At 58.0% G+C, this 108614-nt stretch carries 130 protein-coding genes, 4 tRNA genes and 1 pseudogene (2 of these 135 running past the window's edge); 77 read left to right on the top strand and 58 right to left on the bottom strand.

The features are described 5' to 3' along the window. Both guaB and guaA read left to right on the top strand, forming a co-directional pair. On the top strand, positions 1-507 hold the final stretch of the coding sequence (gene guaB, locus HYN24_RS07755; protein ID WP_117608713.1) for an IMP dehydrogenase. Its footprint begins 957 nt before the window's first position; the window shows 507 of its 1464 coding nt (coding positions 958-1464); the start codon falls outside the window, past its left edge; its stop codon occupies positions 505-507. Positions 508-568: 61 nt separating this feature from the next. Next, complete coding sequence (gene guaA, locus HYN24_RS07750; protein WP_117608712.1) at positions 569-2203, top strand: glutamine-hydrolyzing GMP synthase; 1635 nt, start codon at positions 569-571, stop codon at positions 2201-2203. 183 nt (positions 2204-2386) lie between these two features. Here guaA and HYN24_RS07745 read toward each other — a convergent pair whose 3' ends face one another. The 3 genes from HYN24_RS07745 to HYN24_RS07735 are packed head-to-tail and all read right to left on the bottom strand — an operon-like array spanning position 2387 to position 5847. Then, a complete protein-coding gene (locus HYN24_RS07745) occupies positions 2387-4459 on the bottom strand; it encodes an ATP-binding protein (RefSeq protein ID WP_117608711.1) in 2073 nt (690 codons plus the stop codon). Continuing rightward, entirely contained in the window at positions 4456-5535 is a 1080-nt protein-coding gene (locus HYN24_RS07740) for a B12-binding domain-containing protein (RefSeq protein ID WP_117608710.1), read from the bottom strand. Before HYN24_RS07740 ends, HYN24_RS07745 begins: the two co-directional genes overlap by 4 nt. Positions 5536-5547: 12 nt before the next feature. Next, positions 5548-5847 (bottom strand): antibiotic biosynthesis monooxygenase, encoded by a 300-nt coding sequence (locus HYN24_RS07735; protein WP_117608709.1) that lies wholly within the window; start codon positions 5845-5847, stop codon positions 5548-5550. Between the two features lie 149 nt (positions 5848-5996). Here HYN24_RS07735 and HYN24_RS07730 point away from each other — a divergent pair, with 149 nt between their 5' ends. The 3 genes from HYN24_RS07730 (at position 5997) to HYN24_RS07720 (ending at position 7672) form a co-directional block, all read left to right on the top strand. Beyond that, entirely contained in the window at positions 5997-6590 is a 594-nt protein-coding gene (locus tag HYN24_RS07730; RefSeq protein WP_205421465.1) for an SCO family protein, read from the top strand. A gap of 120 nt (positions 6591-6710) precedes the next feature. Then, positions 6711-7193, top strand: coding sequence for a tRNA adenosine(34) deaminase TadA (tadA, locus tag HYN24_RS07725; protein WP_117608708.1), 483 nt, complete (start codon positions 6711-6713; stop codon positions 7191-7193). Beyond that, the gene (locus HYN24_RS07720) at positions 7190-7672 is read left to right on the top strand and encodes a L,D-transpeptidase (protein ID WP_117608707.1); all 483 of its coding nucleotides are present in this window, start codon (positions 7190-7192) and stop codon (positions 7670-7672) included. Before tadA ends, HYN24_RS07720 begins: the two co-directional genes overlap by 4 nt. On the opposite strand, the gene HYN24_RS07715 is transcribed toward HYN24_RS07720, so the two are convergent. Next, the gene (locus HYN24_RS07715) at positions 7642-8391 is read right to left on the bottom strand and encodes an NRDE family protein (RefSeq protein WP_117608706.1); all 750 of its coding nucleotides are present in this window, start codon (positions 8389-8391) and stop codon (positions 7642-7644) included. The genes HYN24_RS07720 and HYN24_RS07715 overlap by 31 nt on opposite strands. Before the next feature lie 18 nt (positions 8392-8409). Next, the gene (locus tag HYN24_RS07710; protein ID WP_117608705.1) at positions 8410-9426 is read right to left on the bottom strand and encodes a folate-binding protein YgfZ; all 1017 of its coding nucleotides are present in this window, start codon (positions 9424-9426) and stop codon (positions 8410-8412) included. A 92-nt stretch (positions 9427-9518) separates the two neighbouring features. Here HYN24_RS07710 and mltG point away from each other — a divergent pair, with 92 nt between their 5' ends. From mltG to HYN24_RS07610, 20 genes are all read left to right on the top strand, one after another. Then, positions 9519-10514 carry an endolytic transglycosylase MltG gene (gene mltG, locus HYN24_RS07705; RefSeq protein WP_117608704.1) on the top strand — a complete coding sequence of 332 codons (996 nt, stop codon included), beginning with the start codon at positions 9519-9521 and terminating at the stop codon, positions 10512-10514. Next, positions 10511-11125, top strand: coding sequence for a dTMP kinase (gene tmk / locus HYN24_RS07700; protein ID WP_117608703.1), 615 nt, complete (start codon positions 10511-10513; stop codon positions 11123-11125). Before mltG ends, tmk begins: the two co-directional genes overlap by 4 nt. After that, a complete protein-coding gene (gene holB, locus HYN24_RS07695) occupies positions 11122-12141 on the top strand; it encodes a DNA polymerase III subunit delta' (RefSeq protein ID WP_117608702.1) in 1020 nt (339 codons plus the stop codon). The genes tmk and holB overlap by 4 nt, the downstream gene beginning before the upstream one ends. Before the next feature lie 6 nt (positions 12142-12147). After that, complete coding sequence (locus HYN24_RS07690) at positions 12148-12510, top strand: PilZ domain-containing protein (protein ID WP_117608701.1); 363 nt, start codon at positions 12148-12150, stop codon at positions 12508-12510. 9 nt (positions 12511-12519) lie between these two features. After that, positions 12520-13293: a TatD family hydrolase gene (locus HYN24_RS07685; RefSeq protein WP_117608700.1), complete on the top strand. Its 774-nt coding sequence runs from the start codon at positions 12520-12522 to the stop codon at positions 13291-13293. Next, on the top strand, positions 13290-13958 hold the full coding sequence (locus tag HYN24_RS07680) for an ankyrin repeat domain-containing protein (RefSeq protein WP_117608699.1): 669 nt from the start codon (positions 13290-13292) through the stop codon (positions 13956-13958). The genes HYN24_RS07685 and HYN24_RS07680 overlap by 4 nt, the downstream gene beginning before the upstream one ends. A 172-nt stretch (positions 13959-14130) precedes the next feature. After that, entirely contained in the window at positions 14131-14886 is a 756-nt protein-coding gene (cysE, locus tag HYN24_RS07675; RefSeq protein ID WP_117608698.1) for a serine O-acetyltransferase, read from the top strand. A 57-nt stretch (positions 14887-14943) separates the two neighbouring features. After that, positions 14944-15444, top strand: a complete 501-nt coding sequence (gene iscR, locus HYN24_RS07670; RefSeq protein WP_117608697.1) for a Fe-S cluster assembly transcriptional regulator IscR — start codon at positions 14944-14946, stop codon at positions 15442-15444. 7 nt (positions 15445-15451) lie between these two features. Beyond that, positions 15452-16606 carry a cysteine desulfurase family protein gene (locus HYN24_RS07665; RefSeq protein ID WP_117608696.1) on the top strand — a complete coding sequence of 385 codons (1155 nt, stop codon included), beginning with the start codon at positions 15452-15454 and terminating at the stop codon, positions 16604-16606. Positions 16607-16647: 41 nt separating this feature from the next. Continuing rightward, positions 16648-17859 carry an IscS subfamily cysteine desulfurase gene (locus tag HYN24_RS07660; RefSeq protein WP_117608695.1) on the top strand — a complete coding sequence of 404 codons (1212 nt, stop codon included), beginning with the start codon at positions 16648-16650 and terminating at the stop codon, positions 17857-17859. A 21-nt stretch (positions 17860-17880) separates the two neighbouring features. Continuing rightward, positions 17881-18264 (top strand): Fe-S cluster assembly scaffold IscU, encoded by a 384-nt coding sequence (iscU, locus tag HYN24_RS07655; protein WP_117608694.1) that lies wholly within the window; start codon positions 17881-17883, stop codon positions 18262-18264. A 2-nt stretch (positions 18265-18266) separates the two neighbouring features. Continuing rightward, positions 18267-18590, top strand: a complete 324-nt coding sequence (gene iscA / locus HYN24_RS07650; RefSeq protein ID WP_117608693.1) for an iron-sulfur cluster assembly protein IscA — start codon at positions 18267-18269, stop codon at positions 18588-18590. Then, positions 18590-19114, top strand: a complete 525-nt coding sequence (gene hscB, locus HYN24_RS07645) for a Fe-S protein assembly co-chaperone HscB (RefSeq protein WP_117608692.1) — start codon at positions 18590-18592, stop codon at positions 19112-19114. Before iscA ends, hscB begins: the two co-directional genes overlap by 1 nt. A 2-nt stretch (positions 19115-19116) precedes the next feature. Beyond that, entirely contained in the window at positions 19117-20997 is a 1881-nt protein-coding gene (gene hscA, locus HYN24_RS07640) for a Fe-S protein assembly chaperone HscA (RefSeq protein WP_117608691.1), read from the top strand. Continuing rightward, on the top strand, positions 20994-21338 hold the full coding sequence (gene fdx, locus HYN24_RS07635) for an ISC system 2Fe-2S type ferredoxin (RefSeq protein WP_117608690.1): 345 nt from the start codon (positions 20994-20996) through the stop codon (positions 21336-21338). The genes hscA and fdx overlap by 4 nt, the downstream gene beginning before the upstream one ends. Further along, the gene (gene iscX, locus HYN24_RS07630) at positions 21335-21529 is read left to right on the top strand and encodes a Fe-S cluster assembly protein IscX (protein ID WP_117608689.1); all 195 of its coding nucleotides are present in this window, start codon (positions 21335-21337) and stop codon (positions 21527-21529) included. Before fdx ends, iscX begins: the two co-directional genes overlap by 4 nt. Further along, the gene (locus HYN24_RS07625) at positions 21472-21816 is read left to right on the top strand and encodes a YkgJ family cysteine cluster protein (protein WP_117608688.1); all 345 of its coding nucleotides are present in this window, start codon (positions 21472-21474) and stop codon (positions 21814-21816) included. Before iscX ends, HYN24_RS07625 begins: the two co-directional genes overlap by 58 nt. Positions 21817-21832: 16 nt before the next feature. Beyond that, positions 21833-22060, top strand: a complete 228-nt coding sequence (locus HYN24_RS07620; protein ID WP_117608687.1) for a VF530 family DNA-binding protein — start codon at positions 21833-21835, stop codon at positions 22058-22060. Continuing rightward, complete coding sequence (locus HYN24_RS07615) at positions 22057-22254, top strand: hypothetical protein (protein ID WP_117608686.1); 198 nt, start codon at positions 22057-22059, stop codon at positions 22252-22254. The genes HYN24_RS07620 and HYN24_RS07615 overlap by 4 nt, the downstream gene beginning before the upstream one ends. Before the next feature lie 4 nt (positions 22255-22258). Further along, positions 22259-22516, top strand: coding sequence for a hypothetical protein (locus HYN24_RS07610; RefSeq protein ID WP_117608685.1), 258 nt, complete (start codon positions 22259-22261; stop codon positions 22514-22516). Between the two features lie 210 nt (positions 22517-22726). Here the strand turns inward: HYN24_RS07610 and HYN24_RS07605 are convergent, their stop codons facing one another. Continuing rightward, entirely contained in the window at positions 22727-23935 is a 1209-nt protein-coding gene (locus HYN24_RS07605; RefSeq protein ID WP_117608684.1) for an MFS transporter, read from the bottom strand. Between the two features lie 16 nt (positions 23936-23951). Continuing rightward, on the bottom strand, positions 23952-24347 hold the full coding sequence (gene msrB / locus HYN24_RS07600; protein WP_205421463.1) for a peptide-methionine (R)-S-oxide reductase MsrB: 396 nt from the start codon (positions 24345-24347) through the stop codon (positions 23952-23954). 74 nt (positions 24348-24421) lie between these two features. On the opposite strand from msrB, the gene HYN24_RS07595 reads away from it, so the two are divergent. Both HYN24_RS07595 and HYN24_RS07590 read left to right on the top strand, forming a co-directional pair. After that, complete coding sequence (locus tag HYN24_RS07595) at positions 24422-25117, top strand: YecA family protein (protein WP_117610248.1); 696 nt, start codon at positions 24422-24424, stop codon at positions 25115-25117. Between the two features lie 4 nt (positions 25118-25121). Further along, a complete protein-coding gene (locus HYN24_RS07590) occupies positions 25122-25610 on the top strand; it encodes a nucleoside 2-deoxyribosyltransferase (protein WP_117608683.1) in 489 nt (162 codons plus the stop codon). Positions 25611-25618: 8 nt separating this feature from the next. On the opposite strand, the gene HYN24_RS07585 is transcribed toward HYN24_RS07590, so the two are convergent. The 3 genes from HYN24_RS07585 to HYN24_RS07575 form a co-directional block, all read right to left on the bottom strand. After that, entirely contained in the window at positions 25619-25981 is a 363-nt protein-coding gene (locus HYN24_RS07585) for a cupin domain-containing protein (protein ID WP_117608682.1), read from the bottom strand. Further along, the gene (locus HYN24_RS07580; protein WP_117608681.1) at positions 25978-26418 is read right to left on the bottom strand and encodes a CreA family protein; all 441 of its coding nucleotides are present in this window, start codon (positions 26416-26418) and stop codon (positions 25978-25980) included. The genes HYN24_RS07585 and HYN24_RS07580 overlap by 4 nt, the downstream gene beginning before the upstream one ends. 228 nt (positions 26419-26646) lie before the next feature. Next, a complete protein-coding gene (locus HYN24_RS07575) occupies positions 26647-28095 on the bottom strand; it encodes a 3'-5' exonuclease family protein (RefSeq protein ID WP_240327755.1) in 1449 nt (482 codons plus the stop codon). 141 nt (positions 28096-28236) lie between these two features. Between HYN24_RS07575 and HYN24_RS07570 the strand changes: the two genes are divergently transcribed. Both HYN24_RS07570 and HYN24_RS07565 read left to right on the top strand, forming a co-directional pair. Then, a complete protein-coding gene (locus HYN24_RS07570) occupies positions 28237-28977 on the top strand; it encodes a 3-ketoacyl-ACP reductase (RefSeq protein WP_117608680.1) in 741 nt (246 codons plus the stop codon). Positions 28978-29070: 93 nt separating this feature from the next. Further along, entirely contained in the window at positions 29071-29670 is a 600-nt protein-coding gene (locus tag HYN24_RS07565; protein WP_117608679.1) for a DUF4202 domain-containing protein, read from the top strand. A 24-nt stretch (positions 29671-29694) separates the two neighbouring features. Here HYN24_RS07565 and HYN24_RS07560 read toward each other — a convergent pair whose 3' ends face one another. The 4 genes from HYN24_RS07560 to glpK all read right to left on the bottom strand — a co-directional run bounded on the left by HYN24_RS07560 (position 29695) and on the right by glpK (position 34677). Beyond that, positions 29695-30333: a type II secretion system protein gene (locus HYN24_RS07560; RefSeq protein ID WP_162888657.1), complete on the bottom strand. Its 639-nt coding sequence runs from the start codon at positions 30331-30333 to the stop codon at positions 29695-29697. A gap of 56 nt (positions 30334-30389) precedes the next feature. Then, positions 30390-31367, bottom strand: coding sequence for a prepilin-type N-terminal cleavage/methylation domain-containing protein (locus HYN24_RS07555; protein ID WP_117608677.1), 978 nt, complete (start codon positions 31365-31367; stop codon positions 30390-30392). A 245-nt stretch (positions 31368-31612) separates the two neighbouring features. Beyond that, the gene (locus HYN24_RS07550) at positions 31613-33169 is read right to left on the bottom strand and encodes a glycerol-3-phosphate dehydrogenase/oxidase (RefSeq protein WP_117608676.1); all 1557 of its coding nucleotides are present in this window, start codon (positions 33167-33169) and stop codon (positions 31613-31615) included. Beyond that, entirely contained in the window at positions 33169-34677 is a 1509-nt protein-coding gene (gene glpK / locus HYN24_RS07545) for a glycerol kinase GlpK (RefSeq protein ID WP_117608675.1), read from the bottom strand. The genes HYN24_RS07550 and glpK overlap by 1 nt, the downstream gene beginning before the upstream one ends. A 110-nt stretch (positions 34678-34787) precedes the next feature. On the opposite strand from glpK, the gene purL reads away from it, so the two are divergent. Then, on the top strand, positions 34788-38717 hold the full coding sequence (gene purL, locus HYN24_RS07540; RefSeq protein WP_117608674.1) for a phosphoribosylformylglycinamidine synthase: 3930 nt from the start codon (positions 34788-34790) through the stop codon (positions 38715-38717). Between the two features lie 95 nt (positions 38718-38812). On the opposite strand, the gene HYN24_RS07535 is transcribed toward purL, so the two are convergent. Next, positions 38813-39112, bottom strand: coding sequence for a DUF2502 domain-containing protein (locus HYN24_RS07535; RefSeq protein WP_117608673.1), 300 nt, complete (start codon positions 39110-39112; stop codon positions 38813-38815). Between the two features lie 241 nt (positions 39113-39353). On the opposite strand from HYN24_RS07535, the gene HYN24_RS07530 reads away from it, so the two are divergent. Next, positions 39354-39917 carry a rhodanese-like domain-containing protein gene (locus HYN24_RS07530; RefSeq protein ID WP_117608672.1) on the top strand — a complete coding sequence of 188 codons (564 nt, stop codon included), beginning with the start codon at positions 39354-39356 and terminating at the stop codon, positions 39915-39917. Between the two features lie 86 nt (positions 39918-40003). On the opposite strand, the gene HYN24_RS15860 is transcribed toward HYN24_RS07530, so the two are convergent. Further along, positions 40004-40168, bottom strand: coding sequence for a hypothetical protein (locus HYN24_RS15860; RefSeq protein ID WP_162888656.1), 165 nt, complete (start codon positions 40166-40168; stop codon positions 40004-40006). A gap of 155 nt (positions 40169-40323) precedes the next feature. Between HYN24_RS15860 and HYN24_RS07525 the strand changes: the two genes are divergently transcribed. Continuing rightward, positions 40324-40536: a hypothetical protein gene (locus tag HYN24_RS07525; RefSeq protein WP_162888655.1), complete on the top strand. Its 213-nt coding sequence runs from the start codon at positions 40324-40326 to the stop codon at positions 40534-40536. A gap of 240 nt (positions 40537-40776) precedes the next feature. Continuing rightward, positions 40777-42663, top strand: a complete 1887-nt coding sequence (locus tag HYN24_RS07520; RefSeq protein WP_117608670.1) for a SurA N-terminal domain-containing protein — start codon at positions 40777-40779, stop codon at positions 42661-42663. A 128-nt stretch (positions 42664-42791) separates the two neighbouring features. Here HYN24_RS07520 and fabI read toward each other — a convergent pair whose 3' ends face one another. Continuing rightward, positions 42792-43589 (bottom strand): enoyl-ACP reductase FabI, encoded by a 798-nt coding sequence (gene fabI, locus HYN24_RS07515; protein WP_117608669.1) that lies wholly within the window; start codon positions 43587-43589, stop codon positions 42792-42794. 88 nt (positions 43590-43677) lie between these two features. Further along, positions 43678-45323: pseudogene (locus HYN24_RS07510) on the bottom strand (electron transfer flavoprotein-ubiquinone oxidoreductase). Between the two features lie 87 nt (positions 45324-45410). Between HYN24_RS07510 and HYN24_RS07505 the strand changes: the two are divergent. The 6 genes from HYN24_RS07505 (at position 45411) to HYN24_RS07480 (ending at position 53120) form a co-directional block, all read left to right on the top strand. Then, on the top strand, positions 45411-45821 hold the full coding sequence (locus HYN24_RS07505; protein ID WP_117608668.1) for a thioesterase family protein: 411 nt from the start codon (positions 45411-45413) through the stop codon (positions 45819-45821). A gap of 35 nt (positions 45822-45856) precedes the next feature. Continuing rightward, the gene (locus tag HYN24_RS07500) at positions 45857-47203 is read left to right on the top strand and encodes a deoxyguanosinetriphosphate triphosphohydrolase (RefSeq protein WP_117608667.1); all 1347 of its coding nucleotides are present in this window, start codon (positions 45857-45859) and stop codon (positions 47201-47203) included. Positions 47204-47270: 67 nt separating this feature from the next. Further along, positions 47271-47876, top strand: coding sequence for a transcriptional repressor LexA (gene lexA / locus HYN24_RS07495; RefSeq protein ID WP_117608666.1), 606 nt, complete (start codon positions 47271-47273; stop codon positions 47874-47876). Beyond that, positions 47873-48598 (top strand): translesion DNA synthesis-associated protein ImuA, encoded by a 726-nt coding sequence (gene imuA / locus HYN24_RS07490; protein WP_205421462.1) that lies wholly within the window; start codon positions 47873-47875, stop codon positions 48596-48598. The genes lexA and imuA overlap by 4 nt, the downstream gene beginning before the upstream one ends. Beyond that, positions 48531-50021, top strand: coding sequence for a DNA polymerase Y family protein (locus HYN24_RS07485; RefSeq protein WP_162888654.1), 1491 nt, complete (start codon positions 48531-48533; stop codon positions 50019-50021). The genes imuA and HYN24_RS07485 overlap by 68 nt, the downstream gene beginning before the upstream one ends. Positions 50022-50036: 15 nt before the next feature. Beyond that, positions 50037-53120: an error-prone DNA polymerase gene (locus HYN24_RS07480; RefSeq protein ID WP_117608664.1), complete on the top strand. Its 3084-nt coding sequence runs from the start codon at positions 50037-50039 to the stop codon at positions 53118-53120. Here HYN24_RS07480 and HYN24_RS07475 read toward each other — a convergent pair. Beyond that, positions 53114-53446, bottom strand: coding sequence for a phage protein NinX family protein (locus HYN24_RS07475; protein ID WP_162888653.1), 333 nt, complete (start codon positions 53444-53446; stop codon positions 53114-53116). The two genes, HYN24_RS07480 and HYN24_RS07475, sit on opposite strands and share 7 nt — an antisense overlap. Before the next feature lie 172 nt (positions 53447-53618). After that, positions 53619-53891, bottom strand: a complete 273-nt coding sequence (locus tag HYN24_RS15855; RefSeq protein WP_162888652.1) for a hypothetical protein — start codon at positions 53889-53891, stop codon at positions 53619-53621. A 291-nt stretch (positions 53892-54182) separates the two neighbouring features. Here HYN24_RS15855 and HYN24_RS07470 point away from each other — a divergent pair, with 291 nt between their 5' ends. The 23 genes from HYN24_RS07470 to HYN24_RS15830 all read left to right on the top strand — a co-directional run bounded on the left by HYN24_RS07470 (position 54183) and on the right by HYN24_RS15830 (position 63959). Beyond that, on the top strand, positions 54183-54368 hold the full coding sequence (locus HYN24_RS07470) for a hypothetical protein (protein WP_117608662.1): 186 nt from the start codon (positions 54183-54185) through the stop codon (positions 54366-54368). Then, positions 54365-54562, top strand: coding sequence for a hypothetical protein (locus HYN24_RS07465; protein WP_162888651.1), 198 nt, complete (start codon positions 54365-54367; stop codon positions 54560-54562). Before HYN24_RS07470 ends, HYN24_RS07465 begins: the two co-directional genes overlap by 4 nt. After that, a complete protein-coding gene (locus HYN24_RS07460; protein WP_117608660.1) occupies positions 54559-54786 on the top strand; it encodes a hypothetical protein in 228 nt (75 codons plus the stop codon). The genes HYN24_RS07465 and HYN24_RS07460 overlap by 4 nt, the downstream gene beginning before the upstream one ends. A gap of 81 nt (positions 54787-54867) precedes the next feature. Beyond that, positions 54868-56334 (top strand): protein rep, encoded by a 1467-nt coding sequence (locus tag HYN24_RS07455; RefSeq protein ID WP_162888650.1) that lies wholly within the window; start codon positions 54868-54870, stop codon positions 56332-56334. Then, positions 56334-56846: a hypothetical protein gene (locus HYN24_RS07450; protein ID WP_117608658.1), complete on the top strand. Its 513-nt coding sequence runs from the start codon at positions 56334-56336 to the stop codon at positions 56844-56846. The genes HYN24_RS07455 and HYN24_RS07450 overlap by 1 nt, the downstream gene beginning before the upstream one ends. Continuing rightward, complete coding sequence (locus HYN24_RS15850; RefSeq protein WP_162888649.1) at positions 56843-57013, top strand: hypothetical protein; 171 nt, start codon at positions 56843-56845, stop codon at positions 57011-57013. The genes HYN24_RS07450 and HYN24_RS15850 overlap by 4 nt, the downstream gene beginning before the upstream one ends. Next, the gene (locus HYN24_RS07445) at positions 57013-57213 is read left to right on the top strand and encodes a hypothetical protein (RefSeq protein WP_117608657.1); all 201 of its coding nucleotides are present in this window, start codon (positions 57013-57015) and stop codon (positions 57211-57213) included. The genes HYN24_RS15850 and HYN24_RS07445 overlap by 1 nt, the downstream gene beginning before the upstream one ends. After that, on the top strand, positions 57210-57374 hold the full coding sequence (locus HYN24_RS15845; protein ID WP_162888648.1) for a hypothetical protein: 165 nt from the start codon (positions 57210-57212) through the stop codon (positions 57372-57374). The genes HYN24_RS07445 and HYN24_RS15845 overlap by 4 nt, the downstream gene beginning before the upstream one ends. A 276-nt stretch (positions 57375-57650) precedes the next feature. Next, entirely contained in the window at positions 57651-58181 is a 531-nt protein-coding gene (locus tag HYN24_RS07440) for a hypothetical protein (protein WP_117608656.1), read from the top strand. A gap of 95 nt (positions 58182-58276) precedes the next feature. Further along, positions 58277-58795, top strand: a complete 519-nt coding sequence (locus tag HYN24_RS07435) for a hypothetical protein (RefSeq protein WP_162888647.1) — start codon at positions 58277-58279, stop codon at positions 58793-58795. 263 nt (positions 58796-59058) lie between these two features. Next, on the top strand, positions 59059-59850 hold the full coding sequence (locus HYN24_RS07430; protein WP_117608654.1) for a major capsid protein P2: 792 nt from the start codon (positions 59059-59061) through the stop codon (positions 59848-59850). Continuing rightward, on the top strand, positions 59850-60263 hold the full coding sequence (locus HYN24_RS07425) for a hypothetical protein (RefSeq protein ID WP_117608653.1): 414 nt from the start codon (positions 59850-59852) through the stop codon (positions 60261-60263). The genes HYN24_RS07430 and HYN24_RS07425 overlap by 1 nt, the downstream gene beginning before the upstream one ends. A 3-nt stretch (positions 60264-60266) precedes the next feature. Continuing rightward, positions 60267-60614, top strand: a complete 348-nt coding sequence (locus tag HYN24_RS07420; RefSeq protein WP_117608652.1) for a hypothetical protein — start codon at positions 60267-60269, stop codon at positions 60612-60614. Positions 60615-60616: 2 nt separating this feature from the next. Further along, on the top strand, positions 60617-61105 hold the full coding sequence (locus HYN24_RS07415; RefSeq protein WP_117608651.1) for a hypothetical protein: 489 nt from the start codon (positions 60617-60619) through the stop codon (positions 61103-61105). Positions 61106-61107: 2 nt separating this feature from the next. After that, entirely contained in the window at positions 61108-61872 is a 765-nt protein-coding gene (locus tag HYN24_RS07410) for a hypothetical protein (protein WP_117608650.1), read from the top strand. After that, positions 61872-62117: a hypothetical protein gene (locus HYN24_RS07405; protein WP_117608649.1), complete on the top strand. Its 246-nt coding sequence runs from the start codon at positions 61872-61874 to the stop codon at positions 62115-62117. Before HYN24_RS07410 ends, HYN24_RS07405 begins: the two co-directional genes overlap by 1 nt. A gap of 80 nt (positions 62118-62197) precedes the next feature. Then, the gene (locus HYN24_RS07400; protein ID WP_162888646.1) at positions 62198-62707 is read left to right on the top strand and encodes a glycoside hydrolase family 104 protein; all 510 of its coding nucleotides are present in this window, start codon (positions 62198-62200) and stop codon (positions 62705-62707) included. Then, positions 62704-62967, top strand: a complete 264-nt coding sequence (locus tag HYN24_RS07395) for a hypothetical protein (protein ID WP_117608647.1) — start codon at positions 62704-62706, stop codon at positions 62965-62967. The genes HYN24_RS07400 and HYN24_RS07395 overlap by 4 nt, the downstream gene beginning before the upstream one ends. After that, a complete protein-coding gene (locus HYN24_RS07390) occupies positions 62964-63218 on the top strand; it encodes a hypothetical protein (RefSeq protein WP_117608646.1) in 255 nt (84 codons plus the stop codon). The genes HYN24_RS07395 and HYN24_RS07390 overlap by 4 nt, the downstream gene beginning before the upstream one ends. Next, positions 63203-63502: a hypothetical protein gene (locus HYN24_RS07385; RefSeq protein ID WP_117608645.1), complete on the top strand. Its 300-nt coding sequence runs from the start codon at positions 63203-63205 to the stop codon at positions 63500-63502. The genes HYN24_RS07390 and HYN24_RS07385 overlap by 16 nt, the downstream gene beginning before the upstream one ends. A gap of 13 nt (positions 63503-63515) precedes the next feature. Then, complete coding sequence (locus tag HYN24_RS15840; RefSeq protein WP_162888645.1) at positions 63516-63671, top strand: hypothetical protein; 156 nt, start codon at positions 63516-63518, stop codon at positions 63669-63671. Beyond that, positions 63664-63810: a hypothetical protein gene (locus HYN24_RS15835; RefSeq protein WP_162888644.1), complete on the top strand. Its 147-nt coding sequence runs from the start codon at positions 63664-63666 to the stop codon at positions 63808-63810. Before HYN24_RS15840 ends, HYN24_RS15835 begins: the two co-directional genes overlap by 8 nt. A 2-nt stretch (positions 63811-63812) precedes the next feature. Then, a complete protein-coding gene (locus HYN24_RS15830) occupies positions 63813-63959 on the top strand; it encodes a hypothetical protein (RefSeq protein WP_162888643.1) in 147 nt (48 codons plus the stop codon). 76 nt (positions 63960-64035) lie between these two features. On the opposite strand, the gene HYN24_RS07380 is transcribed toward HYN24_RS15830, so the two are convergent. Next, positions 64036-64341 carry a hypothetical protein gene (locus HYN24_RS07380; protein WP_117608644.1) on the bottom strand — a complete coding sequence of 102 codons (306 nt, stop codon included), beginning with the start codon at positions 64339-64341 and terminating at the stop codon, positions 64036-64038. Positions 64342-64399: 58 nt separating this feature from the next. Then, on the bottom strand, positions 64400-64921 hold the full coding sequence (locus HYN24_RS07375; protein ID WP_162888642.1) for a hypothetical protein: 522 nt from the start codon (positions 64919-64921) through the stop codon (positions 64400-64402). 141 nt (positions 64922-65062) lie between these two features. On the opposite strand from HYN24_RS07375, the gene HYN24_RS07370 reads away from it, so the two are divergent. Continuing rightward, positions 65063-66175, top strand: a complete 1113-nt coding sequence (locus HYN24_RS07370; RefSeq protein WP_117608642.1) for a glycosyltransferase family 1 protein — start codon at positions 65063-65065, stop codon at positions 66173-66175. Between the two features lie 192 nt (positions 66176-66367). Here HYN24_RS07370 and arsA read toward each other — a convergent pair whose 3' ends face one another. The 5 genes from arsA to HYN24_RS07345 are packed head-to-tail and all read right to left on the bottom strand — an operon-like array spanning position 66368 to position 70390. Further along, positions 66368-68119, bottom strand: coding sequence for an arsenical pump-driving ATPase (gene arsA / locus HYN24_RS07365; RefSeq protein ID WP_117608641.1), 1752 nt, complete (start codon positions 68117-68119; stop codon positions 66368-66370). 16 nt (positions 68120-68135) lie between these two features. Then, entirely contained in the window at positions 68136-68507 is a 372-nt protein-coding gene (gene arsD / locus HYN24_RS07360; protein WP_117610245.1) for an arsenite efflux transporter metallochaperone ArsD, read from the bottom strand. Positions 68508-68524: 17 nt separating this feature from the next. After that, positions 68525-69592 (bottom strand): ACR3 family arsenite efflux transporter, encoded by a 1068-nt coding sequence (gene arsB / locus HYN24_RS07355; RefSeq protein WP_117608640.1) that lies wholly within the window; start codon positions 69590-69592, stop codon positions 68525-68527. A 9-nt stretch (positions 69593-69601) separates the two neighbouring features. After that, the gene (locus HYN24_RS07350; protein ID WP_117608639.1) at positions 69602-70021 is read right to left on the bottom strand and encodes an arsenate reductase ArsC; all 420 of its coding nucleotides are present in this window, start codon (positions 70019-70021) and stop codon (positions 69602-69604) included. Positions 70022-70030: 9 nt separating this feature from the next. Beyond that, positions 70031-70390 carry a helix-turn-helix transcriptional regulator gene (locus HYN24_RS07345; protein ID WP_117608638.1) on the bottom strand — a complete coding sequence of 120 codons (360 nt, stop codon included), beginning with the start codon at positions 70388-70390 and terminating at the stop codon, positions 70031-70033. Positions 70391-70686: 296 nt separating this feature from the next. Here HYN24_RS07345 and HYN24_RS07340 point away from each other — a divergent pair, with 296 nt between their 5' ends. Next, on the top strand, positions 70687-71133 hold the full coding sequence (locus HYN24_RS07340; protein WP_117608637.1) for a hypothetical protein: 447 nt from the start codon (positions 70687-70689) through the stop codon (positions 71131-71133). A 193-nt stretch (positions 71134-71326) separates the two neighbouring features. Here HYN24_RS07340 and HYN24_RS07335 read toward each other — a convergent pair whose 3' ends face one another. Then, positions 71327-72229 (bottom strand): HDOD domain-containing protein, encoded by a 903-nt coding sequence (locus HYN24_RS07335; RefSeq protein ID WP_162888641.1) that lies wholly within the window; start codon positions 72227-72229, stop codon positions 71327-71329. Positions 72230-72562: 333 nt separating this feature from the next. Here HYN24_RS07335 and HYN24_RS07330 point away from each other — a divergent pair, with 333 nt between their 5' ends. The 5 genes from HYN24_RS07330 (at position 72563) to HYN24_RS07310 (ending at position 77304) form a co-directional block, all read left to right on the top strand. Next, positions 72563-73339: a DUF3348 domain-containing protein gene (locus HYN24_RS07330; protein WP_117610244.1), complete on the top strand. Its 777-nt coding sequence runs from the start codon at positions 72563-72565 to the stop codon at positions 73337-73339. Then, complete coding sequence (locus HYN24_RS07325; protein WP_117608635.1) at positions 73336-75573, top strand: DUF802 domain-containing protein; 2238 nt, start codon at positions 73336-73338, stop codon at positions 75571-75573. The genes HYN24_RS07330 and HYN24_RS07325 overlap by 4 nt, the downstream gene beginning before the upstream one ends. 2 nt (positions 75574-75575) lie before the next feature. Then, positions 75576-76220 (top strand): OmpA family protein, encoded by a 645-nt coding sequence (locus HYN24_RS07320; RefSeq protein ID WP_117608634.1) that lies wholly within the window; start codon positions 75576-75578, stop codon positions 76218-76220. Further along, the gene (locus tag HYN24_RS07315; protein WP_117608633.1) at positions 76213-76908 is read left to right on the top strand and encodes a DUF2894 domain-containing protein; all 696 of its coding nucleotides are present in this window, start codon (positions 76213-76215) and stop codon (positions 76906-76908) included. Before HYN24_RS07320 ends, HYN24_RS07315 begins: the two co-directional genes overlap by 8 nt. A gap of 93 nt (positions 76909-77001) precedes the next feature. Then, on the top strand, positions 77002-77304 hold the full coding sequence (locus tag HYN24_RS07310) for a hypothetical protein (RefSeq protein ID WP_117608632.1): 303 nt from the start codon (positions 77002-77004) through the stop codon (positions 77302-77304). Positions 77305-77324: 20 nt separating this feature from the next. On the opposite strand, the gene HYN24_RS07305 is transcribed toward HYN24_RS07310, so the two are convergent. After that, positions 77325-77786, bottom strand: coding sequence for a DUF1178 family protein (locus HYN24_RS07305; protein WP_117608631.1), 462 nt, complete (start codon positions 77784-77786; stop codon positions 77325-77327). Between the two features lie 154 nt (positions 77787-77940). Between HYN24_RS07305 and HYN24_RS07300 the strand changes: the two genes are divergently transcribed. The 5 genes from HYN24_RS07300 to HYN24_RS07280 all read left to right on the top strand — a co-directional run bounded on the left by HYN24_RS07300 (position 77941) and on the right by HYN24_RS07280 (position 82100). Next, positions 77941-79017, top strand: coding sequence for a site-specific integrase (locus HYN24_RS07300; RefSeq protein WP_117608630.1), 1077 nt, complete (start codon positions 77941-77943; stop codon positions 79015-79017). 103 nt (positions 79018-79120) lie between these two features. Continuing rightward, complete coding sequence (locus tag HYN24_RS15825) at positions 79121-79768, top strand: hypothetical protein (RefSeq protein ID WP_162888640.1); 648 nt, start codon at positions 79121-79123, stop codon at positions 79766-79768. 76 nt (positions 79769-79844) lie between these two features. Next, positions 79845-80498: a hypothetical protein gene (locus tag HYN24_RS07290; protein ID WP_117608628.1), complete on the top strand. Its 654-nt coding sequence runs from the start codon at positions 79845-79847 to the stop codon at positions 80496-80498. A gap of 70 nt (positions 80499-80568) precedes the next feature. Continuing rightward, positions 80569-81222 (top strand): hypothetical protein, encoded by a 654-nt coding sequence (locus HYN24_RS07285; RefSeq protein ID WP_162888639.1) that lies wholly within the window; start codon positions 80569-80571, stop codon positions 81220-81222. Between the two features lie 71 nt (positions 81223-81293). Next, positions 81294-82100 carry a hypothetical protein gene (locus tag HYN24_RS07280; RefSeq protein ID WP_162888638.1) on the top strand — a complete coding sequence of 269 codons (807 nt, stop codon included), beginning with the start codon at positions 81294-81296 and terminating at the stop codon, positions 82098-82100. Between the two features lie 746 nt (positions 82101-82846). Here HYN24_RS07280 and HYN24_RS07275 read toward each other — a convergent pair. The 11 genes from HYN24_RS07275 to HYN24_RS07225 all read right to left on the bottom strand — a co-directional run bounded on the left by HYN24_RS07275 (position 82847) and on the right by HYN24_RS07225 (position 91415). Next, positions 82847-83968: an AAA family ATPase gene (locus HYN24_RS07275; protein ID WP_117608625.1), complete on the bottom strand. Its 1122-nt coding sequence runs from the start codon at positions 83966-83968 to the stop codon at positions 82847-82849. A gap of 66 nt (positions 83969-84034) precedes the next feature. After that, entirely contained in the window at positions 84035-86494 is a 2460-nt protein-coding gene (locus tag HYN24_RS07270) for a relaxase/mobilization nuclease domain-containing protein (RefSeq protein ID WP_117608624.1), read from the bottom strand. Then, on the bottom strand, positions 86491-86889 hold the full coding sequence (mobC, locus tag HYN24_RS07265) for a plasmid mobilization relaxosome protein MobC (protein ID WP_117608623.1): 399 nt from the start codon (positions 86887-86889) through the stop codon (positions 86491-86493). Before mobC ends, HYN24_RS07270 begins: the two co-directional genes overlap by 4 nt. Then, positions 86882-87241, bottom strand: coding sequence for a hypothetical protein (locus tag HYN24_RS07260; protein ID WP_117608622.1), 360 nt, complete (start codon positions 87239-87241; stop codon positions 86882-86884). The genes mobC and HYN24_RS07260 overlap by 8 nt, the downstream gene beginning before the upstream one ends. A gap of 625 nt (positions 87242-87866) precedes the next feature. Further along, a tRNA-Leu gene (locus HYN24_RS07255) sits at positions 87867-87952 on the bottom strand. 72 nt (positions 87953-88024) lie between these two features. Further along, a tRNA-Gly gene (locus HYN24_RS07250) sits at positions 88025-88100 on the bottom strand. Between the two features lie 6 nt (positions 88101-88106). Beyond that, positions 88107-88180, bottom strand: a tRNA-Cys gene (locus HYN24_RS07245). Positions 88181-88234: 54 nt separating this feature from the next. Further along, positions 88235-88310: transfer RNA gene (locus HYN24_RS07240), tRNA-Gly, on the bottom strand. 54 nt (positions 88311-88364) lie between these two features. Beyond that, the gene (gene pgsA, locus HYN24_RS07235) at positions 88365-88943 is read right to left on the bottom strand and encodes a CDP-diacylglycerol--glycerol-3-phosphate 3-phosphatidyltransferase (RefSeq protein ID WP_117608621.1); all 579 of its coding nucleotides are present in this window, start codon (positions 88941-88943) and stop codon (positions 88365-88367) included. A 3-nt stretch (positions 88944-88946) separates the two neighbouring features. Continuing rightward, the gene (gene uvrC, locus HYN24_RS07230; protein ID WP_117608620.1) at positions 88947-90758 is read right to left on the bottom strand and encodes an excinuclease ABC subunit UvrC; all 1812 of its coding nucleotides are present in this window, start codon (positions 90756-90758) and stop codon (positions 88947-88949) included. A 9-nt stretch (positions 90759-90767) separates the two neighbouring features. Further along, on the bottom strand, positions 90768-91415 hold the full coding sequence (locus HYN24_RS07225; protein WP_117610243.1) for a uracil-DNA glycosylase: 648 nt from the start codon (positions 91413-91415) through the stop codon (positions 90768-90770). A 15-nt stretch (positions 91416-91430) separates the two neighbouring features. On the opposite strand from HYN24_RS07225, the gene earP reads away from it, so the two are divergent. Continuing rightward, positions 91431-92522 (top strand): elongation factor P maturation arginine rhamnosyltransferase EarP, encoded by a 1092-nt coding sequence (gene earP / locus HYN24_RS07220; RefSeq protein ID WP_162888637.1) that lies wholly within the window; start codon positions 91431-91433, stop codon positions 92520-92522. Positions 92523-92560: 38 nt separating this feature from the next. Continuing rightward, complete coding sequence (efp, locus tag HYN24_RS07215) at positions 92561-93118, top strand: elongation factor P (protein ID WP_117608618.1); 558 nt, start codon at positions 92561-92563, stop codon at positions 93116-93118. A 53-nt stretch (positions 93119-93171) separates the two neighbouring features. Here efp and nagZ read toward each other — a convergent pair whose 3' ends face one another. The 13 genes from nagZ to rpoE are packed head-to-tail and all read right to left on the bottom strand — an operon-like array spanning position 93172 to position 103317. Then, positions 93172-94191, bottom strand: coding sequence for a beta-N-acetylhexosaminidase (gene nagZ / locus HYN24_RS07210; protein WP_117608617.1), 1020 nt, complete (start codon positions 94189-94191; stop codon positions 93172-93174). Continuing rightward, complete coding sequence (gene acpS, locus HYN24_RS07205; RefSeq protein WP_117608616.1) at positions 94188-94565, bottom strand: holo-ACP synthase; 378 nt, start codon at positions 94563-94565, stop codon at positions 94188-94190. Before acpS ends, nagZ begins: the two co-directional genes overlap by 4 nt. Continuing rightward, positions 94562-95317: a pyridoxine 5'-phosphate synthase gene (locus tag HYN24_RS07200; protein WP_117608615.1), complete on the bottom strand. Its 756-nt coding sequence runs from the start codon at positions 95315-95317 to the stop codon at positions 94562-94564. The genes acpS and HYN24_RS07200 overlap by 4 nt, the downstream gene beginning before the upstream one ends. Then, positions 95314-96042 carry a DNA repair protein RecO gene (gene recO, locus HYN24_RS07195; protein ID WP_117608614.1) on the bottom strand — a complete coding sequence of 243 codons (729 nt, stop codon included), beginning with the start codon at positions 96040-96042 and terminating at the stop codon, positions 95314-95316. The genes HYN24_RS07200 and recO overlap by 4 nt, the downstream gene beginning before the upstream one ends. Beyond that, positions 96039-96923, bottom strand: coding sequence for a GTPase Era (gene era, locus HYN24_RS07190; RefSeq protein ID WP_117608613.1), 885 nt, complete (start codon positions 96921-96923; stop codon positions 96039-96041). The genes recO and era overlap by 4 nt, the downstream gene beginning before the upstream one ends. Next, entirely contained in the window at positions 96920-97588 is a 669-nt protein-coding gene (rnc, locus tag HYN24_RS07185) for a ribonuclease III (RefSeq protein ID WP_117608612.1), read from the bottom strand. Before rnc ends, era begins: the two co-directional genes overlap by 4 nt. Before the next feature lie 3 nt (positions 97589-97591). Further along, the gene (locus HYN24_RS07180) at positions 97592-97942 is read right to left on the bottom strand and encodes a DUF4845 domain-containing protein (RefSeq protein ID WP_117608611.1); all 351 of its coding nucleotides are present in this window, start codon (positions 97940-97942) and stop codon (positions 97592-97594) included. A gap of 9 nt (positions 97943-97951) precedes the next feature. Continuing rightward, the gene (gene lepB, locus HYN24_RS07175; RefSeq protein WP_117608610.1) at positions 97952-98740 is read right to left on the bottom strand and encodes a signal peptidase I; all 789 of its coding nucleotides are present in this window, start codon (positions 98738-98740) and stop codon (positions 97952-97954) included. Between the two features lie 8 nt (positions 98741-98748). Continuing rightward, a complete protein-coding gene (gene lepA, locus HYN24_RS07170) occupies positions 98749-100539 on the bottom strand; it encodes a translation elongation factor 4 (protein ID WP_117608609.1) in 1791 nt (596 codons plus the stop codon). Between the two features lie 60 nt (positions 100540-100599). Next, positions 100600-100845: a glutaredoxin family protein gene (locus HYN24_RS07165; protein ID WP_117608608.1), complete on the bottom strand. Its 246-nt coding sequence runs from the start codon at positions 100843-100845 to the stop codon at positions 100600-100602. Continuing rightward, the gene (locus HYN24_RS07160; RefSeq protein ID WP_117610242.1) at positions 100835-102256 is read right to left on the bottom strand and encodes a DegQ family serine endoprotease; all 1422 of its coding nucleotides are present in this window, start codon (positions 102254-102256) and stop codon (positions 100835-100837) included. The genes HYN24_RS07165 and HYN24_RS07160 overlap by 11 nt, the downstream gene beginning before the upstream one ends. Positions 102257-102280: 24 nt before the next feature. After that, positions 102281-102715: a SoxR reducing system RseC family protein gene (locus HYN24_RS07155; protein ID WP_117608607.1), complete on the bottom strand. Its 435-nt coding sequence runs from the start codon at positions 102713-102715 to the stop codon at positions 102281-102283. A 2-nt stretch (positions 102716-102717) separates the two neighbouring features. Then, on the bottom strand, positions 102718-103317 hold the full coding sequence (gene rpoE, locus HYN24_RS07150; RefSeq protein ID WP_117608606.1) for an RNA polymerase sigma factor RpoE: 600 nt from the start codon (positions 103315-103317) through the stop codon (positions 102718-102720). 171 nt (positions 103318-103488) lie between these two features. Between rpoE and nadB the strand changes: the two genes are divergently transcribed. Beyond that, positions 103489-105069, top strand: a complete 1581-nt coding sequence (gene nadB, locus HYN24_RS07145) for an L-aspartate oxidase (protein ID WP_117608605.1) — start codon at positions 103489-103491, stop codon at positions 105067-105069. On the opposite strand, the gene HYN24_RS07140 is transcribed toward nadB, so the two are convergent. From HYN24_RS07140 to fabD, 5 genes are all read right to left on the bottom strand, one after another. Then, positions 105044-105481 (bottom strand): protein YgfX, encoded by a 438-nt coding sequence (locus tag HYN24_RS07140; protein WP_117608604.1) that lies wholly within the window; start codon positions 105479-105481, stop codon positions 105044-105046. The two genes, nadB and HYN24_RS07140, sit on opposite strands and share 26 nt — an antisense overlap. A gap of 24 nt (positions 105482-105505) precedes the next feature. Next, on the bottom strand, positions 105506-106741 hold the full coding sequence (gene fabF, locus HYN24_RS07135; protein ID WP_117608603.1) for a beta-ketoacyl-ACP synthase II: 1236 nt from the start codon (positions 106739-106741) through the stop codon (positions 105506-105508). A 76-nt stretch (positions 106742-106817) separates the two neighbouring features. Continuing rightward, on the bottom strand, positions 106818-107054 hold the full coding sequence (acpP, locus tag HYN24_RS07130) for an acyl carrier protein (RefSeq protein WP_066883607.1): 237 nt from the start codon (positions 107052-107054) through the stop codon (positions 106818-106820). A gap of 74 nt (positions 107055-107128) precedes the next feature. Further along, positions 107129-107869 carry a 3-oxoacyl-ACP reductase FabG gene (gene fabG, locus HYN24_RS07125; protein ID WP_117610241.1) on the bottom strand — a complete coding sequence of 247 codons (741 nt, stop codon included), beginning with the start codon at positions 107867-107869 and terminating at the stop codon, positions 107129-107131. A 3-nt stretch (positions 107870-107872) separates the two neighbouring features. Beyond that, on the bottom strand, positions 107873-108614 hold the 3' portion of the coding sequence (gene fabD / locus HYN24_RS07120; RefSeq protein ID WP_117608602.1) for an ACP S-malonyltransferase. The gene runs 185 nt beyond the window's last position; 742 of the gene's 927 nt are visible here — the last part of the coding sequence; its start codon lies beyond the right edge, outside the window — the gene reads right to left on this strand; the stop codon is at positions 107873-107875.

Raw genomic sequence — 108614 nt, 5'->3', positions numbered from 1 at the left:
ATCCAGAACGTTTCTGATTCGCTCAAGGGCACCGGCGTGCCGATGATTGCCGACGGCGGTATCCGCTACTCGGGGGACATTGCCAAGGCCATCGCGGCGGGCGCCGATACGGTCATGCTCGGCGGCCTCTTCGCCGGTACTGAAGAAGCGCCGGGTGAGGTCGAGCTGTTCCAGGGCCGCTCCTACAAGTCGTATCGCGGCATGGGTTCGCTCGGTGCCATGCAGGCCGGTTCCTCGGATCGTTATTTCCAGGAAGCGACCTCGAATGTCGACAAGTTCGTGCCCGAAGGCATCGAAGGGCGTGTCCCCTACAAGGGTTCCGTGCTCGCCGTGATCCACCAGCTGATGGGCGGCCTGCGCTCGTCGATGGGTTATCTCGGCAGCCCGACCATCGCCCACATGCACGACAACGCCTGTTTCGTCGAAATCACCTCGGCCGGTATCCGCGAATCTCACGTCCACGACGTGCAGATCACCAAGGAAGCGCCGAACTACCACGTCGACTGATTTGCTTCGTATCCAGAAGGGCGGCTCCGGTAGCCGCCTTTTTCATTCAAGGCCCTGAATAATGTCCCACCAGAAAATCCTCATTCTCGATTTCGGTTCCCAGGTCACCCAGTTGATCGCCCGTCGCGTCCGCGAAGCCATGGTTTTTTGCGAAATTCACCCCTACGATGTGTCGGAGGAGTTCATCCGCAACTACGGTGCTCAGGGCATCATCCTGTCGGGTGGCCCGAGTTCGGTGACCGAAGGCGATACGCCGCGTGCCCCGGATGTGGTGTTTACGCTGGGGATTCCGGTGCTCGGCATCTGTTACGGCATGCAGACCATGGCCCAGCAACTGGGTGGTCAGGTGATGACTGCCGAAGCGGCCGGCAAGGCACGTGAATTCGGCTATTCCGAAGTCCGCGCTCATGGCCACACGGCCCTTCTCGACGGCATCGCCGATTTCACCACGGCCGAAGGCCACGGCATGCTCAAGGTCTGGATGAGCCACGGTGATTCGGTCATGGAGCTGCCCGCCGGCTTCAAGAAAATGGCCTCGACGCCGTCCTGCCCGATTGCCGCGATGGCCGACGAGGACCGCAAGTTCTACGCCGTCCAGTTCCACCCGGAAGTCACCCACACCCTGCAGGGGCGCGCCATTCTTGAGCGTTTCGTGCATGGCATCTGCGGCTGTGGCACTGACTGGGTGATGGGCGACTACATCGCCGAAGCCGTTGCCTCGATCCGTGCCCAGGTTGGCAGCGATGATGTCATTCTCGGCCTTTCCGGCGGCGTCGATTCCAGCGTCGCAGCAGCCCTCATCCACAAGGCCATCGGCGACCAGCTGACCTGTGTTTTCGTCGATCATGGCCTGCTGCGCCTGAACGAAGGCGACATGGTTATGGAGATGTTCGCCCGTAATCTCGGCGTCAAGGTCATCCGCGTCGATGCGGTCGATGCCTTCATGGGCAAGCTGGCCGGTGTCTCGGATCCGGAACAGAAGCGCAAGATCATCGGCAAGGAATTCGTCGAAGTCTTCCAGGCCGAATCGAAGAAACTGACTGCCGCCAAGTGGCTGGCCCAGGGCACCATCTATCCCGACGTGATCGAATCGGCCGGCAAGAACAAGAAGGGCGCCCATACCATCAAGAGCCACCACAATGTCGGCGGCCTGCCCGAAGACATGCACCTCAAGCTCCTTGAGCCGCTGCGCGAACTGTTCAAGGACGAAGTGCGCGAACTCGGCGTGGCGCTCGGCCTGCCGCGCGAGATGGTCTATCGCCATCCCTTCCCCGGCCCCGGTCTCGGCGTGCGCATCCTGGGCGAAGTGAAGCTGCAATCGGCCCACCTGCTGCAACGCGCCGACGCCATTTTCATCGACGAATTGCGCGCCACGGTCGCCACCGAACGCGACGTCGCGGCCGGTGCCTGTACCGCCGCCGACATCGGCAAGACGTGGTACGACCTGACCAGCCAGGCCTTCGCCGTCTTCCTGCCGGTCAAGAGCGTCGGCGTCATGGGCGATGGTCGCACCTACGAAAACGTCGTCGCCCTGCGCGCCGTCGTCACCAGCGACTTCATGACCGCCCATTGGGCGCACCTGCCTTACGACCTGCTCGGGCGCGTCTCCAACCGCATCATCAACGAAGTGCGCGGCCTCAATCGGGTGGTGTACGACGTGTCGGGCAAGCCGCCGGCGACGATCGAATGGGAGTGATGGGAGCAGCGCCTGCCCATTGACGATGGTCTTGATTGAACAAGAAAAAGCCCGAATTCGGGCTTTTTCTATTTCTGCACGCGGGGCATTGGCCTGGCTTTAACGGTAGAGTTGGCGCCATCGCCGCTGTCGGCTCCTTCAAATGATGGAGCGCCCGAGGCCGGTCAATCCTGGACCCGCCGGCTATCCGTTGTTCGTCACCAGGGGGATGGTGTGATGACGTCTTCCAGCGACGTGTTGCAAGATGACATCGACCAGGGCATCGGGGTCTATCGGTTTGGCGATATGGCCTACCATGCCGGCCGCCAGACACTTCTCACGTTCCTCGGCAAAGGCATGGGCAGTCTGTCCGATAATTGGCAGACCGGGGGCCACTTCCAGAATGCGACGCGTTGCGATGAGTCCGTCGATTTCTGGCATCTGCATGTCCATGAGCACGATGTCATAGGCGGTCGTGCCGTCCTGAATGATGCGACTCAAGGCATCCCGGCCGCTGTTGACCACCACCACGCGTGCACCTTCTTCAACGAGGATATATTCGATAACCTGCTGGGTGATCGGGTCGTCCTCGACAACGATGATGCAAATACCATCCAGCCGGTGTCCCCGGCAGGCGGGTTGTTCGGCGGTAGCTGGTTGCGATGCCATGGTTGGCTCGGCTGCAGCAACGAAGGGCAGGTGAAACTCGAATGTGCTGCCGATGCCAAGCTGACTTTCAACGCGGATATTACCTTCCATTAGTTCCGCCAGGTGCTTGGCGATGCAGAGTCCCAGGCCCGTTCCGCCAAAACGGCGGGTCATCGAACTATCGCCCTGCTGAAACGGAATAAACAAGTCGCGTATCTGTCCCTCGCTCATGCCGACGCCGGTATCCGTCACCCGGAAGTTCAGGATGTTGTCACGAATCGATGCCACCACCTTGACGCTACCCACGGCGGTAAACTTCACCGCATTGGATAGCAGGTTGAGCAGCACCTGTGAAATGCGAAGAGGATCTCCGGTGCAGGTTTCGGGAAGATCAGGGGCAATATCGATCCTGAGGTCAAGATGTTTGGCCTGTGCCAGCGGCCGCACGATGCTGGCTATCTGTTCGATTTCCTTGCGGAGAGAAACGGTGGTTCGTTCAATGGTGAGCTTGCCCGCCTCCATTTTCGAGAAATCAAGGACGTCGTTGATCACCCCGAGTAGGCGTTTTCCGGAAATCAGAATCTTCTCGAAGGCGTTCCGGACCTTGTCACTGTTTTGGTAATTCTGAAAACCAATTTCTGCGAAGCCGAGAACCCCGTTGATGGGGGTGCGAATCTCGTGACTCATGTTGGACAGGAATTCGCTCCGTACCCGGGCCAGGTTTTCAGCAGCGGCAATCGCCTTTTCGCGCGCCAATGCCGTCGCACGTTGTTCGCTTATGTCCACGAAGCTGATCACCGATCCGTTGTTGTTGCCGTCGACGATGAGCGGATGAACGGCCAACATGACAGGTACCGGATGGCCGTCGGCATGCCAGTAAACTTCGTTATCAACCCGGGTCTCGACGCCATCCTGGATCGCCCTATGGGCCTTGCACTCCTCGATGGGATAAGGCGTGCCATCGGCTTTGCTGTGATGGAAGAGGTCGTGTGCGGATTTGCCGACGGCATCCTCGGGGCTTCTGCCGAGCAGTTCGCAGGCGGCTCGGTTGATAAAGGTAACGTTTCCTTCGGGATCGACACCGTAGAGTCCATCGGCACTTGATTGCAAGAGGTGAGTGGCCCTGACCTCGGTGGCAATCATTTCGGCTGTGCGCTTTTCGACCAGTTCCTCGAGGTGGTTGCGGTGTTGCTCCAACTCGTCGTTAAGGCGTTGCAAGCGCAAGTTGGACAGGAACAGGGCGCGTTGGGCCTTGGCATAATCCTGATTGAGATCGAGAACCGTTTGATTGACCCGCTCGAGTTCCTCGATGTCAAAATCAGCGACGAGTCGAATTTCTTCGCCGCAGCGCCAGATCCTGGCGCGCAAGGTCCGCGTTTTGCTCCGCTCGTCACCAACCGTCAGCAGGCCATTATAGATTTCTCCCTCTTCGCCGGTCGGTACGGCCAGTAGAGTTGCCAAGGTCGGCTGGATAAAGAAATGCGACAGGCTGGTCTTGGTTGGCAGTGTGCCGGAGATTTCGAGAATGCGCAGGAAGCCCGCATTGGCTTCCAGAAGCAGCCCACTGGGGTCGAGGCGGGCGGCAACGATACCGACCAGCGCCCGGATTTCCGGTGCGGGCCAGGTCATGGTGACACGCCACCCATCGAGGCCGCGCAGGCCACCGCACCCAGCGCATCGGAACAACTTGAATCTGCGCCGAGAATGTTGGCGAGGCTGTTGAAGCGATTAATGGCCAGGCCGCCGACCATTACCGATGGCCGCGAAGGACCGATTTGTTCAGTCAATTGGGCAATGACGTCCTTGACGATAAGCAATTGCTGCGGGAATGAAACAGATAGCCCGACAATATCCGGCTTTGTTTCCTTGACATGTTGAACCAGGGATCGCGTCGGTACATTTGCGCCCAGATATTGCACTTCCCAGCCAGCCAGATGAAACGCATCACAGACCATCGAAAGGCCAAGCACGTGCTGATTGCCTTCGACACAAGCCAGCAGAATCGACTTTCGCGTCTGGGCGGCTGTCGGAGAGCTCAATACGCCCATCGTCATTACCATCTGGGCAATGGCCGTCGCCAAGTGTTCTTGCGCCACGGAGACCTGGTTGGCTTGCCATTTCTCGCCGATCTCGTACATCGCGGGCTGAATGACGTGGCATTCGATATCGACAAGGCTTAGCCCGTCGTCGAGCAGGCCTTGGACAATGGCGAGCGCCTCGCGCTTATCGCCTCTGAGCAGCGTTGTTTCAAAATCTGCAGCGGCAGGCCATGCCTCCGGTGACTGAAGCAGTGTCGGCGCAGCTTCAGCGTTCTGGAATGTGGACCGGACGGCGACCTGGGTATGGCCGACGATGTTCCCGTGTGGGGCGGCCATGTGCTCGACGAAATACTCGCCCAGCCAGTCGAGGGAGAGGGCCAGATGTTCTGTCGGGATGCCGCGCGCGACCAGTACGCTGTTCAGCCAGTGCAGATAGTCGATCATCGGCTGCAGCAAACCAAACTCGAGCACCGGTCGCAGGAATTCCAGATGAAATGCGAGGTCTTCCCGGCAGGCTTCGCGTCCGCGCGGGCCGAAACGCTGGTAAGCCGAATCGTGAGCAGAAAAGAACCGGTCACTCACCGCGCGCACGGCATCGGTTTGCAGTTCCTTGAAGTGGCGTAGCCCATCTGCGCCGAGAACCTGAAAACCCGCATGGTTGATCATGATGGGTAGCCTCTACGCCGCGAATACGTCGAAGAGTTGAATGCTCGTGCTGCCCGATACCAGCTTCAGACCCTTCGGGATTCCTTTGTGCGCTTCCTGGTATTGATGGCCGCGATGCCAATCACGGTAGCTTGGCTCGTCCGTCCAGCGGGTTAGAAGCCATATTTCAGCAGGGCTTTCCGAAGGACTCATGACTTCCATGCCGAGAAAGCCCGGCGCCTGATCGACAATATGTGGGCGCTGACGAAACGCCTCCTTTACGTCACTCTCCATGGCATTGGCAACGGTGAATCGACTCAGCACCACGATCACATTTATTCCAGTTTTCGAGAGGTTGTTATTTCTATCGAACTGTATCTTACAGACATATTCAGCACAGAGGAAACCCCGCCTGCAGACAACGGTGTTGGCAGCTTAGGCAACGACAGGGCTGCGCCGTGGTGGGCTGAAATGGTCCTAAAATGTTCGGCATGATCAATCGACGAACTATCCTGTTTTGCATCGCCCTACTGTTGTCGGCCTGTGCGCCCGAACCGGCGGCATTTCGCAATACTGACCTGAGTGGTGCCGGCTTTGGGCGTCAGTTAAGGCTGGCCGATCATCATGGCCAACTGCGTTCACTGACGGATTTCAAGGGCAAGGTCATTGTCGTCTTGTTCGGGTATACATCCTGCCCGGATATCTGTCCGACCATGCTGATCCGGCTGGCCAGCGTGACGAAGTCGCTGGGTGCCGATGCGCAGCGCGTCCAGGTGCTGTTTGTGACGGTTGATCCCGAGCGCGACAGCGCCGAGCGGCTGAAGGGCTTTGTGCCGTGGTTCGATCCGACGTTTCTCGGTTTGCGTGGCGAGGCCAGGGAAACCCGAGAGGTGACCGAGGAGTTCCGGGTTTTTGCCGTCCGTAAGCCGGTCGATGGGGAACTGGGCTACGTCATCGACCACTCGGCTGGCGCCTATGTTTTCGACCCTGCCGGGCGTTTGCGCCTCTACGTCAACGAGTCGGCCAGCGTCGAGGATATTGTTGCCGACATCCGGGTGCTGCTGAACAGTCGCTAGGGCGACGGTGAGCGGTAGCGATATACTTGCCGCCTTTCAGAACCACTTGTCTGGTGAATTTCTTATGATGGGTCAGCGTTTTCGCCGGGATGTGCCTACCTTGCTTGCCGGTGGGCTGGTATGAGCGACGAAGCATCAGCCGGTCTCAACGACGAGTTTTTCATGCGCGAGGCGATGTCGTTGGCGCGGGCGGCCGAGTGTCTGGGCGAAGTGCCGGTTGGCGCCGTCGTCGTCCTCGACGGCGCGATTGTTGGTCGCGGCTTTAATTCGCCGATTGGCGAGAGCGATCCGACGGCCCATGCCGAAATCGCCGCCTTGCGTGATGCGGCTCGGGTTCTGGGCAATTATCGGCTGCCCGGCTGTGAGTTGTACGTCACCCTCGAACCCTGCGCCATGTGCGCCGGGGCCATCATGCATGCGCGCATCAGTCGCGTCGTCTATGGCGCGCGCGATGCGAAGACCGGGGTGCATGGCAGTGTGGTCGATCTGTTCGGTGTCGAACGGTTGAATCACCATGCCACCGTTGAAGGCGGCGTGCTGGCAGAGGAATGTAGCGCCATGTTGTCTGGCTTTTTTGCCAGCCGGCGCAAGAAATCGTCATGAAACTGCATATTTCAGTGGCTCGCCAGATGATGACCGTGCTCGACGAGTACGATGAAATCCTGCGCGAGTATCCGGTATCAACGGCCAAGGCAGGGGTTGGAGAGGTTTCCGGCAGCTATCAGACGCCACGTGGGCGTCATCTCGTTCGCGCCAAGATCGGTGCCGGCCAGCCGGAAAACACGGTTTTCGTGCGCCGTCGGCCAACCGGCGAAATCTGGACGCCGGCACTCGGCGAAGCATTTCCCGGTCGCGACTGGATACTCACCCGCATCCTCTGGCTATCCGGCCGCGAGCCCGGCTGCAACCGGCTCGGTTGCGTCGATACCATGCGCCGTTACATCTACATTCATGGCAGTCCGGATACGGCTCAAATGGGCTTGCCCGGTTCGCATGGCTGTGTGCGCATGCGCAATGCCGATATCGTCGAGCTGTTCGATCTTGTCCCGTGCTATGCGGAAGTAGAGATCAGCGAAGACTGAAGCGGCTGCCCGTGCGGGCCGAAACTGTTTTCGTGAACGGTGATCTCGCCATCGGCAGCCTGCATGAGCACGGTGGACGCCCGGGTGCCATAGTTTTCCGATTTGACGAAGATGGCGGAAAGCAGGCGTTCCCATTCAATCGGCACCCCCGTACGGGGCAGATTTTCATCGGCAACGATGGTCTGGTCCGCCAGCAGGTCAAAAAATGCCGATTGATCCGGCAGGCGGGGCAGGGCCTCGGCAAATCGTTGGCGGGCGGCAAGAAGTTTGGGCCAGGGACTGTCCAGCAGGTGATTTGACAGTCCATAGATGCCAGGGGCCAGGGGCCGCGGCGGACCATCGCGATTCGAGCAATAGACCAGCGTCTCGCCATCGCCAAGCAGGAGATTGAAGCCCGAATACTGAGTGCCGTCGATCTGGCTGGCGTAATCCCCGGCCGCCAATGTACCCGTGAGAAAACTGCGGGTCAGTGCGCCGCGCGATTTTGGCCCTTGGGCCATGCCCGGTTCACGCACGTTGGTGACGGCGGCAAAACGGCCGGACTCGCTGATGCCCAGCCATGTCCCCCCGGCCTGAAGGTCGAGCCCGCCGATGACTTGCGGAGCATCGGGCCAACGCGCCAAAGCTGCGGTGGGGCGGGCATAAAATTCGTCACGGTTGGCCGCGACGACCAGCGGGTAATCCGGATCAACCCGCCAGCCGACGACGATCAGGCACATGTCTGGTTGCTGCCGGGCTTACGGATTGACGGCAACAGCCTGAACGGCGGGGCCTTCCAGCGAACCGAGGCGAACATTGCCGGCAAAGTTGCTCTGGACGACGGCCAGTGCTTCGTAGCCGCCAGCTGGCGACGGGGCTGCCGTCATGACCATGCCGCAGGACTGGTCCGGGTTGTCCGGAGAATGCAGGACATCGCCCGCCTTGAGCGCCTGGGTGCTGCTCAGGCGGAAGAGGTGGCGCTTGACCTTGCCGAGGTACTGGGTGCGGGCGACGATTTCCTGACCGGGATAGCAGCCCTTGTGGAAGCTGACGCCGCCGATTTTTTCGAAATCGGCCATCTGCGGTACGAATTCTTCCTTGGTGGCCAGTGTGACGAGCGGGAAAGCGGCCTGGATGTCGAGCCAGCGCCAGGCAGGAAGGCCGGCCGGCCGGGCCTTGATGCTGAGTTTCTGCCACAGCGCGGCCATCGCCGATTCAGGGGCGACGATCATGAAGCGTCCGGCATCGAGGTGAATGACGGTTGTCGTGTCGATACTGGCGGCGGTCATTGCCTCGTCCGGGCACGGCAACCCGGCGTCGGCCAGCGCTTCCCGGCCCTGCGGGCCGGACAGGCCGAGCATGACGGTGGTGTCAGTCTGCGCAACAAGCTTGACCTTGGCGCGGAGGACAAACATCTGCAGCCGTTTCTGCGCAGCCTCCTGCAGATCGGCGGCAAGCGCCAGGAGATAGCGTTCGCCCTGGTGCCAGACGACAAAACTGGCCTGCATCCGTCCTTTGGCCGTACACCATCCGGCATGTTGCGCCTGTCCGTCGCCCAGATGATTGATGTCACTGGTGAACTGGCTGTGCAGGAAAGCCTTGGCTTCGTCGCCGGTGGCTTCGATCAGGCCGAGATGGGTGAGCGGGACGACGACGGTCTGCTGTTTGGCTGCAAGTAATTCGCCGGCCGCGTCGCCAAAGTTGAGAAGCTCGGTCGAACCGGTATCGAAGACACCTTCGGTCGATTCGAGAAAGCTGCGCCAGTGGGGATTCATGAGGGCTCCTGAGGGGGTTTCGGATATTATATCGCTCGTTATAACGTGCTCGTTCCACACGGGCAAGACCTGCTTGCTTCCGTCGAGTTCCCGTGCGCCTACTACTCAAGATACTCATTCCGGTCTTATTGCTGTTGGTCGTCGCGGCCGGCGGCCTCCTATGGTGGGCCAACCAGCCTCTGCAACTGCGCAATTCGCCGCTTGATTTTCGGGTGACCGCAGGCAGTAGCCTGCGTTCGGCCATTACGCAAATGCGCGAGGCGGGCATCGACGTCGAGCCGACGCTGCTTTCCACGGTGGCCCGCGTCATCCGCGCCGATACGTCGATCAAGGCTGGCAGCTATGCCGTCAAAAATGGCGTTACGCCGATGCGGCTGCTCAACAAGCTGCTCAAGGGCAAGGTGACGCAGGGCGAACTGACGCTGGTCGAAGGCTGGACTTTCCGCCAGTGGCGTGTCCGGATGGATAACCACCCGGATCTGATTCACGAAACGCGTGGTCTGAGCGAGGCTCAGATCGTCGCGCAACTGGGGCTTGATGTCCGCAGTCTGGAAGGCCGGCTGTTTCCCGATACTTATCTTTTCGACAAGCAGTCGAGCGATCTGGAACTGCTGGCGCGGGCCAATCGCGCCATGCTGCGCAAACTCGACGCCGAATGGGTGCAACGGGGCCCTGATTTGCCCTACAAATCGGTTGATGAGGCTCTGGTCATGGCTTCGATCATCGAAAAGGAAACCGGTCGCGAAGCCGATCGCCCGCTGGTCGCGGCGGTGTTCGTCAACCGCCTGCGCAAGGGCATGTTGTTGCAAACCGACCCAACCGTCATCTATGGCATTGGTGCCGGCTTTGACGGCAATCTGCGCAAGCGGGACCTGCTGACCGACACCCCGTACAATACCTATACCCGGCCGGGCCTGCCGCCAACGCCGATTGCCATGCCCGGTCAGGCTTCGCTGCGGGCCGCGCTCAATCCGGCGCGCAGCGAAGCGATTTATTTCGTCGCCCGTGGCGATGGCAGCAGCCAGTTTTCGCAGACGCTGGATGAACACAACAATGCAGTTAACCGATACCAGAGGGGTGGAAAGTGAACGGTAAATTCATCACTTTCGAAGGCATAGATGGCGCTGGCAAGAGCAGTCACGTTGAATGGCTGGCCGAGTTGCTCCGCGCCCGAGGCGTTGTGGTCCAGGTGACCCGCGAACCGGGGGGCACGGCGCTGGGTGAAAAACTGCGGGAACTGCTGCTCAATGACACGATGCATCTGGAAACGGAAACCCTGCTCATGTTCGCCGCCCGCCGCGAGCATCTGGCCAAATTGATCGAGCCAGCCCTGGCCCGTGGCGAATGGGTGATTTGTGATCGCTTCAGCGATGCCACCTATGCCTATCAGGGGGGAGGGCGGGGGCTGGACCGGTCCAAGTTCCTGACACTGGAGCATTGGGTGCATGGCCATTTGCAGCCGGACCTGACGTTATTGTTCGACCTGCCGCTGGAGGTGGCCCGTGAACGTATCGTGCTGGCCAACCGGGTGCTCGACAAATTCGAACAGGAGCGTGTCGATTTTCATGAGCGGGTGCGCCAGGCGTATCTGGAAAGAGCCCATGCCAGCCCGTCCAGAATGCGTGTCGTGAATGCTGATAACAGCATTGAAAATATTCGCAAACAACTTGAACAAATCATTGCATCGATTTGTTTATGAACGTTATTGATCTTCATTCGAAAGTCTGGTCTGGGTTGCAGGCAAGGCGCAAGCAATTGCCGCATTCGCTCTTGCTGGTCGGTCAGAAAGGCTTGGGAAAGTATGAACTGGCGAGGCGTTTTGCCGCCAGCCTGCTCTGCGAGTCGCCGTCAATTGACGGGCTGGCTTGCGGCAAATGCCTGGCATGCAACTGGTTCGAGCAGGGCAATCATCCCGATTTTCGTCTGCTTCAACCGGATGCGCTTGGTGAAGAAGTCGAGGTCGAGGATGGCAAGAAAAAGCCCAGTCAGCAGATCACCATTGATCAGGTGCGCGGCCTTGACGAGTTTTTCAACGTTGGTACGCATCGTGGCGGCTTGCGCATCATTCTCGTCAATCCGACCGAGGCAATGAATCGCAGCACCGCAAATTCTCTTCTTAAAACACTTGAAGAACCCGCCCCAGATACATTGTTTTTAATGGTTTCCAGTGAGCCAATGCGCTTGCTGCCGACCATTCGCAGCCGTTGTCAGGTGGTCCCTGTGCCGGTGCCTTCGATCAAGCTGGCCGAAAAGGTGCTGGCTGATGAGGGTATTACCCAGGCCGAGCGCTGGTTGGCGTTGGCCGGTGGGTCGCCAGGACTGGCGATGGAGATGGCGGGGTCCGGGCAGGGAGCGTGGCTGGAGTTGCTGGCCAAACGATTGGGCAGCGGCCGCCAGGGTGATCCGCTGGCGCTGGCGGTCGAACTTGAAAAGGCGATCAAGGACAGCAAGGGCAAGGTAAGCCTGAAACACGTCACCGAAGCCTTGCAGAAATGGCTGGTTGATCTGACGCTGGCGAAAAATGGCCTGACGGTCCGATATTTTCTGCCGCAACAAGCGATTATCGCCAGCTTGGCTGATATGATTCCGGCTGCACGCCTGATTCAATCATATCGTGCCCTGATTACACGCCGGCAGGAGGCCGAGCAGCCGCTCAATGTGCGCCTCTTCCTGGAAAGTCTTCTTCTGGATTATCGAGCCCTGTTTGCCAATTGATCAAAGATGAGTGAAGCAAAACCCGCTCCGCAACGCCCTAGCGTTCTTTCGCTCAATATCAATTCGAAATCCGCGCTCTACGCGGCCTTCATGCCCCACTTGCGCTGTGGTGGCATCTTTATCCCGACGACCCGCGGCTACACGATAGGCGACGAAGTTTTCATGCTCCTGTCGCTGATGGATGATCCGGCCAAGTTGCCGATTGCCGGCACCGTCGTCTGGATTACCCCGGCCGGCGCCCAGAATGGCCGGGCGCAGGGCATTGGGGTGCATTTCAACAATGACGAAAGCGGCCAGGAAGCCCGGCGCAAGATCGAAGGCCTGCTCGGCGGCGTCATGCAGTCGGCGCGTCCCACGCACACCCTCTGATCGACCCGGATGCTGGTCGACTCCCACTGTCATCTCGATTTTCCCGATCTCGTCCAGCGTCTGCCGGATGTTCTCCAGCGCATGCAGGAAAACCAGGTCGATGTGGCCGTCTGCATCGGCGTCAATCTTGAGGACTTTCCGCAGGTTGTCGCCCTGGCCGAGCAGCATCCCCAGCTGTATGCCACGGTGGGCGTCCATCCCGAATATACGGATGTCGAAGAACCCGATGAAGACAGACTTCTGGCTCTTGCTGCCCATCCGAAAGTGATTGCCATCGGTGAAACCGGTCTCGATTACTACTGGCAGAAAGACCAGCCGGAATGGCAGCGTGACCGTTTCCGCACCCACATTCGTGCCGCCCGGCGTTGCGGCAAGCCGCTCGTCGTGCATACCCGCGACTCGGCCGTCGATACCCTGCGTGTTCTCAGGGAAGAGGGCGCAGATACGGTGGGCGGTGTCATGCACTGTTTTACCGAGAACTGGGAGATTGCCCGGTCGGCCCTCGATCTCGGTTTTCATCTTTCGTTTTCGGGCATCGTTACCTTCAAGAATGCCACCATCGTCAAGGAGGTGGCACAGAAGTGTCCGCTTGATCGCCTGCTGGTCGAAACTGATTCGCCCTATCTCGCGCCCGCCCCGTATCGTGGCAAGCCGAACGAGCCGGCCTATGTGCGCTATGTCGCCGAGGAAATTGCCCGGCTCCGCGGGATCACCCTCGATGCCGTGCATCACGCGACGACCGATAATTTCTTTTCCCTCTTCAAAGGCGCAATACGGCCATGAAAATCGCCCAGAAACTCCGTTTGTTTGCCGCCGTGGCCCTTGTTGTACCGGCTATCGCCGGCGCTGCCACCTATGATGACCTGATCGCTTCAGCCAAGATGGGCGACGTCGACGAAATCTCGAAGCTTGCCGCCCGGGGGGCCTCGCTCGATACCACCGATATCGAGGGCAATACGCTGTTGATGCTGGCAGCCCGCGACGGGCAAGCCGCCATGGTCGATTTCCTCATCCGCAACCGCGTCAAACTCAATGCCCGCAACGCGGCAGGTGATACCGCGCTTCGTCTGGCTGCTTTCCGCGGTCATCAGAAAATTGTCGAGTTGTTGCTGGCCGGTGGTGCGGCGGTCAACATGCAGGGCTGGACCCCCTTGGCCTACGCCGCATTCAGCGGCCATCTCGAGATCGCTCGCCTGCTTATCAAGTCCGGGGCAGACGTCAATTTGCCTTCCGAGAACGGGACAACCCCGCTGATTGCCGCTTCACGGGGTGGTCATATCTCGGTCGCGCAACTGCTGATAGCCAGTCAGGCTGACCTTGGCCGTACCGTCGATACCGGTGAAACGGCGCTGGATATTGCCCTGCGCTTCAACAATACGGATATCGCCGACCTGATCCGCAAGGCGGGCGGCAAGTCGGGCAGAACAGTCAGTATCGAAGTTCGCTAGATCTCGATCCAGTCGGTAAAAATGCTGGCCCGTTGGCACTTTTTTGGTCGCTTGCCAGCGTTATGAAGGTGTATTCGTTGGCTGTTCCGCGGTTTTGACTACGGAAAAATAGCTGACAAATTCAGTCGAGTATTTTAAAATCCCCCTCCATTCAAAAGGGAGATCAGGTTTCATGTTCCGGTATCTGCGTGAGGACATCCGTGCGGTTTTTGACCGCGATCCGGCCGCCCGCTCATTCTGGGAGGTGCTTACCTGTTACCCGGGCATTCACGCCCTGATCATGCACCGCCTGGCGCACTGGCTATGGGGTCATCGCCTGCGCTGGCTTGGCCGCTTTACCGCGCATCTGTCGCGCATGCTGACGGGCATCGAAATTCACCCGGGCGCCACCATTGGCCGCCGTTTTTTCATCGACCATGGCATGGGTGTGGTGATTGGTGAAACTGCCGTGATCTGCAATGACGTCACGCTCTATCATGGTGTGACCCTTGGTGGCACGTCGTGGAACAAGGGCAAGCGTCATCCGACGCTGGAAGACGGCGTGGTCATTGGTGCCGGTGCCAAGGTGCTTGGCCCGATTACCATCGGGGCCGGTGCCAAGGTCGGTTCCAATGCCGTGGTGACCAAGCCGCTGCCGGCCGGGGCCACTGCGGTCGGCAACCCGGCACGGATTCTCGACAACACCGAACAGACGCGCCAACGCGAGGCGCAGGCGGAAAAACTGGGCTTTTCTGCCTATGCCGTCGGGCGCGATCAGGACGATCCGCTGGCCAAGGCGATTCATGCCCTGCTTGATCATGCCGCCGAAACCGACCGTCGTCTTGCCTCTCTGGTCAAGGAACTCGACGCGCAAGGCGTCAAGTGCGACCAGGAGGTTGATCAGTCCGATGTCTTCGATCCGAAATACCTGAGCAAAATAGTTGACTAATTTTGTACGGTTTAGCTATAGTTGACCATAACACTAGGTTATAAATAGGGGTTCGGAATGCGTTTGACAACCAAAGGTCGTTTTGCCGTCACTGCCATGATGGATCTTGCCATGCGTGGCGAGGACGGGCCGGTGGCTCTGGCCAGCATCAGCGAGCGGCAGAAGATTTCGCTGTCCTATCTCGAACAGTTGTTCGGAAAATTGCGTCGCCACAAGCTAGTGGACAGTGTCCGCGGTCCTGGTGGTGGTTACTGCATTGCCCGGCCTTTCGAGCAGGTTGCGGTGGCTGACATCATTCGGGCGGTCGACGAACAACTCGATGCCACCCAGTGCGGTGGGCGCGAGAATTGCCACGACGAACACCGCTGCATGACGCACGACCTGTGGTCAACGCTGAATGCCAAGATGTTCGACTACCTGGCTTCCGTCACGCTGGCCGATCTTGTCGAGCGCGAACGGGCCAAGCGCGGGGCAGGTGCCGTTATCCTTGAAGACAAGCGCTCCGGCGCGCAAGCGCGGGTGCGTGGCAGCCGTGACAAGGTGCCGGCGGTCGCCTGAGGAAATGATGTCCCTGCCTGTCTATCTCGACCACAATGCTACGACGCCGCTTGATCCGGCGGTGCTGGCAGCGATGTTGCCCTGGCTGGAATGCCAGTACGGCAATGCGTCGAGCCGCCATGAATACGGTCGGCAGGCTCGGCAGGCCATCGACGAAGCACGGCAAAAAGTAGCCAGTGCCGTCAATGCACATCCGACCGAGGTGGTCTTCACCAGCGGCGGCAGCGAAGCCAATAACTTGTTCATCAAAGGCGCAGCAGCCTGTCTCAAGCCTGGTCTGCTTGCCGTCAGCGCCATCGAACATCCCTGCGTCCTCAAACCAGCCGGGCAATTGGCACGGCAAGGCTGGCAGGTCAGGGAACTGGCGGTTGACGGCGGTGGGCGGGTGAATGTCGAGGACTATACCGAGGTGCTGCTCGACAAACCGAAACTGCTGTCGATCATGCTCGCCAACAATGAAACCGGGGTTGTCCAGGATGTGGCTGCCCTGGCCGCTGCCGCCAGTCGTACTGGGGCATGGTTTCACAGTGATGCGGTCCAGGCTCTGGGCAAGCTCGCTATCGATTTTCGCGCCTTCAACGCAGCTGGCGTCCATGCCATGACGCTGTCGGCGCACAAGGCAGCTGGCCCCAAGGGTGCGGCGGCGCTGGTGCTCGACAAGCGCGTTGAATTGCAGCCCCTGATTGCCGGTGGCGGCCATGAGCGCGGCTTGCGTTCCGGCACCGAGAACGTCGCGGCGATTGTCGGTTTTGGCGTCGCGGCGGAACTTGCAGCCGCCCGTGTTGCCGAAGCTTCGGTTCGCTTGCAGGCCATGCAGGCAAAGCTGGAGGCCGGGCTGGCTGGACTGGGTGCGCGGATCTTCGCGACAGATGTGCCGCGTCTGCCGAATACCAGCTTTTTTGCATTTCCCAATATCGATGGTGAAACCCTGGTTGGCAAGCTGGACCGTGACGGATTTGCCGTGGCCAGCGGCGCCGCCTGTTCCAGTACCAGTCCTGAACCGTCGCATGTCCTGCGAGCCATGGGCGTAGTCCCTGAAATCGCTCGCGGAGCCCTGCGGGTAAGCCTTGGTGTCGGTAATACCGACGCCGAGATTGAACAATTCATCAATGCCTTGCGGGTGACAGTCGGACGCCTGCAGGGACTGACAGCCATCCATTGAGTGGCGAGCTGTCTGAACAACCCGACCTAGCGAGAATGACGATGAAACTCCCCATTTACCTGGATTATTCGGCCACCACCCCGGTGGACCCGCGTGTCGCCGAAAAGATGATTCCCTACTTGTGCGAACATTTTGGCAACCCTGCCTCGCGTTCGCACAGCTTCGGCTGGGTGGCCGATGCGGCTGTCGAAGAAGCGCGTGAGCAGGTCGCCGCACTGGTCGGGGCGGACCCCAAGGAAATCGTCTGGACGTCCGGCGCCACTGAGTCCAATAATCTTGCCATCAAGGGAGCAGCCAATTTCTACGCTGGAACCAAGGGCAAACACATCATTACCGTCAAGACCGAGCACAAGGCCGTGCTCGATACCGTCCGCGAAATGGAGCGTCAGGGCTTCGAGGCGACTTATCTCGATGTCAAGGAAGACGGCTTGCTCGACCTGGATGTTTTCAAGGCGGCTATTCGTCCGGACACCGTGCTGGCCTCGGTGATGTTCGTCAATAACGAAGTTGGCGTCATTCAGCCGATCGCCGAATTGGGCGAAATTTGCCGCGAGAGGGGTGTGATCCTCCACGTCGATGCGGCCCAGGCCACCGGCAAGGTCGATATCGACCTGAGCAAGCTCAAGGTCGACCTGATGAGTTTTTCGGCCCACAAAACCTATGGTCCCAAGGGTATCGGTGCGCTCTATGTCCGTCGCAAGCCGCGTATTCGTCTCGAAGCGCAGATGCACGGTGGCGGCCACGAGCGCGGTTTCCGGTCCGGTACGCTGGCGACCCACCAGATTGTCGGCATGGGTGAGGCTTTCCGTCTGGCCCGTGAGGAAATGGCCGAAGAGAACAAGCGCGTCGGTGCCTTGCGCGACAAATTGCTCAAGGGTTTGCAGGACATTGAGGAAACCTTCGTCAATGGCGATCTGACACAACGCGTGGCACACAATCTGAACATCAGCTTCGCCTACGTTGAAGGCGAGTCGATGATCATGGCGATCAAGGATCTGGCGGTGTCTTCCGGCTCGGCCTGTACCTCGGCCAGTCTCGAGCCATCCTATGTGCTGCGCGCCCTCGGGCGGGACGACGAACTGGCCCACAGTTCCATCCGTTTCAGCATTGGTCGCTTTACGACGGATGATGAAATTGACTATGCAATCAAATTGTTGCATACGAAAGTTGGCAAACTACGTGAGCTTTCTCCCCTGTGGGAAATGTTTAAGGACGGTATCGATCTGAGCACTGTCCAGTGGGCCGCGCACTAAAGAATTTCAAGGAGAAGCAGCATGAGCTACAGCATCAAGGTTATTGATCACTACGAAAACCCGCGCAATGTCGGTTCCTTTGGCAAGGAAGACGACGGCGTCGGGACCGGTATGGTCGGCGCGCCGGCCTGCGGCGATGTCATGAAATTGCAGATCAAGGTCAACAAGGCCGGCGTTATCGAAGATGCCAAGTTCAAGACCTACGGTTGCGGTTCGGCCATTGCCTCGTCCTCGCTGGTGACCGAATGGGTCAAGGGCAAGACGGTTGATCAGGCGCTTTCGATCAAAAACACCGAAATCGCTGAAGAATTGGCCCTGCCGCCGGTTAAAATTCACTGTTCGATCCTGGCCGAGGATGCCATCAAGGCAGCCGTGGCGGATTACAAGAAAAAGCACGGAGAATAAGCATGGGCGTCACCTTGAGCGACAAGGCGGCAACACACGTCGCCAACTTTCTGGCCAAACGCGGCAAAGGCATTGGCCTGCGCCTTGGCGTGCGGACCAGCGGCTGTTCCGGCATGGCGTACAAGCTGGAGTTCGTCGACGAGGTGAATGCCGATGATCTGGTCTTCGAACACAATGGCGTCAAGGTCATTGTCGATGCCAAGAGCCTGCCTTACCTCGACGGTATGGAGCTGGATTTCGCCCGCGAGGGTTTGAACGAGGGCTTCAAGTTCAATAATCCGAACGTCAAGGATCAGTGCGGCTGCGGCGAATCGTTTAACGTCTGATGGATATCCGGGGCGATCATTTCTCCCTGTTCGGGTTGAGTCCGGGTTTCCGGCTCGATCTGTCGGAACTTGATTCGCGCTATCGCGACATTCAGGCACAGGTGCATCCGGATCGCTTCGTCAATGCGGGCGATGCTGAACGCCGCCTGTCGATGCAGTGGGCCACCCACGCCAACGAGGCCTATCAGACCCTGAAAAAGCCGTTGGAGCGGGCCAAATACCTGCTGCATCTGGCCGGGCACGACATTCAGGCGGAGAGCAATACCGCCATGCCGACCGACTTCCTGATGGAGCAGATGGAATGGCGCGAGGCGGTCATGGAAGCGCGCGCCGGTGGTGATCATCACGAACTGGAGCATCTGCACAACAGACTGCGTGGCGACATCAACGACCGTTACGAAGAACTCGCTGAATTGTTCGATCAAGGTCAGCCTGCGCTGGCGACGGATCGGGTTCGGCGACTGATGTTCCTGGAAAAACTTCTATACGAAATCGACGACGCGCTGGCGTCGCTGGAAGACTAATAATGGCACTGTTTCAAATCGCCGAACCCGGCGAATCGGCGGCACCGCACGAGCATAAGCTCGCCATCGGCATCGATCTGGGCACCACCAACTCGCTGGTCGCCACCGTGCGCAGCGGCATTTCGATCTGTCTGAGTGACGAGCAGGGGCGGCCCTTGCTGCCTTCGGTCGTGCGTTACCACGCCGATAACTCGACCGAAGTCGGTTATGACGCCCAGACCAAGCAGGCCATCGATCCGCGCAACACCATCGTTTCGGTCAAGCGCTTCATGGGCCGAGGGCTGAAGGACATCTCGCACGTCGAGTCGATGCCCTACGACTTCGTTGAAGCGCCGGGCATGGTCAAGGTTAATACCATTGCCGGCATCAAGAGTCCGGTCGAAGTCTCGGCCGAAATCCTTAAAAGCCTCAAGCTAAGGGCCGAAACGGCGTTGGCCGGCGATCTGGTCGGGGCGGTGATCACCGTACCGGCCTATTTTGACGACGCCCAGCGCCAGGCCACCAAGGATGCCGCCCGTCTGGCCGGCCTCAATGTCCTGCGCCTGCTCAACGAGCCGACCGCAGCGGCCATCGCCTACGGGCTGGACAACGGCGCCGAGGGTGTCTATGCGGTTTATGACCTCGGCGGTGGCACTTTCGATATTTCCATTCTCAAGCTGACCAAGGGCGTTTTCGAGGTCATGGCGACCGGCGGCGATTCGGCGCTGGGTGGTGATGATTTTGATCATCGGATTTTCTGCTGGGTGATCGAGCAGGCCAAGCTGCAGCCGCTCTCGCCGGAAGATGGCCGCCTGCTCATGATGCGCTGTCGCGAAGCCAAGGAGTTTCTCACCAACAACCCGGAAGCACCGCTCACGGCGCGCCTGTCCACCGGGGAAATGGTCGACGTCAAACTTGATGTGGCAACCTTTGCCGGCATTACCCAGACACTGATTTCAAAAACCCTGCAGCCGGTCAAGAAGGCCCTGCGCGATGCCGGCCTGCGCGCTGAAGACATCAAGGGCGTCGTCATGGTCGGTGGCGCCACGCGCATGCCGCAGGTGCAGAAGGCAGTCGGTGATTTCTTCCGGCAGGAGCCGCTGACCAATCTTGATCCGGACAAGGTTGTCGCGCTCGGTGCTGCGACCCAGGCCAATCTGCTGGTCGGTAACAAGACCGGCAAGGACGACTGGCTACTGCTCGACGTCATTCCGCTGTCGCTCGGTCTGGAGACCATGGGTGGTCTGACCGAGAAGGTCATTCCGCGCAATTCCACCATCCCGACGGCGCGCGCCCAGGAATTCACCACCTTCAAGGATGGTCAGACCGCGATGGCGATCCATGTTGTACAGGGCGAGCGTGAGCTGGTTTCTGACTGCCGTTCGCTGGCCCGCTTTGAATTGCGCGGCATTCCACCGATGGTCGCTGGCGCCGCCCGTATTCGCGTGACTTTCCAGGTCGATGCCGATGGTTTACTGTCGGTGGCCGCCCGGGAACAGACGACCGGGGTCGAATCCAGCGTTACCGTAAAGCCATCCTATGGTCTCTCCGACGACGAAATCGCCGGCATGCTCAAGGATTCGATGGAGCATGCCAAGGACGACGCGATGAACCGCGCCCTCAAGGAGGCTCAGGTCGAGGCGCAGCGCATGATCGAAGCGACCGAAGCGGCGCTGAAGGAAGATCCGCACCTGCTCAATGAAGCCGAAACGGCCAAGATCGTCGCCACCATCGCCAAGTTGCAGGAAACCATGGCCGGCGACAATCGCCGCCTGATCAATATCGCCATGGACGATCTCGGTTTCGAGACCCAGGCATTTGCCCATCGCCGCATGGACCAAAGCATCAAGAAGGTGCTCTCCGGCCGCAATGTGGACGACATCAAAATGGGAGAGGACGCATGACGCAACTGATCGTTCTGCCGCACGTCGAGCTTTGTCCGGACGGCGCGCTGATCGAGGCGGAAGAGGGTGTTTCGATCTGCGAAAACCTGCTGAAAAACGCCATCGAACTCGACCACGCCTGTGAAATGTCCTGCGCCTGTACGACCTGTCACGTCATCGTGCGTGAAGGCTTCAACTCGCTCGAAGCCGCCGAAGACATCGAGGAAGACCTGCTCGACAAGGCATGGGGGCTGGAACCCAATTCCCGCCTGGGCTGCCAGGCCATCGTCGGTAAAACCCCACTCACCGTGGAAATTCCGAAGTACAGCATCAACATGGCGAAGGAGGGCCACCGCAAATGAAATGGACCGACATCAACGACATCGCCATCGAACTCAGCGATGCTCACCCCGATAAAGACCCGCTCAAACTGAACTTCGTCGACCTGCGCGACTGGGTCATGGCCTTGCCAGGCTTCAACGACGACCCCAAGCACTGCGGCGAAAAGATCCTCGAAGCCATTCAGCAAGCCTGGATCGACGAGGTCGCCTGATTCCCGCCGCCATCTCCTGCGACCAGTGCGCAGCCTGCTGCTGCCAGCTGGAGGTGATGTTGATGGCGGGGGACGACGTGCCGCGCCGCCTGACAACCCAGGACGAATGGGGAGGCTGGGTGATGCGCCGGCTCGATGATGGCTGGTGCGCGGCGCTGGATCGTGACACCATGCGTTGCACGATTTACGCCCAAAGACCGGATAACTGCCGCGTTTTTGAAATGGGCGACGACGATTGCCGGCGCGAAAGACAGATTTTCTACACCCCCGCCGCTACGGCCCGATAATTTGTAGTCTTGCCCCATGTCCGAAAAACAAGCCAACAATCCGCTGCACGGCCTGACCCTGGAAACCATCCTGACGCGTCTGGTTGCACGCTACGGCTGGGCTGAACTCGGGCAGATCATCGACATCCGGTGCTTCAACCTTGACCCCAGTATCGCCTCCAGCCTGAAATTCCTTCGCCGCACTCCGTGGGCCAGGGCCAAGCTGGAAGAACTCTATATTTCCACTGAATTTGACTTGCCATGACCTACGAAGAACACCTCGACGAAGTAACCACCCTGATCACCGAAAAATACGATATTGACGACAATGCCGCGATCAAGATGGTGATGCGCGCCCAGGCCGACGATTTTTTCACCGGCCATGACGACGATGAGTCGATCTGTACCCTCGATCGCGCCCATCTCGACGCCAAGGCTGTTTTCAAGAAGTACAAATAAGCGGATGCGCTCAACCCGTGCCACGGCAGCGGTAGCGCGCCTCAACCAGCGCAGCGAGGGATTGCGCCATTACCTGATGGTGATGACCAATAACAGCCTGTTCCTGCTACGTGAACGGGTGGATAGTGTCGACAGGGATGTCTCTGAGGCGCTGGCACTCGACGATTTTGTCCGTTTTGTCGATGCCACCGGGCCGCAAAAAGTGAAGCGCGTTACCAAGAACGATGCCGCCTTCGCCAAGCAGCTGGTCAGGAAGAAATAGCCGGCGTATTGGTGGCGCGGTTCCCATCAGCCAGTGTTCTACCCTCTCCAATGGCGCATCGAGGCTGCCGTACAGGGACGTCCAAGGCAGTCAGATTTCAGGTGATTTTGGGTAACCGCTAAAAGACCGGTACATCAGGGCTTGGTCTGCCCACCGAATAAAGTTACTGCCGTTGGTGCGGGAGGAAAACACCGTGCCGGGTGCTGTGTCCTAAACCGCCTTGCCGACGCGTAGTGCCGAGAAAATGGCCAGCGTCTGCAGGATGGCGATGCCGACCAGCACTTCGCTGATGCGACGGCCATCCATCAGGCTGCCAAAAATGACGGGGGCCAGGGCGAGGCCGAGGTCAAGGCCAGAATAGACAAAACCGTAGACGCGGCCGTAGGCCGATTTGCCAAAGCGGGCCGTGGCTGCCTTGCGCACCAGCAGGTCGCGTGACGGCCCGGCAATGCCGGTGCAAAAGCCAATGCCACCCATTAGTGGAAGGATGGCCCAGGCCGGCAACATGCTGCTGGCGAGGAGAATGGCGAGCAGGGCGGCGACACCGAGCGCCCCGGCGATCAGGTGTTCGTGCACATTCTTCTGGGCGAGGAAGCCGCCGAGCACGATGCCGGCGGCAGCGCCGACCATGTATGTCGACAGGGCCAGAGCCGCTGTGGTCAGCGACAACGCGTATACCGCCTGCAAAATGGGACTGGCGAAGTTCTGGATGGCGCCGAAGGCGGCGGTGATGAACAGAAAGAAAAGGAAACACAGCCAGACGGCACGTGAGCCGAGGAAGGCGAAGGTTGGCGATGGTGCATCATTGCTGGCGGCGGCTCGATGGTCGTGCGCTTCGTTGATGGTTTCGCGGCGCCAGAAGAGCAGGATCATGGCGGCGATGGCAACGAGGCTGGCGGCGAGTGCGGCAGTCTGCCATCCGGCGGTGGTGGCAATGCCGGTCATGAAGATGGGGGCAGCTGCCCAGCCAAGGTTCCCGGAGAGGCCGTGAACCGCAAAGGCGTGACCGAGCCTGGGTTGCGATACGCGGTGGTTGAGAATGGTGAAATCAGCCGGATGGAAAATGCTGTTGCCCAGTCCGGCGATGATGGCGACGGCGATCAGCATCGGATAACCGCTGGCGAAATGGAGAACGAGTCCGGCCAGCGCAAAACAGGCGATGCCGCCCCCGAGTACCCGCACGGCTCCGAAACGGTCGACGAGAAACCCCGACACGGCCTGACCAAGCCCGGAAATGACAAAGAAGACGGTTGTCGTCATGCCGATGGCGGTGAAGCTCAGATTGAAATCCTGCATCAACCAGGGAAAGAGGGTTGGCAGCAGGAGCTGGAAAAAATGTGAAACGCCGTGCACAAATCCAATCAGCGATATCACTTCGATATCGCTGCGTGGGGCATCGGGTAAGGCAGTGGCAGTCATCGGGTGCAACTAGGCCTTATTTGTCTTGTGCGAGCTTGAGCGAGGCCGAGTTGATGCAGTAGCGCAGCCCGGTTGGTGCCGGGCCATCGTCGAAAACGTGACCGAGGTGCGCGCCGCAGTCGTGGCAGGTGACTTCGGTGCGGATCATGCCGACGCTGCGGTCGATGTGCTCATCGATCAGCGTAGCATCGTTGGGCGTATGGAAGCTCGGCCAGCCGCAGCCAGAGTCGAACTTGGCTTCCGAGCGAAAGAGCGGCGCGTCGCAGCAGATGCAGCGGTAGGTGCCATCTTCGTGGCTGTCCCAGTAGCAACCGGTGAAGGCGCGTTCTGTGCCTTTCTGGCGGGTGACGCGATACTGGGTTTCATCGAGCTGGGTACGCCATTCGGCGTCGGTTTTTTCGATTTTTGGCATGATTTGCTCCGGGAGGGGGCCCGGTCTGACTGGCAATTTGGGCTAGAATTCAATCATTCCGGAGGATAACGCAAATGAACCCCAATCCATTGACCGACGCCGATCTTGACCGGCTTGAAGAACTCCTTGAAGCTGAGGTTTTCGCAGGCGAGGCGATGCGCCTCGACGAAATCCAGGCCATGCTCTGTGCCGTCGTCAGCGCGCCCGAACCTGTCGCGCCCGCCATCTGGCTGGTCGAAGCATTGGGCAAGGGGCTCGAAGCTGGCGGCAATGCTGATGTCGAAGCGGCGCTCGAACTGCTCATGCGTCTCAACAACGATCTCGCGGCCTCGCTTCTGGCTGACGAAACCATCGCCCCGGTGCTCTATCCGCTTGATGAAAGCTGCGAAGAGTACGACTACGCCGCCTGGGCCGATTCCTATGTTTTCGGTGCCGGTCTGGCCGGTGACTGGTATGAACTGGCAGGTAAGCACGCCGATGACCTGTCTGAGCTGCTCGAACCGATGTTCCTGCTTAACGGCATGCTCAAGGAAGATGCCGAAAAAAGCGGCGAACGCTGGTTTCCACCCGCCGAAGAGGCCCGTCTGGTCGCCGAGATTCAGGAAAACCTGCCGGTCATCGTGCAGACGCTGTATAACTTCTGGCGCAACAAGCGGACCGGCGGCACAGTGCAGCGCGACGGTGACAAGGCTGGACGCAATGACCCATGCCCCTGCGGTAGCGGCAAGAAATTCAAGCAATGTTGTGGCAGCCCGGAAAAGCTGAACTGAGCCTTTGAAGCTCTATCTGGCTGGTCCCGACGTATTTCGCCCGGATGCCGCGCAGTGGGCCGACGAAGCACGTCGGCTATGCGCTGCCGCCGGACATCAGGCCCTGATTCCACTGGATGGGGTTGAAACGACGGCGCTCGGCATCTACGACGCCAATATCGCCTTGATCCGCTCGGCTGATGCCGTGCTGGCGAACCTCAATCCGTTTCGCGGTTGCGAGCCGGATTCCGGTACCTGTGTCGAGATCGGCTATGCGCTGGCTCTGAACAAACCGGTGATTGCTTACCTCGAACGGGACGAATCGATATCGCAACGCGTGGCCAGGGTTTCTGGCGTCGCCCTTGATCATCGGGAAGGCCGGCCAGTGGACCGTGACGGCTTGTATGTCGAGGATTTTGGCCTGCCGCTCAACCTGATGCTCGCCGTACCCACAACCGTTGTCGTCGGTGGCTTGCCGGAAGCCCTACAGGTATTGGCCGGGCCCGGTCAGTAAGGCACCAACTAAAGCAATTCGGTATCTTCGTGAGAATAGGCCGGGGCACAGCAGCAGAGAATGTGCAGCGCTTCGGCCCCGGTGTTTTCAACGCAGTGCGCGCTGCCCGGCGGGATCGGGATGCTGTCGCCGGGGGCAATGACAAAGGTTTCCGCAGCCAGGGTCATGCGCCCGGCACCACGAGTGACGTGGTAAATCTCTTCGGTTACGCCATGTCGATGTAGCAAGGTTTTTGTGCCGGGCGGGATGACCGCTTCTGCAAGACTCTGATGGCGCACCGCGTGCTGGGCCGGATGCAGCAGTTCACGGATTTCCGAGCCGTCCTTGGTGATATACGGGATAGTCTCGTTACGCACTGTTTTCAGCGTCATTTGCCATCCCAGGGCTGGATCGGCACGGTCGAGATCGAGTTGGCCGGTGCGCCTTCGATAATCTTGCGGCTGATCGCCATGTAAATCAGGACGTTCCGCTTCTGGTCGTAAAAGCGATGGACATTCGTTTCCTTGAAGAAAATCGAGGTGTCTTCACTGAACACCACTTCATCAGTGGGCAGTTTGCCCGGCAGCGCGATCGGCCCGATCTGGCGGCAGGCGATGGAGAACTGCGACGGATCTTCTGCCAACCCGAGGCTGCCCTTGACGCCGCCGGTGCGGGCCTGGCTGACATGGCAGGCAACGCCGGAGACTTTCGGGTCGTCGTAGGCATAAACGCAGACCCGGTGATTGGCGCCGATCAGCTTCCAGGTGGTGGTGGCGCAGCCGATTTCTTCGGCTGTGGCGGGCAGGGCAAGAGCCGCCGCGAACACCATGAAAAGTTGCGAAAATGAGTGCCTGTGAGGAGATTTCATGATTTTTTCCGGGCCAGTTGGGTGAGAAATTCGCTACCCTTGCGGCGGCTTTCGGCCAGCAATTTATTAATAAACTCGGGGTGGCGGTCGAGCGTCATCGGATAGTCAAGCGCCAATTCGGCGGGAAGGTGGCAGAGTTTCATCGTGGACGTGTTGATTTAGGAAACGGCCAGTGTGCCACGCTTCGCCTTAGCGGGTGACACCGGCCCGATGCGGCAATGGCGTCAGCTTGCCAACGTATTTGCTGAGGATTTTGTAGCTGTCGCGGTCGAAGGGCGGGCGGGGGCTGTCGAGCAGGGCATCGAGTTCCTCATCCGAGTGGGCCGTGCCGAGATAGCGCCAGCCGTCGACGAGGTGTGCTTCTTCGCCTTCTCGTATCAACGCCGGGCCGTTGAATGGCCAGGCAACCAGTTTCAGGCCAACCAGGGCAGCGATCAGACGAGCCGTGTGCCTGGCATGGGGCTCGTTGCCGATGCAGGCCCCCTTGCAGCGGCGCAGCTGGTGGCCGAAGCAGGGTTTGCCGGGTTTGGCTTTTTCCAGACCGAGCAGGATATCGCAGAGGTTGTGCGATTCAGCCAGGGCGCGCAGCGCATTGGTCGCCTCCTTGGTACTCTTGAACAGGCCGTAGCAGGCACTGCTCAGTCCGCTGTCGAGATCAGCCAGGGCTGTGAGTTGTGGCCGCATCCAGCCTTCGCCTTCGTCTACGAGAAGCCAGGTGCAGGCCTCGTCGTTCTTGCGCAACTGGCGGTTGTGAATCGGCTGCAAGGTTTTTACCAGGTCGGCCTCCCTGAGCAGGGCACCGATTTCGCCAGCCGTTTCTACCCAGTCGATGCGCCTGACCTGTTGCGCCAGTTCCATCTCTTTTGCGGCACTGTGATCACCGGCGAAATGCGCCAGCACGCGCTGGCGGATGTCTTTCGCCTTGCCAATGTAGAGCGGCAAGCTGTTTTCACCGTAGAACAGGTAGACGCCGGTTGTTTCCGGCAGTTCGTCTACGACGCTGCCGTCGAGATGGGGCGGCAGGCTGGGATTGGCATTCTGGGCCATGAGCGCGGCCGCGATGTCGGCACTGCTGCGGGCGGCATGAACTTTCTGCCAGAATTGATGAATCAGTTGGGCGTCAGCCAGTGCACGGTGCCGGGCTTCCGCCTGGAGGGCGTGGCGTTCGATCAGGCTGTCGAGGTTGTGGCGCTTGTGCTCCGGGTAAAGCGCGCGCGACAGCTTGACGGTACACAGCACCGAGGCGCGAAAAGTGATGCCCAAGCGTTTGAATTCGCTTTTTAAGAAGCCGTAGTCAAAGCGCGCATTGTGGGCGATGAACAAGCGCCCTTCGAGCCGCTTCATGGCTTCACAAGCAACCGCCGCGAACGGCGGAGCGTCAGCCACCATGTCATTGCTGATGCCGGTCAACTGCTCGATGAAAGGGGGTATCGGCATACCCGGATTGACCAGTTGCTGCCATTCGCGCACGCTGCCATCGGCATCGACCTCGACAATGCCGATTTCGGTGATGCGGTCATGAGTGGCAGTGGCGCCGGTTGTTTCAAGGTCGACGAAGGCAAGTGGGCGCATGGCGGCAAGGGATATTTGGGCTGCGCGATGATAGCCGGTTTCGGCGGCTGGTTCGAGACGTATCAAGTTGCACTGCTATGCCACGTCCCGGCAATTTTTCCGACCTGTTTTTCCGAAATTATGTATGGATAAAGCTATCCATCATTGCGTAATTATGAGTATAGTTACATCCCCGTAATTCATAATCACAGCAGAGGAGAGGGATCAATGAGCAAAAAAGTTGCATACGTAACCGGTGGCATGGGTGGCATCGGAACCTCTATTTGCCAGCGTCTTGCCCAGGATGGCTACACCGTGGTGGCCGGTTGCGGCCCCAATTCGCCGCGCAAGGATCGCTGGCTGGCCGAGCAGAAAGCCCTCGGCTTCGACTTCATCGCCTCGGAAGGCAACGTCTCCGACTGGGACAGCACCAAGGCTGCCTTTGACAAGGTCAAGGCCGAAGTCGGCGAAATCGACGTGCTGGTCAATAACGCCGGTATCACCAAAGATGGCCAGTTCCGGAGAATGAGCCTCGATGACTGGAAAGCCGTCATCGACACCAATTTGAATTCGCTGTTCTTCGTCACCAAGCAGGTGGTCGATGGCATGCTCGATCGCGGCTGGGGCCGGATCATCAACATTTCATCGATGAACGGTCAGCGCGGCCAGTTCGGTCAGACCAACTACTCCACGGCCAAGGCCGGCATGCACGGCTTCACCATGGCGCTGGCCCAGGAAGTTGCTGCCAAGGGCGTCACCGTCAATACCGTGTCGCCGGGTTATGTCGGTACCGAGATGGTGCGGGCGATTCGCGAAGATGTGCTGGAAAAGATCGTGGCTACCATTCCCGTCAAGCGCCTTGGCGAGCCGGAAGAAATTGCTTCCATCGTTTCCTGGCTGGCTTCGCAGCAATCCGGTTTCACCACCGGCGCCAATTTTGCCTGTAATGGCGGCAACCACATGGGCTGAGGCTCATCGCTGGTTCAAGCTGGAAAGAAAAAGCCCTGTAACATGCACAGGGCTTTTTTTCGTCCGTCTAATCCTGCTTCCCCATGAGATTCAATGATCGCCGATCCGCAACGCTTCAACGCCACCATCGCCCTGTTTGACGCCGCCAACGGGCAAGACCCCAATCTCGATGAAGGGCTGCCGAAGGAGTTGCTGTACGCCCGGCGCATGACCGACATGCTCAGCCGCTTCGCCCCGCAGGCCAGCGAAGTTGCCCAACTGGCCGTGCGCGCCCAGCACATTCAACGATGGACGGTGCCGCGCAGCAACTATCCGCTCGGCAAACCCGGCTACTTTGCCTGGCGCACCGGGTTATATCGTTTTCACGCCGAAACGGCCGGTGCGTTGATGCGACAGGCTGGTTACGACGAAATGATGATTGAGTCGGTCAAGGCGGCAGTCGGCAAGCAGGGCATCAAGACCCACCCCGATACGCAGCTGGTGGAGGATGTCAGCAGCCTGGTTTTCATCGAGCATTACATGCTCGGCTTTGCCAGCCAGCACGCCGATTACAGTGAAGAAAAATGGCTTGGGATCATCCGCAAGACATGGAAGAAAATGTCCGGCGAGGCACATGCCTTTGCGACGAGTGGCGGGATCAAGTTGCCGGAGGCCTTAGTGCCCTTGATATTGAAGGCGGTAGCCGAGGGGTGATGGCTGAGTCGTTTTGCCGGCTGGCTAGAGGGCGACGGCATACCAGCTAGTCGTGCCGTTAGCGCAGGTAGCACCGAGCGCCCGCCCGGACGCGAGATTGCCGTCATCGATGCTGGCATCCACTTCGCCGGCCAGCTCACACGGCAAGGCCGAGAAAACAATGGCGTTACGCGCTGCCGGGTTAGCTGCGGAAAAGCCTGAAACCAGCCCATTGGCCGTTGATTTCGATACGACATGAACTGGCCCGAAGGACGTGGCGATCAGGCTTAATGGATCACTGCGGTTGATTTTCGACAGGAAACTACCGCTATACAGTTGCCACGGCAGCAAGGCCACCTCAGAATCGGCTTCGGCCTTGCCGGCTGCGCTGATCGCCCCTTCGATGATGCCGTTGCCAGCGGTGCCGACACTGGCCCCGGCCGTCACGCCCTGAATTTCACCGGCCGAAAATGGCCAGTCGCCGGGCAGATATTTGTAGCGGTCCTTGAACCCGCCGATCGCCGTGCGCAGATCACCAACGATGGCGATGACGTCCTTGGCCTTGGCCCCGCCGATCAGCGATTGGCCTTTGAGTACGCCAACGATCAGCAGGCCGAGGATGGTGATCACAATGGCCAGTTCGGCCAGGGTGAATCCCCTTTGTCTGGCTGATTTTCGGTTCATTGTGGCGTAGCGCATGGGGAGACAGAGGGCATGTGCTGATTTTTCTTCATGGTGGTTCACAGGCAGCTGGTTGGTGTGGCGCCCACCGGGAGTGGACCAACGGGGACGCAGCCGGCAAGTGCTGGGGATGCCATACATGTTCCACAAGTTCCGCTGCATGGTGACGCACCACTTGGGATGCCGGCGACGCCAACTGCGGCACATGAGCACGTTCCGGTTCCACCCGCACAGACAGATGAATTGGAAGAGGTGCAATAGGCTAGGCAAGCCCGCAGGCTGCCCTCATTGATAAGCGGTTGCAGGAGGTCTTGCGGTGACAGGTAAGCCACCAGGTCGTCATAGGCGCCGCCAAAGGCACTCGCGCTGTCATTGCTCGGACGCAATACAAACAGTGCGGTGCCACCGCTGGCGTTGGTGGTCTCGTCGGCGCCGGCATCGCTGACTGGCATCCGGTCACCGACTTTGGTCGTCTTGGCCCCGAAGCCATTCTTGCCATGCGACAGAATGACGACCACGGCGCTGGTGGTCGTCGGTGCGGCGGCGTAGGCATCACCAGCGGCATTGAGTTCCTGAATGCTCAATGCGGCAGTCGGCATCTTCAGTTCATTGACCGTGAGGTCGGTAGTCGCAGACACCTTAGCGGTCCAGTTTTTTGAGGTTCCTGTGCCATTGGCTACGCGGTAGCTAAAAAAGCTGCCCCATCCATCGAGTACGGCGTCACGCGGAATACCGAGTGTTTGCCATGGGACGATGCCGTAGGCCTCGCCAGCAGAGGCAAAACACGTTGCCGCCTCGCTTCCGGTGGCGACACCCGCCGCATTGTCCGGGCAGGGCAGTCGCCCATAGGTGCGGAGATATCCGATCAGCGCCGTCTTGATCAATTCCTGCTTGGACTTGGTCACGCTGTAAGCCGTGTTGTCCATGGTCGACATCGCAACCTTGAGACCCAGCGTCATGAATATGCCGATGATGACCATGACGACGGCCAGTTCGACCAGGCTAAAGCCTTGCTGAGTGTGCGGACTCGGTTTCATGGGGGCTGGTCGGACGAATTGTGATCGTATGCTGAATAATAGTTATCACATCATAGCCGAACCTGGGCCAAGTTCGCTTCTCTCCCGGCCTTCCGGCTGCCTGGCGAGGCGTCCGGTTCGTCGGTAAATATCAGGTATTTCGGGGGGCTCGCGGAAAGCGGAATGGTCAGGGCGGCGGTGTCTCAATGTTGGCGAGAGTGTAAACAAATGTTGCTACACGTCAGCCAAGAGCGCCGTGAAAAAACTTACTCGATGGCCACACGCCTGAAATGTCGGGAACTCAGCCGTGCTGCCACGGCCATTGCTGCCAGCCGCTCCGGTGGTGGTGCCAGTTCTTCAACGACTATCTGGGCAATCCGATCTATGGCTGTTTCGGCAGCGGCGGCATCGAGGAATAACGCACGCGTCCGGCGGGCCAGGATGTCGTCTATCGTGCGCGCCGCTTCGTGGCGGATGGCGAAGCGGACCATCGCCTCGGTATAGGGCAGGTCCGGATGCAGTTTCCGGTCGTGGCCGGGCAGGGCGGCGAGCCAGGGGGCGTCGGTACCGTAGATGTCGCTGGCCGGTATTTCCGGGCAGCCGTGCAGTTTCAGGGACCGGGTCGGGCAATGGGCGGCGGGCAGACTGGCGACTGCCCCGGCCCGGTCGATGACCTGTTCGGCCATCAGACGGTAGGTCGTCCATTTGCCGCCGGCGACGGTGATGAGGCCGCTGGGACTGACCAGGATGGCATGTTCGCGGGAGAGGGCGGCGGTGTTTTTCTCGTCATTGTGGTCAGGGTGGATGAGCGGGCGCAGGCCGGCGAAGGCGCTGCGGATATCGGCACGGGTGGGTGGACGGGTAAGTACGCCAGCGGCAGTACGGAGCAGAAAATCGATCTCGGCGGCCAGCGGTTGCGGGTCGTTGAGTTGCTGCAAGTTGGGGCGCGGCGTATCAGTGCTGCCGAGCAAGACCTTGCCCAGCCAGGGAATGGCAAACATGACCCGGCCGTCTTCTGTTTTCGGGATCATCAGGGCTTGCTGGCCGGGCAGGAAATCGGCATCGAAGACCAGATGTATTCCCTGGCTGGGGGTGAGTAGCGGCGCTGCGGCCGGTTCGTCCAGTTGGCGCAGGCGGTCGGCATGAACCCCGGTGGCGTTGATGACGGCACGGGCGGTGACTTCAAATTCCTCACCGTTTTCCGCATCGCGCACCAGCGCGCCGGTCATCCGCCCGCCAGCCTTGGTCAAGCGGGTGACCGGCAGGTAATTCAGACAGGTGGCGCCGAGATCGGTGGCCGTGCGCATCAGCGTAATGGCCAGCCGGGCATCGTCAAACTGGCCGTCCCAGTAGCGAACGCCACCGCATAGGCCGGGGCGGCGCAGACCTGGCAGGGCGGCGATGACTTCCGGGCGGTTCAGGTGGCACGAGGCATCCAGATTTTGGCTGCCGGCCAGCAGGTCGTAGAGTTTGAGGCCGACGGTGTACATCAGTTGGTCGATGCGGTTCCACGCCGGGATGATGAACGGTAACGGGTGCACGAGGTGGGGAGCGTTCCTGAGTAGGAAGGCGCGTTCAGCGAGGGCGTTGCGCACCATGCCGATATCGCCCTGGCGCAGGTAGCGGACGCCGCCGTGGATCAGTTTGGTGCTGCACATCGAGGTGCCGGAGGCAAAATCGCGGGCTTCGACAAGCAGGGTGCGGTAGCCGCGGGCAGCCGAATCGACTGCAGCGCCCAGGCCACTGGCGCCGCCGCCGATAATCAGCACATCCCAGGGGCGACCATCACGCAGGATGGCGAGGCCGTCTTCACGGGCAGCCATTATTCGCCCTTGGCCCAGCCGAGCGTTCGCTGAACGGCGCGGCGCCATTGACCGAAGAGTGCGGCGCGTTGATCGTTCGCCATGCACGGCTCAAAGCGGCGTTCGGCTTGCCAGAGCGCGCTCAGTTCCGCCTCGTCCTGCCAGAAACCAACTGCCAGTCCGGCCAGGTAGGCGGCGCCAAGGGCGGTGGTTTCGGTAATTTTCGGCCGCACTACGGGCACGCCGAGGAGATCGGCCTGAAACTGCATGAGCAGATCGTTACGGGCTGCGCCACCGTCGACACGGAGTTCCGTCATCGGCTGGCCGGCGTCACGCTCCATCGCCTGCAGCACTTCGGCACTCTGGAAGGCGATGGCTTCGAGGGCGGCACGGGCGATATGGGCGCGGGTGCTGCCCCGGCTCAGGCCGAACAGGGTGCCACGGGCAAACGGGTCCCAATAGGGCGCGCCAAGACCGGTGTGCGCAGGAACCAGATAAACGCCGCCATTGTCCGGCACGCTGGTGGCCAGTGCTTCGATCTCATTGGCGCTGGTAATTAGCCCGAGCCCGTCGCGCAGCCATTGCACGGTGGCGCCGCCCATGAAAACACTGCCTTCGAGCAGATAAGTAGTTTGCCCCCGGCGTTGCCAGCCTACCGTTGTGAGCAGGCGATGTTGCGACGCCATTGGCCGATCGCCCGTATTCATCAGCAGGAAGCAGCCGGTACCGTAGGTGTTCTTCGCCATCCCGTGTTCAAGGCAGGCCTGCCCAAACGTCGCCGCCTGCTGGTCGCCGGCCATGCCACTGAGGGGAATGGTGGTACCCAGCCATTCTGCGTCCACCATCGCAATCTGGCCGCTACTGTCGACGATGCGAGGCAACAACGCGGCGGGAATATCGAGCAGCGCCAGCAAATCCTCATCCCAGCACCGCCGGTGGATGTCGAAAAGCAGGGTACGCGAGGCATTCGATGGATCAGTGACATGGGTGCGGCCGCCGGACAGCTGCCAGGCCAGCCAGCTATCGATGGTGCCGAAGGCCAGTTCGCCGCGCTCAGCCCGGCTGCGGGCACCGGGAATGTGGTCGAGCAGCCATTTCAGCTTGGTACCGGAAAAATAGGCATCAAGGACAAGCCCCGTGCGCTGGCGGAACAGGTCGGCATGGCCGGTTGCCGTCAGTGCGTCGCAGATTCCGGCGGTTCGCCTGTCCTGCCAGACAATGGCACGATGCAGTGGCTGACCGCTGGCCCGGTCCCAGAGCACGGTTGTTTCGCGCTGGTTGGTGATGCCGACAGCGGCAATCTGCGTGCCGGCCACACCGTTCTCGCGCAGAACAGCGCGCGCCACGGCCAGTTGTGCCTGCCAGATTTCATCGGGGTCATGTTCGACCCAGCCGGTTTGCGGGTAATACTGGGTGATTTCCTGCTGGGCAATGCCGTGGATTTGGCCTTGTCGGCCAAACAGGATGGCGCGGGCGCTGGTCGTGCCCTGGTCGAGGGCCAGGATGAACTGGTCGGGACGTGCTTCCATGGCCAACTCCGGCAAGCGCTGTTGAGTCAGTATAGCCGGCTATCCCAAGCGCCAGCCACCCCACCTCGGGTATAATTCCGGCCTCTCCGCCTAACCTCAAATCACACCCCATGGCCGACATTCTTTGCCTCAAGGGCGACGCCGCCTTTTCCGCCTTCCGTCTGCAACGCCTGCAAGCCCGCCTCAATGCGGCCGTGTCGGATATCGAATCGGTGGTGGCCGATTACTGGCATGTCGTGGCGCAGAAGCGCGCCCTGAGCGCCGACGAACGCGCCAAGCTGGCGACGCTACTGGAAGAGAAGGCAGCTGGTGCTGAGGCTGGCGAACTATTCCTCGTCGCGCCGCGTATCGGCACCATTTCGCCGTGGTCATCAAAAGCCACCGACATTGCCTGGAATTGCGATCTCGACGCCATCGAGCGCATCGAGCGCGTTATCGCCTTCCATGTCGTGGTCAAGGGTGGTCGCGTCCTGAGTGCCGACGAAAAGAAAACGGTCGCTGGTCTGCTGCACGACCGCATGACGGATTCTGTCCTGCCCGGCTTTGACGCCGCTGGCGAACTGTTCCGCCATTTTGAGCCGAAGCCGCTCAGTACCGTCGATGTGCTGGCTGGTGGCAAACCGGCCCTGGTCGCCGCCAACGGTTCGCTGGGTCTGGCTCTGTCCGACGACGAAATCGATTACCTGCTTGATGTCTTTACCAAGGCCGGCCGCAACCCGACCGATGTCGAACTGATGATGTTCGCCCAGGCCAATTCGGAACATTGCCGCCACAAGATTTTCAACGCCTCGTGGGTGATCGACGGCGAGAAGAAGGACAAGACGCTGTTCGGCATGATCCGCGAAACCCACGCCGCCGCGCCGCAAGGCACGGTGATGGCCTATGCTGACAATGCCTCGATCATCGAAGGTGCGACCATCCAGCGTTTCTACCCGGATGCCGATCGTGGCTATTCCTACAAGGAAGAGCTGACCCACATCCTGACCAAGGTCGAGACCCACAACCACCCGACGGCCATTTCGCCATTCCCCGGTGCCTCCACGGGTTCGGGTGGCGAAATCCGCGACGAAGGCGCTACCGGCAAAGGTTCCAAGCCGAAGGCCGGCCTCTGCGGCTTCTCGGTCTCCAATCTCAATCTGCCGGATCTGCCGCAGCCGTGGGAAAAGGCCTACGGCCGCCCGTCACGCATTGCCTCGGCGCTCGACATCATGCTCGAAGGCCCGATTGGTGCGGCCGCCTTCAATAACGAATTCGGCCGTCCGAACCTGACCGGCTATTTCCGCACCTATGAACAGGATGTCGCCGGTCTGGTCCGTGGCTATCACAAGCCGATCATGATCGCCGGCGGTTTGGGCAGCATTCAGGCCGAGCAGTCGTTCAAGGACGAAACCTTCCCGGTCGGCACCAAGTTCGTGCAACTGGGCGGCCCCGGCATGCTGATCGGTCTGGGCGGCGGTGCCGCCTCGTCGATGACGGCCGGCAGCAATGCCGAAGACCTCGATTTCGCCTCAGTCCAGCGCGGCAACCCGGAAATCCAGCGGCGGGCGCAGGAAGTCATCGATCGCTGCTGGCAGATGGGCAAGAACAATCCGATTCTGTCGGTCCATGACGTTGGCGCCGGTGGCGTTTCCAACGCCCTGCCGGAACTCGCCCATTCGGGCGGCGTCGGTGCTGTTTTCGATCTGCGTAAGGTGCCGACCGAGGAGCCGGGCATGTCACCGGCCGAAATCTGGTCGAACGAATCGCAGGAACGCTACGTGCTGGCCATTCCGCCGAACCGTATCGCCGAATTCCAGGCCATGTGCGAGCGCGAGCGTTGCCCCTTTGCTGTGGTCGGCGAAGCGACCGGCGACGGCCACCTGACCGTGACCGACGCCCATTTCGGCGTCAATCCGGTCGATATGGAAATGGAAGCCCTGCTCGGCAAGCCGCCGCGCATGACGCGTGACGTGACGCACGAACCTGAAACCTTTGTCGCCTTTGATGCCGTATCGATTGAACTCAAGGATGCCGCCTATCGCCTGATGCGTCTGCCGACCATCGCCGACAAGACCTTCCTGATCTCGATTGGCGACCGCTCGGTGGGTGGTATGACCGCCCGCGACCAGATGGTCGGCCCGTGGCAGGTGCCGGTCGCTGACGTCGCCGTCACGACGATGGGTTATCAGGGCTATCTCGGCGAAGCCTTCGCCATGGGCGAGCGTACCCCGCTCGCCGTGCTTGATGCCCCGGCCTCTGGCCGTATGGCCATCGGCGAAGCACTGACCAATCTGGCAGCGGCCGATGTCGGGGCGCTGGCCAAGGTCAAGCTGTCGGCCAACTGGATGGCGCCGTGCGGCGTTGCCGGTGAGGATGCCCGCCTGTTCGATACGGTCGAGGCCGTTTCCGACCTGTGCAAGGCCATCGGCGTGTCGATTCCGGTCGGCAAGGATTCGCTGTCGATGCGCACCGCCTGGGAAGATCAGGGCGAGAAGAAACAGGTCGTTTCGCCGCTGTCGCTGGTGGTGACCTCCTTCGCCGCCGTCGACGATGTGCGTCTGACGAAAACCCCGCAACTGGCTGTCGACCAGGGCGAAACCGAACTCCTGCTGCTCGATCTCGGCAAGCGCCGCCTTGGTGGCTCCTGCCTGGCCCAGGTGTACAACGCCACCGGCAGCGATGCGCCGGATGTCGATGAACCGGCCCAACTCAAGGGCCTCTTCGATGCTGTCCAAAAGCTCAATCGCGACGGCCTGCTGCTCGCCTACCACGACCGCTCTGACGGTGGCCTGTTCGTCGCTGCCTGCGAAATGGCCTTCGCCACCCGCCGTGGTGTCTCGCTTGACCTCGACGGCATCTGTTACGACGCCGGCGCCGGTGATGTCGATGGTTCGGAGAAGCTGACCAACCTGCTGGCCGGTCGCGATTTCGAGAATATCGTCCGGGCCCTGTTCAACGAAGAACTCGGCGCCCTGATCCAGATTCGCCGGGCCGACCGCGAAAAGGTCACGCCCATCTTGCGCGCCTGCGGTGTGCCTTACCATTTCGTCGGTACGATGAACGAGTGGGACGAAATCCGCGTCACCCGCAACGCCAAGCGTGTCCTGCGCGAAAAGCGCGTTGATCTGCAACGGGCCTGGTCGGAAACCAGCTACCAGATGCAGACCCTGCGCGACAACCCGAGCTGCGCCCAGCAGGAATTCGATCGCATCCTCGACCTGACCGACCCTGGCCTGACGCCGAAGCTGAGCTTCGACCCGCAAGAAGATTTCACCCAGGTTTATCGCGAACTCGGTGCCCGTCCGCGCATCGCCATCCTGCGCGAGCAGGGCGTGAACAGCCATTACGAAATGGCCGCCGCCTTCGACAAGGCCGGTTTTGCCGCGGTCGACGTGCATATGAGCGATATTCTCGCCGGCCGCGTCAGCCTCAAGGATTTCAAGGGTCTGGTCGCCTGTGGCGGCTTCTCCTACGGCGACGTACTCGGGGCCGGCCTCGGCTGGGCGCGGACCATTCTCATGCACGACGGCTGCCGTGACGAGTTCGCCGCTTTCTTCACCCGTCCTGATACCTTCGCGCTGGGCGTCTGTAACGGTTGCCAGATGATGAGCGCGCTGAAGTCCATCATTCCCGGTGCCGAACACTGGCCGGCTTTCCGCCGCAATCAGGTTGAGCAGTTCGAAGCCCGCTTCGTGATGACCGAAGTGCTGGCGTCGCCGTCCATCTTCTTTGCTGGCATGGAAGGTTCGCAAGTGCCGATCGTTGTCTCGCACGGCGAGGGCAGGGCGGTGTTCGATAACGCCGATGATCAGGCCAAGGTGCTGTCGGCGGTCCGCTATGTCGACAACAAGGGCGAGCCGACCGAGGTTTATCCGTACAACCCGAACGGTTCGCCGAACGGCCTCACCGCGGTAACGACGGCCGATGGTCGTTTTACCATCATGATGCCGCACCCGGAGCGCGTCTTCCGCACCGTCCAGATGTCCTGGCACCCGGAAAACTGGGGCGAGGACAGCCCGTGGATGCGGATGTTCCGCAATGCACGGCGCTGGGTCGGGTAATAACTGAGCGGCGCATCCTTAGCCGGAAGCGCTATCAATAAAAAAGGGCGGGACCAATTGGCCTCGCCCTTTTTGTATGTACTTGGCTGAAATACTCAGCAGTTGCCCTTTTTAGCCTGACCCGGCGGGCAGTGCCCTTTGCCTTCATGGCGTCCTTCGTCATGGCCGCGCCCGGTGTAATAACGCTCGCCACGATACCCCTCGTGCTTCCGCCAGTAATCGGGATGACGGTAATCCTGGCCGTCCCAATAGTAGCCACGATTGTCCTGACTGCCGAACGTAACGGTAACACCTGGCGCCTGGATGCGCATGCCACCCAGGTTGACGTTGATGTCTGTGGCGCTGGCAAGCAGCGGGGCACTCGCAATGACTGCGGCTAGCAGGAGTTTTTTCATGTTGTCTTGTCCTTGGAGATGCGTCGGTGAACTAGGACGCAGTTGAATAGCGGCTGTTCGATAAAAAGATAACACGGGAGGGGCTGGCGTGCCGTGACCTGTCGGCGGACGAAATTCCTGAGCAGTTCTGAAAACCAGGAGGGGAGCCGGAAACTTCACGCTACAAAATAATTAAATTACAATATACGCAATCGCTTATCCGGCGATCTGTCACTTTAATTATATTTGGAGGGGAAATTACGTGATCAAAAAACTAATGCTCGTGGTCGGGGTTCTGATGGCTGGCACTGTCGTCGCGCAAGAAAAGGAATTGCTGCGTATCATCGGTGAAGACAAGCAATTTGTCGTTCAGACCAAGAATGGTCCTTTCGTCATTACCCGCACGATGACCCCTTGCGCCAAGAACAAGGGCTGGCTGCAGCCGTTGATTCCGGTGCCGGGTGTGCATCCGGTCACTGAAATCGAATTGCTGAATGCGATGAACGACAAGGATTCACTGATTGTCGACATGCGCGAGCCGGATGACCGGATCAAGGGCACCATCCCCAACTCGTATCACATCCCCTACACCCTGGTGGCCGGCCGCATGGACGAACTGGGTTGCAGCAAGAGCGCCGGCAAGTGGGACTGCAGCAAGGCCAAGAAGGTATATGCCTTCTGTAATGGCCCGGTTTGCCCGCAGAGCCCGTCGGCCATTAACGCCATGGTGCGTGATGGCTTCCCGGCCGACAAGATTTACTACTACCGTGGCGGCATGCTTGATTGGGCTGCACTCGGCTTCCCCATCGTCACTGACGATTTCTGAGTGATCATGCCCCGGGAAGTCCCGGGGTTTGGGCTGAAGAGAAGGACGGAACTCCACGGAGTTCCGTTTTTATTTCCTGGTCAGAATTATTTGGCAACGATGCGCCGATTGCGCCGCCAGCAGGCCGGTGTCTGCAGCATCTCTACGTCAGGGCCGCTGGCGTTGAAAATGCTCCGTGCCCGCTCCAGGCGAGCATGTTCTTCGTGGGATATTCCGGCAATCAGATCGAACCAGTGTTGAAGACGTTTCATGATGGCAACTCCTTCGGCTATCGGTAACTGTATAAACAACCAGTATTTTGTTGTTCGAGTGCAGAATATCCGAAAGCTGTATGGATGTACAGTATTCGAGAAATCTTTTTTCAGGGGTAGGCTTGGCCTATTCGTAGCGGATGAAAGGCCCACAAATGTCGCGCCCAAAGCCAGCCTGGATGCCCCCAGCCGGAACGCTGGCGACTTATCGGGGCCGCACCCGCCAGTCGATGCGCAACGTTCGCGTCGTCGCCGAAGCCTCAGCCGGACGCATGGTCGTCGAAGCGATTGGCAAGCAGGGCGTGCCGGTTCGCCTGACCGTCAAGCGCGAAAACCTGGTGCCGATGCAGCCAGACTTGTTCGACTGATCTTGTTTTCATGTAAGGCCAGACCGCTCTCGGTCTGAAGATGTCCACCAGAAAGTAGCGGGCAAATTGTGACGGGTGGCAGACATGAACCGGGCACAAATCGACAAGGGTGCTTGTCGGCTTAAAACGATCTATTCCCGGCCCTAAATCATCTGAAGAAGCAAGGAATTACGGTATCATTCGACCCTTTGGGCAAGCTGCATTTGCCTTTTTGAACGTATTCGAAGGATTTTTCTCCTCATGTTCGACGCAGTCCGCAACAACAAAAGAATCGTCCAGGTATTTCTGGCGCTGATCACGCTGCCCTTTGCCTTTTTCGGCGTTGATTCCTACATGCGCAATAATGGTGCTGGCAGCGATGTTGCCACCATTGGTGACATCAAGATTACCCAGCAACAGTTCCAGCAAAGCCTGCGCGAGCAGCAGGAGCGCCTGCGCACCCAACTGGGTGGTCAGTTCGATCCGAAGATGCTGGACACGCCGGATGCCCGCAAGGCAATTCTCGACGATCTGATCAATCAGCGCCTGCTCGTCGTCGAAGCTGGCAAGAAGCACCTGTTTGCCAGCGATAACGCGGTACGCCAGGCGATCGGTGCGATTGATGCGTTCAAGGTCGATGGCAAGTTCTCGAGTGAGCGCTACGAAGCAGCATTGCGCGCCCAGAGCATGTCGCCGGCCGGTTTCGAGGCCCAACTGCGTCAGGATCTGACCTTGCAGCAACTGGCTGGCGCCATCGGCCAATCCGGTGTGGTTCCCCATTCGGTTGCCGACCGTGTGCTGGCCCTGCAAACCGAAAAGCGTGATGTGATGGAATATCGCCTGAACCTCGATGCCTATCTTGGCAAGGTCAAGCTGGCCGATGACGCGGCACAAAAATTCTATGACGAGAATGCCGCCCAGTTCGCCGTACCGGAGCAGGCCAAGGCCGAATACGTCGTCCTCTCGATGGAGTCGATTGCCGGCCAGCTGGCGGTGACCGATGCCGAGGTCAAGGCCTGGTATGACGGTCACAAGGATCGCTTCCTGCAGGCCGAAGAACGTCGCGCCAGCCATATCCTGATTGGCGCCGAAAAGCTCGGCAAGGCCAAGGCCAAAGCCAAGGCCGAGGAGCTGCTGGCAGAAGTTCGCAAGACACCAGCTTCCTTCGCCGACCTCGCCAAGAAAAACTCCGACGATCCTGGTTCGGCTGCCAAGGGCGGCGACCTTGGCTTCTTTGGGCGCGGCATGATGGTCAAGTCGTTCGACGACGCCACCTTTAGCCTCAAGGAAGGCGAGATTTCCGGTGTTGTCGAGTCCGATTTCGGCTTCCACATCATCAAGCTCAACGGCATTCACGCAGCGAAGGAAAAGCCGCTGGCTGAAGTTCGTGGCGAAATCGAAGCCGAACTGAAGAAGGCTGCCGTTTCCCGCAAGTTTGCCGAAGCCGCCGAAACCTTCAGCAACATGGTTTATGAGCAGGCCGACAGCCTCAAACCGGTTGCCGACAAGTTCAAACTGACCGTCAAGACCTCCGACTGGCTTGGCCGTCAGGCCAACCCGGCCAATGGCGCACTGGGTAACGAAAAACTCATGGCCGCACTGTTCTCGGAAGACTCAGTCAAAAATCGCCGCAATACCGAAGCCGTCGAAATCGCTGCCAATACCCTGGTTGCTGCGCGGCTGGTTGATTACAAGGCAAAGGCATTGCAGCCGTTCGATGGCGTCAAGGCCAATATCGAAACGCTGTTGAAGAACAAGGAAGCACAGATTCTTGCCAGCAAGGATGGCGAAGCACGGCTGGAGGCCCTGAAGAAGGGCGAGGACAAGCTGACCTGGGGTGCCGCCAAGAGCGTTTCCCGCATGGATGCCCGCCAGTTGCCGCCGCAGGCCGCCCAGTCAGTCTTCCGCATGGATACCGGCAAGCTGCCTTCGTATACCGGCGTCGAACTGCCGGGCGCTGGCTATGCACTGTTCAAGCTGAGCAAGATTCAGGCTGGCGAAAAGCTCGATCCGGCGCGGTCGCAGGGGATGCTCAAGCAACTGGGCAATCTGGCGGCACAGGAAGAAATTCAGCTCTACCTGGCCGCCTTGCGCAGCCGCTACAAGGTCGAAGTCAATCTGGCCGCACTGGAGTCGAAAGACAAGTAAGAGGCCGACTGAAGAACAGAAAGCGGGCTGCGGCCCGCTTTTTTATTGGGCCTGTCCGATTGCCCAAACAAAAACGCCGACGGGAATCAACCAGTCGGCGTTTTTTTGCCCCTGAGGGCTGGCTGGTCTTAGCCCGGCAGCGGGTCGGCGTTACCGAGGGCAACCGTGTTCATGCCGCCATCGACGTACATGATTTCGCCGGTGATGCCGCTGGCCAGATCGGAGAGCATGAAGGCAGCGGCATTGCCGACTTCGTCAATGGTCACGTTACGGCGCAGCGGGGCATTGTGCGAGTTGTAGGCGAGCAGCTTGCCGAAATTGCCGATACCGGAAGCGGCCAGGGTCTTGATCGGGCCGGCCGAAATGGCGTTGGCACGGATGCCTTCAGGGCCGAGGCAGAAAGCCAGGTAGCGGGTGGCCGCTTCAAGGCTGGCTTTGGCCAGGCCCATGGTGTTGTAGTTCGGCATGGTGCGCTCCGCGCCGAGGTAGGAGAGGGCAAGAGCAGAACTCTTGCGACCCTGCATCATCGGGCGTGCAGCCTTGACCAGCGCCGGATAGCTATACGACGAAATCTCGTGGGCGATGCGGAAGGCGTCACGCGTGATGCCGTTCAGGAAATCACCTTCGATGGCTTCGGTCGGGGCGTAGGCGATGGAATGAACCAGGCCGTCCAGACCGTCCCAGCGCTTGGCCAGTTCGACAAACAGGTTGTCAATTTGCTCGTCGCTGGCAACGTCGACCGGGATCGTGATGTCGCTGTCGAATTCAGCAGCAAACTTCTTGATACGATCTTCGAAACGCTCGGTCTGGTAGGTAAAGGCGAGTTGAGCGCCTTCACGATGGCAAGCCTTGGCAATGCCATAGGCGATGGAATGCTTGGAGAGCAGTCCGGTAATCAGAATTTTCTTGTCGGCGAGAAAGCCCATGTGTTGTTCTCCCTAAGGGGTTTAGCCGCAAGATTATAAACCGGGAAATGGGGATTCGCGGCATGCGAGGACCATTTCCGGTCAGTTCTTACATGTTCGGGTAGGTCGGACCTTCGCCACCCTGCGGCACTACCCAGTTGATGTTCTGCGTCGGATCCTTGATATCGCAGGTCTTGCAATGCACGCAATTCTGCGCATTGATCTGCAGGCGCGGGTTGGCGCCACTTTCGTCGCGCAGGATTTCATAGACGCCAGCCGGGCAAAAGCGCTGCTCCGGGGCATCGTATTCGGCCAGATTGACGCTGATCGGTACGCTGGCATCCTTGAGTTGCAGGTGGCAGGGCTGATCTTCCTCGTGATTGGTGCTGGAGAGAAAGACCGAGGACAGGCGGTCGAAGGTGATGACACCATCCGGTTTGGGATAGATGATCGGTTCACACTCGGCCGCCGGCTTGAGCTTGGCGTGGTCGGGCTTGGTGTTGTGCAGGGTCCACGGCGCCTTGCCGCGCAGCAGAACCTGGTCGATTCCAAACATGATGGAGCCGAGTTTGAGCCCCTTGTTCATCCACGGTTTAAAGTTACGTGACTTATGAAGTTCATCGTACAACCAACTGTTTTTAAACAACTCTGGATAGGCTGTCAGTTCGTCGCGCTGGCGCTCGCCAGCCAGAGCCTCGAAGCAGGCCTCAGCGGCCAGCGAACCGGTCTTGATAGCGCAGTGTGAACCTTTGATGCGGGCCGCATTGAGGAAACCGGCATCGTCGCCGATCAGCACGCCACCGGGGAAAGTCAATTTCGGCAGCGATTGAAGGCCACCGGCAGTCAGGGCGCGGGCACCATAGGCGATGCGCTTGCCGCCTTCGAGGAACTTGCGGATTTCCGGATGTGTCTTGAAGCGCTGGAATTCTTCGTAGGGCGACAAATGCGGATTGCTGTAGCCGAGGCCGACGACGAAACCGACGGCGATCTGGTTGTTTTCCAGGTGATAGAGGAAACCGCCGCCGTAGGTGTCCGGCTGCATCGGCCAGCCACCGCTGTGGATGACCAGACCGAGCTGGTGCTTGTCGGGATCGATTTCCCAGAGTTCCTTGAGGCCGATGCCGTAGGTTTGCGGATCGACGCCGTCGCGCAGATTGAATTTTCTTCGAGCTGCTTGCCGAGGTGGCCGCGACAGCCTTCGGCGAAGAAGGTGTATTTGCCGTGCAGTTCCATGCCCATCTGGAAATTGGGTCCTTCGGAACCATCGTGCAGACGGCCCATGTCGCCGGTGGCAACGCCTTTCACTGCGCCATTTTCGTCAAAAAGCACTTCCGAGCCGGCAAAACCGGGGTAGATCTCGACGCCCAGCGCCTCGGCCTGCTCACCAAGCCAGCGGCAGACATTGCCGAGCGAAACAACGTGATTGCCTTCGTTGTGGAAGCAGTCGGGCAAGAGGCTGTTCGGCACCTTGGTGGCGCCGGTTTCCGAGAAGATGAAGAAGCGGTCTTCGGAAACCGGTGCATTGAGCGGGGCGCCGTCGGCCTGCCAGTTGGGCAGCAATTCGTTGAGGGCGCGCGGGTCCATGACGGCTCCCGATAGTATGTGGGCACCGATTTCGGCGCCTTTTTCGATCAGGCAGACGCCCAGATCAGTTCCTTTTTCTGCCGCCAGCTGTTTCAGGCGGATCGCCGCTGCCTGACCGGCCGGGCCGCCACCGACGATGACGACGTCAAATTCCATGGATTCACGTTCCATGATGTCTCCTGGTTTTATTGTTAGCTTGATTTCAATACGGTACAGTATGGAAATACTTTGATCAACACCACTTTAGTAGTCAGGTTTATGGAACACAAGAAAAAGCTGATTCACGTCACCAAGATGCCCATTCGCTGGGGCGATATGGATGCCTACGGGCATGTCAATAATACGGTCTATTTTCGCTACATGGAGCAGGCGCGGGTCGAGTGGATCGAGGACATGCAGGTTCCGGTCCGTCCGGGTGGCGCCGGGCCGGTCATCATCAATGCCAGCTGCACCTTCCTGATCCCGATGAATTATCCGGGCATGGTCGAGGTGCGTACCTTTGTCGGCGCAGTCGGCCGCTCCAGCTGCGAGACCTACGTCGAGATGCGCATTGAGGGTGATGAGCGTATTTTTGCCGAAGGGGCAGCCAAGGTCGTGTGGATGGATACGCAAACCGGAAAATCAGTGCCGCTGCCTGATCATGTGCGGGCATCGCTCGAAGCAGAGTAAACTCCCAGCCCATCGCATCGTCAAATCCGAAGAGCATGGGCAAACGAAAAATCTGGGAAAAACTGCTGTCGAGCGAACGTCTGGGGGCCGGCAAGGCGCCCGGCACGGCCGAGCGTACGGCCTTCCAGCAGGATTACGACCGCATTGTCTTCACCTCCGCCTTCCGGCGCATGAAAGACAAGACGCAGGTTTTTCCACTGTCCAAGAGTGATTACGTCCGCACCCGACTGACGCACAGCCTTGAGGTCAGTTGCGTCGGCCGCTCGCTGGGGGCCGTCGTCGGGCGCGAGATCATCGCCCGACATGGCCTGCAGCACGTCGAATCGGGCGACTTTGGGGCCATTGTCGCGGCTGCCTGTCTGGCCCATGACATCGGCAATCCGCCCTTCGGCCATGCCGGCGAAGATGCGATCCGCGAGTGGTTTCGTCATTCCGGCCTGCTCGAACGCCATGACCTGACGCCGGCCCAGAAGGCCGACTTCGAACGTTACGAAGGCAATGCCCAGGGGTTTCGTATCGTCAGCCGGCTGCAAAGCCCGGCCAATCCTGGTGGCTTGCAACTGAGCAGCGCGGTGCTGGCGACCTTCACCAAGTACCCGCGTCCGTCGCACCTCGAGAGCGAACTGGATGGCAAGAGCGGCAAGAAATTCGGCTTCTTCCAGCAGGATGCAGAGGCTTTCCGCCAGGTGGCGAAATCGACCGGCCTGGTCGAGCGCCTGCCCGGCACCGCCTGGCGTCGTCATCCGCTGGCTTTTCTGGTCGAAGTGGCCGACGACACCTGCTACCTCATCGTCGACCTTGAAGATGCCGCCCGCCTCGGTTTCGTGCCCTACAAGGACGCCGAATGCCTGCTTGCCGATCTCGCCGGCAATACGGTCAATGGTGGCCGACTGGATCGTCTGCACGACCCCAAGGAGCGTCTCGAATACCTGCGCGCCAAGGCTATCGGCTGCCTGCTCGAAAGTGCCGCAGCAGTCTTTCTGGAAAACGAGGATGCCATCCTGAGCGGCCGGTTTGATGACGAACTGCTCGAAAGCTCGCCCATCGCCCATCCCCTGCAGGCTATTCTCAAGCTGGCCAAGGAAACCATCTACACCGCCCGTCCGGCACTGGAGATCGAAACCGCCGGCTTTGAGGTCCTTGGGGCCTTGCTCGGCCTGTTCACCAATGCCGTTGAGGCGAGGGCGGGGCACGCCCGCTTCACGACGCGCGAGCGCATGTTGCTCAATCTGCTGCCAACACAGTTCCTTGGCCATGATGGTGAGCCCGATGCTGATCCTTATATTCGCCTCCTTCAGGTCGCCGATTTCGTCGCCGGGATGACGGATTCCTACGCTGTCGACATGTACCGCAAGCTGAAGGGTTTTGATCTGCCGACCTGATTTTTTGCTTGCCAAAAATCAGTTACTGTACAAAAATACAGTCATTGGTTTTTAGCAGAGGCCGGCCATGAAACTCACGCCACGTCAGCAGGAAATTCTCGACTTCATCAAAAGCACGCTGGAAGTCCTCGGCGCGCCGCCGACGCGCATGGAAATCTCCAGCGCCTTCGGCTTTGCCTCACCCAATGCAGCCGAAGACCACCTCAAGGCGCTCGCCAAGAAGGGCGCCATCGTCCTCGAACCCGGTTCGGCGCGCGGCATACGGCTCGTCGAGCAACTCGGCCTGCCGCTGATCGGCAGCGTCGCCGCTGGCTCGCCCATCCTCGCCGTCGAAAACGTCCAGGGCCGTTATGCCTTCGATGCCAGCATGTTTTCACCGAAGGCCGATTTCCTGCTCAAGGTGCGCGGACTGTCGATGATCGATATCGGCATGTTCGATGGCGACCTGCTGGCTGTACACAAGACCAATCAGGCGCGCGATGGCCAGATTGTCGTTGCCCGCATCGATGAAGAAGTGACGGTCAAGCGTCTGGAGCGGGCCAATGGCCAGATCAGACTGATTGCCGAAAACCCCGATTTTCAGCCGATCATCGTCAACCCGGAAGAGGTCGAATTTGCCATCGAAGGCATCGCCGTCGGCCTGATCCGCGGAGCCGTTTCCAAGCTGTCATGACCACCCAGCCGATGCCGGTTGCCTTGGCAGATGTGCTGGCCCGGGGCGATGTCTGGCGCGGCGACGCGGTGGCATCCCTGCCGGAAAGCACGATCCCGAGCGGTTACCCTGAACTCGATGCCGAATTGCCGGGTGGTGGCTGGCCACGGGGCAGCCTGACCGAAATTCTTGTCGACCGGGGCGGCGTAGGCGAAATCAGCCTGCTCTTGCCAGCCCTTGCTCGATTGTCTGCCGAGGGAGGCTGGCTGGCGTTGGTGGCGCCGCCCTGGTTGCCGCATGCCCCGGCCTGGGCGGCAGCTGGCCTGGCCCTCGAGCGACTGGTCATCATCAAGGCCGGTCAGCGGGTTGGCTGGTGTATCGAACAATTGCTCGCCTGTGGCGGTTTTGCCGGCGTTCTGGCCTGGCCGGAAGCCAATATCGATGCCCGGACACTGCGTCGTCTGCAGGTTGCCGCCGAGGGGCTATCGGCTTTTGCCTGTTTGTGGCGGCCGACGGCCGCTGCCGGCGCGCCATCATCCGCCCCGTTGCGCCTTGCGCTGGCGGCTGGCGGCAGCAGCCTGTCGGTGCGCATCATCAAACGGCGCGGCCGGCCGGTTTCCCGGCCGCTCGCCTTGTCCATTCCTCGTCCCCTTCCTCTTGCCGGGAGAAATTCGCGTGCTGTGGCTGGCCCTGAACTTTCCCTTGTTGCCGCTCGAGGCCTTGCCGCTACATCAGTCGCCTAGCGCAGTCGTCGTTCGCGGGCGGGTGTGGGTTGCCGATGGCGATGCCGTGGCAGCCGGGGTTGGTCCGGGTCAAAAGCTGTCGACGGCGCTCGGCCTGCATCCCGGTCTGAACGTCTTTGACCGCTGTGAAGCTCACGAAAAAACAGCACTGGAGAATCTCGCCTGCTGGGCCGGGTGTTTCACCCCAACGATCAGTCTGGTCGCTCCGGATACATTGCTGCTCGAAATCGGTGGTTGTCTGCGTCTGTTTGGCGGAGTCGAAGCAATCGTCGCGGCGGCCCTGGCCGGCTGTGCCACGCAGTCCTACGCAAGTCGCTGGGCCGTTGCGCCGACACCGCTCGGGGCATGTTGGCTGGCATGGAATGGTGGCAACCAGAGTTATCCAGAACAGTCTGTCATGCACTCAGCCCTGGCGCATTTATCTTGTACTGTCCCTGGTTGGCCGGATGAAGTGACGAATCGGCTGACATCGTTCGGTCTCAAGTGCCTGGGTGATCTGCGCCGGTTACCCGGCGCCGGGTTACGACAGCGCATTGGCAGCGGGCCGGTCGACGATTTGTTGCGGGCCTGGGGCGAACAGCCTGACCCACAAACGCCTTTTGTTTTTCCCGACAGTTTTGCCATCGACATCGAGCTACCGGCTCGCATCAAGCATGCCGAAGCGCTGATCTTTGCCGGGCAGCGCCTATTCGCTTCCCTGGCCGGATGGCTGAACGGCCGGCAGTTGCTGGTTCGCCGTTGTTCGCTTCTGTTGATGCACGATGATGGCCCACCGACTGTGCTGCCCCTGAGTTTTGCCGAACCGGCCGCCGATGAAGGGCGTTTCGTTCGTCTCTTGCGTGAGCATCTTTCCCGTTTGCATCTGAAATCGCCAGTCGAAGTCCTGCGCCTGCAAGCCGATGAACTGGTCGAAAAACCTGGCGTCAGCAACCCTCTTTTCGACCAGGCTGTTGCTGGAGAAGGTGCGCTGGCCTGCCTGGAACGGCTGCATGCCCGGCTGGGGGAAGGGGCTGTACAGGCGATTGGTGTGCTGAACGATCATCGACCGGAATGCGCCACGGGACGGTCTGATCTTGATGCCGGCCCGGGCCATGCACGCCGGTCAGCCATCGCTGCACGCAAAAATTGTCCCCAGGAGGCGCCTGAAAAGTCACCGCAACCCGTTTTCAGCCAATCGCGCCCGCTGTGGCTGTTGCCGACACCACAGGCCCTGGCCGAACGGGCTGGCAGCCCGCACTGGCATGGCCCGCTAAAACTGGTGTCACGCGGTGAGCGCCTTGAAAGCGGCTGGTGGGACGAGGGCGAGGGCGGGGCGGCCGGTGATGTCCGACGCGACTATTTCATCGCCCGCAACCCGCTCGGTCAGTGGGCGTGGGTTTTCCGGGATGCTCAAGGCTGGTTCCTGCACGGCCTTTTTGCCTGATCGGGTGGTGAAACCATGTCTCTGCCAGATTATGCCGAGTTGCACTGCCTCTCCAATTTCACTTTTCTGCGAGGCGCCTCGCATCCGCATGAACTCGTCGAACAGGCCGCGATACAAGGGTATACGGCGCTGGCACTGACCGATGAGTGCTCGCTGGCTGGCATTGTCCGGGCGCATCAGGCGGCGAAACATGCCGGGTTAAAACTGATTGTCGGCAGTGAGATGCGCACCCACGACGGCCTCAAGCTGATTTTTCTGGCCAAAAACCGCGAAGGCTACGGCAACCTGTCGGCGCTCATCACGCTGGCCCGGCGACGGGCGGAGAAGGGGGCTTATACCCTGCACCGCCATGACCTGAATATCGTCTCGCCGAATGGTGCAGTCCCCGATTGTCTGGTGCTGTGGGCGCCCGATACAGGGGCCTTGGTGACTGACGGGCAGTGGCTGGCCGAGCGTTTTCCTGGCCGCCTGTGGCTTGCCGTCGAACTGCATGCCGGAGCCGACGACGCAAGCCGACTGGCCAACCTGCAGGCACTGGGTGCGGCCTGCGGCCTGCCACTGGTGGCGGCGGGCGATGTGCATATGCACATCAAGGCGCGTCGTCCGGTACAGGATGTGCTGACCGCACTGCGCCTGAAAACCACCGTCTTTGCGGCGGGTTATGCCCTTTTTCCCAATGCCGAGCGGCATCTGCGCACACGCCTGCGCCTGTCTCGCCTCTATCCGCCAGAACTACTGGCGGAAACCCGGAAAATTGCCGGCCTGTGTACGTTCTCGCTCGACGAACTCCGCTATGAGTACCCGGAAGAAATCGTGCCGTCCGGCCACACGCCGACCTCCTGGCTCCGTCACGAAACCGAAGATGGCCTGCGCCGCCGCTATCCACAGGGAATTCCCGACGATGTACGGCAACGTATCGAGCACGAGTTGCGACTGATCGCCGAGCTGAAATATGAGCCTTATTTCCTGACGGTGTACGACATCGTCTGTTTTTCCCGCAGCGTCGATATCCTGTGTCAGGGGCGTGGTTCGGCGGCCAATTCGATCGTCTGTTTCGCGCTCGGCATTACCGAAGTCAGTCCGGATCGTTCGGGCATGCTGTTTGAGCGTTTCATTTCGAAGGAGCGGGGGGAGCCGCCGGATATTGATGTCGACTTCGAGCACGAGCGCCGCCCCGAGGTCATCGCCTATATCTATGGCAAATACGGGCGGGAACGCACGGCGCTGGCGGCGGCCCTGATCACCTACCGGACCAAGGGCGCGCTGCGTGATGCGGGCCGGGTGCTCGGCTTCGAAACAGCGCGCATTGACGCCCTGACTGCCTCGCTGGCATGGTGGGACAAGCGCGAACAATTGCCGGCGCGCTTCGCTGAGCAGGGCCTGGACCCCAACTCGCCGAGAGTCGAGAAATGGCTGTGGATCGCCGGGCAATTGCGCGGCTTTCCCCGTCACCTGACCCAGCACGTCGGCGGCTTCGTCATGTCGCGCGGGCCGCTGGCCCGACTGGTGCCGGTCGAAAATACAGCCATGGCCGAACGCACGGTGATCCAGTGGGACAAGGATGATCTCGATGCCGTCGGCCTGATGAAGGTCGATGTGCTGGCTCTCGGTATGCTGTCAGCCATCCGCCGGATGCTTGCCCTGTTGAGTGCAAGTTCGGGCCGAACATGGCGGATGGCCGACATCCCGCGAGAAGATCCGGCCACCTACGACATGCTTTGCCACGCTGACAGCATGGGCGTTTTTCAAGTCGAGTCGCGCGCCCAGATGGCCATGCTGCCACGCCTGAAGCCGCGTCGTTACTACGATCTCGTTGTCGAGGTCGCACTCGTCCGGCCCGGGCCGATCCAGGGGGACATGGTGCATCCCTACCTCAAGCGGCGACAGGGCAGGGAGCCCATCGAGAAAATATCGCCGGCCGTCGACAAGGTACTTGAGCGCACCTGCGGCGTACCGATCTTTCAGGAGCAGGTCATGCAACTGGCCGTCGTTGCTGCCAATTTCACCCCCGGCGAGGCCGACCAGCTGCGGCGGGCAATGGCTGCCTGGAAGCGCAAGGGCGGCCTTGAGCCTTTCGAACAAAAATTGCTCGTCGGCATGGCGGCCAATGGCCTGCCGGATACTTTCGCCCGGCGCATCATTGCCCAAATACAGGGCTTCGGAGAATACGGATTTCCCGAATCGCACGCCGCCAGCTTCGCGCTGCTCGTCTATGTCTCGGCCTGGCTCAAACGGCATCATCCGGCCGTTTTTCTGTGTGGCCTGCTCAACAGCCAGCCGATGGGCTTTTACTCACCCTCGATGCTGATTCAGGACGCCCGACGCCATGGCGTGAACGTGCTGCCGCCCGACGTCACGGAAAGCGATTGGGACAGTCGGATCGATGCCAGCGGAGCCGTCCGCCTCGGCCTGCGCGACATCAGCGGCTTGTCAAAAGCTGCGGCCGGACGCATTACCGCACTTGACCGGCGAGAAACCCCGCTGGTAAACATTGCTGACCTGGCCGCTCGAGCCAGCCTGACGCGTCGCGACCTTGATCTGCTGGCCGCGGCCGATGCCCTGCAAAATCTGGCCGGTCATCGTCGTCAGGCTGCCTGGGCGGCGACTGTAGCGGTCGTTCAGGGGGATCTGTTCGACGGTTTGACGATACCAGAGCCTGAAACCACGTTGTTGCCGCCGAGCGAGGCCGAAAATCTCGTCGCCGATTACCGCAGCCTCGGTCTGAGTCTGCGCCGTCACCCATTGGCGCTGCTTCGTCCGCACCTGGCTGCGCGGCGGTTCGTCATGGCCGCCAGCCTGAAAGCTGCCGGCCATTGCGCCCTGATCCGCGCCGCCGGGATCGTGGTCGGCCGTCAGCGACCGGGAACCGCCACCGGCATCGTTTTCGTGACACTGGAAGACGAAAGCGGGCTGGTCAATGTTGTCGTTCATCCACAGCTTGTCGAAAGCCAGCGGCGTGACCTTCTTGGCGCACGGCTGCTCGGTGTTTATGGACAATTACAGATTGAAGGAGAAGTCGTGCATCTGGTCGCCAAACGTCTGGTTGACCTTTCAGCATGGCTTGGCCGACTCGAAACGGCGAGCCGGGATTTTCACTGATCGACATCCTCGACTTCATCACCGAAATGGACTTTTACGTAGGCCCGCATCAACCAGGGCAGCGGCGCATCAGATATGCGCTTGATAAAAGCCCAATGCGGCCCGAACCATTCAATCATGCCATCCTCGATACCGTGCCAGTCCTTGGCGACGATGGCGCCCCCCTGAGACCAGTTGCTCGACGGGTGATACGTATCCGGATGCCAGTAGCCGCTTTCCTGATGGGTCGTTTGTCCCGCTGCGGGCGCCTCCGGCAAGCGCTTGAGATTCTCCGATTTGGCCACCCAGAAATCGAGCAGTGCACCTTCAAGACCTATGACCCGCATTATCTTCCTTTCGTTGGTTGTCTTTGGGCGACTCATCGAGGAAGAGTGCCAATGCCTGGTTAACGGGCGAGTTGGGTAAATTATTCCATTCATCGCAAAAACACCACAACCCGAATCGCGCATAATTTGTACTATTTGGACCGGTAAACGTCACCTTTCCAGATAGACAAAATCAAGCAGCGGCGCGGCTCCGCAGGGTATCTAGTACCTGTTTTTCCTTGTCGCATCGTGCGCGCTCTCGATAAAGGCGCAATAACCAATCTACTGCATCAAGCCCTGACAATTCGCAGGCCAAAAGTACCTTTTCAGGTGACATTGGACCCCGTTCATTGCGCCAACCGCTCATAGTCGGTTGTTTGACCAACAAAAGCTTTGCAGCGCGATAGTCGGAAATGCCGCCCAGTGCGGCTTTGAACGCGTCCAGCAGTTCTATAGAAACTGACATTTTTCATTCCCCAATGAAGTGTGCAATCTGAGCATAGTCAACCAGCTGGCTATGTACAAGGTTCGGTGACGACCTATTGCAATGGCGAATGCCTATCTATAGATTCCGCCTTGCCGGGGCCAGCGACGACCTGAACCCCATTCCCCAATGATCCAGCGAGCAGCCCCGGCACCGTCTGTGAGATTGCTTTGCCGTGGCTGATGACGATGCAGGGCGTCAAAGGAAGCGCGGGACTGCGAAGGCAATCTCACAGACGGTCCTGGGGCGGGTAACACAAATTTGGGGATAACCATGAAACCTAACCAGGCGGCCATTCACGCCGCGAAGAAAGTCCAAGCCTGGGGCATCTATGCCGCCATGCGCTACGCCATGAAACACGGTGCCACCTTCGCCCAGTTCCACATTGCCGAACGCTTCGAGGACCGCCGCGCCATCCGCCGCCGCCTGTCTCAGCACTTCAACGGGTGGCTGGCATGATGACCCGCGAAGAAGCCCGCCAGTTTCGGATAGAAACGGCCTGTGAAATCGACGATGCCGAAGGATTTATCCGCAAGTGTGACGAGGAGGGAATCTCTATTCCCTCCGTGGTCCTCAGGAATTTACTTTTGCTGATTGCTGCGTGGAAAGAAGACCTCGAGCTGTGGACTGATATTGCCGAGGGAAGACGATGAAACCCATCGCCGAATTCCTCCCCACGCCTGACCAGGTACTAGCGGCCGGTGATGTTTGGGACCGGACCACCAAGGAAGCCCGATACATCCTGCTGACCCTGGGCGGCCAGCTGGGGGCCATTGGACCATCGATTCCCTGGGCGGATATTCCCGCCACGTTCCGGCTTGAGCTGGTCCATAGGGTGTACCTGTTCAGAGACCTGCTCAATAGGGTGCTGCCTTGAATCCGGCGCTATGCAACCTGGCGTTTCTCATCGCTGCCTATCGTGAGTCCGCCCGTGTGTTCATCGATGATTTCTACCAGGGTGAATATTCCGGGTTTGAATGCTATTGCGCAGGGGGGCAACTGTGATGACCCCGGAAGCCGTCGACACGATCTACTGCCACGCCCTCGCTATTGGTTCGCTCCTTGGCTTTCTCCTGGGCTGCATGTGCTCGGCCGCTGTTGGGTGCAAAAAATGACCCTCTCAGCAGCGCCGCATACAACTCTCGGTACTTACACGAAATCGATACACGCGGTCCGCAAGGCAGCGCGGAATAACGATCCTGAGTGGGCCGATAGAAAATCGAAACAGCAGGCCGGCCGCTATGCGCTGATGCGCACCGCCCAGGGCCTGCTGTGGAAGAAGGGCAACGAGTGGAAAGAGCAGAACCGGACCTGCTGGTGCTGCCGTTCCATGAAACGCGATACCGGCACCGTGTCCGTGTACCGCAACGACGACGGCAGCGGGGCCAGCCTGACCGGCCTGAATCGCTGCGGAAACATCTGGACCTGTCCGGTGTGCGCCGCCAAGGTGGCCGAAACCCGCCGCGCTGAACTATCCGCCGCCTTGGTTTCGCACCTGGGCAACCAGGGCGCAGCCTACCTCCTGACGCTGACCTTTCCGCATGAAGCCGATCACCCGATGGCCGAACTGCTCGAAAAGTTCACCAACGCTCGGCAGCGCCTGCAAAATTCACGCACCTGGAAGAACATCATGCGCGACGCCGGCCGCCTGGGCAGTGTCGCCTCCCTCGAAGTGACGATATCGCAGGAAAACGGCTGGCATCCCCACCTGCACCTGCTGATCTTCGCCAACGCCAACGGATTCGCCGAGGGCGACCCGATGAACGAGCAAGGCGATTTGATATCGACGGCCATCATCGAGCTTAAGCATGCCTGGGTGAATATCCTTCTGAAAACCGGCCTGGGCGACCAGCGCAAACTGGCCGACATGCTGCAACACGCGCTCAACGTCAGGGGCGGCAACCAGGCGGCGGAATACATCGCCAAGTATGGCCGCGACGAACGGTGGGGCCAGTCGTCCGAAATGACCAGGCACTACGCCAAACAGGGCAGTGCAGGGGAGCGCGACGGCCTGCTGCACTTCACGCCGTTTCAGCTGCTGACCTGGGCCGGCAACGGTGATGAATGGGCAACCCGGAAATTCATTGAATACTCGGAAGCTATCGAAGGAAAACGCGCTGTCACCTGGTCCCCAGGCTTGAAAAAAGCACTCCTGGGCAATGACGACCAGCGAACCGACGAAGAAATCGCCGCTGATGATTCCGTGATGCCTGAGCAGCTGCATGTGGGCGATCTTGAACAGGATCAATACCAGGTGCTGTTCCGCCACAACCGCCTGCCCGACTTTATCCGCTATGTAGCGAACTCAGCCACCTGCCAGGAAGACCTGGACGACTACATCAACGCGATCAAATCAACCCCCGCGACGCATTCCGGCGCTGTCGTGATTAAGGGCGCTTTCGCCGGCCACTACATGGTGCAGTGATGATCGACTTCATGATTCTGGCCTTGCCACGCACCGGGACCACCTGGGCCGCGAACTGGCTGACCACCGACACGACGCTTTGCCTGCATGACCCGCTCAACAACTGGCACTACGACGAACTCGACGCCCTGGAATCATCAAAGGCGCTCGGCATTTCCTGCACCGGCCTGTTTCGCTTTCCTGACTGGGTGAATGACCATCCGGCCCGAAAAGTGATCCTCCATCGCCCGATTGAAGAAATCAACGCCGACCTGCGCCGCCTGGGCCTGCCCGATGTGACCAAGGAATGTGCCTTGCAGCTGGGCCGCATCAAGGGAACCCATGTTTTCTGGCGCGACCTGTTCGACAACCCCCAGCCGATTTATGAGTTTCTGCTGAATCGCCCCTTTGACCAGGAGCGCCATGCGGAACTAAAACAGATCGAAATGCAGCCGGCGTTTGCCGGCCTTTCGTACAACCCCGAGGCCGTCAAACGCCTCATTTCTGAATTTCAACAGGAGAAGCAACCATGAATATTTTCCAAGCCTGGGATCAAGTGATCAGCACCGCTGGCGACACCGAAGGTAAAGCCGGCGTCGTCCAGTCTTTCAACAAGGAAACCGGCGATACCACCGTCAAGTTTGACGAACTGGCCGATCCGGTTATCGTCCAGTCCGACGACCTGAAGCGCCTGGGCTAATGGTCGACGGCCTCGATATCGGAAAACGTGTCGTCGTCAAAACCGACGATACGTTTTACGAATTTATCAATGGTTGGGAATGCACCATTGACCGTTTCGAGAGTGGGTTTGCCGTGATTAGCCGGCCATCCGATGAATTCCAAGATACCACCCTCGTTTTCTATGTGCCCCCTGAGTCCCTGGAACTGGTGACTGCATGAGCAACGAAGAACTTTCCGCCGCCCTTGATGACCTCCGCGCTGAATTGATGGGCGTCAATGGCAATCCGCTGATTCCAAATGCCGTCAAATTGGCGGTGGGGACCACATTCCTTATTCTGTCTGATCTGGTTGAAAGGGCGAAAAATGGCCGCACCGCGTGAAACCATGGGTTCTGTGCCGTGCCTCTGCTGTAATCGCCCAGTTCCTGCCAAAAGATCAGCTGGCGGTGCTGTCTCCGTATCTTGCCCCTGGTGTGATTTAAGCGCCTACGCCAAGGAAGGAACCGAAAGTTACCGCTCCATCCTGGCGAAGCTACCAAGGCCAGCAGCGCCGAATCTTCAGAATAAACCCCAGCCGGAAGGTGCTCAGGGGCCGGTGAATGAACCGGCCCCTGCTGCTAAGCCGGCTCCGAAAAAGAACCTTTTTGGACTCTGATCATGGAACCCACCACCGTTACCGAAAACCCCAAGTTCATGGAAGTCGACACAATTGCCGCTCGAGCAGCTGAAATCGACCAACTTGCCGGCGTGACTGATCCTGCTGCGCCAGCTGCCGAAGCACCGGCCGATATTCAGCCGCCACCGGACTACTACCGAGAAGCCTCCCAGGCTGTCGAAATGATTGCTGCCATCATCGTCGGCTACTGCCCCGACTGTGCGCCGATCTGGGATAGCGAAACCAAAAACCGTGTCTCTGCCGCCTTGGCCCCGGTACTGGAAAAATACGGCGTCAATTTCGGGAACATGCCGCCGGAACTCATGCTGGTGATTGTCGCTGGTCCGCTGTTGTTCCAGACGGCCAAAACGGTGGCTGCTTTCAACATTGCCCAGAAGGCCATCAAGGATGCCCAGGAGCAATCAAAGACCAAAGACGATGGAAAGCCGATGGTGATCCGCCCGACTGGGGACAAGGACAAGCCGGAAACACCAAACCAGATGGTGCACTCACAGATGGCCCTCTACAATTGAATCAGTCGGCCAAAAACAAGGCCCTCATTGTGGCGGTGATGGGGGCATCGGGGTCTGGGAAGTCGGCCTATGTGAAACAGGAAATCCGCCGATCGATGCCGCGCCGACTGATGATCTTTGACCCGCTCAAGGAATACGGCGAATTCGGTGAAGTGGTCACTTCACTGGCTGCAACCTACGCAAAAGCCAAGGCCAGCACCTTCGCCCTGGTGTTTCAGCCGATCCTGGCGGACCAGATCATCAAAGCGCAGTTCGACGGATTTTGTGATATCGCCTACGAGGCCGGAAACTGCACTGTGATCTGCGAGGAACTCTCCCTGGTTACAACCCCCAGCAAAGCACCACCTGCCTGGTCAAAAATCACCCTGACCGGACGACACAAGAAAATGCGGGTTTTCGGGCTGTCTCAACGTCCCGCCAGTATCGATAAGAATTTCTTTTCCAACGCGACGAAGGTCCGTTGCGGCCGTCTGAACTACGCCTCCGACATTAAGGTGCTCTCCAATGTCCTAGGCGTTGAGCCAGCCAAGGTGCAAAGCCTTCTACCCCTGGACTTCATTGAACGCGATATGGCCACCGGCAAGATTTCGGCAGGAAAACTGATTTTTCGTTAAAAATAATTTGTACCAGGAACAAAGAAAACGGGGGCCTCAATGGCCCCCTTTCTATTGGGGTGGTTTCGTGACAGTCCGCGCCGATGGCCGCGAAATGGGGGCCGTAACTTCTTCCCCTATTTCTCGGAGTCAAAAATGGAATCTCACCTCAAAGCCTACGGCGTGTTTGTCGCCTTCATGCTCGTGACGGCTATCGTCGTCCGCCCGATTGCTCAGCAAATGGGCATTCCGCTTCTCAAAGACCTGTAAGAGAGGCCCGCGCCATGCTGTTCGTTAAAAATCTGCCGTTTACCAACGTCGTCAACAACGGCGTGGCATCCGTTTCGCTGCCGGTTGGTATGTCGTACAACCGCATCATCCTGGCTCTCGGTGGCACCTTCACCAAGGCCATGATCACCAACGTCAAGGTTCGCTGTAATGGCAAAGTCGTTTTCGAAAACACCGGCTCCCGCCTGGACCTGATCAATCAATACCGTGGCCTGACCGCTGCCGCCACGTATCTGTCTATCGACTTCACCGAACCCCGCGCCAAGGACATGGCCGAGGAATATCTGGGCAACATCAACACCGCCCAGGGCGTCAGCTCGCTGACCATCGAAGTCACCATTGCCGGTGCTACGGCCCCGACCCTGGACAGCTACGCCGAACTTGGCCCCCCGGCTCAGCTGGGCATCATCGCCAAGCAAATCCCCTTCACCTCCTCGTTTGGCGGTGCCGGCAAGTTCCCGTTCAAGCTGATCGACGTAGCCAACAAGGGCGCGATCATCAAGCGGGTGCACTTCGCCCACGGCGGCAACATGACGCTGCTGGAAGTGAAGAAAAACGGCATCGTGATCTTCGACAACATCCCGACGGCGGTGAACACGTTCTACCAGGGTGAGTATCAAAAGACCGCCCAGGCCAACCTCTACACCTTTGACCCGTGTTTGGATAACAACTATTCGAACTCGATTAAGACGGCGGACATGGTGAGCATGGAATTCAATCCGACCTTCTCGGCGGCGGATACCGTGACGGCAATTATTGAAGTCCTCGACATTCTGGGCAACATGTAATGGCCTCTCTCACCGGCTTCTACACTAATCCGTATGGGCCGACCAATGGCGGCGATCTGGGCTTGGGTAACACCCTGACCGTCGCCGACATTGGGCCGCAGGACAACGGCACCTACGGTATCCCCTTGGCGGCTCAGCCGGCCAATGATCCGCAAAACACGGCGGGTTACTCCTCGTCTATCTCTCCCCAGGTGGCCGGCCTGTTGTCCCAGGGCATTGGTGCCATGACCCGTTTGGGCATGGGTGCCATGCAGCTGGATTACGCCAGGGCAGAAGCCACGAATGGCGGCCTGTATTACCAGGGCCGCTATGCCGGTATTCCGCGCAATGGATATGGCCAGGTGAATCAGCCGATGAATCTGTCGGTCATCCTACTGATTGGCGCACTTGCCTATTTGCTTCTGAAGGATTAACCCATGCCGGCAATCTGGGCCGCTGCAATCGGTGCTGTCGGCTCGGTTGCTAGCGCAAACATGAAATCAGGCGGTGGCGGCGGGGCCAGCGGGGGCCAGCCGACCAGCTGGGCCGACGCCAAGTCGACGCAGGCCATGTTCGACAACTCGGGCTGGAATGTGTCGTTCGGCAACAATTCCCCGATCACCTCGACGGCACAAAAGACCGCTAGCCAGGACAACACCCCGCTGCAAACCAACGCCGGATATGGACCAGCTGCAGCCAGCCTAGGCAATGGCAATTGGACGACGTATTTGATTGTCGCCCTGGTGGTCCTGGTCATCATCAAGCATAAGAAAAAGAAGGGGTAATCATGGGCTTCCTATCCAGTATTTTGGGCGGTGGGGGTGGCATGAATCCCCTGGGCGGCCTGCTTGGCGGCGGTGGCGGTAGCAGCGGCGGCGGTGTGTCGTCCGGTGGTATCGGATCCAAAACCGGCAACGTCGACAATGCCGGAAACACGACGACCACCGACACGACCAACGTCGATAAACGCCAGGTCATCAACTCGGGTGGGGTGGGCGTAGCTACGGATTCGAGTCCGATCACGATCAGCAACAATTCCAGCGATCCCCAGAACTATGCCGCGCTGTTGGCGGTAACGGATCACCTGGCAATGGGTGCCCTCGCCATGACAGCCGCCAACATGGATTACGTCACGCAGGCCAGCCAGGCCCCGCTGGCCTCGACGTCGACCACGAAGAAAGCCGCTTCATCGCTGATTGACTACTACAACGCCCACAAAATCCCGGTATTGGCCGGGGTGGCCTTGGTGGCATACCTCGTTTTACGGAAAGGCTGATCATGGTTGGTTTGCAGATTTACGATTTCACGCTGGCGCCTAACCAGACCCGCGAACTGGCCGCAGAAGGACAATATTTTCGGTATTACGCGGGAAGCGCCGGCGGTGCCGATGAAACCATCCTGATCAAGTCCGACACGGGCGGTGTGCAAACCTTGCTCCGCCCTGGTCAATCCATCAAGACGCCGACGAATTGCCGTTCCTGGTATCTGAGCAACTACAAGAACGCCGGCACGATCATGGGTTTTGTGGTGGTGGGTAATGGCGAAATTCAAGATAGCCAGGTAGCCGGAACGGTATCCATCATTAACGGCGAATTGGTGCGGGTGAAAAGTAATGCCTGTTTTATCGGTGCCGCATCGAACGCGGGTGCCGCTGGCAATTATTCAATGACGCAGCTGTGGAACCCGGCCGGAAGCGGTAAAAACCTGATTCTCAACAAGGTATCCCTTTACACCGTCACGGCCGCGCCAACAGGGGTTGGCCTTGCTCGACACAATGCCGCCCTAGCTACCTTGCAAGGCAACGGCACCACCAAATTTATCGGAGCCGGCACGGCTTCAGTGGGCGAACTCAGAAACACCAATGCGGCCGCCATCATTGGCACAACCATTGGCGCGTTTTCGATTTCCCTGGCGAATGAGTCAAAAGACTTTCCGTTCTCGGAGCCTGTAGCCATCCAGCCAGGCAACGGCATCATCATGTGGTCAGCGTCGCTTAACAACAATTTGCAAACCACGTTCCAGTGGAATGAGGAGGCCGTCTAATGGCACTCAAAATCGACAATCCCTATTTCAAAACGCCCGTTGAAATTGACGCTGCACGGCTGGCCCCAATCATTGCCACGGCGCTGCAAACTAACGCGCAGGCTGTTGGCGCTGTCGCTGGCCTGGTTGAAATACGCGCCCTACTGAGTGCCGCCGATGCCGCCGCGCTAACCCGCACTGTTTTTAACCAGGTGTGCCATATCAATGGCTGGAACATCATAAATCCGACCGATGCCGCCGCGTAATGAACCCCGAGTCGCTCCTGATTGCCTCCGCTGCTGCCCTCGCCCTGTATCTGCTGACCGATCAGCAAGGGCAGGGCGGGGTGGCTGAGGTGATCGATAGCGCCGTTTCCACCCTGGATTCTGCCTTTATGAGCATTGACCAAAGCACCCTGGAAAACCCGAACGTTCAAGCCTTTCTGGCCTTGATCAAATACGGGGAATCTGGCGGGGATTATCAAGTTATGTGGGGCGGCTCTCATTTCGCCGACTTTTCCGGGCACCCGCACGTATTTTTCACCACGCCAGACGGCCGCCGCACCTCTGCGGCCGGGGCGTATCAGATCACCTGGACGACCTGGACGGCATTGGCGAGGCAATACACCCTGGCTGATTTTTCGCCGGCATCGCAGGACTTCGCCGCTGTTGCCTTGATCAAAGTGCGCGGTGCGCTGGCTGATGTGATGGCCGGCCGCTTTGACCGGGCGATTGCCAAGTGCCGTCCGGAATGGACCAGCCTGCCGGGGGCCATGGAGCAGGGCTATTCCCTGGATAAAGCACACCAAATTATTGTGGCCGCTGGCGGCCAATTCGAAGGGAGCACCATCGCATGAAATCCGAAGATATCGTCACGCTCATTGCCGGGGGCATCCTCGCCTATGTGGCGTGGAAAACTTTCACCCGCACCCCAGCCGCTCCCCAGGTGGTCAACAAGCCGATCAATGCTGTCGGCGGCATGTACGCCAAGAACGTCACGAACTCCGCGCTGCCGAGTGAGCCGGGTTATGCCTGGCAGTATTTCGACAACGGCACGGCCATTGATCCCCAGGGCAACTACTACCTGAACGGCAACCTCGTCTGGAGCGCCCCATGATCAAGAATATCGCCCTGGTGATTGTCGGCCTCTGGCTGTTCAAGAAATTGGGCCATGCCCATGCCTCCGCCACCATTTCCGCCGAAATCGCGCCGGTTGATCCGTATGGTTCGATCACGAACCAGTGGGAGCAGATGCAGGGCTACGGCCTCGGTGATTACGGCCCCTATGGACCGAACGCCCATGCCCCTGGATTTCACCAGGTCATTGGGCAAGAACCCATGACGGCGAATCCATGCGTGTGCCGATAAACCCGGCTTACTTGCTCCTGGGCGTGGCCCTGGTTGGCGTGGTGATCTACCTTCGCCGCCCAGCTGGTAGCAATCTGGCTGCCGATATGGGGGCCGCCGCCGGTGGGGCGGTAGTTGATGCCGCCACCGGCGTCGTCCTGGGCATTGGTGATGGAATTGGCATACCGCGTACCAATGTCAGCCAAGGACAGGCCGAACTAGCCGCCGGGGATTACTGGAACGCCTCTTTTCATCTGCCGGCCGGGGAGTTTGTCTCCGGTGCCTGGAATCGTTTGACCAACTAAGGGAGTAATTATTATGGACCGTATCAAAGAGCCTTCTACCTGGGCCGGTATCGCTACCATTGCCGGCACCGTGTCTCACTTTCTGCCGGGAACGCTGGGCCTTGTGGCGGGCGGTATTGCCGCCATGTGTGGTTCCCTGGCTGTCTTTTTGAGGGAAGGCCATGCCTGATTGGATTCTGCATATCGGGGGTTACTTGGCCCTGGGGGGTATGGCCTATGGTGCGATCCGCGCTGACCTTAAGAATCTTCATGAAATGACCGTCCGGGCGCATGAGCGGATCGACGCGCATATTGATACGCACCACTGACCATGAGCGATTACATTCCAACCGCCCCGGCCATCGTCCGCGAGGCAATTTGTGTAGCAGCTGGGGCGCTCCTGGTTGTCGCCCTGGTGCGATTGATGCCGCCCAACATCCAGAAGTTTTTCCTACTGCAAAAGGTGAATCAGCAATGAGCAAGCGATTACCGCCGCGAGGCAAAAATGGGCGTTTCAAGCGCCGGAAGTAACAAAGGCCCCGAGGGGCCTTTTTTCATTTCCGCGTATTGCGCTCAATCTGTACCTGGCACAAAGCTTGATGTGCCTGAAGTCGAATCATCGCCGCTTTTGCCTCTGCACGGTTTGCGAGAAAAAATCCGAGTCCAATTGTTCCCAGGGCGACAAAGAAAATAAATGAATTTCTTTGAGCATCCTGAGCACCCAACGGAACAGATATCAAAGCAAGTAAGGCAATAGCACCAATAATAATTGCGGTCATCCAGGCTCGTGAAACAAGTGCCTTTGCCTTTTGTTCCAATGCCATCGCATAGGCAACAATCCACCCCTCGTCGTATTGCATATTTTCCCCAGTCGAAAACAAAGCCGTATCCTCTGTGCATTGTTGTTCCTGGTCAAGATCAAACCGCGATCAAGGCATCATTGGCTGCTTCAAAATAGCCAACCTTCAACAAGTGGGCTTTCTCTTTTTCCAACGCCACCACGCGCCGAGCAAGGGCGCGAGAATGTTCCAGCTGGTAGGGCCAGCCAGCAATTTCCCGCGCCGTGTAGTGGATCCGTGTGCCGATCTGGCAGAGCGTGTCACCGTCAAAGCGGAAGTCTCGCCAGTCCTCGGACATGCCCGGCAGCCGACCCTCTGCCATGAGTACCAGGAGCAACCAGGACGGCCGGGGAATCACGGCTTTGCCGGCCAACCATCGCGCAATGGTGCTGCGATGAACGCCCAGCGTCGCCAGGGCCTTTTTGACGCCGATCTGCTCGAGCATGTGGGCAATGTTCTCAGGACTCGCTGGCGGCTCGGGAAACCCGGTTAGGCGAGAGCCTTTCCGCTTCTTCTGATGGCGTCGTTCCTGTTCGTACTCAGAAAACCAGGCGGAAAAAGCCCGCTCATACGAACTTTTTACAAATTTATTTTCAGCCATTTTCCGTGCTCTCCCAATGCATTTTGAGTAAAGGGACAACGTTGTAAAACTGGGGTGTTTTCGCTGGGGAACGAAAAGAACACGGAAAGCCAAATTTCTATGACAACGAACAGCGCATAATTTGTATTATGTAAAGTATTTGTGACGGCGCATCACGACTACCGTACCGCCCGCCGGTCGAGTATTCATTTCATCGCCGACGAACTGGCCAGGCGCGGCAGCGTACAGTTTTTTTCGCTCCGCTATAGTGCCCTGTCGCGGCACAAGGGTGATATTCGCCTGGGCATTGATACGCAGGCCAACCGCATTGAACAGCACAAGGGCGTCGAGTGCTATCTCTGGAAGACGCCGATTCACCCGTTCAATATGCGCTCGCCCCTGCTCAGACCACTCGAAAATGCGACTTTCTGGCTCTACCAGCATCTGCCAAGCCGGGTGCTGAGCGACTGGGCCAGACAGGCCGACGTCATCATCTATGAAAGCGGCATCGCCCCCATCTATTTTGAACTGGCGAAGCGTCTGAACCCGGCGGCCCGCCATATCTATCGTGGCTCCGACGATCTGGCGACAATCAATGCGGCCCGCTATGCCCGGCTAAACCTTGATCGCCTAGCCGGCGAATTTGACGCCCTTTGCCTTCTCTCGGCACGCATGGCCGACAATATTCCGAACAAGGGCAATGTCCATTGCGTCCCCAACGGACTGGATGGCGACCTCGCTGAACTGGGAGACCCCTCCCCTTACAGCACAGGGCGGCACGCTGTCTCGATCGGATCAATGCTCTTTGATCCGGCTTTCATTGTGATCGCCAGCCAGGCCTTTCCCGAGGCCAACTTTCATGTGATCGGCTCCGGGCTGGGGCGCTTGCCCGGCTATGGGGACAATGTCGTGGTTTATGGCGACATGGCGTACGCTGAAACAATCCGCTACATCAAGCATGCCAATGTCGGCCTTGCACCTTATATTTCGGACAATGTCCCGGTCTATCTGGCCGACAGCTCGCTGAAAATGCTGCAATATGATTTCTTCGCCCTGCCAACGGTCTGCCCGCACTCGGTAACCGGCGATTACCCGGGACGTTTTGGCTATATTCCGGGCCATGCTGAATCCATCATCAAGGCCATGGGCGCGGCATTGCGGGCGCCGCACGAACGATCACGTCCCATCCTGAACTGGGTCGAGGTAACCGACCGACTGCTCAACCCCGAGCACTTTCCGGAAACAAAAATTCAACGTCCTGCTGAAACGATTTGACATGAAAATCGTGGCTTTTTGAGCCGAAGTTCGACTACCCCACCCCACCACTTTCAAGATCACCCCCTGTCGGTCAGGCATGCCGCCTCAGTGGCGATGGGGTCCTGACAACAAGAGGGTATCTGTATGCCCGCATTGCATTGCATTGCATGGCGTGGCGAAGCGGACATACCTCCGGATTAATTTGGGCTGTTAGCGAACAACCTGCTCAAGCCCATGCTGCCCAACCGGTGCCTCGGCTAGCCAAGGAATCAATACACTCCGATTTCCCGACGCGTCGGCGACATGCCTGATGAACGGGATTTCATAAGCCCCACGCTGGCAAAGCAACGGGTCATGGGTGCCGCTCGCCAGCAATGATTGATTGATGACCCAGGCGAATGGCGTGATGCCGGCCCGCGCCAAATCACCCTGAAGGCGCTCTGCTTCGTGAACCGGCGTGGCCTCCGGCAGCGTGACAATCAGCACATGGGTGAAATCCTTGTCCCGCAAGCGGGGCAGCAACTGACGAACCGTTTCGGGCATGTCGCCCTGCGTGCGCATGACTTCACGGTGATAGGCCTCGGCGGCATCCAGAAGCAAAATGGTGTGGCCCGTTGGTGCCGTATCAAGCACAACGAACCCATCCTTGCCTTCATCGACGGTTCGGGCGAAGGCTCGGAATACGGCAATCTCTTCCGTGCAGGGTGAGCGCAGGTCTTCTTCCAGCATCGCCCGACCGCCTGAATCGAGGCTCTTGCCCGCTTTTTCAAGCACGTCCTGAGTGTATTGAGCGACTTCCTTTTCAGGGTCAATCCGGGTAACCGTCAGGCCGGGTACGACACCATCAATGGCAGCAGCGACATGGGCCGCCGGGTCGGTGGTCGACAGCACAACCTTGCCGCCGCGCTGGGCCAACGCCAGTGCAATCGCTGCGGCAACCGTCGTCTTGCCGACACCGCCCTTGCCCATGGTCATTACGACGCCATGACCGGTTTTCGCAATATCGTCGATCAGGCTGGCCAGGCCCGGAGGCAGCTCAGTCGTTTCAATTTGCCGGTTCGTGAAGCCAGCCGATACGCCCTCCGGATGCGCCATGAGACGTAAGGCATCGAGTCCAACCGTCCCTCTGGGTAAGAACGGAATGGTAGTGCCCGGCAGGTCGGCAAGCGCTTTGGGCATGGCCGCCAATGCCTTGCCTGCCCTCAGGGCCATGGCATTGGCAATCGCATCGGCCGAATCTGTCGCGGCAAAAAGCCCGTTGATGGCCAAGTGAAGATTGACGACGCCCAGTTCGGACAATTCTCCGCGCGTCCGTTCAGCTTCTCGCAGCGAAGCGGTCTCCGGTCGGCTGACCAGGATGACCGTTGTTTCGCCGGGATTGGCTAGGCGGGCAACGGTCGCGGCGTAGAGCGCCTTCTGTTTCTCGAGACCAGCCAGCGGGCCAAGGCAGGACGCGCCACCGGTAGATGACCCGATGAATTCGTTCCAGGCCGTCGGCAAGGTGAGCAAGCGGAGCGTATGACCGGTCGGCGCCGTATCAAAAATCACATGATCGAACTCTGCCGTCGCCGTTGGGTCGCCAAGTAGTTTGGAGAACTCGTCAAAGGCGGCAATTTCAACGGTGCAAGCCCCCGAGAATTGCTCTTCCATGCTCTGGATCGCTGCGGCCGGAAGGATGCCGCGATAGGGTGAAACCATCCGCTCCCGATAAGCGTGCGCGGCTGCTTCCGGGTCGATATTCAAGGCAAACAGGCCAGCCGCATTGGGGATGGCCGTAGGGGTCTGCCCCAGACCAACACCCAGTACCTCGTCGAGGTTGGAGGCTGGGTCGGTACTGACAATGAGTACTTTCTTTCCTGCTTCAGCCAGGGTAAGGCCCGTGGCGCAGGAGAGCGAGGTCTTACCTACACCGCCTTTACCAGTGAAGAACAGGTACCGTGTTTGGGTGTCGGGTAAGGCCATGATCAGAGTCTCCGAATTAACAACAGCCCGATTTGGGCGAACAACAGGTGCTACCCGCCTTGATGTGGGGTTTTTCCGCGGTCGTCAGGGCAATACCCAGTTTCTGGGATAGTTGCTGGCGTGAGGGGTACATGCCGGTTGTGATGATATGGCCGTCAACCGCCAGAACGGGCAGCCGGTCCATGCCAGCTTCCATTTCCTTCACAACCGCCGGATTGGCGGCAAAGGCTTGCGGCTCTTGACCGAGGTTGTAACGCTGGACAGCAATGCCATGCTCCTCGACCCATTTGAGGTCAGCAGCGAACTGGGCGAGCACCGGGTCAACCTCGACACCGCAAACACCCGTGGAACAACACATGGCAGGGTCAAACACTTCAAGTTTTTTCATGACACTCTCCTGTGACATTAGCCGGCTTCGTACCAGCCCTTGGACGAATTCACCACCTTGACTACCAGCAACATGACCGGCACTTCAATGAGCACGCCGACCACGGTGGCCAATGCCGCCCCCGATTCAAAGCCAAACAAGCTGATCGCCGCGGCGACAGCCAGCTCGAAGAAATTCGATGCGCCAATCAAGGCCGACGGACAGGCGATGTTGTGCTTTTCACCGACGGCTCGATTCAACCAATACGCCAGGGCAGAATTGAAGAACACCTGGATGAGAATAGGCACAGCCAACAATGCAATCACCAGCGGTTGCTTGAGAATGGCCTCACCTTGAAAAGCGAAGAGCAATACCAGTGTGACCAGCAGGGCCGAGATCGACCACGGGCCAATTCTTTCCATCGTCGCATCGAAGACGCCTTGTCCTTTGGTCAACAGCGATTTGCGCCAGAGCTGAGCCAGCACCACTGGGATAACGATATACAGCACAACGGACGTCAGTAATGTGGCCCAGGGCACAGTGATGGCAGAAATGCCGAGCAGGAAGGCAACCAGGGGGGCGAAAGCCAGAACCATGATGGAATCGTTGAGCGCCACCTGCGACAGGGTAAACAACGGGTCACCGTTGGTCAGGCGGCTCCACACGAAGACCATGGCGGTACACGGGGCGGCGGCGAGAAGAATCAATCCGGCGATATAACTGTCCAGTTGATCGGCGGGCAGCATGGGCGCAAACAGGTTGCGGATGAAAAGCCACGCCAGGAAAGCCATCGAAAAAGGCTTGACCAGCCAATTGACGAAAAGGGTGACGCCGATACCCCGGACGTGCTGCTTTACTTCGTGCAGCGCTCCAAAATCGACCTTGACCAGCATCGGAATAATCATCACCCAGATGAGCAGGCCAACCGGGAGATTGACCCGAGCCACTTCCAGACTGCCAATCGCCTGAAAGAGCCCCGGCGCCAGTTGGCCAAAGGCAATCCCGGCGATGATGCAGAGAAAGACCCAGACCGTCAGGTATCGCTCGAACCGACTCATCGGCGCACCCGCTGCCAGCTTGGCTGTCGTTTCACATTGAGCAGACATGGCCTTCCCTTACAGTCCAAGGGCGGCACGAACGGCCGGAATCAGGCGAGCGCGGATGTCGTCACGAACCTCAACGAAGCACTCCAGGGGTTCGCCGTGCGGGTCGTGGAACGGTGCATGAATGCGCGGAACGGGTTTCGGGAAGGTTGGACAGGTTTCCTTGGCGTTGTCGCATACGGTTACCACCAGATCGATCGACTCCTTCATCACCGCGTCGACGTCTTTGGGATAGAGTCCATCGGTCGGCAGTCCTGCCAGCTGAAGCGCCTTGATCGCGCCGTCGGCCACCTTGGGTTGCGGAACGGTACCGGCCGACAAGGCACGAACCTGACCAGCCAGATCGTGGTTGAGGATGACCTCGGCCATCTGGGAGCGGCAGGAGTTGCCGGTACACAGGACCAGCACTGTCTTTTGAGGTTGTTGGCTCATGAAAATTCTCTAGGTTGGGGTTTTCTTCAGACTGGCTCGACGTTTGGCGGTCGTATCGCAGGCACTTGTTTTCGGCAGGCAAGGCTGGCCCTGACAGCAATTGTTTGTCAGGAAGGCGATCAACTCATCCATCGCGCTGTAGTTTGTCGAGTAGCGAATGAAGCGGCTTTCTCGTTGGCCGCTGATTAAGCCGACACGAGTCAGGTGCGCCAGATGGAAAGACAACGTTGCCGGTGCCATTCCCAACGAATCCCCAATCGCACTGGCGACCAGACCGTCCGGTCCGACTTCGACCAGCATGCGGAAGATGGATAGTCGGGACTCATGCCCCAAGGCGGCAAGAAGTTCGGCGGCGGTTAATGTTTCCATATTTCAATGATAGTCAAAATATACATGCGCGCAATGACTAAATTGCTCGTCGTCTCGACCGTGGCTTTAGTTGAGGCTTTCGCAATTCAAATAGCGATTGCGCCCCGAATGATGACAGCCATTTCGCATGGGCTGACCGAAAAGGCACCCTGCCCTCCAACCAATCTGCACTCGGCACGCGGCTGCAGGCAATGTGTACTGGCGTACAGAGCAGCGCTTGCATTGGGCAGAAGATGCTCTCAAGAGGACTTCAATTTTCCTCTCTTCCGAATGAGCAATTCCGATTGGAGAGAATCATGAATAAATATTCAAAAAGCCTCGTCGTATCGTTTTGGGTCAGCATTGCCACGCTCGCCTCGTCAGCGCAGGCATGGAGTGCCGACACCCCATTGGAAACCGAACAAATCAAGCAACAAACGATGGCCATCCCGGGCATCCAGCGAGACGTGGCCAAGGCTACTGGAAATGACGCCAAGATGATCGACATCACCACCACGCCGCACAAACTGACGATCACCGTCATCAACAGCAAATTGAATGATGCGCAAAAGGCGGATCGGGAATCCGAGGCATCGACTATGGCGTCAGCTGTTGCTCGTGCTGTTTCAGGAAAAGCGCCATTCGCTCAAGTTATCGTGATTCATGTGGACTATGTCAAACGTGTCGGAAATAAGGATGAGGCTATCCAGCGGCTTGACTTCAATAAGTCACCAGCGGGAATCTTTGTCGCCCATCAATCATGAGATGTTTGGCAGGACTTCCGGAGCCGACGTATCGCGCACTTCCACGGCGTGCGACGGGTGCATTGTTTAGCAAAGAGGGGGAACCCGCAGCGCACAGACCCCGGCTGAACCAGCGGAGCCTGCCCAACGCTGCCTGATGCAGCCGCCCTATTCGTGGCGCAGCGCCTCGATGGAACTCGAAATAAAAGGTATTTCAGAATTCGTCGTCAGAGTCTGACGATCGATAGTCTTCCAAAATCTCGGCTAGTTCATCACTGGAAAGCTGAACGACATTCAGGCATGCCTCGCCCAATTTCTCCCACTCGCAGGTGAGATTCAGTCCCGTTTTTTGCTGCACCAGATATTCGGCAATCTGCGCAATCGCGATAAGTTGCCGAGACGTCGTCGATAACTCCGCTGTATCGATATCGCAAAGCGCCTTCACGTCATGGTGATGGCGAATGCCGGAACAAATATCAGCGGGGAGCAGCCAGTTCTCCGCCAGTTCGGCACCGATCGCGGCATGGTTGATTGAAATCAACTGGTCCTCGACGGCTGTAAAACGCTGCTCCTTGTCGGAATTGGCTTGTTGTAGCACCGTCAGGTATTCAGGAAACGGGATCATCAGTACAGGGATGCCGCAATCCCTGAACAACGCGAAGGTGTAAGCATCACAGGATCTGGCCTCGGACTTGTGCTTCAGTCGTTGCGTCAGCCATCCGGCAGCTTTGGCCGTATTCGCAGAGGCATCCCAGAAACGCTCCAGACTTGGGACATAAGGAAACAGTTTCTGAAGGACCAGTCCAGCAATGGTTCGAGACACCAGCTTCAAACCAATGACTAGCATGGCCTCCTGAACCGTGCGAACTTTTTTCCCGAACCCGAAGAAAGTAGAATTGGCGGTCTTGATTAAGCCGGCGGCAAGGGCGACATCAGAGCCGATCAATTTGGCCATGAGGCGGAAGTCAGGCTCCTCCTTGGCCATTTCATGGTCGATATCAATGAGAATTGCCGGACGGGGCGGAATCCCGATGTCCTTTATCTCAATCCGCATCCGGAAATCGACATTTTCCTGCGCTGAAATATTTCCCCCAGCCGCTGCAACTGTTTCCGTCAAATCAGAAGCCCCTCTTCTTTTCAAGTCGGTTGGTTACATATGTTCAAAGCTTAAACTGCCTCACCGACTCTTTCAATCACTCTGTCATCTGCTCAAGATGTTTCACTGATGCCGACGTGTCTCGGCTATTGGCACGCATTCACCCAATACAATCGCCAACGACGGTCGCTGTCAGCGCAAATACGGCCAAGGTTCTGATTGTGCGCCTCATCCCGGCAATTCGCGCCCATCGGTGGGATGTTTGTTGGCGCAATGGCAAGCGAAGATCGCTGACTGAATTGCAAAGTTGTAGTAGCCTTGCGACCCCCTTCGACGTCGAACCAGGCCATGGTCATGACGCGTGAATTAAGACGCGCCACCTTCAACCGCTCTGCCCTAGTCCGCGTCCTGTCCGACACCCTCTCCGAAGTCCCTGAACCGAAATATGATTTCGGCGAAAAACTCGGGCAGTGGCTGGACTTTTCGGATGCGCTGACGCTGTATTCGGTCCTCAATGCAGAGGCCGGCAGCGTCACGTCTGTACGTCCCGCCGATGCCGGCCTGTCCGCCCAGTTGGCCCGCCTTCGTCACAATTTGACCGAATCCATCGCCAACGATGGCGTTTTCAACACCGCTTCGGCCGTAATGCCGCCGCGCATCCCGTTCCCGATCCCATTGCCGAATGCGACGGTAGAAAGCGCCAGCGATTTTTCGCCTTATCACCGCTACTATCTGGCCCACCAGCGCGATATGAACAGTGCCATCACGGCCCTCCGAGCCAACGCCCGCCGGGCGCTGGCCAGTCAGTCGGCGGCCGGCAAACAACTTGCTGACCTTGACGCTGCCTTCGAGAAATTCTTGAGCATCCGCGAGCGCAACCTGCTCGGCAATATTCCGATCATGCTCGGCCAACGCTTCGATCAGCGTTACACCGAACACCGAGCGACACTTGCCGATGGCTGCGCCGACAAACCCACCACCTGGGCCCAACCGGGCGGTTGGCTTGAAGCCTTCTGCGACGATGCCCAGACCATGCTCCATGCCGAACTGGAACTTCGCCTCAAACCTGTTGCCGGCCTGATTGCCACCCTGAGCGGCGCATGCGCAACCCACGAAACGAAACCCCAATGAACCGCAATCTCAGTCTTCTCTCCTTCATCCTCGGCCTGCTCGCCGTCTTTTGGGTCGCCATCGGCTACATTGGCGGCAGCGCGTTGGCTTTCACCGTGTCCTGCCTGATCGCCCTTGTCTATGTCGCCGGCGGCCTCGAAATGCGTCGCTTTCACGACAACACTGCTGCACTGGCCAAGGCGCTGGGCAACATTCCGGGCGACATCGGCCATCTCGGCGAATGGCTGCAACAGGTACCAAGCGCGCTGCAGAATACCGTTCGCCTGCGCATTGAAGGTGAACGTGTCGCCTTGCCCGGGCCGGGCATCACGCCCTACCTCGTCGGATTGCTAGTACTTCTCGGCATGCTCGGCACCTTTCTCGGCATGGTCGTCACGCTTAACGGTGCAGTCCTGGCGCTGGAAAGCACCACCGATCTGCACACCATCCGTGCCGCCCTGGCTGCGCCGGTAAAGGGTCTGGGCGTCGCTTTCGGCACCTCGGTAGCCGGTGTCGCCACGTCGGCCATGCTCGGCCTCATTTCGGCGCTGTGCCGACGCGATCGCCTGCAGGTCGGACAGCTACTTGACAGCAAGATTGCCAGTGCCCTGCGTGACTTCTCACTCACTTACCAGCGCCAGGAAACCTTCAAGGCACTGCAGGTACAGGCCCAGGTCCTGCCCGATCTGGTCGGCAAACTGGACACCATGATTAACCAGATGGCCGAGCAACACCGCCAGCTCGGGGGCCAGCTATTGAGCGGCCAGCAACGCTTCCACGACGAAGCCAGGGGCCTCTATGCCGATCTCGCTCAGTCTGTTGATCAGTCGCTCAAAACCAGCCTCAAGGACAGCGCGACCGTGGCGGCACAGGCCATTCAGCCGGTCGTCACGGCCACCATGGCAAGCATTGCCGAGCAAACGCACAGCTTGCACGACAAACTGTTTGGCTCCATCGAAAGCCAGTTGGCTGGCATCACCGGCCAGTTCGCCCAGACGGTCACCACCGTCAGCGATACCTGGACACAAGCCTTGAGCCATCACGAACAGGCCACCGAAGCACAGAACCAGCAGTTGCAATCAGCGTTCACCGCCTACGCCGACACCTTCGATCAACGTTCGGCCGCATTGCTCGCCTCGCTCGACAACACGCAGGCCAAATTGCAGGACGATGCCGCCCAACAGTACGCCGCACTCGTCCAGGCAACCAGCGCCAGCCAGATGCAACTGGCCAGCACGGTCGCCAGCCAGTTTGATGGTGTCACATCCCGACTCGACCAGGCAGTCAGCCGGGTCGGCGACACCTTCAGCCAACGCTCGCAAACGCTGCTAGCCTCGATAGACGCCAGCCATCTTGCGTTTGCCCGGACCACGCAGGATCAGCAAGCCGCAATGACGCAAACTCTGGCGCATACACAAGCCAGCCTCACCGACACCTTCGCCCAACGCACTGCTGCACTGCTCGCCGAGATGCGCGCCACCCAGTCGGCCTGGCAAAGCGAATGGGCGGCTGGCGAACAGACGCGTCAGGCTGGTTTCGCCGACACCCTCACCACAATGGCCAGCAAGCTCGAAACACAATGGCAAACAGCCGGCCAGGCCACCCTGGCACAGCAGGAGCAGATCACCCGAACCCTGGGCGATACGGCTCGCGAACTCGTCGCTGCCAACCAGCGCCAGGCCGAGACCACCATCAGCGAAGTCACCCGCTTGATGCAGACGGCCGCCGAAGCGCCCAAGGCTGCCGCCGAGGTCATCGGCCAGCTGCGCCACGAACTGTCAGCCAGCATGGCGCGTGACAACAGCCTGCTTGAAGAACGCAGCCGCATCATGGAAACGCTGGGGGCGCTGCTCGATGCCATCAACCATGCCTCGACCGAGCAACGCAGTGCCATCGATGCACTGGTTGCCTCCTCGGCCGAGTTGCTGGAACGGGTCGGCAGCCAGTTTGCCGGCAAGGTCGAGTACGAAACTGGCAAGCTGGTTGATATCGGTGCCAGCATTACCGGCGGCGCGCTTGAAGTCGCCAGCGTCGGCGAGGCGTTCAGCCATGCCGTGCAACTGTTCAGCGAATCGAACGACAAAATGATGGCGGCGCTGCAACGTATCGAAGCCGGCCTTGCCAAGTCGCTGACGCGCAGCGACGAACAACTCGCCTACTACGTTGCCCAGGCGCGGGAAATCATCGACCTCAGCATCATGTCGCAGAAAAAAATGGTCGACGACCTGCAGCGCGTCGCCATTAGCGAGGCCTGAACATGGACGACATCGACGCCAATGTCGAACACAGCACGCCGATCTGGGCCGTCTTCGGCGACCTGATGTCCGGCCTGCTCGGCGCCTTCGTGCTGATCCTGGTCGGTGTCCTCGGCCTGCAGCTTGAACTGGTCACCAGCCTCGAAGCCGAAATACAGAAGCGCCAGCAGGAAGAACAACGCCGCGAAGCGCTCGAAAAGGCGCTCGCAGGCCCGCTCGCCTCCGGTCGTGTCACTCTCAATAACGGCAAAATCGGCATCAGCGGCAACGTGCTCTTCGCGCTTAACTCCGACCAGTTGCAGCCAGAAGGCAAGCAGTTGCTCAAGAGCCTGTCCGAGCCTATTTCAGCCTATCTCGGTGCCAGCGAACAGATGCTGATGGTCAGTGGCTTTACCGACGACGTGCCGGTCCGCGGCAGCAACCGGCAATTTGCCGACAACTGGGAACTCTCGGCCCAACGCGCTCTGACTGTCACCCGCACGCTGATCGAGGATGGCGTGCCGTCATCGTCCATTTTCGCAGCCGCCTTTGGCTCGCAGCAGCCGGTTGCCACCAACACCGATGCCGACGGCCGCGCCCGCAACCGGCGCGTCGAAATGGCCCCGGTGCCGAAATCCCGAACCAACGGCACGGACGGCAATGGCTGACGTGCCAGGCGGCACCGACGCCCTGCAGGCCCGCCTCGACGCCTTGCGCGCCAGCGGTACCGATGGCTGCGACCCGGTACGTTTCGTCACTCTGCAAGCCCTGGCCCGCCGTGCTGCTTCACAACCGGAAGCGATTCGCCAGATATTGCTCGTCAAAATGAACGCGCTCGCCGATGAACTGGCTGCCCGCCCAGCCCCGACCCCGACTGAAATCCCCCCGGTAGCGCCGGCCAGCCCGTTGGCCGACCTCCTCGCCTACATCAGCCAACACGCCCACGAGCCACCGCATCCCAGCCAGCCGACACCGGAAAACACGCGGCTAACCCCGAGTTTGCGCCAAAAGGCGAAAAACTCACCCGCCAGAGCCAGCCGGGAAGGCCCGGAGCTCAAGTCGGTCGCCTACTTCCATAAAACCTGGTCGAAGCTGAGTACCGAGCAACAACTCACCCAGACGCTCGCCCAGGCCCCCGAAAACGCCGGCCCGATGAACTCGCAACATCTCGTGTTGCGCAGCCTGCAAGCCATGCGGGACATCTCGCCAGACTACCTGCAGGGCTTCATGTCCTATATCGATACACTGATCTGGCTGGATCATGCCGACCCGACAAAGCCGGTATCTGGACGCGCTTCAGGAGGTGAGACAGCGAAGAAAACGCGCACCGCAAAACGCGGCTCGACGAATCGCTAATCCAATCTCAGTGGCGGATGGAATAGCCGTTCCGGCACACCAAAAATCCCGATTGGCATATTTCAAGTATCATCCGAGAGGGAGGTATGTGAAATGCGTAGTTTTATTCTCGGTGGCCTGCTGGCCAGCGTTCTCTGGGTTTTCGTCTCACTCGGTGGCAACCAGAAAATCGTCCAGGTCTGGCAAAAATATCAGTCAGCACAAATGATGGCGCAGGCTGAGCGACTGGCGACCGAGCGGGCTCAGGCTTTCAGCGAAAACTACCGGCCCGTTCAGGAATGCAGCCGTCCGAGCGGCGAGTTGAAGCGGCTGGAATGTCGCAATCGTGAGGAAATGGCCCGGGAGAGCTTCTACGCCCAATGGAATCGCACCCATGCCGGTCGCTTTCCGCAATAACGGGCTGACCCGGCGACAGATCAGTTCAGATCTTCATCCCTGGGCAGCGGCAAGCTGAGAATCTGAATACCCTCGTCGCGCAAGGCATCGCATTCATCTTCGCTGGCCTGGCCGCGAATCGGCCGCTGCGGCGCTTCGTTGTAATGAATCTTGCGCGCCTCGTCAGCAAACGACGGACCAACATCCTCGCTATGACTGACGATGGTCTGCACCAGCTGACGATACAAGGCCATGGCCTGGGCGCCGACCGGCATCAGGGCGGTGCTCACCGCAGTCTTCGACGAAACGGCAGGCGTCTCGATAACCGGTTCTGCATGATGACCAGAAATCGCGACGGCCGACGGTACGCGACGGACATTGTGGCTATCGCATTGCGGACAGCACACGAGCCGGTCGCCAAGCTGGGCTTCAAAGGCGTCGGCATTCTGGAACCACCCTTCAAAGCGGTGATTGTTTTCACAGTTAAGGTCGTAAATGATCATGTGTGCAATCGTGGTGCCCGGGACGGGAATCGAACCCGTACACTCAAAGAGCGAGAGATTTTAAGTATCCTGCTAGATCGCCTATTCACGGTATTTAGCGGGGTTTTCATGTATTATTCTGTGCACTGGCGTGCACGGAATGGAAAACTGAGTCATGGCAAGCATATTCAAAGATAAAGCTACAGGATTGTACCGTGTCATCATTAGAAGAGCCGGGCACGATACCGTTTCGCGCTCGGGGTTCGATACGAAACAAGAGGCCAAAGAATGGGCGCTTGCCGTTGAGTCTAAGATGCTCTACGGGATCGAACTACCAGAAAAGGTCCCATTGACGAAAGCCATCAACCTATTTGATGCGCTCACTGAATACGAATCAGAAAAAACAATTTTGAAGAAGAGTGCAGATAGGGAAACTGCCAGAATAAGTTTGCTGAAGAGGCAGAATATTTCGAAAAAATGCCTTAAAGATATAACAAGCGAAGACATAAGCGCATATATAAAGGAACGGGAAAACACTCCAACAAATAGAGGGTCAAAAACATCCGGGGCTACGATTCGGCTTGAGTTGATGCTTATATCTGCCGTTTTCAAACACAGAATAAAATCAAAAAACGAAAAGTTAATAAATCCGATAAAGAATGTTGAATTGCCAAAAAAGGCAAAAGCCCGAGAAAGGGTTTTGCGTGATAACGAATTGGCTTATCTGGTTGATGGCTTAAAGAAAGCCATGCCTGAAACAAAGTGCATAGAAGACCTAATAGATATTGCGATTCAAACTGGCATGAGGCAGAACGAGATTCTCAAACTCCAGCTTCACGACCTTGATTTGAAAAACAGATATGTGCATCTCCCAGACACAAAATCTGGAGATCCTCGTGATGTTCCTCTCTCTCCTAAAGCAATAGAAATATTCAAACGGATAGACAGCAGAACAAAAGACAAAAGCGAAAGAATATTCAACGTATCACAAGACGCAATTATTCGAAAGTTTAAGAAGGGTTGTTTGTTAGGACGGAAATTATTTCATGAAAAAACAGGCACCCTACCCTCACCTCGCTTTTTGGTCGATCTGAAATTCCACGACCTTCGTCATCAAGCCGCGACGATTTGGTCAAAGTATTTGCATGCCCAAGAACTGGCAAAAATGTTTGGTTGGAAGACGCTTGAACTGGTAATGCTATATTACAAATCCGATGTGCCAACAATCGCCGATAAGCTAGCAAGTGCCTAAAACATGCCATACAAATTCCATTGCTAGTGAGCTATGATGTCCGTTTTCGGCCCAGAACCGGACATGGGCCATGCATGATAGATACAAGAATCAGGGAGCTTCGATGAAACGCATCGCCACTTTCACAGCTATCTGTCTGATGGCTGTCGCCTCGGTTAGCTACGCACAACAGCCACGAATCGAAACGCCAATTAGTACAGGTGCTGGTGGTTTCACGTTGTATGTTTCTACTCCACAATCAGATGGCCCTTATGACTTTGCAAAGAACAAAGGACCGAAGGTTAATACCATAAATGGTGATACATACGGCGAATTGATGTTTGGTGCAAAATTGTCTGGAACAGATACAGCAAGAGTGCTTTTCAAGGTAGCTGTTTTTAGGGATGACAAAGCAATTGAAAGAAAGAAGCCTTACACGGCGGAAGTTATAGCCCAGAATATAATAAAGCAGAATGGATTTGTGGGCCGTGCATTTAAATTCGATTGTCCTGAACCATCATTTCAAGTAACAACAATGGCTTGCTACAAAATGGTCGGAACGCCAATATTTAACAAAGAAGAAATGGCTATTCGTTCAGCAGTTACGGTGGTCGCAATTGGGTTGAATAACAATACTCAGGGGTTTGCCTATGTTGGAGAAGTCATAGACGATAACGCCAAGTTATTTGACAGTGATTCCACTTACGCCACCAAAGGAGCAACCGGTGCAGCGGCAGGAATGTTTAAAAATTCGCATTTGCAGATGCACTAATAACAGTTAGTCCTCTTTCGGCCAAGAACCGGACATTGACTACGCAGGTAGCATACCAAGAAAACAGGGAGACTCGATGAAGCACAAGACGAACATTGCCGCACTGGTGTTGATGACCTTGGCAGTCGCTTCGCAAGCTCAACAGGCACGCATTGAGACACCGATGAGTACCGGCCCCGGTGGATTTACGCTGACAGTATCAACACCACCGGGAGATGGGCCGTATGATTTTGCAAAAAACAAAGGTCCAAAAATAAATACAATTGCCGGTAATACATACGGCGAAGTATTGTTCGGTGGAAATGTTCCCAATAGCCCCACTGGGGTCTTGAACTACATGGTAAGCGTGTATAGAGATGACAAGGCAAATGAACGAGGCAAACCATACACCGCCGAGAACATTGCGTTAGATATTATTAAACATGAGGGATTTGTCGGGAAGGCTGTTCCATTTAATTGCCCCGCCAATAATATTGACGTGAAAAACGAGATGGTTTGTTATCGAATGGCAGGAACGAGCGTATTTGATAAAAAGCCCATGAATGAACTTAGGTCGGCTGTAACTGTTGTAGCGGTATCCATAAAAAATAACACTATGGGTTATGCCTTCATTGGACTGGCAATTGAAAAAAATACTCAATTGTTCGATAAAGACCCATCGCAAACAATAAAGAATGCTGATGGAGCATCTGCTGGAATGTTCAGAAACTCACGATTGACCCTTAACTAACCAATGTCTGAAATCGGCCCAGAAGGAGACATGGGCCATGAACGATACATACAAAAATCAGGGAGTCTCAATGAAGCTCATTACCAAGATTGCCGCCGCCGCGCTCATGGCGGTTTCCCTTCTCGCTTCAGCCGACGATGCGCCGCGCCATGAAGCCGTTCTGGACACCGGCAAAGGCGGTTTGCACATCGTGGTGTCCGTGCCGAACTTCGCCCAAGGGCCGTATGACTTCGCCAAGAACCCCGGCCCGAAGAACAACAAGTTTGATTCTGGGGCATACAGCGAGGTCATGTATAACGCGCCGGTTAGTGACTCTGCGGTTGTGGTGTATCAGGTCAATGCCTTGAGTCGCTTTGTTAACCGAAAGGATGCAGACCCTGTTACGCCGGAGGCGCTGGCGAAAGGACTGTTGAAAGACAGCGGCTTCACGATGGATCGCGCTGTGAAGATTGACAGCCCACAGGTGGGCATCGAAGGGGCCAGTGTCGTGACCTACAAGGTCAGCGGGTTTGGAGTGTTCAACGGTAAAGAAGACCGCTTCGCCAAAGACGCCATGATTGTGACTGCCGTAGCCTTACCGGGCCAGAATCAGGGCTACGCAATCAGCGCGCGGCTTACAGAAAAGGACATCGCCAAGTTCGATGCCGACCAGGCGAAATACGACAAGGGCGCAACGAGAGCGCACAACGACTTGTATAAGAACTCCATCGTGAAGAAGAACTAACCTTCTTCAACTACCACACAGGGGCATCTTAGGGCGCCTTTGTTTTTAATAAAAAAGGCTAGTGGTAAAAAATGGAATTGTACGAATCAAACATTGTTTCGACGTTTTCTTATCTTTGGGGAGTTATGGATGGAAAACGCTCACAGCGCAATAAAAGCAGTTATTTCGGATTTTTTCGTGAAGTTCAAGAGAGGCTGGCAAAAATTTGGTTTGGAAAACCCAATAAATTCCCAAAGAGAACAACTGCTTTACTGACTAACCCAATGCATATTGACTCTCTTATTGGCGATATGTTTGGTCAAATCGATGGCGCACGGTGTTTCATTGTTGAATTTAAACAAAAAAGAAGCGGGATTGTTGATGAAGTGACAGGTGGAAAGCCTGCAAGGGTTGCACTATTTAGCCATCTTGCTACTGATTATGAGTGCAGGCGGCTGTCTTGGTTTGGGCATTTCGCTTGCTACCAGGATGAAGACGACCTTTGTATTGAGCCATATGCCAGTGCTGCGCAACCTCACGGGCTACCTGTGTTTAAACCCGACTATCCCTACGATGTCGGAATGGATCAGCCTTATGATTTCGAGGACTTTTACAACGCATTTCAGTGGACTTGCTTCCAATCTCAGGCATTTCCAGGGCGACTTTCAAATGGACTTGGCCTAACTGAATATGGAATAAAGCGCTACTTGAAATGTGTTTTTTCACACATGGTGTCCGTTGATCAAGACAGAGAAATAGCGAAGCTGATTGAGGATTATTTCTATTTGGTATTTATCGGAAAGAGCGGCCCACCGATTCTTGTCCCTATATCCATAAGAGGACAACTAATGAAGCTTGCTGAGGTTCAGAAGAGCATTCATTCAAGGCGGACTGACTGACGGAGTAAAACTCATGTCCGCTTTGGGCAAATACCAGACATCAAATAATTGCATGTCATCACAACCAAACTCATCATATGAATAAAGACATTACCCTTCTCCTTGGTAATGCAGCCTTTGCTGGAGCATTGGCCGGATGGGCTTATATCAAGCTCGACTGGCCCGGAGCTATCGCGGCAATTGCCGTCTCATTTCTTATAGGCAGAATGCTACGAGGCAATCGCCATTAATTGATTTTGTTCCTCTTTTGAAAGGCTTTCTCGAATGCAATGAGTAAAGCCACGGGGACCCCTTTACAACGTAAAAAGGGGGGACGGTTGAAACAAACAAGCACAGCGCGTATGTGAAAACCTTTGGTCCCTAGACTTTGACTGTGGTTTTTGCGTCGATATTTGATCTAAATTTGCATCTATCGACGGGTATGCGGAAAAACAAATGTCATCTGTTTTGCTGGCTTTGATTTTCCTTATAACGCGCTCGCGCGTCGTCGTCGTCTCCTGTGGTGTGCGTAGCACACAAGGGTTAAGGTACGAGATCACGCTTTGCTTGATCTCGTACCGGGGGAGTCTGAGGGGGGCACGATTGGTGACATGTGGTTATATATATAGGCATTCATGTCAGATGTCAGATGTTGTCAAAAGCAGACAAAAAATCGGCCCCAAAAAAGGGGCCACAGGGGGAGGCGAGGGACAAGAAAGGAAGTGATTATTATTTATAACAATTCGATCTCGCCGCTCCCGGCAATCTCAAGCGTAATTTCTGCTTTTCGCATTCCTGATCATTTTCAGTGCGAGAGGCAGCAAGTGATACTCCGTCGCCCTTCCATTTTTCACTGTACGAAGGTATCCAAGTTCCACAGCCTTTTTTGCGTATCGGTGCGCTTGCCGTTCCTCGACGCCAAACACCGCCATCAAACGACTCATTAGCTCTGCGTTCGTTTCAATGACGGTCTGTTCTTGGAAAACCTCCCCAAGCTTTATTCCAAGTTCGGCTGCCTCCTGCTCTACAGGGTCTACAAAACGCAAAGTGTGCTCATCACGATCTAATAACATTAAATCTGGTGCGCGTCCGGCGCGTAGTTGAGCAGTCAAGGCAAAGCGTGCCCCTTGTCCGCTTCTCGCTGTAATGACGAAGACTCCATCGCATTCACCAAAAATACTGCTACTACCCCGAATGTCATGCGCTGTTTGTGGGGCGGTTGAATCTGAGGGAGGTTTTCTTGCATGATGAACGACAACATGTGCCCGTCCGGCGCTGACACGTCGAATTTCCTGCATTACATGAAGCATTTCAATCGTCATCTCATCTTTGCTGTGCATCCGAGCTAGTACGTCCCAGACAACCAAATCAACATCCAAATCTTCAATCAAATGTGTGAGCGTCGAAGACTGTTCAGAATCCATGATGTCGATTCGAGTTTGGATGTTCATACAGTACAGATTACTGTATTTCTGAATTTGCTCTTCGCCTCCGGCCATTTTCAAGATTCGTACGCCCATGACGCGCTCTTTTATTTCAAGGTTGATATAAAGAACGCGGCGACGTTCGGGCGCACGCCATTCAAGAAATTTACCGCCAGACGCCACGGATAAAGCAAGCTGGAGTGCCAGCAAACTTTTTCCGGCTTTCGGAGCGCCACCTATAATCAATTGGTCGCCTTCTTCTAAAAGGTCTTGAATAATCCAATTCGGCGTTTGTTTTGCAGATGCAAGCATTGCTCCGATTCCCTTAATGCCCTGCGGTGGCGCGATATACGGCGTGTATGGCGCGGGTAGCGACGGGGTGTAATGACGTTTGAAAAATTCACTCACTGCCAAAGATGCAGAATTTGGCTTGACAAACGGTAATATTTTTGATAATTTTTCCATGTGTTTTTCCTCTGTAATGGGGGTTAAAGGATCGGTTGCCTCCGATCCTTTTTTATTGCGTGGGTTTTAGATCGTCGGCCCTCCTATGCCGAACTGGCTATGTTGCAGGGACGGCTCAAGCGTTGGTGTCGGGGCTTTGCCCTTTTTAAGCGCATTCATTGCTGCCGTGACAGTTCGTCTGATGTAATCGGACTCATGGCCTCTCTTTCGATCATGTAGCTCAGGTGAGGTCGCATAAAGAGCGTTTTCAAGCCTTTCGGTATTCCAGCCCTTTTTGGCCAATTCACGGCATGCAAGAAAATCGACTTCGGACCAGTCCGGAACTTTGTGTCGTCCTTGAGTTTTTGACCATTTCCGTATTTCCCTGGCCATTTCCTGTAGGTCGTTTGGGGTGTCGTGAGCAAGGAAGGAGGCGGAGTGGCGATTGAGGCGATTAAAAGCTGCATGCGCTTGCACTTGCTCAGGTTCAATCATCGGCATGGTTTTTTGCATGTCTTCCGGATCAGTCTTAACGTATGAAACCGGAGAAATTTTCACGGCACTTCGGAAATCATCTAGCTCTGCCGTTGCCGCGTTGCAGATGTGCCCAACTTTGCAGCTACCCCATGCAATTTTTGTAAAAAAATCGTTCCTTATCGGCTTTTTGTTCGCAAACCCGGATAGCCGAAACACTTGGTCAATTCGACCGGCCTTTCGGTCGCCAAAACGTGTATTTAGAGACAGAGCAAGCGCATTGATCGCTCGATTTTCCAGATTTTCAGCATCAGAGCCGGGTGGATGCTGGTTACGTGGAATTTTCAGGATGCATTGATAATTTCCGGGGCTAGATTCTTGAATCAAGCACGGTGTATAGCCTGCTGTAGCGAGAATTTCCGGGGTCGTATCGTCAATAAATAGATAATGAAAATCAGATTCGTAGGGGCGCATGAAAATGTCGTATTTGAGGCTATTCAGTGCGGCAAACCGCCCAGTCTTGATTGCCTTGCGGACTTGATCGACCGTCCAGAAAACTTCTCCGCCGTTTTTTTCTCGCCACTTCTTACGTTGCCAGCCTGCGTATCCCCCAAAAGGCTCTGGGTGTGGCATTCCGCTAGCGCCATTTTCATTTGAGGCTGTATACCGATCTTCGTCGCGGTCAATTAACATCATCCGAATTTCAGCATCGTCAGAAAGGCCAAGTGCTCTGCACTGGCGATCCCAAGCCAAAATTTGACGATCTATCGCCGTTGTTGGCGTTGAACTTCCTTGACGATTGCGGCCCCCAGTTTCTCGGGATTTAGCTTTTCCGATTGCAAAGCCAGTGTTAAGCCGGTCGTGATCACTGCTGATAGTGTCCCCACGATCACCGCCAAAATTAGACGCTCCCTGATCGAAGGTGCTTTCACTGCCTGCGCCGTTTCTTTCAGCGTTGTTGCATGATCTTGGAGCCTGTCCGACGTTTGCAGGATGGCTTGCGCGGCTTGTTGTACTGCTGAAACAGACTTCTGCACGGCTTGCGCTGTTTCGCTCAATGCTTGGCGTGATGCTTCCGGAATTGCATCCGCTTGCTGGGCAAGGTGTTGAGAGATTATCGAAAGTGTCATGGCCACTTGCGAAAGTTCTTGATGCCTCTCTTCGGCGGCGGCGACTGATTGCTTCAAAATCGCGGTCTTGCTCATAGCTGATTCCTCCCTTTTGCAATCCAACAAAGCTGTATGCTTTGCCAAAGTCACTACCTTTAATTTGTACGCCGTCCGGGCATCTCAGCGAATAGCCGGAGCATTTTCCTGTCATGCCGTTTGGCACGATTTCATACCCGTCAACCGTTTCAACCGCATCGAAAAACTCAGTGATTGTCGTTGCCTGCCCCTTGAATTGGTTCAACACTGAAAGTGCTAAAGCCTTGGGGCTAGGTGTGCCGTCCTTCGCGGCAATTTCCAGTTCTGCGCGGCTAGGGGCGCAGATTTTTATTTCGCGTACGTGGTCCTGCTTTGCCATGACTTTGCGCTGCGTCACACGTTCAAGCCCGTATTTGATTTCGAGCCGTTCCATTGAACTTTCCCAGAATCGGAAATCAAATCGGGGATTCCACACGGTTCCGGTGTCATCCGTACTTGATGCCTCAAAGTGAACATGCAGGCAATTGGTGTCACCATGCACAGACCACAGAATTGCTCGATCTCCCGGCATAACTTCACAAACTGCTTCACGAGCTATTTCCAATGCTTGGGCTGGTGACAATTTTTTGCTGTCAGCTTCGGAGAAGCTGATTGACCCCGACTGAAATAGCGACTTTGGCATTGGTCTGCCGCTACGCTTATCTTTCGTCCATTCCTCGATTTTTATTCCTGCCAATTGCCCCCAGGCTCGGCATGCTTTTAGATTGCTAGCGGCTGGAGGGGGAGGTAAAAGCAAGTTTTCAGACTGCACGAGCAAAACGCGTTCATTGGGTTTCGCTTCCGGATGGTCTTTTGCACTGATGCAATAAACTGCGTACGCGACCGCATCAGAAAGATTTTGACCGCCTTTTTTGGTCTCGGTAATCATTTGCTTGCCCCTCCTTGAATCGTCTGTTCAATGCGGGCCAATGCGTTGTAGCACTTCGTCAAAATCTCAGAAATTTCAGCGATGGGGGAGCCGCCGGAATTGCATTTATAAGCAATTTGATTGAGGTTATTTCCCCAGGCTATCAGTTCTTTTAGGAGATCATTCGTGACCGGTGCAGGCCTGGCTTTGATTTCGATTCCAGCAGCAGTCTGCCGGATTAAATCAGAGGCGGTCATGCCCGTTTCGTGCACGGCTTGCATGAGTTGATCATGCTCGTATTCTGTGAAACGGACAGTGACAGGCTTGCATCGCCCTTCACTCGGCCTACCTCCTTTAACGCTCACAATTTTCTTGGTGAATGCTGAATTCAAAACTGAATTTCGACTTTTAGGCATGCTGACCTCCTAAATTCGAAAACATCCAGCCATAAATCAGCGCGATTTCGTCATTCAGCGTTTTCAGAGTTGGGCGTTTTTCCGACAAGGCTCTGATGTGCCGTTTTCTCCACTCGATGTGGTTTACTAAATTGGCATATTCAATAAAGCCAGGCGTGAAATTTGGTACTGAAGCGTTAGCCTGTGCAAACTCAGCCCACTTCAGTAGCCAGATACGGCCTTCTTCAACAGACAAGAGAATTTCAGGAGGTGCGCTTTTAGACTTATCGAGTTCATCAAGAATGTCCCCAGCCCAAAGTCGGAAGATTTTTGTCGCGAGGCGATGAAGCTCTAACCTAGAGTACGAAGTCATTATCGTCCTCCTTTACGAGGACGGCCTGGCCCACGTTTTACAGCGGCAGGAATAGAAAAGGAGTCAATCCACCGCTGAACTTCATTTGCGTTGAAGAAATAGCGACGATCACCCGGAATTCGAACGACCGGGGGAATAGATTGGGGATTTCTGTAATGACGAGTTTTAAGTGCGCTCGCGTTAGTGTGCAGAAGCACAGCGAGTTCGTTGATAGTAAGCAGGGTTTGCATGAGACAAGATTCCATTGCAAAGCCGGTGGGCAACGATTGCCTACCGAATTTGCAGAGTCTTGTTCCGCTGAAGTCACTCTCTGCCTACAAAACCATTCCAGCAACCTAGCCAGATGATTTGCTACGGCTTCACTATCCAAACCCCTACATAAGTTCTCCCGCCGTAGGAGTTCTCTGGGACATGCAATTTGAATCAGCCGAAAAATTACATCACAAATAAAAACCGTTGTCAAGCGGTTTCCGATTTATTTTTTAGGTGACCTGTGACAACGCTAGGCGCCAAACTACCGAACAGGCTTAAATTCGACTGTGCACTGGCGTGCACGGTTTTGAATTTTTTGGTGACCGACTGTTACCTTTAGCAGCGGTTTGAAACCGTAAACTGCTGATTTTATTGGTGCCCGGAGCGGGAATCGAACCCGCACGACCAGAAGTCGAGAGATTTTAAGTCTCTTGTGTCTACCAATTTCACCACCCGGGCTGGGGGACATTCATTATATCGGCGCCCGATATGAAAAAAGGGAAAGCGACCAGCGCTTTCCCTTTTTCATTTTGGAGCGGCAGAAGAGTCTCGAACTCTCGACCTATACCTTGGCAAGGTATCGCTCTACCAACTGAGCTACTGCCGCAAAACCTGGAGGCGCGAGCCGGAGTCGAACCGACCTACACGGATTTGCAATCCGGTGCATAACCGCTTTGCTATCGCGCCTAACCGAACATCTTTAACAACCTGAATAAAGCCAGGAGGCTTTACCCTGAATTCTGGAGCGGCAGAAGAGTCTCGAACTCTCGACCTATACCTTGGCAAGGTATCGCTCTACCAACTGAGCTACTGCCGCGTGAAACAGAGCGCGCATTATAGGCGACACAAGGGATTTGTCAACATTCTCCGTCTATTTTTCTGCAGCCCGTTTGGCTATTTCTGGCGAGGCCATGCGCAGGTAATAGCCCATCGACCACAGCGTGAGCAAGGCTGCTATCCAGATCAACCAGTTACCGAAGGTTCGCATGTCGAACCCAAACAGTGGCTGATAGTAAAGAAGGATGGGAATGGCGAGCATCTGAGCGGCTGTCTTGATCTTGCCGATCATCGAGACGGCAACACTTTTGGCTGCGCCAATCTTGGCCATCCATTCGCGTAAAGCCGAAATGGTGATTTCGCGACCGATGATGATGGTCGCGACGACCGCATCAGTGCGGCCCAGTTCGACGAGAACGATCAACGCCGCGGCGACCATCAGTTTGTCGGCCACCGGGTCGAGAAAGGCACCAAAGGCCGAAGTCTGGTTGAGCTTTCGGGCCAGATAGCCGTCAGCCCAGTCGGTGAGCGCAGCGGCCACGAAAATCGAGGTCGCGGCGAGGTCGCGTTCCTGGGCTGTCGCCCAGTCCGCAGGCAGGTAGTAAACGGTGATGAGCAGCGGTATCGCGACGATACGAAGCCAGGTGAGCAGGATGGGCAGATTGAAGGGCATGGTTCAGTGTAATGCGGAATATATCTTTTCGGCCATATCCCGACTGATGCCGGGCACTTCCGACAGTTGCTCGGGACTGGCGGCGAGGACACCCGGCAGGCCGCCAAATTGGGCAACCAGCGCCTTCCGGCGGGCCGCGCCTATGCCGGGCAGGCTTTCCAGGGTTGAGGTCTTGCGCGCCTTGCCGCGGCGGGCACGATGGCCGGTAATGGCGAAACGATGCGCTTCGTCGCGTATTTCCTGAATCAGGTGCAGGGCCGGATGTTCGGCCGGTAGCTGCAGAGGCTCCCGGCCATCCGGAAAGATCAGTGACTCGAGACCGGGCTTGCGCCCTTCCCCCTTGGCCACACCGATCATCGGCAAATGCGCGAGGCCCAGATCAGCCAGCGCGGCGAAGGCAGAAGCGACCTGCCCTTTGCCGCCATCGATGAGGATCAGGTCGGGTGCCGTGCCCTCGCCCGCCGCAACGCCGTCATAACGGCGACTGACCGCCTGACGCATGGCTGCATAGTCGTCGCCGGGGGTGATATCGCGGATATTGAAACGCCGGTAGTCAGCGTTTTTCATGCGGTTCTCGTGGTAAACGACGCACGAGGCAACAGTGGCTTCGCCCATGGTGTGACTGATATCGAAGCATTCGATACGGACGACGGGCTCAGCCAGTTGCAGTGCTTCCTGCAGCGCCGACAGGCGCTTTTCCTGCTGCGCTGTCGCCTGGCTGCGTGCGAGCAGGGCCAGACGGGCATTTTGCCTCGCCATGTCGACCCAGGCCCTGTGCGACAGGCTGCGCGCTGACAAGACGGGAACCGGACGTCCGGCCAACTCGGCCAACACCGCCTCGGTCTCCCCAGGCTCATCTTCGGCCGGCATCGGGTGAACCAGCAGGCGCGATGGCGCCGGATGAACGGCATAGTGCTGGCGAATGAAGGCGGCGCAGGCATCAGCTGGCTCGGACTCCCCGGCATGCACCGGAAAGAATGGTCGGTCACCCAAGTGCCTGCCACCCCGGACCATCGCCAGATTGACGCACAATTGACCGGCCTCCTTCTCGGCGACAAGGATGTCCATGTCTTCGCCCTTGCTACTGAATACGAACTGCTTTTCCTGGACCTGACGCAAGGACTGGATCAGATCACGATAGACCGCCGCCTGCTCATAGGCGAGACGCGCCGAGGCAGCTTCCATGGCCTGATTAAGACGTTTTGAGACCTCCTGCTGCTTGCCGAGAAGGAACATCGAGGCCAACTGAACATCGGTGGCGTAGTCTTCGGGCGGGATCAACCCGACGCAGGGTCCGCTGCAACGTTTGATCTGATAGAGCAGGCAAGGCCGTGAACGGTTTGAAAAAACCGACTCTTCGCAGGTCCGCAGGCGGAACATTTTCTGCATCAGGTGGATGCTGTCGCGCACCGCCCAGCTTGAGGGATAAGGCCCGAAATAATCAGCCTTGCGATCCGGATTGCCGCGAAAGAAACCGAGCCGGGGAAACTCCCCTCGGGTCAGGACGATATAGGGATAAGACTTGTCGTCACGAAAAAGAATGTTGTAGCGCGGTGCCAGCGACTTGATGAGGTTGTTTTCGAGCAACAGGGCTTCCGCCTCGGTCCGCGTCGCGGTGGTTTCGATGGCCGCGATCTGACTGACCATATGGGCGATGCGCGGGCTGGATACATTTTCCCGAAAATACGAGGCAACCCGTTTTTTAAGATTTTTCGCCTTGCCGACATAAAGAACCGCAGCGCTGGCATCGAGCATGCGATAAACGCCAGGCAGTTCAGTCAGCGTGGCCAGGAAGGCCTTGGCATCAAAACTCATCGAACAGGCTCAGGCCAGATCGGATTTGACCCCGGCGAAAACGGCCTCGAAGCTTTCGCGGGAAAGCCTGCCGGTGCGCCAGTTGTAGCCGCTGCAATGATAGCTGTCGACGAGAATTCGCCCATCCGGAAGGGCATGCCGGACGTTGTGCCCGAAGGTGAACGCCTTGGGTTTGATCCCGTAGGCCCAGAGCAATGCCTGGTGGGCGATGGCTCCCAGGGCGACGATGACCTTGAGTTTCGGCATGGCCGCCAGTTCGGCCTTCAAATGACCGTTACACTGACGAATTTCGGCCGTCGTCGGCTTGTTGGCCGGGGGCAGGCAGCGCACGGCATTGGTGATACGGCAATTACTCAATTGCATGGCCGGATTGGCCCACTGATCAGCGCCCAGCGGCTCCGCTGCGCTGGCAAAGCCAAAGCGGTGCAAGGCGGGATAGAGCAGTTCACCGGCCACGTCACCAGTGAACGGGCGACCGGTTCGGTTGGCCCCTTTTTCGCCGGGGCCAAGGCCGACCACGAGCAGTTCGGCATCAAGCGAACCAAAGGCAGGAACCGGCAGAGCGTGCCAATCAGGGTCACGCTGACGAATGTGGGCAAGGTGTTCGGCCAGGCGCGGACAGGCGACGCAGCCGGTGGGATCTTGGAATATCGACATGGCGGGGATGTTAGCATGGCGGCCATGCAGCTTCATTGGGACATCTTTTGCCGGGTCATCGACAATTTCGGTGATATCGGCGTTTGCTGGCGCCTGGCCAGGCAACTGGCGGCCGAGCACGGCCGCGTCGTGCGTTTGTGGGTTGATGAACCGGACAGCCTGCAGCCGCTGTGCCCAAGCATCGACCCGACGCAAGCCATACAGTCATATCAGGGCGTTGAAATCCATCACTGGGTCGACGACATCGAGATCCACCGCACAGCCGATGTGGTGATCGAGGCCTTTGCCTGCGAATTGCCGGATAGCTACCTGGCGGCGATGAGCCATGCCGAGAAAAAGCCGTGCTGGATCAATCTCGAATACCTGAGTGCAGAATCCTGGGCGGAAGATTGCCACACCATGGCCTCGCCCCACCCGACCCTCCCCTTGGTCAAATATTTCTTTTTCCCCGGTTTTTCGGCGAAAACCGGCGGATTGTTGCGTGAAAACGGCTTGTTTGCCGAGCGTGACCACCATATCGCGGCCACACCGGCCAGCGCGTTGGTCGAAGTCTGCCTGTTTTGCTACGACACAGCCCCGGTTGGCGCTTTGCTCGACGCATTCGGCAGCACCCCGCTACCAGTCATCTGCCATGTCGCGCCGGGTCAGCCGCTGGCTGCTGTAAAGGCGCACCTGGGGGGCGACGGCCCGTGGCAGCTTGGCAAGGTACTGGTCCAGCCCATGCCCTTCTTGCCGGTGGACGATTTTGATCGTTTGCTGTGGCGCTGCGACATCAATTTCGTCCGTGGCGAGGACTCCTTCGTACGCGCCCAGTGGGCCGGCAAACCTTTCGTCTGGCAGGTTTACCGGCAGGATGATGGGGCTCACCTGATCAAGCTGGAGGCTTTTCTCCAGAGCTACGGCGAAGGACTGGACGAGCTGACGAAAAGAACCCTGCGCCGGTTGTTTGTGGCGTGGAACATTGGCGGCGACATCGCCGCTGCCTGGCTGGAATTCCTTGCCAATCGACCGGCCATCGCCGACCATAACCGGCACTGGGCCGACAAACTGGCGAGTCGCCCCGACTTGGCCAAGGCACTCGTCAACTTCTGTGCCACCAAGGTATAATTGATGGTTATACCTTTTCTGACCTTAGAGAATCCCGAATGAAAACCGCAATGGAACTCCGCTCCGGCAACGTCATCATGGTCGGTGCCGACCCGCTCGTCGTTCAGAAGAGCGAATACAACAAGTCCGGCCGTAACGCCGCTGTTGTCAAAATGAAACTCAAGAACCTGCTGACTGGCGCTGCTTCCGAAGCCGTCTACAAGGCTGACGACAAGTTCGAACAAGTCATCCTCGACAAGAAGGAAGTGACCTACTCCTACTTCGCCGATCCGATGTATGTCTTCATGGACGCCGACTACGAGCAGTTCGAAGTCGAAGCCGAAAACATGGTCGATGCACTGAAGTACCTTGAAGATGGTCTGGCTTGTGAAGTCGTCTTCTACAACGGCAAGGCTATTTCGGTCGAACTGCCGAACAGCGTCGTGCGCGAAGTGATCTACACCGAACCGGCCGTCAAGGGCGACACCTCGGGCAAGGTCATGAAGCCGGCCAAGCTGGCTACCGGATTCGAGCTGCCGGTTCCGGCTTTCGTCAGCATTGGCGACAAGATCGAAATCGACACCCGTACCGACGAATACAAGAACCGCGTCAAGTAATCTGCGGCTTCTGTAGTGAATGATTCGGGCAGCTTCGGCTGCCCGAATGCATTTCAGACCGTCAATTCGGCAATGGTTTTTTGGGCAGCCTGATAGTCGGTATCGGCCTGAAGCGCCTCCCAGGTCATGGCCGGGTACTTGGGAATCAGGGCCTCGACCCGTTTGCCGCGCAGCGGATCAACATCCGGACGCCACTTTTCAAGCACCTCACCGACCACCTCCGGCGCATTGCAAACAAGGAGCATGTCGCAACCGGCAGCATAGGCGATGTCGACACGATTCAACATGCCGCCCACGACGCCAGCCCCAGCCATCGACAAATCATCGGTAAAAACCACCCCGTTGAACTTAATGTTATTTCTCAAATAATTTATCCATTTATTTGAAAATACGGCAGTATTACAATCCATGCAGTTGTAAATAACGTGGGCAGCCATGACCCCGTCCAGTGGCAATACGCGGTACGGCGCAATGTCTTCCTGCATCTCTGCAAAGGGACGATCATCGACCGGCAACTCAAGATGAGAGTCGGGAATGACGTAGCCATGTCCCGGAAAATGCTTGCCACAGCTTCCCATACCAGCCTTGCCCAGACCTTCACCGAGGGCGGCGGCAAGTGCCATGACGGCAGCCGGCAGGCGATGGAAGGCGCGGTCACCGATAACCCGCGACGGACCGTAGTCGAGATCGAGAACTGGCGTAAAGGAGTAATCGACGCCACGGGCACGCAATTCCGCGGCCAGCACAAAGCCAACCTGGCGGGCAGCGGCAAGCGCGGCTTCAGGCTGCTCATCCCACAACTTGCCGAGCTTCGCCATCGCTGGCAGGCGGGTAAATCCTTCACGGAAGCGTTGTACCCTGCCCCCTTCGTGGTCGACGGCAATCAATAGCGCCGGTGTGCGCAGGGCGTGAATTTCAGCGGTCAGCGCCGTCAACTGCACCGGATCGGTATAGTTGCGCGAAAACAGGATGATCCCGCCAACCAGCGGATGGCAGAGCCGTTCCCGATCAAGGGGGGTCAGTTCGGTACCAGCAATGTCGATCATCAGCGGGCCAAGCGGCAAATGCATCATGCGTGCTCCAGAATGACATAGGCGACGGCATATTCGGCTTCGTCGCTGAGCGAAAGATGGGCGGACAGTTTTTTGCTGTCGAGCAGTTCTGCCAACGGGCCGTGAAAGACCAGAAAGGGCTTGCCCATCAAGTCATGGCCAACTTCGAGCGCCGTCAGCGTGGCCGGCGGCCGGACGCCAGTCCCGAGCGCCTTGCTGAAGGCCTCCTTGGCGGCAAAACGCTTGGCCAGAAAACGCCCTTTGTCGGCAACCAGTGAAAACTCCGAGATTTCCTGCGGCGTCAGCAGTTTTTCCAGGGCTTTGTCGCCATGGCGCTCCCACATGCCACGCAGGCGGGCAACGGCGACAATATCAGTGCCAATGCCGTAGATCATTCTGGTGAATTCGCCGTTTCGCGCATCAGGGCCTTCATCTCGCGAACAGCCTCGCGCAGGCCAACGAAAATAGCCCGACTGATGATGGCGTGGCCGATGTGAAGCTCGCGAATACCGGCCAGACGGGCAATCGGCTGGACATTGTAGTAATTCAGCGCATGCCCGGCGTTGAAGCGCATGCCGAGTTGGCGAGCCGCCTGCCCGGCCTGACGGATCTTGGCGATTTCAGCCAGCACGGCGGGCGCTTCAGCATCACGCCCTTTATCGTAAAAAGCATGGGCATACGGCCCGGTGTGGATTTCACATACGCGGGCGCCAATCCGTGCAGCCGCCTCGATTTGCGCGACTTCGGCATCGATGAAGACGCTGGTCACGATGCCGGCATCGGCCAGACGCGCGATAACGGTCTTTAACCGCGCTTCCTGCGCCAGGATATCGAGACCGCCTTCGGTCGTCACTTCATGACGCCCCTCAGGTACCAGCATGGCCATTTCCGGCTTGAGGTCACAGGCGATACCCACCATTTCATCCGTCGCGCCCATTTCGAGATTGAGTTTGATTTGGGTCGATTCGCGCAAACGCCGGACATCGGCGTCCTGAATGTGGCGGCGGTCTTCGCGCAAATGCACGGTAATGCCATCGGCCCCACCGAGATGGGCTTCGACAGCCCCCCAGACGGGATCGGGTTCGTACGTCCGGCGGGCCTGGCGAATCGTCGCCACGTGGTCGATGTTGACGCCTAGTTCGATCATAGCTCTTGCAACTCCTTGAATATCTTGCGTGTTTCCAGTTCTTTTCCAGCCAGGTAATAGGCCATCAAGGTCCGCATCAGCGCCTTGCTTTCAAAGCGCGAACGTGGATCGGAAAAATCCTCTGCCTCGAGATCGAGCAAGGTCTTGCCAATGATCACCTGGGTCGCCGCCGCGTCGTGCTCAAGTCGCACCGGCCCCTGCTCCATGCGGTAAGTGTAAAACGCTTCAGCCAGGATCGGTTTGCCGGCACTGTCGTGATTGAGGGTCAGACCGTAGCCGAGTTCCTGCAGGAGGGCTTTCTCAAAGCAACGCAGATCGGCCTCGCGGACTTTGCCCGTCGGGTCGGCAGCCAGCCGGGACAGCATCTGGGCATAGTGGGCGAACAACCGCTCATGGGCATCTTCGCGCGGCAACAGGTGCATCAGGAGTTCGTTGAGGTAATAGCCGCAGAACAGGGCTTGGCCGGCGAGCAAAGGCTGCCCGCCCTGCCATTCGGCTTTCATCAAGGTCAGCACTTCGCCCTTGCCGGCCCAGCCGATTTCGATCGGCTGAAAGGCCATGAGCAACCCCCGGATGGCCGAGCGCGGCCGGCGGGCGCCGCGCGCCAGAAGCGCCATGCGGCCAAAATCACGGGAAAACACTTCGACGATGAGGCTGGTTTCCCGAAAGGGATAACTGTGCAGAACGTAAGCCGGCTGGCCGTCGACTTTGCTGCGCAGGTTCATTCGTAACCGAGGCTCTTCAGCAGGCGCTCGTCATCGTTCCAGCCCGACTTCACCTTGACCCAGATTTCAAGATAAACCTTACCATCGAACAGGCGCTCCATATCCTGGCGTGCTTCGCTGGCGATGCGCTTGAGCTGCTCACCCCCCTTGCCGATAACGATAGCCTTGTGGCCTTCACGATCGACGACGATGGCTGCAAAAATACGGCGCAGGTCGCCTTCGGTTTCAAACTTCTCGATTTCGACGGCCGTCGCATACGGTAGTTCGTCGCCGAGCAGGCGAAAGACCTTCTCGCGAATGTATTCGGAGGCGAGAAAACGCTCGCTCTTGTCGGTCAGGTCGTCTTCCGGGAACATCAGGCCTTCGTTCGGCAGATGCTTGCTGGCCTCCTTGAGCAGGTCGTCGGTCTGCCGGCCCTTGGCGGCACTGATCGGGATGATCGCGGCGTAGTCGTGATCGGCGGCAACCATTGCCAGGAAAGCCATCAACGCGCCCCGGTCCTTGTGCAGATCAGTCTTGTTGACGACCAGAATGACCGGCCGGTCCTTCGGCAGCAGCCGAACGACAGCCTGGTCCTTGGCATCGTAGCGCCCGGCCTCGACGACGAAAATGACAACGTCTACATCGCTCAGGGTTTGCGTTACGCCGCGATTCATCGCGCGGTTCAGGGCATTCGAGTACTTGGTCTGAAAACCAGGGGTATCGACAAAAACAAACTGGGCATCATCCTTGGTCAGGATGCCGGTAATCCGGTGACGCGTCGTCTGGGCCTTGCGCGAAACGATGCTGATCTTTTCGCCAATCAGCTTGTTGAGCAGAGTCGATTTGCCGACGTTGGGACGACCGACGATGGCGATGTAACCGGAACGGTATTTTTTCATGCGGTGAGTTCTTTCAGTGCCTTGTCGGCAGCAACCTGTTCGGCAATACGCCGGCTTGAGCCCTGACCGATGGTACGCAGGGGCGGAGATTCGATCTGGCAAGCCACCTCGAAGCGCTGCTCATGTGCAGCGCCGGTGGCTTCCAGCAGTTCATAGCGGGGCAACGGCTTCCTGCGCCCCTGCAGCCACTCCTGCAGGCGCGTCTTGGCATCTTTCTGGAACTCGCCAGGCTTCAACTTGGCCAGCAGGGGGGCGTAGAGCTTATCGATAACCGTCTGCGCAGCGAGAAAACCAGCATCGAGATAAATGGCGCCGAATAGTGCTTCCAGCGCATCGGCCAGGATCGATGGACGCAGCGCCCCGCCGCTCTTCAGTTCGCCTTCGCCCAGACGCAGGGCGTCGCCGATATTCAGGCCAAGCGCCAGTTGGTGGAGTGCTTCCTGATTGACCAGATTGGCCCGCAGGCGCGACAGATCACCCTCGGGCAGATCGGGAAAGCGATGGAACAAGGCGGCGGCAATGGCGCAGTCCAAAATGCCATCGCCGAGAAACTCAAGGCGCTCATTGTTCGGGACACCGAAGCTGCGATGGGTCAGCGCGGTCCGAAGGAGAAGCGGGTCGGAAAACGTATGGCCAAGTTGTCGGGCGACAGACAATGCGGTCATTGCTTATCCCGCAGACGACCCCTTGTAGTCGATCAGTAGGCTGACGTTCCAGAACAGGGGTATACGCTTTTCATAGGAAAACTCGATGACAATCCGGCCGCCATCCTTGGAAATATCGAGTTGGCTGGACGGAAGATCAAGCATATCGATTTCGGCGAATTTTTCGTACGCCTTGCGCACATCGGCCACCGTCGATTCCGGGCCAACCTTGGCCGCAGTTGCCTTGATGTCCTTGACCGCCTTCTGGTAGTCGATGAAGGTGGGTGCCACCTTCAGGATCAGGACGGCAGCCAGAATGATGACAACGCTCCAAAACATCAGCCCGCCCAGGGCAACGCCACGTTGATATTTCATCTTTTCCCCTTACCTGAATGAACCGATCCGGCTGATATCGCTGAAATTCAACCAGATGAAGAATGCCTTCCCGACAATGTTCGCTTCGGGGACGAAACCCCAGGCGCGACTATCCCGGCTGTTGTCGCGATTGTCACCCATCATGAAGTAATGACCATCCGGCACCTTGCACGTCACGCCTGCTGCATTGTAAGTGCAATTCTCGCGGTGCGGAAAGCGGGCTGCATCGGGAATAAAGGCCGGGGCGTCGCCATCGTTAAGAATCCGATGTTCCGTATCACCGAACTGTTCGAGGAACTGCTCGGAATAATAGAGGCGCTCGGGATGCAGATAGTCGGCCATCTTGTGCGTGGGAACGGCTTGCCCGTTAACGCTCAGACGCTTGTTTTGATAGCTGACGGTATCGCCGGGCACACCGACGACACGCTTGATGTAGTCGAGCGAAGGATCTTCCGGGTAGCGGAAAACCATGACATCACCGCGCTGCGGGTCGTTGATGCTGATGATCTTTTTGTTGATCACCGGCAGACGAATACCATAGGTGAATTTGTTGACGAGGATGAAGTCGCCGACCAACAAAGTCGGAATCATCGAGCCGGAAGGAATCTTGAATGGCTCGAAAAGGAAGGAGCGGAGGACGAACACAATCAGGATGACGGGGAAGAAACTGGCACCCCACTCCACCCAAAGCGGCTCGCTGGCGTTCTTGGCGCGCAGCTTCCTGAATTTCAGGACGTCGAGGGCATAGAGGGCACCGGTGACGACCAGCAGCACAAATAGAATCAGGGCAAAGTTCATCGGTATTCTCAGTTATCGACCCGCAGCACAGCCAGGAAGGCTTCCTGCGGAATTTCAACGCTGCCGACCTGCTTCATGCGCTTCTTGCCGGCCTTCTGCTTTTCCAGCAGCTTTTTCTTGCGCGAGATATCACCGCCATAACACTTCGCCAGCACGTCCTTGCGCATCGCCTTGACGTTTTCGCGCGAAATGATGTGCGAGCCGATGGCCGCCTGAATCGCCACATCGTACATCTGGCGCGGAATCAGTTCGCGCATCTTGCTCGCCAGCTGGCGGCCACGATATTGCGCGTTAGTGCGGTGCACGATCAACGACAGGGCGTCGACCTTCTCGCTGTTGATCAGGATGTCGAGTTTGACCACATCGGCCGCACGATATTCCTTGAAGTCGTAGTCAAGCGAGGCGTAGCCCTTCGAACAGGACTTGAGTTTGTCGAAGAAATCCATGACCACTTCGGCCATTGGCATTTCATAGACCACCTTTACCTGGCGACCATGGTAGTGCATGTCGACTTGCGTGCCGCGCTTCTGGTTGCACAGGGTAATGACATTGCCAAGAAAATCCTGCGGCACAAAGATGGTGGCCGTGATGATCGGCTCGCGTACTTCTTCGGTCTTGGTGATATCGGGCAGCTTGGCCGGATTTTCGACCTCGACGATGGAACCGTCGCGCAAGACAACCTGATAGACGACGGTCGGCGCAGTGGTGATCAGATCCTGGTCGAACTCGCGCTCCAGACGTTCCTGGACGATTTCCATGTGCAGCAACCCGAGGAAGCCGCAGCGGAAGCCGAAACCAAGGGCCTGCGAGACTTCCGGCTCGTAATGAAGGGAGGCATCGTTGAGTTTGAGCTTTTCGAGCGATTCGCGCAGCGAGTCGTACTGGTTGGATTCAACAGGGTACAGCCCGGCAAAGACCTGCGGCTTGATTTCCTTGAAACCGGGCAGCGCTGCGGCAGCCTTGGAATCCACGCGGGTGATCGTGTCGCCGACCTTGGCTGCCTGCAGTTCCTTGATACCGGAAATGACGAAGCCCACCTCACCAGCCCGCAAAGCCTCGCGTGACGTCGATTTAGGAGCGAACACGCCAACCTGCTCGCACAGTTGCTGGGCGCCGGTCGCCATGAAGAGCAACTTGTCCTTGGGGCGAAGGATGCCATCGACGACGCGAACCAGCATGACGACGCCGACATAGTTGTCGAACCACGAGTCGATGATCAGCGCCTTGAGTGGCGCATCGGGATCGCCCTTGGGGGGCGGGATGCGGGCGACAACCGCTTCCAGGATATCCTCGACGCCAAGGCCGGTCTTGGCCGACGCCAGAACGGCTTCAGAGGCATCGATACCGATCACGTCCTCGATTTCCTGGCGGGCATTATCGGGGTCGGCCGAGGGCAGGTCGATCTTGTTGAGTACCGGCACGACCTCGACATCAAGCTCAAGTGCGGTGTAGCAGTTGGCCACCGTCTGGGCCTCGACGCCCTGAGAGGCATCGACCACCAGCAAGGCGCCTTCGCAGGCCGACAGGGAGCGGGAAACTTCGTAGGAAAAGTCGACGTGTCCCGGTGTATCGATCAGGTTCAGGTTGTAAACCTTGCCATCGCGCGCCTTGTAGTTGAGCGCTGCAGTCTGTGCCTTGATGGTGATACCGCGCTCACGTTCGATATCCATCGAATCGAGCACCTGCGCTTCCATTTCGCGATCCGACAGGCCGCCGCAGAGGTGAATGATGCGATCGGCCAGCGTTGATTTGCCGTGATCGATGTGCGCGATAATCGAGAAGTTTCTTATATGATCCATTGATGCCAGTAAAAAAGGGCGCTGTCCGGCGCCCCTTCCCTTTTCAGAAGACCCTGAATTTTAGCGGATTCCAGCCAAATATTCACGGGTTTTGGCTTCATCCAGAAAGTAGTGGCACAGTTCCGTCTCGCCATGCAGCAGGACGGGAACCAACTCATCGTACTTGGCTTCAAGAACAGGGTCGGCATCAACGTCCACAACCGTTACCGAGAAACCAAATTCGTCAGCCAGCGGCTTGAGCGCCACCTCCATATCGTGACAGAGGTGGCAGTAGCCGCGGCTCATCAGGGTCAGGTCAATTGCCATTGAGACCCTTGATGGTGATGAAGGTCTGCATTTCGCCGCGCCGGATCAGCAATGTCACATTGCTGCCCTTCTCGAACTGGGCGAGCAACTTGTTGAATTGATCGACGGATTTGACTTCGGTAGTCGCTCCCTTGCTGATGACGGCAATGATGATGTCGCCCGGCCGCAGTTCGGTGCGCGCACCAGCACCGCGAACATCCTCGATGAGCAAGCCGCCATTCATTTTGAGTTCGCGTTTCTGATCGGCCGTCAATTCGCTGACCACCAGACCGAGACGATTGGCCGCCTGTTCAGGCCCTTTCCCGTTGCGTTGCGGCTTGGCAACGGCCTGCTTTTCATCGGGAACCTCGCCAATGACCACAGCGATTTCGCGGTTTGCTCCCTTGCGCCACAGCTGAATCGTGGAGCGCGTTCCAGGCCGCGTGATGCCCACCATGCGGGGAAGGTCGGCGGAGTTATTGATGGTCTTTCCGTCAAACTTGAGGATGACGTCGCCCGCCTCAATACCCGCCTTTTCGGCCGGGCCACCCTTTTCCACGGAATTCACCACCGCGCCCATCGGCTTGCCCAGACCGAGCGATTCGGCAAGTTCCTTGCTGACTTCCTGGATGACAACACCAAGGCGTCCCCGGCTGACCTTGCCCGACGCCCGCAACTGGTTTTGGATTTCCATCGCCACATCAATCGGGATGGCGAATGAAAGCCCCATGTAACCGCCACTCCGGCTATAAATCTGCGAATTGATACCGACCACCTCTCCCCGCATGTTGAACAGCGGACCACCCGAGTTGCCGGGATTGATCGCCACGTCTGTCTGGATGAATGGAACGTAGTTTTCCTGGGGCAAGGAACGGCCTTTCGCCGAAACGATGCCGGCGGTGACCGAATTGTCGAAGCCAAAAGGCGAACCAATGGCCACCACCCATTCACCCACCTTGAGTTGCGCCGGATCGCCTAGTTTGACGACCGGCAGGCCACTCGCCTCGATCTTGATCAGCGCGACATCGGTGCGCTTGTCGGCACCGATAGTCTTGGCTTTGAATTCCCGCTTGTCGGTCAGGCGAACGGTAACTTCGTCGGCCCCGTCGACGACGTGGGCGTTGGTCAAAATGTAGCCATCGCCACTGATGATAAAACCCGACCCCAGCGACTTGTTCTCGAAGTCACGGGGCATGGTGCCACCCGGATTGCGCGGCACGAAACGCTTGAAGAATTCAAAGGCGGGATCGTTCTCATCGAACGGAAAGGGCATCATCTGGGACTGGCCGCGCACGACATGGGTGGTGCTGATATTGACGACGGCAGGCCCCTGTTTTTCAGCCAGTTCGGAAAAATCTGGCAAACCGCGCGTCTGGGCAAGAACCAGAGAACTAATGAAGAAAATGGTGATAAAGGCGATCAGGCGCTTCATGGACAACATTACCTCCGTATTCGATCAGGAACGGGAAACAATATGTGGGCGTTCAGCGAGATTTCCAGTGTGGTCGCGTGAGCGGCGCGCGGCATAGATAAAGGCGACGGTCAGCCCGATTCCGGCCCCGAGAATGGCGCTCAAGTCGCCTCCGAACGAAGCACCCAATGCCGCCCCGCCAATTGCCGCGACCAACGGCAGAACATAGGCCAGATTTGCGCTGCGCCTGAGGTTGCCAGCGGCGATGGCGACCGTCACGCGGTCGCCGACATTGGCCCCGATGGTATTTTCAACATCGTAGGTTTTTGCCCCGCCACAAAACATCTGGGTCAGATGCTGGCCACCGCAGCCCCCCTCCTCATGGCAGCGTCCGCAGCCACCCGATTCGACCTCGACATGGGCGTGCTGGCCGTCAAGAGTACGTACGATTGCTTGAATGGTGGTTTGTTCTGTACTCATGGTTACCAACGTTTGTCTGATGTCGTGTCGAGCAAGGGGCGCAGCTTTGCCGCTACTGCCTCGCGAGCCCGAAAGATTCGGGAGCGCACGGTGCCAATGGGGCAATCCATGATGCCGGCAATTTCTTCATAGGACATGCCATCAATCTCGCGCAACACAATGGCGGTGCGCAACTCCTCCGGCAAGGCATCCATCGCCGCGTTGATCGTCTGGCCAATCTGTTTCGTCAAAAGCAGACTTTCAGGCGTGTTGATGTCACGAAGTTGTGAAGCATCGTCAAAGCTCTCGGCCTCGTCGTTGTCAAACTCCGTCGTGGTCGGCGCCCGCCGTCCCTGCGAAACCAGATAATTCTTGGCCGTATTGATACCAATGCGGTACAGCCAGGTATAAAAGGCGCTATCACCCCGGAACGATGGCAAAGCACGATAAGCCTTGATAAAGGCCTCCTGGCAGACATCCTCGACCTCTGCCGAATCGCGAATGAAACGCGACAGCAATCTCCCCAGCTTGCGCTGGTATTTGCTTACCAATTGGTCGAAGGCGTGCTTATCTCCGCCTTGCGCCCGCTCGACCAGTACTTGATCGATCTCGCGCTCACTCATGGCTCTGGTTTTCCCTGGGGGGTTGATTGTTGCTTTCTTTATGGCACAAGTATAGCGCAGCCTATTTTTGCCAGCAGATAGGTATTTATCCCTAATTGTGACTATCTGTAACCGGATGAATCGTTTTCTGCATGCTATATTTGCCCCAAAACAACTCCTACAGAGAACAGCGTGCAGAAATTCGATGTCCTAATCATCGGCAGTGGCCTGGCCGGCCAGTCGGCCGCTTTGCGCCTGGCGTCGTCCGCTTGCCAGGTCGTGCTGGTCAGCAAGCGCAGCCTTGAAGACTCCGCATCAGGCTGGGCACAGGGTGGCATTGCCGCAGTCCTCGACAGCAAAGACTCGATTGAGGCGCACATTCAGGACACGCTGATTGCCGGAGCCTGGCTGAATGATGAAGCGGCAACCCGCTTTGTTGTCGAAAACGGGCGGCATGCCATCGAATGGCTGATCGATCAAGGCGTACCGTTTACCAAGGACGACCTCGGCTACCACCTGACCCGCGAGGGCGGTCATAGCGCCCGTCGAGTGATCCATGTGGCCGATGCAACAGGCAGCGCGGTGCAGGATACGCTGACGAAAAAAGTCCGGGCTAACCCCAACATTACGGTCCTTGAAGACCATATCGCCATCGACCTGATTACCGGCGACCGACTGGGTACCGGGGAAAAGCGCTGTTTTGGTGCCTATGTCCTGAATAATCGCGACGGTGAAGTGGAAACCATCGGAGCGGCCAATACACTGCTGGCGACCGGCGGCGCCGGCAAGGTCTATCTCTACACGACAAATCCCGACACCTCGACCGGCGACGGCATTGCCATGGCCTATCGGGCCGGTTGCCGGGTATCCAACATGGAATTCATTCAATTTCATCCGACCTGCCTCTACCACCCGCAGGCCAAGTCGTTTCTGATCTCGGAAGCGGTACGCGGCGAAGGTGGCCTGCTCCGTCTCCCGGATGGCACACGCTTCATGCCTGAACACGATGATCGGGCCGAACTGGCACCGCGTGACATCGTCGCCCGCGCCATTGACTTCGAGATGAAGAAGCGTGGCCTGGACTGTGTTTTCCTCGATATTTCCCACAAGGGCGAGGACTTCATCCGTAATCATTTTCCCAATATTCATGCCCGCTGCCTCGAACTCGGCATCGACATCGCACAGGAACCCATCCCAGTGGTCCCGGCTGCCCACTACACCTGTGGCGGCATTGTCAGCGACTTGCATGGACGGACCGATGTGGCCGGGCTCTACGTGGCTGGAGAGGCCTCTTGTACCGGGCTGCACGGTGCCAATCGCCTGGCTTCAAACTCCCTGCTTGAATGTCTGGTGTTTGCCGAAGCGGTCGTCAAGGACATTCTGGCGAAGGAAGACACCCCAATCCCCGCCTTGCCGCTGTGGGACGAAAGCCGGGTCACCGATGCCGATGAAGAAGTGGTGATTTCCCACAACTGGGACGAACTGCGCCGATTCATGTGGGACTACGTCGGCATTGTCCGCACCACCAAGCGCCTGAAGCGGGCAAAGCATCGCATTGGCCTGTTGATGCGCGAAATCGAAGAGTTTTATGCCAACTTCAGGGTCAGCCATGACCTCATTGAGTTGCGCAACCTCGTTGTCACGGCCGATTTGATCGTGCGCTGTGCCATGCAGCGCAAGGAAAGCCGTGGCCTGCACTTTTCCCGGGATTTTCCGGAAACGGTCAGCAAGGCAAAAAATACCGTGCTCAGGCGGCGGCGTCCGGGCCGCTGAAATTCGCCTGCCAGCGCATGAACATGCGCAGATGCCGGAAATCAGCCTGGCTGACGCTGTCAATGCTCGCCAACAAGGTGTCGGTACGCCCCTCAGCTGTGCGCAGGCGAATAACGGTCAGGCATGGATGAATGGTCGCGCCCGGCTCCGGGCAAACCAGAGCAAAATCGTGCTGACCGGCACGCGCCATCAATATATCGCCATTGCGCTCGAGACGGATGGCCTTGATGGTGGGAGCCAGGGCTCGCCAGGCCAGGGTCGCCAAAATCAGGATTGCCGCAATAAGCCCTGCGCAGATCAGAGCTGATGTCTGATAAGCCAGGCTGGAGACGACTGCCAGCATGACGATCAGACACAGGATGACATCCAGAATGCGCGAACGGTTCAGTCCGATGGTGATCGGAAACTGCACCGTTCGTTTTCCTGCTGAACCGACTTAGACGCGCTTGAAAACCAGCGAGCCGTTGGTACCGCCGAAGCCGAAGTTGTTCTTCAGACCGTATTCAATATTCATCGGCCGTGCCACATTGGCACAGTAATCGAGATCACATTCCGGATCCTGATTGAAAATATTGATGGTCGGCGGCGAGATCTGGTGATGAATCGCCAGCACCGTGAACAAAGATTCGATACCACCGGCGCCACCGAGCAGATGGCCAGTCATCGACTTGGTCGAATTGACCACCAGCTTGTAGGCGTGATCACCGAAGGCTGCCTTCACGGCATCCGACTCATTCTTGTCGCCGAGCGGCGTCGAGGTGCCGTGGGCATTCAGGTACTGCACGTCGGAAGGCTGGATACCGGCATTCTTCAGGGCATTGACCATCGAGCGGCGCGGACCGTCCATGTTTGGCGCGGTGATGTGATAGGCATCGGCACTCATGCCGTAGCCAACCAACTCGGCATAGATCTTCGCACCGCGAGCCTTGGCGTGTTCGTACTCTTCGAGCACCAGAACGCCACCACCCTCGCCCAGCACGAAACCATCACGGTCCTTGTCCCAGGGCCGGCTGGCTGTTGTCGGATCGTCGTTGCGCGTAGACAGCGCACGGGCCGCACTGAAGCCGCCCATGCCGAGTGGCGATACGGTCGACTCAGCGCCACCGGCAATCATCACGTCGGCATCACCGTACTCGATGATTCTGGCGGCTTCGCCAATCGAGTGGGTACCCGTGGTGCACGCCGTGACAATGGCCAGGTTCGGGCCCTTGAAACCGTATTCAATCGACAGGTTGCCGGAGATCATGTTGATGATCGAACCGGGGACGAAGAAAGGCGAAACCTTGCGCACACCGCCGGCAATGTATTCGTCCTTGGTTTCCTCGATCAGCGGCAAGCCGCCAATACCGGAACCAATGGCGACACCGACACGCTCGGGATCGGCAGCACCCTCCTTATCCAGACCGGCATCACGCACGGCCTGCATGCCAGCTGCCAGGCCGTAATGGATAAACTTATCCATGCGGCGGGCATCCTTGGCGGAAATGTACTGGGTGATATCAAAATCCTTCACCTCGCCGGCAAACTTGACGGGGAAAGTGGAGGTGTCGAATCGGGTAACTGCAGCGATACCAGAACGGCCGGCAATGATGTTCTGCCAGGCTTCTTCGACGGAATTTCCGACCGGGCTCACGATGCCCAGACCGGTTACAACGACTCTGCGACGCGCCAAGGTGCACTCCGAAAGCAAATGTAGCAAGGCCGGCCATGGGGGCCGGCCTTGCCTGGGTCAACCAGAAAGAAGGTGATTACTTCTTGTTGGCGAGGATGAAATCGACAGCCTGTTGGACCGTGGTGATCTTTTCAGCCTGGTCGTCAGGGATTTCGCACTCGAACTCTTCTTCCAGTGCCATGACCAGTTCAACGGTGTCCAGGGAATCCGCGCCCAGATCGTCCACAAAAGAGGACTCGTTCTTGATGTCCGCTTCGTTCACGCCCAGTTGTTCGGCGACGATCTTCTTGACGCGCTCTACGATGTTATCCATTAGAAAAACTCCTTCCCCTCAGGGGTACGAAAAAAAACGTTACTAGTTTACCAAAAGCCCGGGGCTTCTGGAAATCAATCCATGAACATGCCGCCATTCACATGCACAGTTGTGCCCGTGATATAGGCCGCAGCCGGGGATACGAGAAAGCCGACCGTGCCGGCGATATCTTCTGGCGTGCCGACACGACCCAACGGAATGGTCGCCAGCATGGCCTGCTTCTGTTCTTCGGTCAACGCATGCGTCATGTCGGTGGCGATAAAACCCGGTGCGACGCAATTGACGGTGATGTTGCGACTGCCCAGTTCGCGTGCCAGGGAACGACTCATCCCGGCCACGCCGGCCTTGGCCGCACAGTAATTGGCCTGACCCGGATTGCCCGAGTAGCCAACGACCGAGGTGATATTGACGATACGGCCGAAGCGCGCCTTCATCATGCCACGCATGACACCGCGTGACAGGCGGAACACCGCTTTCAGATTGGTGTCGATGACGGCGTCCCACTCGTCGTCGCCCATGCGCATGCTCAGATTATCGCGGGTGATGCCGGCGTTATTGACGAGAACGGTAATGGCCCCGAATTCCTTGGCAATCTCGGCGAGAGCAGCGTCGGTCTGGGCAACGTCGCAAACATTCAGTGCAATACCCTTGCCCTTGACACCAGCTTCGGCCAGATAAGCCGAAATTTTGGCAGCGCCATCATCGCTGGTCGCCGTACCAATTACCGTGGCACCCTGCTTGCCCAGTTCAAGGGCAATGGCGCGACCAATGCCGCGCGTTGCGCCCGTTACCAGAGCGATCTTGTCATTCAGCATCATTTACTCCAGACCCAGGTTGGCGTCAATGGCAGCAGCATCGGCCAGGGCGACACCGGCCACCCCATCGGCACAACGCTTGGTCAGGCCAGCCAGCACCTTGCCCGGGCCACACTCGGCGACGGTCGTGATGCCCATGGCGGCCATCTTCTGAATGGTCTCGACCCAGCGGACCGGGTTGTAGGCCTGGCGGATCAAGGCATCCTTGATGCCCGCCGGATCATTTTCGATGGCCACATCGACATTATTGATAACCGGGATTTGCGGTGCATTCAACGTCAATTCAGCAAGGCGTGCGGCCAGTTTGTCAGCGGCCGGACGAATCAGCGAGGAATGGAACGGCGCAGAGACCGGCAAGGCCTTGGCCATCTTGGCGCCACGCGCCTTGCAGGCATCCATGGCACGCTCTACAGCGGCCTTGTGACCGGCAATAACGGTCTGCCCGTTGGCATTGAAATTAACTGGCTCGACCACATCACCCTGAGCTGCTTCAGCACAGGCGGCGACGATTCCCGGGGTATCCAGGCCAAGAATGGCGGCCATCGCCCCAGTACCAACCGGCACGGCTTCCTGCATGGCGGCGGCGCGCAAACGAACGAGCGGCACGGCATCCTTGAAAGCAATGACGCCAGCGGCGACTAATGCGGAATATTCACCGAGGCTGTGACCGGCAACAACGGCCGGCTTCTTGCCACCCTTTTCGCACCACAGGCGCCAGACAGCGATTCCGGCCGTCAGCATGACC

Source organism: Dechloromonas sp. HYN0024 (assembly GCF_003441615.1).
Taxonomy (GTDB): Bacteria; Pseudomonadota; Gammaproteobacteria; order Burkholderiales; family Rhodocyclaceae; genus Azonexus.
The sequence above is the reverse complement of the archived record's forward strand: the minus strand, read 5'-3'. Positions and strand labels throughout refer to the sequence as shown.

Excerpts from the sequence above, each read along its gene's own strand:
- guaA (WP_117608712.1), top strand. The coding sequence starts at position 569 with ATGTCCCACCAGAAAATCCTCATTCTCGATTTCGGTTCCCAGGTCACC.
- HYN24_RS07745 (WP_117608711.1), bottom strand. The coding sequence starts at position 4,459 with ATGACCTGGCCCGCACCGGAAATCCGGGCGCTGGTCGGTATCGTTGCC.
- HYN24_RS07740 (WP_117608710.1), bottom strand. The coding sequence starts at position 5,535 with ATGATCAACCATGCGGGTTTTCAGGTTCTCGGCGCAGATGGGCTACGC.
- HYN24_RS07730 (WP_205421465.1), top strand. The coding sequence starts at position 5,997 with ATGTTCGGCATGATCAATCGACGAACTATCCTGTTTTGCATCGCCCTA.
- tadA (WP_117608708.1), top strand. The coding sequence starts at position 6,711 with ATGAGCGACGAAGCATCAGCCGGTCTCAACGACGAGTTTTTCATGCGC.
- HYN24_RS07720 (WP_117608707.1), top strand. The coding sequence starts at position 7,190 with ATGAAACTGCATATTTCAGTGGCTCGCCAGATGATGACCGTGCTCGAC.
- HYN24_RS07715 (WP_117608706.1), bottom strand. The coding sequence starts at position 8,391 with ATGTGCCTGATCGTCGTCGGCTGGCGGGTTGATCCGGATTACCCGCTG.
- HYN24_RS07710 (WP_117608705.1), bottom strand. The coding sequence starts at position 9,426 with ATGAATCCCCACTGGCGCAGCTTTCTCGAATCGACCGAAGGTGTCTTC.
- holB (WP_117608702.1), top strand. The coding sequence starts at position 11,122 with ATGAACGTTATTGATCTTCATTCGAAAGTCTGGTCTGGGTTGCAGGCA.
- HYN24_RS07690 (WP_117608701.1), top strand. The coding sequence starts at position 12,148 with ATGAGTGAAGCAAAACCCGCTCCGCAACGCCCTAGCGTTCTTTCGCTC.
- HYN24_RS07685 (WP_117608700.1), top strand. The coding sequence starts at position 12,520 with ATGCTGGTCGACTCCCACTGTCATCTCGATTTTCCCGATCTCGTCCAG.
- HYN24_RS07680 (WP_117608699.1), top strand. The coding sequence starts at position 13,290 with ATGAAAATCGCCCAGAAACTCCGTTTGTTTGCCGCCGTGGCCCTTGTT.
- cysE (WP_117608698.1), top strand. The coding sequence starts at position 14,131 with ATGTTCCGGTATCTGCGTGAGGACATCCGTGCGGTTTTTGACCGCGAT.
- iscR (WP_117608697.1), top strand. The coding sequence starts at position 14,944 with ATGCGTTTGACAACCAAAGGTCGTTTTGCCGTCACTGCCATGATGGAT.
- HYN24_RS07665 (WP_117608696.1), top strand. The coding sequence starts at position 15,452 with ATGTCCCTGCCTGTCTATCTCGACCACAATGCTACGACGCCGCTTGAT.
- HYN24_RS07660 (WP_117608695.1), top strand. The coding sequence starts at position 16,648 with ATGAAACTCCCCATTTACCTGGATTATTCGGCCACCACCCCGGTGGAC.
- iscU (WP_117608694.1), top strand. The coding sequence starts at position 17,881 with ATGAGCTACAGCATCAAGGTTATTGATCACTACGAAAACCCGCGCAAT.
- iscA (WP_117608693.1), top strand. The coding sequence starts at position 18,267 with ATGGGCGTCACCTTGAGCGACAAGGCGGCAACACACGTCGCCAACTTT.
- hscB (WP_117608692.1), top strand. The coding sequence starts at position 18,590 with ATGGATATCCGGGGCGATCATTTCTCCCTGTTCGGGTTGAGTCCGGGT.
- hscA (WP_117608691.1), top strand. The coding sequence starts at position 19,117 with ATGGCACTGTTTCAAATCGCCGAACCCGGCGAATCGGCGGCACCGCAC.
- fdx (WP_117608690.1), top strand. The coding sequence starts at position 20,994 with ATGACGCAACTGATCGTTCTGCCGCACGTCGAGCTTTGTCCGGACGGC.
- iscX (WP_117608689.1), top strand. The coding sequence starts at position 21,335 with ATGAAATGGACCGACATCAACGACATCGCCATCGAACTCAGCGATGCT.
- HYN24_RS07620 (WP_117608687.1), top strand. The coding sequence starts at position 21,833 with ATGTCCGAAAAACAAGCCAACAATCCGCTGCACGGCCTGACCCTGGAA.
- HYN24_RS07615 (WP_117608686.1), top strand. The coding sequence starts at position 22,057 with ATGACCTACGAAGAACACCTCGACGAAGTAACCACCCTGATCACCGAA.
- HYN24_RS07610 (WP_117608685.1), top strand. The coding sequence starts at position 22,259 with ATGCGCTCAACCCGTGCCACGGCAGCGGTAGCGCGCCTCAACCAGCGC.
- HYN24_RS07605 (WP_117608684.1), bottom strand. The coding sequence starts at position 23,935 with ATGACTGCCACTGCCTTACCCGATGCCCCACGCAGCGATATCGAAGTG.
- msrB (WP_205421463.1), bottom strand. The coding sequence starts at position 24,347 with ATGCCAAAAATCGAAAAAACCGACGCCGAATGGCGTACCCAGCTCGAT.
- HYN24_RS07595 (WP_117610248.1), top strand. The coding sequence starts at position 24,422 with ATGAACCCCAATCCATTGACCGACGCCGATCTTGACCGGCTTGAAGAA.
- HYN24_RS07585 (WP_117608682.1), bottom strand. The coding sequence starts at position 25,981 with ATGACGCTGAAAACAGTGCGTAACGAGACTATCCCGTATATCACCAAG.
- HYN24_RS07580 (WP_117608681.1), bottom strand. The coding sequence starts at position 26,418 with ATGGTGTTCGCGGCGGCTCTTGCCCTGCCCGCCACAGCCGAAGAAATC.
- HYN24_RS07570 (WP_117608680.1), top strand. The coding sequence starts at position 28,237 with ATGAGCAAAAAAGTTGCATACGTAACCGGTGGCATGGGTGGCATCGGA.
- HYN24_RS07565 (WP_117608679.1), top strand. The coding sequence starts at position 29,071 with ATGATCGCCGATCCGCAACGCTTCAACGCCACCATCGCCCTGTTTGAC.
- HYN24_RS07560 (WP_162888657.1), bottom strand. The coding sequence starts at position 30,333 with ATGAACCGAAAATCAGCCAGACAAAGGGGATTCACCCTGGCCGAACTG.
- HYN24_RS07555 (WP_117608677.1), bottom strand. The coding sequence starts at position 31,367 with ATGAAACCGAGTCCGCACACTCAGCAAGGCTTTAGCCTGGTCGAACTG.
- HYN24_RS07550 (WP_117608676.1), bottom strand. The coding sequence starts at position 33,169 with ATGGCTGCCCGTGAAGACGGCCTCGCCATCCTGCGTGATGGTCGCCCC.
- glpK (WP_117608675.1), bottom strand. The coding sequence starts at position 34,677 with ATGGAAGCACGTCCCGACCAGTTCATCCTGGCCCTCGACCAGGGCACG.
- purL (WP_117608674.1), top strand. The coding sequence starts at position 34,788 with ATGGCCGACATTCTTTGCCTCAAGGGCGACGCCGCCTTTTCCGCCTTC.
- HYN24_RS07535 (WP_117608673.1), bottom strand. The coding sequence starts at position 39,112 with ATGAAAAAACTCCTGCTAGCCGCAGTCATTGCGAGTGCCCCGCTGCTT.
- HYN24_RS15860 (WP_162888656.1), bottom strand. The coding sequence starts at position 40,168 with ATGAAACGTCTTCAACACTGGTTCGATCTGATTGCCGGAATATCCCAC.
- HYN24_RS07525 (WP_162888655.1), top strand. The coding sequence starts at position 40,324 with ATGTCGCGCCCAAAGCCAGCCTGGATGCCCCCAGCCGGAACGCTGGCG.
- HYN24_RS07520 (WP_117608670.1), top strand. The coding sequence starts at position 40,777 with ATGTTCGACGCAGTCCGCAACAACAAAAGAATCGTCCAGGTATTTCTG.
- fabI (WP_117608669.1), bottom strand. The coding sequence starts at position 43,589 with ATGGGCTTTCTCGCCGACAAGAAAATTCTGATTACCGGACTGCTCTCC.
- HYN24_RS07505 (WP_117608668.1), top strand. The coding sequence starts at position 45,411 with ATGGAACACAAGAAAAAGCTGATTCACGTCACCAAGATGCCCATTCGC.
- HYN24_RS07500 (WP_117608667.1), top strand. The coding sequence starts at position 45,857 with ATGGGCAAACGAAAAATCTGGGAAAAACTGCTGTCGAGCGAACGTCTG.
- lexA (WP_117608666.1), top strand. The coding sequence starts at position 47,271 with ATGAAACTCACGCCACGTCAGCAGGAAATTCTCGACTTCATCAAAAGC.
- imuA (WP_205421462.1), top strand. The coding sequence starts at position 47,873 with ATGACCACCCAGCCGATGCCGGTTGCCTTGGCAGATGTGCTGGCCCGG.
- HYN24_RS07480 (WP_117608664.1), top strand. The coding sequence starts at position 50,037 with ATGTCTCTGCCAGATTATGCCGAGTTGCACTGCCTCTCCAATTTCACT.
- HYN24_RS07475 (WP_162888653.1), bottom strand. The coding sequence starts at position 53,446 with ATGCGGGTCATAGGTCTTGAAGGTGCACTGCTCGATTTCTGGGTGGCC.
- HYN24_RS15855 (WP_162888652.1), bottom strand. The coding sequence starts at position 53,891 with ATGTCAGTTTCTATAGAACTGCTGGACGCGTTCAAAGCCGCACTGGGC.
- HYN24_RS07470 (WP_117608662.1), top strand. The coding sequence starts at position 54,183 with ATGAAACCTAACCAGGCGGCCATTCACGCCGCGAAGAAAGTCCAAGCC.
- HYN24_RS07465 (WP_162888651.1), top strand. The coding sequence starts at position 54,365 with ATGATGACCCGCGAAGAAGCCCGCCAGTTTCGGATAGAAACGGCCTGT.
- HYN24_RS07460 (WP_117608660.1), top strand. The coding sequence starts at position 54,559 with ATGAAACCCATCGCCGAATTCCTCCCCACGCCTGACCAGGTACTAGCG.
- HYN24_RS07450 (WP_117608658.1), top strand. The coding sequence starts at position 56,334 with ATGATCGACTTCATGATTCTGGCCTTGCCACGCACCGGGACCACCTGG.
- HYN24_RS15850 (WP_162888649.1), top strand. The coding sequence starts at position 56,843 with ATGAATATTTTCCAAGCCTGGGATCAAGTGATCAGCACCGCTGGCGAC.
- HYN24_RS07445 (WP_117608657.1), top strand. The coding sequence starts at position 57,013 with ATGGTCGACGGCCTCGATATCGGAAAACGTGTCGTCGTCAAAACCGAC.
- HYN24_RS15845 (WP_162888648.1), top strand. The coding sequence starts at position 57,210 with ATGAGCAACGAAGAACTTTCCGCCGCCCTTGATGACCTCCGCGCTGAA.
- HYN24_RS07440 (WP_117608656.1), top strand. The coding sequence starts at position 57,651 with ATGGAACCCACCACCGTTACCGAAAACCCCAAGTTCATGGAAGTCGAC.
- HYN24_RS07435 (WP_162888647.1), top strand. The coding sequence starts at position 58,277 with ATGCCGCGCCGACTGATGATCTTTGACCCGCTCAAGGAATACGGCGAA.
- HYN24_RS07430 (WP_117608654.1), top strand. The coding sequence starts at position 59,059 with ATGCTGTTCGTTAAAAATCTGCCGTTTACCAACGTCGTCAACAACGGC.
- HYN24_RS07425 (WP_117608653.1), top strand. The coding sequence starts at position 59,850 with ATGGCCTCTCTCACCGGCTTCTACACTAATCCGTATGGGCCGACCAAT.
- HYN24_RS07420 (WP_117608652.1), top strand. The coding sequence starts at position 60,267 with ATGCCGGCAATCTGGGCCGCTGCAATCGGTGCTGTCGGCTCGGTTGCT.
- HYN24_RS07415 (WP_117608651.1), top strand. The coding sequence starts at position 60,617 with ATGGGCTTCCTATCCAGTATTTTGGGCGGTGGGGGTGGCATGAATCCC.
- HYN24_RS07410 (WP_117608650.1), top strand. The coding sequence starts at position 61,108 with ATGGTTGGTTTGCAGATTTACGATTTCACGCTGGCGCCTAACCAGACC.
- HYN24_RS07405 (WP_117608649.1), top strand. The coding sequence starts at position 61,872 with ATGGCACTCAAAATCGACAATCCCTATTTCAAAACGCCCGTTGAAATT.
- HYN24_RS07395 (WP_117608647.1), top strand. The coding sequence starts at position 62,704 with ATGAAATCCGAAGATATCGTCACGCTCATTGCCGGGGGCATCCTCGCC.
- HYN24_RS07390 (WP_117608646.1), top strand. The coding sequence starts at position 62,964 with ATGATCAAGAATATCGCCCTGGTGATTGTCGGCCTCTGGCTGTTCAAG.
- HYN24_RS07385 (WP_117608645.1), top strand. The coding sequence starts at position 63,203 with ATGCGTGTGCCGATAAACCCGGCTTACTTGCTCCTGGGCGTGGCCCTG.
- HYN24_RS15840 (WP_162888645.1), top strand. The coding sequence starts at position 63,516 with ATGGACCGTATCAAAGAGCCTTCTACCTGGGCCGGTATCGCTACCATT.
- HYN24_RS15835 (WP_162888644.1), top strand. The coding sequence starts at position 63,664 with ATGCCTGATTGGATTCTGCATATCGGGGGTTACTTGGCCCTGGGGGGT.
- HYN24_RS15830 (WP_162888643.1), top strand. The coding sequence starts at position 63,813 with ATGAGCGATTACATTCCAACCGCCCCGGCCATCGTCCGCGAGGCAATT.
- HYN24_RS07380 (WP_117608644.1), bottom strand. The coding sequence starts at position 64,341 with ATGCAATACGACGAGGGGTGGATTGTTGCCTATGCGATGGCATTGGAA.
- HYN24_RS07375 (WP_162888642.1), bottom strand. The coding sequence starts at position 64,921 with ATGGCTGAAAATAAATTTGTAAAAAGTTCGTATGAGCGGGCTTTTTCC.
- arsA (WP_117608641.1), bottom strand. The coding sequence starts at position 68,119 with ATGGCCTTACCCGACACCCAAACACGGTACCTGTTCTTCACTGGTAAA.
- arsD (WP_117610245.1), bottom strand. The coding sequence starts at position 68,507 with ATGAAAAAACTTGAAGTGTTTGACCCTGCCATGTGTTGTTCCACGGGT.
- arsB (WP_117608640.1), bottom strand. The coding sequence starts at position 69,592 with ATGTCTGCTCAATGTGAAACGACAGCCAAGCTGGCAGCGGGTGCGCCG.
- HYN24_RS07350 (WP_117608639.1), bottom strand. The coding sequence starts at position 70,021 with ATGAGCCAACAACCTCAAAAGACAGTGCTGGTCCTGTGTACCGGCAAC.
- HYN24_RS07345 (WP_117608638.1), bottom strand. The coding sequence starts at position 70,390 with ATGGAAACATTAACCGCCGCCGAACTTCTTGCCGCCTTGGGGCATGAG.
- HYN24_RS07340 (WP_117608637.1), top strand. The coding sequence starts at position 70,687 with ATGAATAAATATTCAAAAAGCCTCGTCGTATCGTTTTGGGTCAGCATT.
- HYN24_RS07330 (WP_117610244.1), top strand. The coding sequence starts at position 72,563 with ATGACGCGTGAATTAAGACGCGCCACCTTCAACCGCTCTGCCCTAGTC.
- HYN24_RS07325 (WP_117608635.1), top strand. The coding sequence starts at position 73,336 with ATGAACCGCAATCTCAGTCTTCTCTCCTTCATCCTCGGCCTGCTCGCC.
- HYN24_RS07320 (WP_117608634.1), top strand. The coding sequence starts at position 75,576 with ATGGACGACATCGACGCCAATGTCGAACACAGCACGCCGATCTGGGCC.
- HYN24_RS07315 (WP_117608633.1), top strand. The coding sequence starts at position 76,213 with ATGGCTGACGTGCCAGGCGGCACCGACGCCCTGCAGGCCCGCCTCGAC.
- HYN24_RS07310 (WP_117608632.1), top strand. The coding sequence starts at position 77,002 with ATGCGTAGTTTTATTCTCGGTGGCCTGCTGGCCAGCGTTCTCTGGGTT.
- HYN24_RS07305 (WP_117608631.1), bottom strand. The coding sequence starts at position 77,786 with ATGATCATTTACGACCTTAACTGTGAAAACAATCACCGCTTTGAAGGG.
- HYN24_RS07300 (WP_117608630.1), top strand. The coding sequence starts at position 77,941 with ATGGCAAGCATATTCAAAGATAAAGCTACAGGATTGTACCGTGTCATC.
- HYN24_RS15825 (WP_162888640.1), top strand. The coding sequence starts at position 79,121 with ATGAAACGCATCGCCACTTTCACAGCTATCTGTCTGATGGCTGTCGCC.
- HYN24_RS07290 (WP_117608628.1), top strand. The coding sequence starts at position 79,845 with ATGAAGCACAAGACGAACATTGCCGCACTGGTGTTGATGACCTTGGCA.
- HYN24_RS07285 (WP_162888639.1), top strand. The coding sequence starts at position 80,569 with ATGAAGCTCATTACCAAGATTGCCGCCGCCGCGCTCATGGCGGTTTCC.
- HYN24_RS07280 (WP_162888638.1), top strand. The coding sequence starts at position 81,294 with ATGGAATTGTACGAATCAAACATTGTTTCGACGTTTTCTTATCTTTGG.
- HYN24_RS07275 (WP_117608625.1), bottom strand. The coding sequence starts at position 83,968 with ATGGAAAAATTATCAAAAATATTACCGTTTGTCAAGCCAAATTCTGCA.
- HYN24_RS07270 (WP_117608624.1), bottom strand. The coding sequence starts at position 86,494 with ATGATTACCGAGACCAAAAAAGGCGGTCAAAATCTTTCTGATGCGGTC.
- mobC (WP_117608623.1), bottom strand. The coding sequence starts at position 86,889 with ATGCCTAAAAGTCGAAATTCAGTTTTGAATTCAGCATTCACCAAGAAA.
- HYN24_RS07260 (WP_117608622.1), bottom strand. The coding sequence starts at position 87,241 with ATGACTTCGTACTCTAGGTTAGAGCTTCATCGCCTCGCGACAAAAATC.
- pgsA (WP_117608621.1), bottom strand. The coding sequence starts at position 88,943 with ATGCCCTTCAATCTGCCCATCCTGCTCACCTGGCTTCGTATCGTCGCG.
- uvrC (WP_117608620.1), bottom strand. The coding sequence starts at position 90,758 with ATGAGTTTTGATGCCAAGGCCTTCCTGGCCACGCTGACTGAACTGCCT.
- HYN24_RS07225 (WP_117610243.1), bottom strand. The coding sequence starts at position 91,415 with ATGTCGATATTCCAAGATCCCACCGGCTGCGTCGCCTGTCCGCGCCTG.
- earP (WP_162888637.1), top strand. The coding sequence starts at position 91,431 with ATGGCGGCCATGCAGCTTCATTGGGACATCTTTTGCCGGGTCATCGAC.
- efp (WP_117608618.1), top strand. The coding sequence starts at position 92,561 with ATGAAAACCGCAATGGAACTCCGCTCCGGCAACGTCATCATGGTCGGT.
- nagZ (WP_117608617.1), bottom strand. The coding sequence starts at position 94,191 with ATGATGCATTTGCCGCTTGGCCCGCTGATGATCGACATTGCTGGTACC.
- acpS (WP_117608616.1), bottom strand. The coding sequence starts at position 94,565 with ATGATCTACGGCATTGGCACTGATATTGTCGCCGTTGCCCGCCTGCGT.
- HYN24_RS07200 (WP_117608615.1), bottom strand. The coding sequence starts at position 95,317 with ATGATCGAACTAGGCGTCAACATCGACCACGTGGCGACGATTCGCCAG.
- recO (WP_117608614.1), bottom strand. The coding sequence starts at position 96,042 with ATGAACCTGCGCAGCAAAGTCGACGGCCAGCCGGCTTACGTTCTGCAC.
- era (WP_117608613.1), bottom strand. The coding sequence starts at position 96,923 with ATGAAAAAATACCGTTCCGGTTACATCGCCATCGTCGGTCGTCCCAAC.
- rnc (WP_117608612.1), bottom strand. The coding sequence starts at position 97,588 with ATGACCGCATTGTCTGTCGCCCGACAACTTGGCCATACGTTTTCCGAC.
- HYN24_RS07180 (WP_117608611.1), bottom strand. The coding sequence starts at position 97,942 with ATGAAATATCAACGTGGCGTTGCCCTGGGCGGGCTGATGTTTTGGAGC.
- lepB (WP_117608610.1), bottom strand. The coding sequence starts at position 98,740 with ATGAACTTTGCCCTGATTCTATTTGTGCTGCTGGTCGTCACCGGTGCC.
- lepA (WP_117608609.1), bottom strand. The coding sequence starts at position 100,539 with ATGGATCATATAAGAAACTTCTCGATTATCGCGCACATCGATCACGGC.
- HYN24_RS07165 (WP_117608608.1), bottom strand. The coding sequence starts at position 100,845 with ATGGCAATTGACCTGACCCTGATGAGCCGCGGCTACTGCCACCTCTGT.
- HYN24_RS07160 (WP_117610242.1), bottom strand. The coding sequence starts at position 102,256 with ATGAAGCGCCTGATCGCCTTTATCACCATTTTCTTCATTAGTTCTCTG.
- HYN24_RS07155 (WP_117608607.1), bottom strand. The coding sequence starts at position 102,715 with ATGAGTACAGAACAAACCACCATTCAAGCAATCGTACGTACTCTTGAC.
- rpoE (WP_117608606.1), bottom strand. The coding sequence starts at position 103,317 with ATGAGTGAGCGCGAGATCGATCAAGTACTGGTCGAGCGGGCGCAAGGC.
- acpP (WP_066883607.1), bottom strand. The coding sequence starts at position 107,054 with ATGGATAACATCGTAGAGCGCGTCAAGAAGATCGTCGCCGAACAACTG.
- fabG (WP_117610241.1), bottom strand. The coding sequence starts at position 107,869 with ATGCTGAATGACAAGATCGCTCTGGTAACGGGCGCAACGCGCGGCATT.